109 protein-coding genes, 1 tRNA gene and 1 riboswitch (1 of these 111 running past the window's edge) are annotated in these 115,343 nt (G+C 38.3%); of the genes, 48 read left to right on the top strand and 62 right to left on the bottom strand.

Annotation, left to right across the window (positions count from 1 at the left end; genetic code table 11):
- Positions 1–79, bottom strand: partial view of a 1,6-anhydro-N-acetylmuramyl-L-alanine amidase AmpD gene (gene ampD, locus H4J62_RS10405; protein WP_259364714.1) — the beginning only. The gene continues 515 nt to the left of window position 1, outside the view; the window shows 79 of its 594 coding nt (coding positions 1–79); the start codon lies at positions 77–79; the stop codon falls past the left edge of the window.
- Between the two features lie 42 nt (positions 80–121).
- Between ampD and H4J62_RS10400 the strand changes: the two genes are divergently transcribed.
- The 9 genes from H4J62_RS10400 (at position 122) to yacG (ending at position 8,164) form a co-directional block, all read left to right on the top strand.
- Positions 122–640 carry a TIGR02281 family clan AA aspartic protease gene (locus H4J62_RS10400; protein ID WP_182213338.1) on the top strand — a complete coding sequence of 173 codons (519 nt, stop codon included), beginning with the start codon at positions 122–124 and terminating at the stop codon, positions 638–640.
- Positions 641–729: 89 nt separating this feature from the next.
- Positions 730–1,608 carry a carboxylating nicotinate-nucleotide diphosphorylase gene (gene nadC / locus H4J62_RS10395; RefSeq protein WP_404842390.1) on the top strand — a complete coding sequence of 293 codons (879 nt, stop codon included), beginning with the start codon at positions 730–732 and terminating at the stop codon, positions 1,606–1,608.
- A gap of 160 nt (positions 1,609–1,768) precedes the next feature.
- Positions 1,769–2,197: a prepilin-type N-terminal cleavage/methylation domain-containing protein gene (locus H4J62_RS10390; RefSeq protein ID WP_182213335.1), complete on the top strand. Its 429-nt coding sequence runs from the start codon at positions 1,769–1,771 to the stop codon at positions 2,195–2,197.
- A gap of 136 nt (positions 2,198–2,333) precedes the next feature.
- Positions 2,334–4,037 carry a type IV-A pilus assembly ATPase PilB gene (pilB, locus tag H4J62_RS10385; protein ID WP_182213333.1) on the top strand — a complete coding sequence of 568 codons (1,704 nt, stop codon included), beginning with the start codon at positions 2,334–2,336 and terminating at the stop codon, positions 4,035–4,037.
- Between the two features lie 84 nt (positions 4,038–4,121).
- Positions 4,122–5,372 (top strand): type II secretion system F family protein, encoded by a 1,251-nt coding sequence (locus tag H4J62_RS10380; RefSeq protein WP_182213332.1) that lies wholly within the window; start codon positions 4,122–4,124, stop codon positions 5,370–5,372.
- 82 nt (positions 5,373–5,454) lie between these two features.
- Positions 5,455–6,336, top strand: coding sequence for an A24 family peptidase (locus H4J62_RS10375; protein ID WP_259364713.1), 882 nt, complete (start codon positions 5,455–5,457; stop codon positions 6,334–6,336).
- 10 nt (positions 6,337–6,346) lie between these two features.
- Positions 6,347–6,961, top strand: a complete 615-nt coding sequence (gene coaE / locus H4J62_RS10370) for a dephospho-CoA kinase (protein WP_182213330.1) — start codon at positions 6,347–6,349, stop codon at positions 6,959–6,961.
- A gap of 107 nt (positions 6,962–7,068) precedes the next feature.
- The gene (gene zapD, locus H4J62_RS10365; RefSeq protein WP_182213328.1) at positions 7,069–7,815 is read left to right on the top strand and encodes a cell division protein ZapD; all 747 of its coding nucleotides are present in this window, start codon (positions 7,069–7,071) and stop codon (positions 7,813–7,815) included.
- Between the two features lie 112 nt (positions 7,816–7,927).
- A complete protein-coding gene (gene yacG / locus H4J62_RS10360) occupies positions 7,928–8,164 on the top strand; it encodes a DNA gyrase inhibitor YacG (protein ID WP_070374766.1) in 237 nt (78 codons plus the stop codon).
- A 2-nt stretch (positions 8,165–8,166) separates the two neighbouring features.
- On the opposite strand, the gene mutT is transcribed toward yacG, so the two are convergent.
- The 3 genes from mutT to H4J62_RS10345 form a co-directional block, all read right to left on the bottom strand.
- Complete coding sequence (mutT, locus tag H4J62_RS10355) at positions 8,167–8,559, bottom strand: 8-oxo-dGTP diphosphatase MutT (protein ID WP_182213326.1); 393 nt, start codon at positions 8,557–8,559, stop codon at positions 8,167–8,169.
- 287 nt (positions 8,560–8,846) lie between these two features.
- On the bottom strand, positions 8,847–11,546 hold the full coding sequence (gene secA / locus H4J62_RS10350) for a preprotein translocase subunit SecA (RefSeq protein ID WP_182202586.1): 2,700 nt from the start codon (positions 11,544–11,546) through the stop codon (positions 8,847–8,849).
- Positions 11,547–11,624: 78 nt separating this feature from the next.
- Positions 11,625–12,476 (bottom strand): M23 family metallopeptidase, encoded by an 852-nt coding sequence (locus H4J62_RS10345; RefSeq protein WP_231907448.1) that lies wholly within the window; start codon positions 12,474–12,476, stop codon positions 11,625–11,627.
- Between the two features lie 80 nt (positions 12,477–12,556).
- On the opposite strand from H4J62_RS10345, the gene H4J62_RS10340 reads away from it, so the two are divergent.
- Positions 12,557–13,027 carry a DUF721 domain-containing protein gene (locus H4J62_RS10340; RefSeq protein WP_070374770.1) on the top strand — a complete coding sequence of 157 codons (471 nt, stop codon included), beginning with the start codon at positions 12,557–12,559 and terminating at the stop codon, positions 13,025–13,027.
- 96 nt (positions 13,028–13,123) lie between these two features.
- Here H4J62_RS10340 and lpxC read toward each other — a convergent pair whose 3' ends face one another.
- The 21 genes from lpxC to H4J62_RS10235 form a co-directional block, all read right to left on the bottom strand.
- Complete coding sequence (lpxC, locus tag H4J62_RS10335; RefSeq protein ID WP_070374771.1) at positions 13,124–14,041, bottom strand: UDP-3-O-acyl-N-acetylglucosamine deacetylase; 918 nt, start codon at positions 14,039–14,041, stop codon at positions 13,124–13,126.
- Between the two features lie 225 nt (positions 14,042–14,266).
- Positions 14,267–15,424: a cell division protein FtsZ gene (ftsZ, locus tag H4J62_RS10330; RefSeq protein ID WP_070374772.1), complete on the bottom strand. Its 1,158-nt coding sequence runs from the start codon at positions 15,422–15,424 to the stop codon at positions 14,267–14,269.
- Between the two features lie 133 nt (positions 15,425–15,557).
- Positions 15,558–16,793 (bottom strand): cell division protein FtsA, encoded by a 1,236-nt coding sequence (ftsA, locus tag H4J62_RS10325; protein WP_070374773.1) that lies wholly within the window; start codon positions 16,791–16,793, stop codon positions 15,558–15,560.
- A gap of 5 nt (positions 16,794–16,798) precedes the next feature.
- Positions 16,799–17,590: a cell division protein FtsQ/DivIB gene (locus H4J62_RS10320; protein ID WP_259364711.1), complete on the bottom strand. Its 792-nt coding sequence runs from the start codon at positions 17,588–17,590 to the stop codon at positions 16,799–16,801.
- Positions 17,590–18,531, bottom strand: coding sequence for a D-alanine--D-alanine ligase (locus H4J62_RS10315; RefSeq protein ID WP_070374774.1), 942 nt, complete (start codon positions 18,529–18,531; stop codon positions 17,590–17,592). The genes H4J62_RS10320 and H4J62_RS10315 overlap by 1 nt, the downstream gene beginning before the upstream one ends.
- Positions 18,528–19,988, bottom strand: coding sequence for a UDP-N-acetylmuramate--L-alanine ligase (gene murC / locus H4J62_RS10310; protein WP_182213572.1), 1,461 nt, complete (start codon positions 19,986–19,988; stop codon positions 18,528–18,530). Before murC ends, H4J62_RS10315 begins: the two co-directional genes overlap by 4 nt.
- A gap of 11 nt (positions 19,989–19,999) precedes the next feature.
- The gene (murG, locus tag H4J62_RS10305; RefSeq protein ID WP_070374775.1) at positions 20,000–21,106 is read right to left on the bottom strand and encodes an undecaprenyldiphospho-muramoylpentapeptide beta-N-acetylglucosaminyltransferase; all 1,107 of its coding nucleotides are present in this window, start codon (positions 21,104–21,106) and stop codon (positions 20,000–20,002) included.
- A complete protein-coding gene (gene ftsW / locus H4J62_RS10300; protein WP_259364715.1) occupies positions 21,093–22,343 on the bottom strand; it encodes a cell division protein FtsW in 1,251 nt (416 codons plus the stop codon). Before ftsW ends, murG begins: the two co-directional genes overlap by 14 nt.
- Positions 22,344–22,384: 41 nt before the next feature.
- On the bottom strand, positions 22,385–23,806 hold the full coding sequence (gene murD, locus H4J62_RS10295) for a UDP-N-acetylmuramoyl-L-alanine--D-glutamate ligase (RefSeq protein ID WP_182213322.1): 1,422 nt from the start codon (positions 23,804–23,806) through the stop codon (positions 22,385–22,387).
- Positions 23,807–23,868: 62 nt separating this feature from the next.
- Entirely contained in the window at positions 23,869–24,951 is a 1,083-nt protein-coding gene (mraY, locus tag H4J62_RS10290; RefSeq protein ID WP_182213320.1) for a phospho-N-acetylmuramoyl-pentapeptide-transferase, read from the bottom strand.
- On the bottom strand, positions 24,945–26,357 hold the full coding sequence (murF, locus tag H4J62_RS10285) for a UDP-N-acetylmuramoyl-tripeptide--D-alanyl-D-alanine ligase (RefSeq protein WP_182213318.1): 1,413 nt from the start codon (positions 26,355–26,357) through the stop codon (positions 24,945–24,947). The genes mraY and murF overlap by 7 nt, the downstream gene beginning before the upstream one ends.
- Entirely contained in the window at positions 26,354–27,937 is a 1,584-nt protein-coding gene (locus H4J62_RS10280) for a UDP-N-acetylmuramoyl-L-alanyl-D-glutamate--2,6-diaminopimelate ligase (RefSeq protein WP_182213316.1), read from the bottom strand. The genes murF and H4J62_RS10280 overlap by 4 nt, the downstream gene beginning before the upstream one ends.
- Complete coding sequence (locus tag H4J62_RS10275) at positions 27,930–29,708, bottom strand: penicillin-binding protein 2 (RefSeq protein WP_182213314.1); 1,779 nt, start codon at positions 29,706–29,708, stop codon at positions 27,930–27,932. Before H4J62_RS10275 ends, H4J62_RS10280 begins: the two co-directional genes overlap by 8 nt.
- A complete protein-coding gene (gene ftsL / locus H4J62_RS10270) occupies positions 29,705–30,019 on the bottom strand; it encodes a cell division protein FtsL (RefSeq protein WP_182213312.1) in 315 nt (104 codons plus the stop codon). Before ftsL ends, H4J62_RS10275 begins: the two co-directional genes overlap by 4 nt.
- Before the next feature lie 16 nt (positions 30,020–30,035).
- Entirely contained in the window at positions 30,036–30,977 is a 942-nt protein-coding gene (gene rsmH / locus H4J62_RS10265; protein WP_070377051.1) for a 16S rRNA (cytosine(1402)-N(4))-methyltransferase RsmH, read from the bottom strand.
- Positions 30,978–31,059: 82 nt separating this feature from the next.
- Complete coding sequence (gene mraZ, locus H4J62_RS10260; protein ID WP_070374782.1) at positions 31,060–31,518, bottom strand: division/cell wall cluster transcriptional repressor MraZ; 459 nt, start codon at positions 31,516–31,518, stop codon at positions 31,060–31,062.
- 256 nt (positions 31,519–31,774) lie between these two features.
- Positions 31,775–32,572 (bottom strand): sulfite exporter TauE/SafE family protein, encoded by a 798-nt coding sequence (locus H4J62_RS10255; RefSeq protein ID WP_259364706.1) that lies wholly within the window; start codon positions 32,570–32,572, stop codon positions 31,775–31,777.
- Between the two features lie 78 nt (positions 32,573–32,650).
- A complete protein-coding gene (locus tag H4J62_RS10250; RefSeq protein ID WP_182213309.1) occupies positions 32,651–33,142 on the bottom strand; it encodes a YcxB family protein in 492 nt (163 codons plus the stop codon).
- Between the two features lie 91 nt (positions 33,143–33,233).
- Positions 33,234–35,543, bottom strand: coding sequence for a DNA topoisomerase IV subunit A (gene parC / locus H4J62_RS10245; protein ID WP_182213307.1), 2,310 nt, complete (start codon positions 35,541–35,543; stop codon positions 33,234–33,236).
- A gap of 199 nt (positions 35,544–35,742) precedes the next feature.
- Complete coding sequence (locus tag H4J62_RS10240; protein ID WP_182213305.1) at positions 35,743–37,044, bottom strand: GGDEF domain-containing protein; 1,302 nt, start codon at positions 37,042–37,044, stop codon at positions 35,743–35,745.
- Positions 37,044–38,951 carry a diguanylate cyclase gene (locus H4J62_RS10235; RefSeq protein WP_182213303.1) on the bottom strand — a complete coding sequence of 636 codons (1,908 nt, stop codon included), beginning with the start codon at positions 38,949–38,951 and terminating at the stop codon, positions 37,044–37,046. The genes H4J62_RS10240 and H4J62_RS10235 overlap by 1 nt, the downstream gene beginning before the upstream one ends.
- A 183-nt stretch (positions 38,952–39,134) precedes the next feature.
- On the opposite strand from H4J62_RS10235, the gene H4J62_RS10230 reads away from it, so the two are divergent.
- From H4J62_RS10230 to H4J62_RS10195, 8 genes are all read left to right on the top strand, one after another.
- A tRNA-Arg gene (locus H4J62_RS10230) sits at positions 39,135–39,211 on the top strand.
- A gap of 166 nt (positions 39,212–39,377) precedes the next feature.
- Positions 39,378–40,628, top strand: a complete 1,251-nt coding sequence (locus H4J62_RS10225; RefSeq protein ID WP_182213301.1) for an integrase domain-containing protein — start codon at positions 39,378–39,380, stop codon at positions 40,626–40,628.
- A complete protein-coding gene (locus H4J62_RS10220; protein WP_182213299.1) occupies positions 40,621–41,310 on the top strand; it encodes a hypothetical protein in 690 nt (229 codons plus the stop codon). Before H4J62_RS10225 ends, H4J62_RS10220 begins: the two co-directional genes overlap by 8 nt.
- An 84-nt stretch (positions 41,311–41,394) precedes the next feature.
- Positions 41,395–41,646, top strand: coding sequence for an AlpA family transcriptional regulator (locus tag H4J62_RS10215; protein WP_182213298.1), 252 nt, complete (start codon positions 41,395–41,397; stop codon positions 41,644–41,646).
- A gap of 8 nt (positions 41,647–41,654) precedes the next feature.
- Positions 41,655–42,089: a hypothetical protein gene (locus H4J62_RS10210; protein WP_259364705.1), complete on the top strand. Its 435-nt coding sequence runs from the start codon at positions 41,655–41,657 to the stop codon at positions 42,087–42,089.
- 301 nt (positions 42,090–42,390) lie between these two features.
- On the top strand, positions 42,391–42,954 hold the full coding sequence (locus tag H4J62_RS10205; protein ID WP_182213296.1) for an inovirus-type Gp2 protein: 564 nt from the start codon (positions 42,391–42,393) through the stop codon (positions 42,952–42,954).
- A gap of 187 nt (positions 42,955–43,141) precedes the next feature.
- Entirely contained in the window at positions 43,142–43,678 is a 537-nt protein-coding gene (locus H4J62_RS20415) for a PEP-CTERM sorting domain-containing protein (protein WP_259365009.1), read from the top strand.
- Positions 43,679–43,942: 264 nt separating this feature from the next.
- The gene (locus tag H4J62_RS10195; protein WP_220470054.1) at positions 43,943–44,353 is read left to right on the top strand and encodes an inovirus-type Gp2 protein; all 411 of its coding nucleotides are present in this window, start codon (positions 43,943–43,945) and stop codon (positions 44,351–44,353) included.
- Between the two features lie 69 nt (positions 44,354–44,422).
- On the opposite strand, the gene H4J62_RS20410 is transcribed toward H4J62_RS10195, so the two are convergent.
- Positions 44,423–44,980, bottom strand: coding sequence for a PEP-CTERM sorting domain-containing protein (locus tag H4J62_RS20410; protein WP_259365010.1), 558 nt, complete (start codon positions 44,978–44,980; stop codon positions 44,423–44,425).
- Between the two features lie 406 nt (positions 44,981–45,386).
- Here H4J62_RS20410 and H4J62_RS10185 point away from each other — a divergent pair, with 406 nt between their 5' ends.
- The 3 genes from H4J62_RS10185 to H4J62_RS10175 all read left to right on the top strand — a co-directional run bounded on the left by H4J62_RS10185 (position 45,387) and on the right by H4J62_RS10175 (position 47,324).
- Complete coding sequence (locus H4J62_RS10185) at positions 45,387–45,614, top strand: hypothetical protein (RefSeq protein WP_182213294.1); 228 nt, start codon at positions 45,387–45,389, stop codon at positions 45,612–45,614.
- Positions 45,615–45,649: 35 nt separating this feature from the next.
- Positions 45,650–46,264, top strand: a complete 615-nt coding sequence (locus tag H4J62_RS10180; RefSeq protein ID WP_182213292.1) for a hypothetical protein — start codon at positions 45,650–45,652, stop codon at positions 46,262–46,264.
- Between the two features lie 676 nt (positions 46,265–46,940).
- Positions 46,941–47,324: a hypothetical protein gene (locus tag H4J62_RS10175; RefSeq protein ID WP_182213290.1), complete on the top strand. Its 384-nt coding sequence runs from the start codon at positions 46,941–46,943 to the stop codon at positions 47,322–47,324.
- 226 nt (positions 47,325–47,550) lie between these two features.
- On the opposite strand, the gene H4J62_RS10170 is transcribed toward H4J62_RS10175, so the two are convergent.
- The gene (locus H4J62_RS10170) at positions 47,551–47,691 is read right to left on the bottom strand and encodes a hypothetical protein (protein ID WP_182213288.1); all 141 of its coding nucleotides are present in this window, start codon (positions 47,689–47,691) and stop codon (positions 47,551–47,553) included.
- Positions 47,692–48,003: 312 nt separating this feature from the next.
- Here H4J62_RS10170 and tkt point away from each other — a divergent pair, with 312 nt between their 5' ends.
- The 6 genes from tkt to H4J62_RS10140 all read left to right on the top strand — a co-directional run bounded on the left by tkt (position 48,004) and on the right by H4J62_RS10140 (position 55,571).
- The gene (gene tkt, locus H4J62_RS10165; protein WP_182213287.1) at positions 48,004–49,992 is read left to right on the top strand and encodes a transketolase; all 1,989 of its coding nucleotides are present in this window, start codon (positions 48,004–48,006) and stop codon (positions 49,990–49,992) included.
- A 114-nt stretch (positions 49,993–50,106) separates the two neighbouring features.
- Positions 50,107–51,132, top strand: coding sequence for an erythrose-4-phosphate dehydrogenase (gene epd, locus H4J62_RS10160; protein WP_182213568.1), 1,026 nt, complete (start codon positions 50,107–50,109; stop codon positions 51,130–51,132).
- A gap of 52 nt (positions 51,133–51,184) precedes the next feature.
- A complete protein-coding gene (locus H4J62_RS10155) occupies positions 51,185–52,363 on the top strand; it encodes a phosphoglycerate kinase (RefSeq protein WP_182213285.1) in 1,179 nt (392 codons plus the stop codon).
- A gap of 394 nt (positions 52,364–52,757) precedes the next feature.
- Positions 52,758–53,822 carry a class II fructose-bisphosphate aldolase gene (fba, locus tag H4J62_RS10150; protein WP_070374794.1) on the top strand — a complete coding sequence of 355 codons (1,065 nt, stop codon included), beginning with the start codon at positions 52,758–52,760 and terminating at the stop codon, positions 53,820–53,822.
- 143 nt (positions 53,823–53,965) lie between these two features.
- Positions 53,966–54,796, top strand: a complete 831-nt coding sequence (locus H4J62_RS10145) for a mechanosensitive ion channel family protein (protein WP_182213283.1) — start codon at positions 53,966–53,968, stop codon at positions 54,794–54,796.
- Positions 54,786–55,571, top strand: coding sequence for a YdiY family protein (locus H4J62_RS10140; protein WP_182213281.1), 786 nt, complete (start codon positions 54,786–54,788; stop codon positions 55,569–55,571). Before H4J62_RS10145 ends, H4J62_RS10140 begins: the two co-directional genes overlap by 11 nt.
- 197 nt (positions 55,572–55,768) lie before the next feature.
- On the opposite strand, the gene guaA is transcribed toward H4J62_RS10140, so the two are convergent.
- Entirely contained in the window at positions 55,769–57,346 is a 1,578-nt protein-coding gene (gene guaA, locus H4J62_RS10135) for a glutamine-hydrolyzing GMP synthase (protein WP_182213279.1), read from the bottom strand.
- Positions 57,347–57,710: 364 nt separating this feature from the next.
- Positions 57,711–59,183 carry an IMP dehydrogenase gene (gene guaB / locus H4J62_RS10130; RefSeq protein WP_182213278.1) on the bottom strand — a complete coding sequence of 491 codons (1,473 nt, stop codon included), beginning with the start codon at positions 59,181–59,183 and terminating at the stop codon, positions 57,711–57,713.
- Between the two features lie 439 nt (positions 59,184–59,622).
- Here guaB and xseA point away from each other — a divergent pair, with 439 nt between their 5' ends.
- The gene (gene xseA / locus H4J62_RS10125; protein WP_182213276.1) at positions 59,623–60,966 is read left to right on the top strand and encodes an exodeoxyribonuclease VII large subunit; all 1,344 of its coding nucleotides are present in this window, start codon (positions 59,623–59,625) and stop codon (positions 60,964–60,966) included.
- On the opposite strand, the gene H4J62_RS10120 is transcribed toward xseA, so the two are convergent.
- From H4J62_RS10120 to iscX, 12 genes are all read right to left on the bottom strand, one after another.
- Positions 60,963–61,646, bottom strand: a complete 684-nt coding sequence (locus H4J62_RS10120; protein ID WP_182213275.1) for a PilZ domain-containing protein — start codon at positions 61,644–61,646, stop codon at positions 60,963–60,965. The two genes, xseA and H4J62_RS10120, sit on opposite strands and share 4 nt — an antisense overlap.
- Positions 61,647–61,753: 107 nt before the next feature.
- Positions 61,754–63,214 carry a ribosome biogenesis GTPase Der gene (gene der, locus H4J62_RS10115; RefSeq protein WP_182213273.1) on the bottom strand — a complete coding sequence of 487 codons (1,461 nt, stop codon included), beginning with the start codon at positions 63,212–63,214 and terminating at the stop codon, positions 61,754–61,756.
- Positions 63,215–63,347: 133 nt separating this feature from the next.
- Positions 63,348–64,553, bottom strand: coding sequence for an outer membrane protein assembly factor BamB (bamB, locus tag H4J62_RS10110; protein WP_182213272.1), 1,206 nt, complete (start codon positions 64,551–64,553; stop codon positions 63,348–63,350).
- Positions 64,554–64,570: 17 nt separating this feature from the next.
- Positions 64,571–65,209, bottom strand: coding sequence for a tetratricopeptide repeat protein (locus H4J62_RS10105; RefSeq protein ID WP_182213270.1), 639 nt, complete (start codon positions 65,207–65,209; stop codon positions 64,571–64,573).
- Positions 65,210–65,218: 9 nt separating this feature from the next.
- A complete protein-coding gene (hisS, locus tag H4J62_RS10100) occupies positions 65,219–66,493 on the bottom strand; it encodes a histidine--tRNA ligase (protein ID WP_182213268.1) in 1,275 nt (424 codons plus the stop codon).
- A gap of 184 nt (positions 66,494–66,677) precedes the next feature.
- Positions 66,678–67,796 carry a flavodoxin-dependent (E)-4-hydroxy-3-methylbut-2-enyl-diphosphate synthase gene (gene ispG, locus H4J62_RS10095; protein ID WP_070374804.1) on the bottom strand — a complete coding sequence of 373 codons (1,119 nt, stop codon included), beginning with the start codon at positions 67,794–67,796 and terminating at the stop codon, positions 66,678–66,680.
- Positions 67,797–67,864: 68 nt separating this feature from the next.
- The gene (locus H4J62_RS10090) at positions 67,865–68,863 is read right to left on the bottom strand and encodes a RodZ domain-containing protein (protein ID WP_182213267.1); all 999 of its coding nucleotides are present in this window, start codon (positions 68,861–68,863) and stop codon (positions 67,865–67,867) included.
- Positions 68,860–70,083: a type IV pilus biogenesis/stability protein PilW gene (pilW, locus tag H4J62_RS10085; protein ID WP_182213265.1), complete on the bottom strand. Its 1,224-nt coding sequence runs from the start codon at positions 70,081–70,083 to the stop codon at positions 68,860–68,862. Before pilW ends, H4J62_RS10090 begins: the two co-directional genes overlap by 4 nt.
- 122 nt (positions 70,084–70,205) lie before the next feature.
- Positions 70,206–71,378: a bifunctional tRNA (adenosine(37)-C2)-methyltransferase TrmG/ribosomal RNA large subunit methyltransferase RlmN gene (locus H4J62_RS10080; protein ID WP_070374807.1), complete on the bottom strand. Its 1,173-nt coding sequence runs from the start codon at positions 71,376–71,378 to the stop codon at positions 70,206–70,208.
- 339 nt (positions 71,379–71,717) lie between these two features.
- Positions 71,718–72,149: a nucleoside-diphosphate kinase gene (gene ndk, locus H4J62_RS10075; RefSeq protein ID WP_070374808.1), complete on the bottom strand. Its 432-nt coding sequence runs from the start codon at positions 72,147–72,149 to the stop codon at positions 71,718–71,720.
- A 327-nt stretch (positions 72,150–72,476) separates the two neighbouring features.
- Positions 72,477–74,186, bottom strand: a complete 1,710-nt coding sequence (locus tag H4J62_RS10065) for an NAD-dependent malic enzyme (RefSeq protein WP_182213262.1) — start codon at positions 74,184–74,186, stop codon at positions 72,477–72,479.
- A gap of 143 nt (positions 74,187–74,329) precedes the next feature.
- On the bottom strand, positions 74,330–74,530 hold the full coding sequence (gene iscX, locus H4J62_RS10060) for a Fe-S cluster assembly protein IscX (RefSeq protein WP_070374809.1): 201 nt from the start codon (positions 74,528–74,530) through the stop codon (positions 74,330–74,332).
- Between the two features lie 297 nt (positions 74,531–74,827).
- On the opposite strand from iscX, the gene H4J62_RS10055 reads away from it, so the two are divergent.
- The 3 genes from H4J62_RS10055 (at position 74,828) to H4J62_RS10045 (ending at position 77,537) form a co-directional block, all read left to right on the top strand.
- A complete protein-coding gene (locus H4J62_RS10055; RefSeq protein ID WP_182213260.1) occupies positions 74,828–75,073 on the top strand; it encodes a DUF2164 domain-containing protein in 246 nt (81 codons plus the stop codon).
- Positions 75,074–75,257: 184 nt separating this feature from the next.
- Positions 75,258–76,460, top strand: a complete 1,203-nt coding sequence (locus H4J62_RS10050) for an NnrS family protein (RefSeq protein WP_182213258.1) — start codon at positions 75,258–75,260, stop codon at positions 76,458–76,460.
- A gap of 132 nt (positions 76,461–76,592) precedes the next feature.
- Positions 76,593–77,537 carry a D-2-hydroxyacid dehydrogenase gene (locus tag H4J62_RS10045; protein WP_182213257.1) on the top strand — a complete coding sequence of 315 codons (945 nt, stop codon included), beginning with the start codon at positions 76,593–76,595 and terminating at the stop codon, positions 77,535–77,537.
- A 79-nt stretch (positions 77,538–77,616) separates the two neighbouring features.
- On the opposite strand, the gene ahpF is transcribed toward H4J62_RS10045, so the two are convergent.
- Both ahpF and ahpC read right to left on the bottom strand, forming a co-directional pair.
- Positions 77,617–79,182, bottom strand: coding sequence for an alkyl hydroperoxide reductase subunit F (gene ahpF / locus H4J62_RS10040; protein ID WP_182213255.1), 1,566 nt, complete (start codon positions 79,180–79,182; stop codon positions 77,617–77,619).
- Between the two features lie 124 nt (positions 79,183–79,306).
- Positions 79,307–79,870 (bottom strand): alkyl hydroperoxide reductase subunit C, encoded by a 564-nt coding sequence (gene ahpC / locus H4J62_RS10035; protein WP_070374813.1) that lies wholly within the window; start codon positions 79,868–79,870, stop codon positions 79,307–79,309.
- A 310-nt stretch (positions 79,871–80,180) separates the two neighbouring features.
- Between ahpC and H4J62_RS10030 the strand changes: the two genes are divergently transcribed.
- On the top strand, positions 80,181–81,098 hold the full coding sequence (locus H4J62_RS10030; protein ID WP_182213253.1) for a hydrogen peroxide-inducible genes activator: 918 nt from the start codon (positions 80,181–80,183) through the stop codon (positions 81,096–81,098).
- Positions 81,099–81,475: 377 nt separating this feature from the next.
- Here the strand turns inward: H4J62_RS10030 and H4J62_RS10025 are convergent, their stop codons facing one another.
- A complete protein-coding gene (locus H4J62_RS10025; RefSeq protein ID WP_182213251.1) occupies positions 81,476–82,270 on the bottom strand; it encodes an ABC transporter substrate-binding protein in 795 nt (264 codons plus the stop codon).
- Between the two features lie 102 nt (positions 82,271–82,372).
- Positions 82,373–83,743, bottom strand: coding sequence for an FAD-binding oxidoreductase (locus H4J62_RS10020; protein ID WP_182213249.1), 1,371 nt, complete (start codon positions 83,741–83,743; stop codon positions 82,373–82,375).
- A 108-nt stretch (positions 83,744–83,851) separates the two neighbouring features.
- Between H4J62_RS10020 and H4J62_RS10015 the strand changes: the two genes are divergently transcribed.
- Positions 83,852–84,457, top strand: coding sequence for a GNAT family N-acetyltransferase (locus H4J62_RS10015; protein WP_259364642.1), 606 nt, complete (start codon positions 83,852–83,854; stop codon positions 84,455–84,457).
- A 34-nt stretch (positions 84,458–84,491) separates the two neighbouring features.
- On the opposite strand, the gene H4J62_RS10010 is transcribed toward H4J62_RS10015, so the two are convergent.
- Positions 84,492–86,063 (bottom strand): aminotransferase class V-fold PLP-dependent enzyme, encoded by a 1,572-nt coding sequence (locus H4J62_RS10010; RefSeq protein WP_182213248.1) that lies wholly within the window; start codon positions 86,061–86,063, stop codon positions 84,492–84,494.
- Positions 86,064–86,361: 298 nt separating this feature from the next.
- Here H4J62_RS10010 and H4J62_RS10005 point away from each other — a divergent pair, with 298 nt between their 5' ends.
- On the top strand, positions 86,362–88,182 hold the full coding sequence (locus H4J62_RS10005) for a DUF885 family protein (RefSeq protein WP_182213246.1): 1,821 nt from the start codon (positions 86,362–86,364) through the stop codon (positions 88,180–88,182).
- Between the two features lie 71 nt (positions 88,183–88,253).
- Here H4J62_RS10005 and H4J62_RS10000 read toward each other — a convergent pair whose 3' ends face one another.
- The 10 genes from H4J62_RS10000 to moaA form a co-directional block, all read right to left on the bottom strand.
- Positions 88,254–89,003, bottom strand: coding sequence for a HesA/MoeB/ThiF family protein (locus H4J62_RS10000; RefSeq protein ID WP_182213245.1), 750 nt, complete (start codon positions 89,001–89,003; stop codon positions 88,254–88,256).
- A 24-nt stretch (positions 89,004–89,027) separates the two neighbouring features.
- Positions 89,028–90,116: a molybdenum ABC transporter ATP-binding protein gene (gene modC / locus H4J62_RS09995; RefSeq protein WP_182213243.1), complete on the bottom strand. Its 1,089-nt coding sequence runs from the start codon at positions 90,114–90,116 to the stop codon at positions 89,028–89,030.
- On the bottom strand, positions 90,116–90,817 hold the full coding sequence (gene modB, locus H4J62_RS09990; protein WP_070374821.1) for a molybdate ABC transporter permease subunit: 702 nt from the start codon (positions 90,815–90,817) through the stop codon (positions 90,116–90,118). Before modB ends, modC begins: the two co-directional genes overlap by 1 nt.
- Entirely contained in the window at positions 90,810–91,607 is a 798-nt protein-coding gene (gene modA, locus H4J62_RS09985) for a molybdate ABC transporter substrate-binding protein (protein ID WP_259364643.1), read from the bottom strand. The genes modB and modA overlap by 8 nt, the downstream gene beginning before the upstream one ends.
- Before the next feature lie 11 nt (positions 91,608–91,618).
- Positions 91,619–92,095 (bottom strand): molybdopterin synthase catalytic subunit MoaE, encoded by a 477-nt coding sequence (gene moaE, locus H4J62_RS09980; RefSeq protein WP_070374822.1) that lies wholly within the window; start codon positions 92,093–92,095, stop codon positions 91,619–91,621.
- 10 nt (positions 92,096–92,105) lie between these two features.
- The gene (gene moaD / locus H4J62_RS09975; RefSeq protein WP_182213240.1) at positions 92,106–92,354 is read right to left on the bottom strand and encodes a molybdopterin converting factor subunit 1; all 249 of its coding nucleotides are present in this window, start codon (positions 92,352–92,354) and stop codon (positions 92,106–92,108) included.
- A gap of 3 nt (positions 92,355–92,357) precedes the next feature.
- Complete coding sequence (gene moaC, locus H4J62_RS09970; protein WP_182213239.1) at positions 92,358–92,897, bottom strand: cyclic pyranopterin monophosphate synthase MoaC; 540 nt, start codon at positions 92,895–92,897, stop codon at positions 92,358–92,360.
- Entirely contained in the window at positions 92,897–93,439 is a 543-nt protein-coding gene (gene moaB / locus H4J62_RS09965) for a molybdenum cofactor biosynthesis protein B (protein WP_182213237.1), read from the bottom strand. The genes moaC and moaB overlap by 1 nt, the downstream gene beginning before the upstream one ends.
- A gap of 57 nt (positions 93,440–93,496) precedes the next feature.
- Positions 93,497–94,150 carry a molybdenum cofactor guanylyltransferase gene (locus H4J62_RS09960; protein ID WP_182213236.1) on the bottom strand — a complete coding sequence of 218 codons (654 nt, stop codon included), beginning with the start codon at positions 94,148–94,150 and terminating at the stop codon, positions 93,497–93,499.
- Position 94,151: 1 nt separating this feature from the next.
- On the bottom strand, positions 94,152–95,123 hold the full coding sequence (gene moaA, locus H4J62_RS09955) for a GTP 3',8-cyclase MoaA (protein ID WP_182213234.1): 972 nt from the start codon (positions 95,121–95,123) through the stop codon (positions 94,152–94,154).
- Positions 95,110–95,260, bottom strand: a riboswitch (molybdenum cofactor riboswitch). (Overlaps the previous gene by 14 nt.)
- A gap of 229 nt (positions 95,261–95,489) precedes the next feature.
- On the opposite strand from moaA, the gene moeA reads away from it, so the two are divergent.
- The 12 genes from moeA (at position 95,490) to ung (ending at position 108,470) form a co-directional block, all read left to right on the top strand.
- The gene (gene moeA / locus H4J62_RS09950; protein WP_182213233.1) at positions 95,490–96,725 is read left to right on the top strand and encodes a molybdopterin molybdotransferase MoeA; all 1,236 of its coding nucleotides are present in this window, start codon (positions 95,490–95,492) and stop codon (positions 96,723–96,725) included.
- 35 nt (positions 96,726–96,760) lie between these two features.
- Positions 96,761–97,459: an alpha/beta fold hydrolase gene (locus tag H4J62_RS09945; RefSeq protein WP_182213231.1), complete on the top strand. Its 699-nt coding sequence runs from the start codon at positions 96,761–96,763 to the stop codon at positions 97,457–97,459.
- Positions 97,460–97,480: 21 nt separating this feature from the next.
- The gene (gene dbpA, locus H4J62_RS09940; protein WP_182213229.1) at positions 97,481–98,896 is read left to right on the top strand and encodes an ATP-dependent RNA helicase DbpA; all 1,416 of its coding nucleotides are present in this window, start codon (positions 97,481–97,483) and stop codon (positions 98,894–98,896) included.
- A gap of 176 nt (positions 98,897–99,072) precedes the next feature.
- A complete protein-coding gene (locus H4J62_RS09935; RefSeq protein WP_070374830.1) occupies positions 99,073–99,438 on the top strand; it encodes a YebG family protein in 366 nt (121 codons plus the stop codon).
- A gap of 58 nt (positions 99,439–99,496) precedes the next feature.
- On the top strand, positions 99,497–100,207 hold the full coding sequence (locus tag H4J62_RS09930; protein WP_182231337.1) for a M48 family metallopeptidase: 711 nt from the start codon (positions 99,497–99,499) through the stop codon (positions 100,205–100,207).
- 526 nt (positions 100,208–100,733) lie between these two features.
- Positions 100,734–101,099 (top strand): response regulator, encoded by a 366-nt coding sequence (locus H4J62_RS09925; protein ID WP_070374832.1) that lies wholly within the window; start codon positions 100,734–100,736, stop codon positions 101,097–101,099.
- Complete coding sequence (locus H4J62_RS09920; RefSeq protein WP_182213225.1) at positions 101,096–101,704, top strand: chemotaxis protein; 609 nt, start codon at positions 101,096–101,098, stop codon at positions 101,702–101,704. The genes H4J62_RS09925 and H4J62_RS09920 overlap by 4 nt, the downstream gene beginning before the upstream one ends.
- Positions 101,705–102,652, top strand: coding sequence for a sensor domain-containing diguanylate cyclase (locus H4J62_RS09915; protein ID WP_182213223.1), 948 nt, complete (start codon positions 101,705–101,707; stop codon positions 102,650–102,652).
- Between the two features lie 323 nt (positions 102,653–102,975).
- The gene (gene thrA, locus H4J62_RS09910) at positions 102,976–105,432 is read left to right on the top strand and encodes a bifunctional aspartate kinase/homoserine dehydrogenase I (RefSeq protein WP_182213221.1); all 2,457 of its coding nucleotides are present in this window, start codon (positions 102,976–102,978) and stop codon (positions 105,430–105,432) included.
- Positions 105,432–106,379 carry a homoserine kinase gene (thrB, locus tag H4J62_RS09905; protein WP_182213220.1) on the top strand — a complete coding sequence of 316 codons (948 nt, stop codon included), beginning with the start codon at positions 105,432–105,434 and terminating at the stop codon, positions 106,377–106,379. The genes thrA and thrB overlap by 1 nt, the downstream gene beginning before the upstream one ends.
- 39 nt (positions 106,380–106,418) lie before the next feature.
- Positions 106,419–107,714 carry a threonine synthase gene (gene thrC, locus H4J62_RS09900; protein WP_070374836.1) on the top strand — a complete coding sequence of 432 codons (1,296 nt, stop codon included), beginning with the start codon at positions 106,419–106,421 and terminating at the stop codon, positions 107,712–107,714.
- Between the two features lie 66 nt (positions 107,715–107,780).
- On the top strand, positions 107,781–108,470 hold the full coding sequence (gene ung / locus H4J62_RS09895) for a uracil-DNA glycosylase (protein ID WP_182213218.1): 690 nt from the start codon (positions 107,781–107,783) through the stop codon (positions 108,468–108,470).
- Between the two features lie 75 nt (positions 108,471–108,545).
- On the opposite strand, the gene rmf is transcribed toward ung, so the two are convergent.
- Positions 108,546–108,722 carry a ribosome modulation factor gene (gene rmf / locus H4J62_RS09890; RefSeq protein ID WP_070374838.1) on the bottom strand — a complete coding sequence of 59 codons (177 nt, stop codon included), beginning with the start codon at positions 108,720–108,722 and terminating at the stop codon, positions 108,546–108,548.
- 245 nt (positions 108,723–108,967) lie between these two features.
- The gene (locus tag H4J62_RS09885) at positions 108,968–109,210 is read right to left on the bottom strand and encodes a DUF3820 family protein (RefSeq protein WP_070374839.1); all 243 of its coding nucleotides are present in this window, start codon (positions 109,208–109,210) and stop codon (positions 108,968–108,970) included.
- Between the two features lie 127 nt (positions 109,211–109,337).
- On the opposite strand from H4J62_RS09885, the gene H4J62_RS09880 reads away from it, so the two are divergent.
- Positions 109,338–110,456, top strand: coding sequence for a DUF3083 family protein (locus H4J62_RS09880; protein ID WP_182213216.1), 1,119 nt, complete (start codon positions 109,338–109,340; stop codon positions 110,454–110,456).
- Between the two features lie 2 nt (positions 110,457–110,458).
- Here H4J62_RS09880 and H4J62_RS09875 read toward each other — a convergent pair whose 3' ends face one another.
- Together H4J62_RS09875 and H4J62_RS09870 are read right to left on the bottom strand one after the other, a co-directional pair.
- Positions 110,459–111,031, bottom strand: a complete 573-nt coding sequence (locus H4J62_RS09875; RefSeq protein WP_182213214.1) for a response regulator transcription factor — start codon at positions 111,029–111,031, stop codon at positions 110,459–110,461.
- Entirely contained in the window at positions 111,028–112,290 is a 1,263-nt protein-coding gene (locus H4J62_RS09870; protein ID WP_182213213.1) for a HAMP domain-containing sensor histidine kinase, read from the bottom strand. The genes H4J62_RS09875 and H4J62_RS09870 overlap by 4 nt, the downstream gene beginning before the upstream one ends.
- 163 nt (positions 112,291–112,453) lie before the next feature.
- Between H4J62_RS09870 and msrA the strand changes: the two genes are divergently transcribed.
- Positions 112,454–113,005, top strand: a complete 552-nt coding sequence (gene msrA / locus H4J62_RS09865; protein ID WP_182213211.1) for a peptide-methionine (S)-S-oxide reductase MsrA — start codon at positions 112,454–112,456, stop codon at positions 113,003–113,005.
- A 94-nt stretch (positions 113,006–113,099) separates the two neighbouring features.
- On the opposite strand, the gene H4J62_RS09860 is transcribed toward msrA, so the two are convergent.
- Positions 113,100–113,948, bottom strand: a complete 849-nt coding sequence (locus tag H4J62_RS09860) for a tetratricopeptide repeat protein (RefSeq protein ID WP_310733497.1) — start codon at positions 113,946–113,948, stop codon at positions 113,100–113,102.
- 145 nt (positions 113,949–114,093) lie between these two features.
- Positions 114,094–115,248 (bottom strand): acyl-CoA dehydrogenase family protein, encoded by a 1,155-nt coding sequence (locus H4J62_RS09855; protein ID WP_070374843.1) that lies wholly within the window; start codon positions 115,246–115,248, stop codon positions 114,094–114,096.
- Positions 115,249–115,343: the final 95 nt, after the last annotated feature.

Genomic DNA, 115,343 nt, shown 5'->3' with positions numbered 1-115,343 from the left:
CATTCACAAGCCAGCCACTGATAATAGGCATATTATTATTTTGCTTGGTGGGCAATTTATTTTTTAAGTCTTTCGTCATACAATAGCGTTAATATTTAATTTCAAGATTTGTGAACAGAGTATGACTGAATTTGATTCGACAAACAAAATGGGAAAAATATTTATTTGGTTAGCGTGGTTAATTGCGTTGGCGTTAATGGTGTTTTTTTTTCAAGATGTACTTGATAAGCAATGGGATCCTAACAAAGATCCACAGATGAGTTTAAATACACAGGGTAAAGCGGAAGTAACATTACAACAAAACCGCCAAGGTCATTATGTAGTACATGGTAAAATAAATGAGATGCCCGTGGTTTTTTTACTCGACACTGGAGCAACACAAGTGTCGATTCCCGCTCATATAGCAGAGCAATTGCAGCTCAAGGGAAACAGACCGTCACTCGTTAATACGGCCAATGGCACTACCACCGTTTATCAAACTGAATTACAACAGCTCAGTATTGGTAATATTTATTTGTATGATGTTAGCGCCCACATCAATCCCAGCATGCAGTCTAATGAAATTCTATTGGGCATGAGTGCATTAAAAAGGGTAGAATTCAGCCAGATAGGTAAGAAACTTATTTTACGCGAGCAATGATCTACCTGCTGTGATTTACTGGCGATAAACGCCCCACTAAAAACTCACTTAATTATTTACCAACAAGAGAATAAAATTCAATGCTTTCTGTGCAACTACAACACGATATTAAAAAAACAGTAACTTGGGCATTATGTGAAGATTTAGGTGTTGATAACGCCGACGCATTAAAAAATAGCCAAGATATTACAGCTGAGTTAATTCCACTGGAAAATATAGCGGTTGCTAATATCATTACCCGTGAAGATTGTATTATTTGTGGTGTGGCTTGGGTTAACGAAGTTTTTGCCCAGCTCGATGTGATACATAAGACAAAAACGGATATTACTTGGTTTGTTAACGACGGCGAAAGTGTCAAAGCCAATAGCACTTTATTTGAATTATCTGGAAACGCACGTGTTCTTCTTACTGGCGAACGATGTGCTTTAAATTTTTTACAATCCCTTTCAGGAACCGCAACATTAACCAGTCGCTATGTTAAAGAATTATCGGCGAGTAACACTAAGTTACTTGATACCCGAAAAACAGTGCCTGGCTTACGTAGCGCGCAAAAATATGCGGTAACATGTGGCGGCGGTGTTAATCATCGTATTGGTTTATTTGATGCTTTTTTAATTAAAGAAAATCATATTGCCGCCTGTGGTGGTATCGAGAAGTCGATTCAAACGGCTCGAAAAAACCATCCAAATAAAACGGTTGAAGTTGAAGTTGAAAATATCGAAGAACTCACTCAAGCATTAAAGGCTGGCAGCGATATTATTATGCTTGATAACTTTAGTCATGAAATGATTGAGCAAGCGGTTATAGCAACCGCTGAAATTTCACAAGGTAAAACCAAATTAGAAGTTTCTGGCAATATGACCATAGAATCACTAAAAAGCTATGCAAAAGCAGGTGTCGATTTTATTTCAGTGGGCGCATTAACTAAAAACATCAATGCTATTGACCTTTCTATGCGCTTTGTTTAACATTTTAGCGTGTCACAATTAGTTAAATAAATGTTACTTATTGATATTTTTTTAACTAATATCAAAAAAATGATAAAAAAAGTGTCACAAAATTTTACATTTCCTGATTTTTGTCGCAAGATGAATTCAGCCCCCGTAATTATGTATGGAAATACCTATTATGAACAATGTTAAATCTTTAAGAAATAAATCTTTAAACAAAGCAAAGGGTTTTACCCTTATTGAATTAATGATCGTTGTTGCGATCATCGGTATTTTAGCCGCAGTTGCACTACCTGCTTATCAACAATATACTGAAAAAGCGAAATACACTGAAGTTGTTTTAGCTGGTAGTTCAGTAAAAACAGCTGTTGAAGTTTGCTCTCAAGTACAAGGTGGCTTAACAAACTGTGCCGCTGGAAGTAATGGTGTTCCTGCAGACGATGCTGCAGTTGCAGCGACCAATGTAACATCAATTGCCTGGGTTGTTACAGATAATGCAAATGGTGTATTGACCGTTGTCAATCCAATTGGCGGTGATTATACTTTGACGGCAGTATACGCTAACGGAAAAATTGTTTGGACTGATAACTGTAATGCTCTTTGTTAATAGCATTAAATAAAATTTAAAAGCTCCTCTGGAGCTTTTTTTTTACCTAAACTTTATCAACACTTCTTTTTACTCAACTTAAAACGGGTTAACATATAATTATAGTTAACATTTTCCTTACGACTAAAAGGTTTACATGAAAGGACATCACGGACAATCAAGTGTGTTAGCTACACTTTTAAAGCATGACGTTGTCGCCGAAAATATGGTCGAATCGATCAGTGCTGACTTTCTTAAACAAACAAAACCTTTTGTACGATTTCTTATTGAAGATAAAAATTTAAACGCGGATAGTATCGCCACCATACTCTCTCGTAATTTTGGCTTTCCGTTAATCGACCTTAACGCTTTCGATAGTACAATGATCCCCGATGGCATTCGCAACGAAAAATTGATCCGTAAACATAATGCACTGCCCTTATTTTTACGTGGCAAAGTGTTATTTGTCGCGATGTCTGACCCAACCAATCTAGATGCGTTAGAAGATATTCAATTTAACACCGGGTTTCCTACCGAATTAGTGTTAACCAATGATCAAAACTTACAAGTCTTTATTGATAAAATTCTCGAAGAAGAAAGTGATGCTTTAGATATTACCGATATTGATGCTGCAGAACTTGCCGGTATTGACGTTCAAGAGGAGCGTCAAGAAGATGATAGCGCTACCGGTGATAAAGAAGATGCACCGATTGTTGTTTATATCAATAAGATATTACTCGATGCTATTCGCAAAGGGGCTTCAGATTTACACTTTGAACCTTACGAAAAATCTTACCGTATACGCTTTCGTGTTGATGGCATTTTAACTGAGATGGCAAAGCCGCCCGTATCACTTGCCTCTCGTATGGCGGCACGTTTAAAAGTCATGTCAAAGCTCGATATCGCTGAACGGCGAGTTCCCCAAGATGGACGGATAAAATTAGCCTTGTCCAAGAAAAAATCAATTGATTTTCGTGTTTCAACGCTACCGACGATGTGGGGCGAAAAAGTGGTAATGCGTATACTTGACTCTTCAAGTGCGATGTTAGGTATTGAAATGCTCGGCTATGAGCCGGCGCAAAAGCAAATTTACATGGACGCTTTAGCACAACCACAAGGTATGATATTAGTCACGGGACCGACCGGCTCGGGTAAAACAGTATCTCTTTACACCGGGTTAAATATTCTTAACACCGAAGAACGTAACATATCAACAGCAGAAGATCCGGTAGAAATAAATTTAGACGGCGTTAATCAAGTACAAATTAATGTGCGTGCCGGCTTAACCTTTCCTAATGCGCTGCGCTCTTTTCTTCGACAAGATCCCGATATTGTAATGGTAGGGGAAATTCGTGATCTTGAAACTGCAGAAATAGCGATTAAAGCCGCGCAAACGGGTCACTTAGTGTTGTCCACATTGCACACAAACTCAGCCTCAGAAACCCTGACTCGATTATTAAATATGGGCGTTCCTTCATATAACGTTGCCAGTTCAGTCAGTATTATTATTGCTCAGCGATTAGCAAGACGCTTATGCAATCGCTGTAAAGTTGAGGATGTTATACCTAGACCTGAACTAGAAAAACAAGGTTTTACCCCTGAACAACTTAGCGAAATAAAATTATTTAAACCCGTAGGTTGCGATCAATGTACGGGCGGCTATAAAGGTCGTGTTGGTGTTTATGAAGTGATAAAAATCAGTGATAAAATGTCTTCTATTATTATGGAAGGCGGTAATTCTATGGATATCGCTCAGCAGTGTCAAAAAGAAGGTTACAATAATTTACGCCAATCGGGTTTAGAAAAAGCCCATCAAGGGGTAACAAGTTTGGCGGAAATAAACCGTGTAACTTCTGCATAACAATAAACCACCCACTTTTCATTTTTAGTGATATTGACTAGTATTAATAATGATTAATATTTTAACTTTACAGGTAAAGACTATATGGCAACTTCAGGGGCTAAAAAAAGAAAATTACCGCAAGCTAAAGCTCTTGATACGTTTGTTTGGCAAGGGGTAAACCGTAAAGGTAAAAAAGTTAATGGTGAGCTACCCGCGACCAGCATGCTAGAACTAAAATCTCAGCTGCGCAAACAAGGCATTACCCCGGGGAAAGTAAAAAAGAAAGCCAAGTCTATTTTTGGTAATGCCAATGATAAAAAAATAATACCTGCAGATATGGCCATTATAACACGGCAAATAGCGACCATGCTTGGCGCTGGTGTCCCCTTAGTACAGACCGTTGAAATGATTGGTAAAGGTCATAGCAATGGCAATATGCAAAGATTGTTAGGTGATATAAGTAATAAACTGCAATCGGGTATTCCTTTATCAGAATGTTTACGCGACCATCCTCAATACTTTGATGACTTATATTGTGATTTAGTCAGTTCTGGCGAGCAATCGGGCGCACTTGAGACCATTTATGATCGTATTGCTACTTATAAAGAAAAAGCCGAAGCATTAAAGTCTAAAATTAAAAAAGCGATGACATATCCTATCTCTGTATTAGTGATAGCACTGATTGTTACCTCAATATTATTAATTTTTGTCGTGCCGGTATTTCAAGAAATTTTTGCCAGCTTTGGCGCTGAGCTACCTGCGTTTACTTTATTTGTTATTGCCATATCAGAATTTATGCAAGCTTATTGGTATTTAGGGTTAGCGGGGCTATTTATTGCCAGTTTCTTTTTTAAAAAAGCTCATCTTAACAGCCAAAGTTTTAGAGACCGAGTTGATAGAATAATATTAAAAATTCCGGTTATTGGTGCCTTACTCGAAAAGGCAGCCGTTGCCCGCTACGCAAGAACTTTATCTACCACCTTTGCCGCCGGAGTCCCCTTACCTGACGCATTAGAGTCGGCTGCGGGTGCGTCTGGTAATGCGGTTTTTCGTATAGCGATCCTTGAAATTCGCGCCGAAGTGTCATCGGGTATGCAGATGAATTTAGCAATGCGTAACTGTAATATCTTCCCTGATATGGTTATACAAATGGTTGCGATTGGTGAAGAATCAGGCGCTGTGGATGATATGCTTGCCAAAGTTGCAACAATATATGAGCAACAAGTTGATGACGCGGTAGACTCACTGACCAGTTTATTAGAGCCGATGATAATGGCAGTACTCGGTGTAGTGATTGGCGGGTTAATTATCGCTATGTACTTACCTATTTTCGAAATAGGTAAAATTGTTTAGTGTCGCACGCTAAATCGTGCGCTAATATTTTTATCACCTAGTTTTCACCATAGTTAATTAATAAATAATAAAAGGTTTTATCTTGTCTGAATTTATTCATCTGTTAGAAAGTAACTCGCTGTTTTTTTATGGCTTTGTTTTTGTTTTCTCGTTAATGATAGGTAGCTTTTTAAACGTAGTTATTTATCGTTTACCAAAAATGTTAGAACAAGGTTGGTATCAAGAGTGTCGAGAATTTCTTGCCGATGAGCTCAAGCCATCATCGACAAAGCAAGTAGAACCCCTTACTTTATCAACGCCCGATTCTACCTGTCCACATTGCCAACATAGCATACGTTTTTATGAAAACATTCCTGTGGTTAGCTGGTTAGTGTTGCAAGGAAAATGTAGCCAATGTAAAAATAAAATTTCTGCGCGTTATCCATTAGTTGAATTAAGTACCGCTTTATTGAGTTTAGTTATTGCTCAACATTTTGGTGTCACTGTGATCACTTGTTACGCCTTAATATTGACGTGGGGCCTAATTGCCTTAACGATGATCGACTTTGATCATATGCTGCTCCCCGACCAAATTGTTCTGCCATTAATGTGGTTAGGCTTAATCGTAAATCTATCAAATGGAATTGTGCCTTTAGAAGATGCTGTTATCGGCGCTATTGCCGGCTACACTAGCCTTTTTACCGTTTTTTGGCTGTTCAAATTAGCGACAGGCAAAGAAGGCATGGGCTTTGGTGATTTTAAGCTGTTTGCACTCTTTGGTGCTTGGCTAGGTTGGCAATTATTACCCTTACTTATTTTAATGGCATCAGTAGTCGGTGCCATTATCGGCATTAGTTTAATGCTTTTTAAAAATCATCAAAAAGATCAGGCGATTCCTTTTGGCCCTTATCTTGCGATCGCAGGTTGGATCACATTTTTATGGGGTGAAAATATATGGTCTTGGTATTTAGTCCAAGTGCTTTAGCCGAATGAAAATGACTATAGCAAAAAAGATCATTATTGGTTTAACCGGCGGTATTGGTTGTGGCAAAACAACCGTTGCTAATTTTTTTGCCGACTTAGGCATCGATATTATTGATGCAGACATCGCGGCAAGAAAAGTTGTCGCACCTAACAGCGGCGCATTACTGCAAATATCTCAGCATTTTGGCAAGACGTTTATTATGCCAGACGGCACCCTTAATCGGGCCTTATTACGCAGTCAAATATTCAGTAATGAATCAGATAAACAATGGCTTAATAACTTACTTCACCCGTTAATAAGACAAACCATGCTCGAAGAGATCCAGCAAAGTCAGTCACCATATTGCTTGCTTGTCGCACCTTTACTTATCGAGAACAACTTACAGAGTTTAGTTGCACGTATTTTAGTAATTGATATCAGTGAATCAGCACAAGTTAAGCGTGCGGTATTGCGTGATCCTAGCTCATCAGATGAAATAAAGCGTATTATTGCCAGTCAAATATCAAGAGAAGATCGCTTAAAACATGCCGATGATATTATTGATAACTCCAGTTCTGACTTGAGCCTGATAAAAGCGAGTGTCATTAAGCTAGACCAAAAATATCGAAATTTAGCAACGAGTTAGTAAAATTGTACAAATTTTACTATTTTTAGCAAAAAAATTCGCCATTTCTGTTGGGTGTCGTTAGTATGGAAAGCTAAACACTCAGCTTTATTGATGACATTAGGTTAATGACTAAAATTTTATATGAACATCCGCTTAACGAACGGATCCGTAACTACCTTAAACTTGAACATTTATTTGCTCAGGCACAAGATTGTCTGCAGCGTAAAATTTCAGTCAGCCATCAAGTTTTCTTTAACGCCTTATTTGCCATTATTGATACCTTAGAACGAAATGATGTTCGCGGTGACTTAATTAAAGATCTTGAAAAACTAGAACAAAATTTAGTGATATGGTCACAAGCGCCTGAAATAGATGACAGTATCTTAGCTGAAAATCTCCAACAAACTGTCGAGCTTATTTGTCAATTAAAACCAAATACTCCTGTGTGGGCACAACTCAAACACGACAAGTTTCTGGCGACCTTAAAACAACGCTTTGCCATGCAGGGTGGCAGCTCAAGTTTCGATTTACCACAATTACAGTTTTGGTTACATCAAGACAGTGAGATTCTTGCTAAAGATGTCCAAGGCTGGCTTGCCCTTCTTGAACAAGTTAAAAGCGCTTTAGATATGATATTAAAGTTTATTCGCCAACGGGCTGAATTCAAACAGATAGATACCGAGAGTGGTTTTTACCAAGATAATGGTGAAGGTATTTTATTACTTCGTATTAAAGTCGACCAAAAATCACCTTATTACCCAACGGTAAGTGGTAATCGTCTGCGTTATTCTATTCGCTTTATGTCTCTTTGTGATGAAACCGGACGTAAGTATTCAAATAAGGCCACTTCATTTCAATTAGCTCGCTGTTAGCATTGGCTTAATTAATTTCACAAATACCCTTTATCCATTCAATATGCAGGTTTCATCTTGGAGTAGGAAGGGTATAATCCTACCACTAAGTATTTAATTACAAGCACCAACTATGACCTTAAAAGTATCTTGTCCAACGTGTCAAAAAGAAGTTATTTGGCAACCAGAGAGTCAGTTTCGCCCTTTTTGCTGCAAACGTTGCCAGTTAATTGATATTGGTGAATGGGCTGATGAAGGACATAAAATCAGCCAGCCATTACAAGGTGATATTCAGTTAACCGAAGAGATGCTTGACGCACTTGAAGGTGAGTTTTTACAAAGTAATAAGTTTTTTGTTGAACCAGAATAGTATTATTTGTTCATCAGCAGTTTTTCAACAATCGCAACATTAGCGGCGGGAAAGTCACATTGGCTTAATTGCGCTAATGTGAACCAAGCTGATTGCTGCCCTTCTTGGGCAATAGGTTCATGTTGGAAGTTATCAACCACATAAACGTCTAATAGCACCTTTTTATCGCCATAATCATGGCTAACTTTAATGAGTGGGTAGCAAGACAGAACATCTATTGCTACTTCCTCTTGAAGCTCTCTGTGCAAAGCCTGAGCAACTGTTTCATCTTTTTCCACCTTACCACCAGGAAACTCCCATTTCCCGCCTTGATGCGCATTAGCGAGGCGCTTGGTAAGAAAGTACTGCTCTTCTCGCATGATAACACCGACCGCTACATGTACTACTTTTTGCATAACTCTTTCCTAAAGCTTTAAATTAATCAATGATTTCGTTATTAACGCAGAAGAGGAACCTAGCTTAAACAACAAAGCGTCTAATCATACCCTACGCATAATTTTACATAACCATGCATTGCCATGTCTGTGAAAACGACATTGTCCGAATGAATTTAGTTAATGATGATTCGTCTGTAACAAAAATTATAACTGAACACTGCAATTATAATCGTCATTAGCATTGCGCATATAAAAAACGCCAGTCAATAACTGGCGTTTTTTTCATACATATTAATAAATAACGATTAGGTTAATTTACCATGACATTGCTTATATTTCTTACCTGAACCACATGGACAAGCTTCATTACGACCTACTCGTTGTATTTCTGGCTTTGTCTCTGTACTGCTAGCAGATTCGTGGGTATATTCTTTTGGAATATCTTCAGCTTTACGATGTTGCTCTTCAACGGCTTCAACATCAGATTCAGCGCGAATTTTAACTTTGCTAAGAATACTGATAACGTCATATTTCAGGGTCTCAAGTAATTCACCAAATAACTCAAAAGATTCACGCTTAAACTCTTGCTTAGGGTTTTTCTGAGCATAGCCACGTAAATGTATACCTTGACGTAAATGATCCATCGCTGCTAAATGTTCTTTCCAATGAGAATCTAAGCTTTGTAACATAACAGCTTTTTCAAATTGACGAATAACATCGGCACCAGCTTGCTCTTCTTTCTCGGTATAGTTAGCTTCAACTTCTGCTAATAATTTTTCGCGTAAAGTTTCTTCATGCAATTTAGTATCTTCTTCAAGCCACTTTGCAATAGGGAACTCTAAAGATAGCTCGCCCTTAAAGCGCTCTTCTAAACCAGAGATATCCCACATTTCTTCCATAGATTGCTGAGGAATATGCTGATTTATAATACCAGTTACTACATCTGTACGAATATTTTTAATAACATCAGCAATATCAGCTTCGTCCATTAACTCGTTACGTTGTTCATAAATAACTTGGCGTTGATCATTAGAAACATCATCGAACTCAAGAAGTTGTTTACGAATATCGAAGTTACGACCTTCAACTTTACGCTGAGCATTCTCGATGCTGCGAGTGACCCATGGATGTTCAATGGCTTCGCCGTGTTCCATGCCTAACTTGCGCATCATGTTTGAAATACGTTCTGAAGCAAAAATTCGCATCAGTGCATCTTCCATCGATAAGTAGAAGCGAGTTGAACCTGCATCACCTTGACGTCCTGAACGGCCGCGTAATTGATTATCAATACGACGAGACTCATGGCGTTCAGTGGCAACTATGTGTAAGCCACCTAATTCTAAGACTTTATTGTGCTGTATTATCCATTCTTCTTTCGCTTTAGCGATGCTTTCTTTGCTTTGGTCTTTTAATTTAGCAACAATCGCATCAAAGTTTCCGCCTAAGACGATATCGGTACCACGACCTGCCATGTTGGTTGCGATAGTTACTGCGCCAACTTTACCCGCATCTGCAACAATTTCTGCTTCTTGCTGGTGAAACTTAGCATTCAATACTTTGTGCTTAATTTTTGCTTTCTTTAAGAAGTCAGATAAGAACTCAGAGGTTTCTATACTAATCGTACCAACAAGCACAGGTTGTCCGCGTTCAACACAATCTTTAATATCTTCTAAAATCGCTTCAAACTTTTCATCAGCGGTTAAATAGATCAGATCAGCAAGATCTTTACGGATCATCGGTTGATTGGTTGGAATAACTACGGTTTCTAAACCATAAATATGATTAAACTCAAATGCTTCTGTGTCAGCAGTACCTGTCATTCCTGATAATTTTTCGTAGATACGGAAAAAATTCTGGAACGTTATCGAAGCTAAGGTTTGATTTTCGTTTTGAATATTCACCCCTTCTTTTGCTTCAACGGCTTGATGTAACCCTTCTGACCAACGACGGCCTTCCATCGTACGACCGGTATGTTCATCAACAATAACGATTTCGTCATCTTTAACAATATAATCGACATCTTTTTGGAAAAGCTTATGGGCACGTAATGCCGCCATAACATGATGCAATAAGGTAATATTGGTTGCTGAAAACAAAGAATCGCCGTCTTGAATGAGACCTTTCTCATTCATGATTTCTTCAATTCTTATTTGGCCATGCTCTGTTAGATAGATTTGCTTAGACTTTTCATCAATGGTGAAATCACCTTCAACAAAATCTTTAGATTGACCGGTATCTTTATCTTTGTCTTCTTCGTTTTGTAGTACCAACGTCGGCACAACAAGGTTAATTTGACGATAAAGTTCAGAGCTATCTTCGGCTTGACCCGAAATAATCAAAGGAGTTCTAGCTTCATCGATTAAAATTGAATCGACTTCATCAATAACAGCAAAATTCAATGGCTTTTGCGTACGCTCTTCTGGCGAAAAGGCCATATTGTCACGTAAGTAATCAAAACCAAATTCGTTGTTAGTACCATAGGTAATATCTGAATTATAAGCCGCTTGCTTCTCAGCTGATGCTAATCCGGCAATATTACAACCTACCGTCATATCTAGAAAATCAAATAATGGTCGACACCAGTCAGCATCACGTGTTGCTAGGTAATCATTCACCGTTATAACGTGAACCCCCTTACCTGTTAATGCGTTGAGGTAAGAAGGAAGTGTCGCGGTTAACGTTTTACCTTCACCAGTGCGCATCTCCGCAATTTTACCATCGTTTAAGACCATGCCGCCGATCATTTGTACATCAAAGTGGCGCATACCAAAGACACGTTTACTGGCTTCACGTACAACAGCAAATGCTTCTGGTAGGATACTTGATAGAGATTCTTCTTTGGCTAAACGCTCTTTAAATTCTGCGGTTTTTGCTTTTAGTTCTTCGTCAGAAAGAGCTTCCATAACGGGCTCTAAGGCGTTTATTTTTAAAACTTCTTTATTCATTTGTTTAATTAATCGATCATTACGACTACCAAACATTTTCGTCATTAACTTTACAAACATCTTGTTAAACCATATTGATATTAGAAGAAATACTTCCGCTGAAAATAACGTGACCAACAAGGGTCACATAAATTGTTTTTATTTTGCTTTTCTATATACGAACTTAATTGGATCTATTTGTGCATTATTGCGTAAAATTTCGTAATGAACATGAGGTCCAGTCGAGCGCCCCGTGCTACCCATACGTGCAATAATTTGTCCTTTGCTAACCACATCTCCTACTTTAACGAGTAAATTTTTATTATGACCATAACGAGTTTTTAATCCCCTACCGTGATTAATCTCGATAAGTTGCCCGTAGCCGTACCGGTCACTTGCCCAAGAAACAACACCTGAAGCCGTTGCAATTATCGCAGCACCTTCTTTACCTGCGAAGTCTACACCTTTATGTATCGCTGCTTTACCACTAAATGGGTCTTTTCGTACACCGTAATATGAAGAGAGCCAACCACCAATCATTGGTCGACCAGACAAATAGCTGCTACTTTCTATATGGTGACCCAAAGTCAAAGATTCAAGCGTAGTCAGTTGATTTTCTTCGTGGTGCAAACTTTCTTCTAGTGTTGATATTTCAGTTAACAACTCTGCCAGTGGCTTTTTATAATGGTTTTCACTCTGCAGCATAGGACCACCTGATGGCGGTAATTGTTGAAAATTAAATTCATTTTCTGGAATTGATGCTTCACTTGCTAAACGGTCACCTAAAGCATTCAGTCGTAACACTTGGCTTTGCAACTCAGCGAGTTTCATCGTTAGTGCGGTTAATTGTGGTTCAGTTAATTGCTGAGGATCTATCTTAGCGGGTGAATTCAAAGCATAGGGTACAGCTTGTGGCACGTCATCAGCAGAAAAAATCAAATGAACAACAAAGCCTGATATTAGCGCAAATACAGTGATCGCAGACAACCAATGCAACTTATTCAGCGTCATTGAAAATCTAACGTTCTTTCCACGATATAGTAGTGTTAAACTCATAATTACTTAAATACTATTCCAAAGTAGAGTGGTTAATGGCACGCAAAACAAGAAAACCTTCAGATATGTCAGAGCTCTTTCAATCATCGAAAGGCACTTTGGCACAAATAGCAGCAAAAACCAACTCTTTAACTATCTTGTCTGACATTGTACGCCAAACTTGCCCTGACCTGCCAGCAGATGTCTGGCATATTGCCAATTTTAAGCAAAATTCTTTAGTAATTGAAGTCACATCTGCTGTTTGGAGCCAAAGACTACAGTTTGAACGGATGAATATTTGCCGTGAACTGGCCATTGCTACCGACAAGGCTTTTGATCAAATTGAAATTAAGGTATCGCCTTATCGCAATAAAGTCGTTTATCAATCTGAAGAAAAACCCGCGGAGCCATTACATATCTCACAAAACACCGCTAACCAATTATTGGCTATTGCTAAAAACGCGCCTGAGAGTTTACGTAAAAAATTAGAAAAATTGGCAAAACACGCTGACAAAAACGCCATATGATAATTTTGCCTAGATATGATTTATACCCTTTATCTTAAAATAAAAAACCAGTCATTTGACTGGTTTTTTTATTGAGTAACATTAGCAGTATCTTAATTAAAATGCGGCAGCCGTTACTTCTTGATATTGGATAGGAGACGGTGTTTCATCTTCGTAAGTCACCCATTCCCAACTTTCTTTTTGCTTAAAGACTTCTCTTAACAAGATATTATTTAAGCCATGTCCAGATTTAAAGGCATTTAACTCACCTAAAATACTGTGACCACACATATACAAGTCGCCAATCGCATCGAGTATTTTGTGTTTAACAAATTCATCGTCATAGCGTAATTCATCTTTATTAAGCATGCGGTATTCGTCAAGTACAATGGCATTTTCTAAACTGCCACCTAAAGCTAAATCGTGAGAGCGAAGAAATTCGATATCACTCATAAAGCCAAAAGTACGTGCTCGACTAATTTCTTTAATAAAAGAACAGCTAGATAAGTCCATGCTCATCGTCTGACATGTTTTAGAAATAACAGGATGTTCAAATTCAATAGCAAAATTAATTTTAAAACCATGGTAAGGCTTTAATTCTGCCCATTTGTCACCTTCTTCAACACGAACAGTTTTCTTTATGCGAATAAAACGTTTTGCTGCTGCTAATGTTTTGATGCCAACCGACTGTATTAAATAAACGAACGGCAATGCGCTACCGTCCATAATCGGGATTTCAGGAGAATCTATTTCAACAATTAAGTTGTCAATACCTAAACCTGCGGCAGCTGATAACAAGTGCTCGACGGTGGAAATCTTCACACCTTGTTCATTGACTAAGCACGTACACAAAGTTGTCTCGCCCACAGCTTCAGGCGTTGCTGAAATTTCAACAATCGGATCTAAATCTATGCGGCGAAAAACAATACCAGTATTGGCTGGCGCAGGACGGAGAGTCAACTGCACCTTTTCACCTTTGTGTAAACCAACACCAACGGCGGTTACACTGTCTTTTAATGTACGTTGTTTAATCATAAATGCCTTATTAAGCTTTTACTAACCTTGAAATGCACCGTCCTCTTTCGACGGGCGCACAATATAGCAGAAAAACATAACAAAATCAAAATATCAGCTTTTAGCTTCACATTATTTTACACACAACTGTTCAACCAGCTGTATCCTAGTCACATATTAATTCGAATAATATTAGCGATTATATACACTATTTTTATTCTCTGATGACAAAATTAACCGTTCAAATTAGTCAGCTTGTTTACGTAAAAATGCCGGGATATCTAAATAGTTCTCGATATCTGCTGCAGTTTGTACTTGAGCATTGCTGTCTTGCATTGTTATAGGCGCTGTATTTACTTCTGCCTGTGGGCTAGCAATAAATTCTTGGCCAACGGCAATAGGTGCAACAGTAGGAGCTGGATTTACTAGTGTTATATCTGGCTTGCGATCAGCACCAATACCGGTTGCAACTACAGTTACACGTAATTCATTAGTCATTTCAGGGTCGATAACCGCACCAACAACAACCGTTGCATTTTCAGAAGCAAAGGCCTTTACTGCATTACCCACTGTTTCAAATTCATCGATACTAATATCCATGCCAGCAGTAATGTTTACCAAAATACCGCGAGCACCGGCTAGGTCAACATCTTCAAGTAATGGACTCGAAATTGCCGCTTCTGCAGCTTCTTCTGCACGATCAGGACCCGATGCAATACCAGAACCCATCATTGCTGTGCCCATTTCTGACATAACGGTACGCACATCGGCGAAATCGACGTTAATCAAACCTGGACGAGTAATTAGCTCTGCAATACCCTGCACAGCACCTAACAATACATTATTTGCGGCTTTAAAAGCGTCAAGTAACGACGTACCTGGGCCTAAAACTTTTAATAATTTTTCATTAGGTATAGTAATTAATGAGTCGACACTTTTTGATAATAACTCAATACCTTGATCTGCATAGTTCATGCGTTTCTTGCCTTCAAATGGGAAGGGTTTGGTAACAACAGCAACCGTTAATATGCCCATTTCTTTTGCAATTTCAGCAACAACTGGAGCAGCACCCGTACCTGTACCACCACCCATACCTGCGGCGATAAAGATCATATCAGCCCCTTGTAGCGTTTCTCTAATCGTTTCTCTGTCTTCTTCAGCGCTGCGACGACCTATTTCAGGGTTAGCGCCGGCACCTAAGCCTTTAGTAACATCTGCACCAAGTTGTAAAGTAACATTGGCTGCTGAATTACGTAATGCTTGTGAATCGGTATTTGCCGTAATAAATTCAACACCTTCAATGGTTTGACAAACCATGTGCTCAACTGCATTACCGCCACCGCCACCAACACCAATGACTTTGATTACTGCTTCTTCGTTATGATCTTCCATTAATTCAAACATTTTTACTCTCTCCGATTTTTATGTTTTGTTCCACCAAAACGCGATTTAACTCTTACTTTTTACTTATCCACCATGATTGAGGCAGATTATAAAAATTTATTTACTCTTCTTATAACAAGGCTCTTAATGAGGGTTAAAACTCACCTTTAAACCAAGCTAAGATACGCGAAGTAATACTAGCAATACCTTCACTTTTCTTACTCTCTATACTTTGTTGTTCATTGGCTTGCATACCGTAATGTAATAAACCAACAACCGTTGAGTAAGTTGAATCATCAACATACTCTTTTAAACCACTCATACCTTTTGGCTTAGCGACACGTACAGGCATTTGAAAAACTTCTTCAGCAAACTCAACAACACCTTCCATTTTCGCTGTACCACCGGTTAACACATAACCTGCGGCAATTTGATCTTCTAAGCCCGCTTCGCGAACTGCTTCTTGAATAAGTTCAAAAAGCTCTTGGTAACGTGGCTCAACAACTTCCGCTAAAGTGTGACGAGACATTGAGCGTGCAGGACGACCGCCAACACTCGGTACTTCAATGTTCTCTTCCATACTCACCATTTGTCGAAGCGCACAAGCATATTGCACTTTAATGTCTTCTGCGTGGCTTAACGGCGTTCTAAAAATTTTCGCAATATCACTGGTGACCTGATTACCGGCCACAGGTATAACCGCAGTGTGTCTTAAAGCACCGCCAGCAAATACCGCAATATCCATCGTACCTGCGCCCATGTCTACCACACAAATACCGAGTTCTTTCTCATCATCTGTCAGCACAGCATAACTAGATGCTAATGCTGAAAAAATAAGTTGATCGGCTTTTACTTCACAGCGCTCAACACATTTAACAATATTTTTAGCCATGTCGTTAGCACAAGTAACAATATGAACTTTGGCCTCCATTCGGACACCTGACATACCAATCGGGCTTTTTATCCCATCTTGGCAGTCAATACTAAATTCTTGTGGTAATACATGTAACATGCGTCGTTCCGCGGAAATCGGTACTGAACGCGCGGTATGTATTACGTTATCAACATCTTCTTGAATGACTTCTTTGTCATTGATTGGCACCATGCCATTTTCATTTTGACAACTAATATGCTTACCTGAAATACCTAAGTAAACCGAGCTAATTTGGCAATCGGCCATTAATTCAGCTTCGTTGATAGCACGCTGAATTGATTGAATAACCAAATTCAAATCATTAACGCCACCTTTATCCATACCTCGTGCAGGTTGATTTCCAACACCAACAATACTTAATTGATTGTCCGGTGTTATTTCACCAACAGCAACAGATATTTTCGACGTTCCTATGTCTAAACCTACTACCAAGTTTCTTTCGTTTACTTTTGACATTAAAGTTAAGCTCTTTGTTTATTCTCTGCGGTTTTCCAACCAACAGCGAGTCCAGTGTCATAACGTAAATCAACATAATCCACTTGCTGATTTTCTTCTTTTGTTTTCATTATTTGCGGGTAGACATCCATAAATCTTTGTACACGCTCAATTTTGTTTTCTCTACCTAAATTAAGCGTTATGCCGTTCTTAAGCGTTAACTGCCAAGAATGACGTTCGGTAAGTAACAACTCATCAATTGACAACTCGCTAAACTTCAGCAACTTACTTAAATTAACAAAGTTACTTAAGGCAAGATCTTCACTGCCTTCAGGACCAAAAAATGCCGGTAATGCAGACTGTAAACGTGCAGTGTCCGCCTGAAATGCTTTACCGTATTGATTAATTAAAAAGTCACCATTCCATAAAGCAATCGGCGTTTGATCAACAACATAAATTTTCAGTTCATTCGGCCACTTTTTTCGTACCGATACCGAGTATACCCAAGGCAATTCAGCCACTTTCTGTTGTACGTGATTGACATCAACATTAAAAAAGTTTCCTAAGTTAACATCTTCAATCGCATTTTCTATATCTTGTCTATTGGTAAACGGCATTTCACCGCCAATAACAATCGACGTAACAGGCATTGACTCTTCAGATGACATTTTATTATTTAAAAACCAACTGAATGAAATAATAGTAACAATCACCAGCACAAAAAAAGTCACACCGAGCCAAAAAGACCAGTGTAATTTTTCTTGTTGCTCCGTCATTAATGGTGACAATGACGGTTGATTTCTACTAGTTATTGTCATTATTTATCTGCTAATTGTCCTGTACTAATGGCGACTATTTTTGTTACCAGCTCACTAAAACTTAAGCCGTGTACCTTTGCTGCTTTAGGTACCAATGACGTTTCAGTCATACCTGGAACAGTATTGACTTCCAGTAGCTGCCATTTATTTTCATTGTTACGCATAACATCTACGCGCCCCCATCCTTTTGCACCAGTTGCTTTAAAAGCTTTAAGCGCTAATGCTTTAAGCGCTTGTTCATCTTCATCACTCAAACCAGCAGGACAATGATATTGTGTTGTCGTTGATTGATATTTAGCTTCGTAGTCATAGAACTCACGAGGCGTTTCCATATGAATGGCGGGTAACGCTTCTTCGCCTAAAATAGCCACCGTATATTCAGGACCATTAATCCATGCTTCTACTAAAATTTGGTCATCATATTCAAAGGCAGTCGTTAATGCTTGGTGTAATTCATTGGCTGTTTTGGCTTTGGCCATACCAATACTTGAGCCTTCATTCGCTGGCTTAACCATGACCATACCACCGAGTGTCGCCAGTATTTTTTCTGCTTGAGTTTCTTGGTAAGCCTCTTTTTCGACAATAGCAAAAGGCGCAGTCGGTAATCCTTGTGCTTGAAACACTTGCTTGCTACGAATTTTGTCCATGGACAACGCAGATCCTAAGACATCAGAACCGGTATAGGGGATGCCCATATATTGTAAAGCCCCCTGCACACAACCATCTTCACCGCCTCGACCATGCAAAGCGATAAAAACACGATCGATATTTCGTTTAGTTAAGTCAGCTAAACAAAATCCTCGAGTGTCGATGAGTTCAACGTCAAAACCAGCTTGTTGCAGACCCTTGGTAATCGCTTTTCCAGAATTAAGTGATACTTCTCGTTCTGCTGAGTCGCCGCCATATAAAACAGCTAACCTTTGGTCTTTCAGTGCTTTCACTTTTTAGCCCCTTTAAGGTCAACATTTAGTAATGGGTTTATCATAATTTCACGAGCTATAACGCCAATAGTACCTGCGCCTTGTGTAATAACCATATCGCCGTCTTGTAATTGCGCTTGCAACAATTCTGCTAATATTTCAGCGCTACTAACATAGATAGGTTCAATTTGACCACGCTGGCGAATACTTCGCGCTAGGCTTTTACTGTCAGCACTGTTAATAGGCGCTTCGCCCGCCGCATAAACATCGAGTAAAAATAAGCAATCGACTTCAGATAACACTTCAACAAAGTCTTCGTATAAATCGCGTGTACGAGAATAACGGTGTGGCTCAAAAATCATCACTAAGCGTTTTTCAGGCCAGCCATTTCTCATCGCTTTAATTGTTGCTTTAACTTCACGAGGGTGATGTCCATAATCATCGACTAAGATCATCTCACCTTTTTCTGTCGCTAAATTAGCCAATTGTTCAAAACGTCTACCGATACCCGCAAATTTTTCTAGAGCACTGACAATGGCCGCGTCGTCAACGCCTTCATCAGTTGCAACAGCGATACTCGCCAAGGCGTTCAGCACATTATGTTCACCGGGTAAGTTTACTGACATATTGATATCAGCAAAACCTTCACGCTGTACGGTAAAATGACTAACGCCACCATTTTGTTGAAAGTTTGTCGCTCGTACATCAGCATCTTCACTAAAACCATAGGTGATCACTTGACGAGCCATTCTTGGAATGAGTTCACGCACAACATCGTTATCAATACAAACAACCGCTAAACCATAAAACGGTAAGTTATGTAAAAATTCGATGTAGGTATCTTTAAGTTTTTCAAAATCACCTTGGTAAGTCTCCATGTGATCTTCGTCGATATTAGTGATCACTGAAACCATAGGCTGCAGATGCAAGAATGACGCGTCACTCTCATCGGCTTCTGCAATAAGGTAACGACTTTTACCCAAACGCGCATTGGTGCCAGCGCTATTTAATAAACCACCAATCACAAATGTTGGGTCTAGGTCACCTTCAGCAAAAATACTTGCAATCAAACTGGTCGTTGTTGTTTTGCCATGAGTCCCCGCAATCGCAACACCATGGCGAAAACGCATTAATTCAGCTAACATTTCAGCACGACGTACCACAGGAATACGTAACGTTTGCGCATTCACCAATTCAGGGTTATCTGCTTTAATTGCCGTTGAAACAACAATAACACTCGCACCAACAATGTTATCTGCCGCATGACCTATAGTAATATTTGCACCTAACGCCATTAAGCGAGTAACAACTTGATTTTCGCCAATATCAGAGCCAGTAATTTGGTAGCCTTCATTTAACAATACTTCGGCAATACCCCCCATACCTGCACCGCCAATACCGACAAAGTGAATGCTTTTTACCCGGCGCATTTCTGGTAATTTAATAGGTGCAGTGTTATTGGCTATCTTGTTTCTCATTTTCTTACTCATTAGTTAACTAACTCCGCGCAAGTATTAGCAACACGGAGAGTTGCATCAACGTGAGCAGCATCGTGCGCCGCTTTCACCATCGACCTTACGACGCTGTCGGAAATAAAAAGGCTGTTAAGCATTTGCGCTAAAGTCGTACCGTTAAATTCTTTTTGTGGTAATAATTTTGCAGCACCACGTGAAACTAAATACATCGCATTTTTGGTTTGATGGTCATCAACGGCATGAGGTAAAGGCACAAAAATAGCAGGTTTGGCTGCCATAGCGAGTTCTGAAACGGTTAAGGCACCTGCTCGGCAAACAACAATGTCTGCCCATTGATAAGCGGCCGCCATATCTTCAATAAATTCAGTCACTTTAACTTTATCTTCTGACAAGCCAAACTTTTTATAGCTGGCCAGTACTGCTGTTTGATTATCACGACCCGTTTGATGCCAAACGTCAATATTTTGCAGTTGTATTTGTTTTAGCGCTTGTGGCACGGTTTCATTCAAAATTTTAGCGCCAAGACTTCCACCAACCACTAGTACTTTTTTACTACTACTTGGATTCTCGGGGATCACTGGCGTTAACGCGGTTATTTCTTTACGCAACGGGTTTCCAACCACCTGAAAGTCAATATTAGCGGTAAAAGCGTTTGGGAATGCACTCAACACTTTAGTGGCAATTTTCGCTAAATAACGGTTTGTCATGCCAGCAACCGCATTTTGTTCATGTAAAACTAAAGGGATCCGCATTAACCAAGCAGCAAAGCCACCAGGAGCACTTGCATAACCGCCCATGCCTAAGACAACATCGGGTTTTACTTTGCGTAATATCGCAATTGATTGTAAAACCGACTGTAATAATTGAAACGGTATTTTAACACGCTCTAACAAGCTTTTATTACGTACACCGGCAATATTGATAAATGAAATATCAAACCCATGCTCAGGAACAATTTTTGCTTCCATACGTTTTTCAGTGCCAAGCCAATGTATCTTCCAGCCTTGAGCTTTGAGCATTTCTGCCACAGCTATACCTGGGAAAATATGACCACCTGTGCCACCAGCCATCACTAATAAAGTGGGTGCTTTTTTGCTAGTTGTATTTTCAAATCCAGTCATATTGTTCACCCTCCTTATCATCTTTAGTTTTGGGTTTTACTACTATTTTATTCATTGCATTACTTTTTTTTATTTTGTTTTTCTTTGATTTTTTCTTAGTGGTCGCCTGAATACTTTGCAAACGTATCTCATGATCTATTCTCATCAAGATAAACACCGCCATGGTCATAATGATCATCGAGCTACCGCCATAACTTAATAACGGCATCGTTAACCCTTTAGTGGGCACTACACCTGCACTAGCACCAACATTGACCGCAGCTTGAAAGCTTATCCAAATACCAATAGCGTAAGCAAAAAAGCCTTCGAAATATTTTTCTTTTTGTAAAGCGGCTCTGCCAAGTAACAGTGCCTTGAGCACTAAAAACATACTCAGCATTAAGATCACGCTTATACCAATAAAGCCAAGTTCTTCTGCAACAACCGCCATAACAAAATCGGTATGCGCTTCGGGTAAATATTCTAGCTTTTGAATACTATTTCCTAACCCTTGTCCAAAAATCTCACCACGGCCATATGCCATCAATGATTGTGTTAATTGATAACCACTGCCAAAGGGATCTTCCCAAGGGTCTAAAAAGCCGGTAACTCGCGCCCAACGATAAGGAGAAAAATAAGCGAGCGCGGATAATAAACTAATGCCAACGCCAGATACACAAGCAAATTGCCAAAGTTTAGCGCCAGCTAAAAATAACAGACCAAAAGTGGTCACAAACATCACAACAATGGTACCTAAATCTGGTTGCATTAATAACAAACCACCAAGTACAGTAAAGACAACGAGTGGTTTAGCAAACCCTTTAACGTTTTCCATCACTTCATCACGACGTCGAACAAGATAAGACGATAAATAACAAAAGAAAAACAATTTCGCAGGCTCTGCCGCTTGTAACGTTATTGGACCCACAACAATCCACCGTGTCGAACCATTAACCGTTCGGCCAATCACTAACACCACAACTAACAGCAAAATCCCCAATAGCAGTAAATGCCCACTATGTTTTTGCCAAAGACTCATCGGTACGCTCATCGTGACAACGGCCACCAACAAACTTATACAAATATAAATAAAGTGACGCTCGACAAAATGAAACGGGTCATTGAACAATCTTTCTGCTACAGGCATAGACGAACTGGCGACCATAATGAGACCAATCATATACATACTAATAGCGAGTAATAAGTACGTACGATCAAATGTAGCGCTGCTAGCACCTTGCTCTGCCGATAACCACATGGGTAGTTTTATATTATCGAGTTTAGAGAGAACTGATGTTGTCATGAGTTCTCCTCTGGCAAGCTTGGTGTTTTATTTTCTCCGCTCAACTTGTTAACCGCATTGACAAAGACTTCGCCACGTTCAGCAAAGTTCTTGAACATATCAATGCTGGCACAAGCCGGTGAAAGTAACACTACATCACCTGATTTAACGATATTGCCAAGGATATTAATCGCTTGTTCAATACGGGTAACTTTACTATTTTTTATCTTTGCTTTATTAGCGACAGCAGCCACTTCATCGCCGTCTTTACCTAAGGTAAAAACATGGCTAACATCTTTAGAAAAAACGTTAGTTAATGGGGAAAAGTCTGCTCCTTTGCCATCGCCACCCGCAATAACATATAAGTTGTTATCTACTGACATCATAGCGGCTAAGCCTTCAATCGCTGCTAGGGTTGCGCCAACATTGGTTGCTTTAGAGTCGTTAATCCATTGCACATTTTTATACGTTGATATCAGCTGACAACGATGTTCCAAGCCTTTAAATTCAACTAAATGTACTAACATCTCGTCAAGTGGCCAACCAGCACTATGACCTAGTGCCAATACCGCTAAACAGTTCAAGGCATTGTGTAAACCGGCAATAGGTAGTTGATTAACACCAATAAGCGGCTTTGAGCCAAACATTAATTGTCTTTGTCCATCAATCACCGACATGCCAAAATGACCGTCGAGTGCAACATCGCTACCAAACGAAAGTGACTTTTGCGCCTTACCAACAAGTTGAGTATTAACATCATCACGATTAGTAATAGCCGTTTGACACTGTTGATAAATACCTCGTTTAATCGCGGCATAGTTTTCTAAGGTTTTATGACGATCTAAATGATCATCGCTCACATTTAAAACAGTTGCAGCAATCGCCTTCATACTGCGTAATGTTTCTAATTGAAAACTAGAAAGTTCTAAGACTAAGCAGTCGAGTGATTTTTGCGATTGTTCTAGTACCGGTACTCCAATATTACCGCCTAGTTCAACTTTTTTACCCAGCCTTTGTCCGAGAAAAGCCAATAAAGACACCACCGTTGATTTACCATTTGAACCGGTAACAGCAAGAATAGCGGTGTTATTATTTTGACAATAAAGCTCAACGTCTCCAGCAACAATACAATTTTTGCTTATCTGCTTAGCAATGTCAGCAATACTGGTATCTACACCTGGGCTGACCAGTAAAACATCGGCTGAAGCGATCAGTGTTTTATCCCAGCCACCTAACGTTAACGCTGTATGTGGAAACTCTTGCTTAAAAACGTCAATATTAATGGCATTATCACGACTGTCATTTACCGAGCAAGTTAAGCCATTTTTTGCTAAATAACGCACACAAGACAACCCTGTTAACCCTGCACCGAGGACAACAATTTTTTGGGTTGTTAGCTGCGCTATCGCTAGCGGAGCTTGTGAAATTTTTTGCGTCATTTTATGCTTTATACCTACTTTAAATACTATTTTTTATTAAACGATTTATTAATCAATCATTGTTAGCGTAGTTTTAATGTCGCTAAACCAATCAATACCAGTACTAATGAGATAATCCAAAAACGGACAATAACTCTTGGCTCAGGCCAGCCTTTTAATTCGTAATGATGGTGAATAGGCGCCATACGGAAAATACGTTGGCCACGTAATTTATAAGAGCCAACTTGTAAAATAACTGACACCGTTTCCATAACAAAAACACCGCCCATAATGAACAACACTAATTCTTGTCGAACTAAAACCGCGATAACACCCAAGGCTGCACCAAGTGCTAAAGAACCAACATCGCCCATAAATACTTGTGCAGGGTAAGTGTTAAACCAGAGAAATCCCAAACCTGCGCCAACAATAGCCGTACAAACAACCACTAACTCACTCGCCATCGCAATGTGGGGAATATTTAAATATTCAGAGAAGTTTGCGTGTCCTGTCATGTAGGCAAAAATAGCAAAAGCGCCGGCGACCATTATCGTTGGCACTATTGCTAAGCCATCTAAACCATCAGTTAAATTAACTGCGTTACTGGTCCCAACAATCACAAAGTAGGTCATACCAACGTAAAAAATACCCAGTTGAGGTAATACGTCTTTAACGAACGGAATAAGTAAACTTGTTTCTTCGGGACTTTGAGCAAGAGAATATAAAAACAAGGCGGTCGCTAAACCCGCAACGGTTTGCCAAAAGTATTTCCAACGCGCAATTAAACCATTAGGGTCTTTGCGAATAACTTTTCGATAATCATCAACAAAGCCTATTAGGCCAAAACTGGTGATAACAAAAAGTACGACCCAAACATAGGTGTTACTTAAATCGGCCCAGAGTAAAACACTGACCACAATAGCGGCTAAAATTAACAGCCCACCCATAGTCGGCGTGCCGGTTTTCACCAAATGGCTTTCGGGGCCATCATCGCGAACAACCTGACCCACTTGCATATTTTGCAAGAAACGGATCAGCTTAGGACCAAAGTACAAAGATATAGTTAACGCGGTTAATGTACTTACAATGGCGCGAAATGTTAGATAAGAAAAAACATTAAAAAAACTGTAATACTGTGTTAAATATTCACTTAGCCAAACTAGCATGAACTTATCTCCGATGATTTATGTTCTGAAGTTGACGAAGAGAGTTCTAAATTTTTACGCCAGTTAATAATATCTTGCACTACATTTTCCATACGCGCACTACGTGATCCTTTGACTAAGATAGAGATCGCTTGCTGCTCATTTTCCAATAAAGAAGTTAAACAACGCATTAACGACACTCTGTCACTAAAATGTTGGCCATTAAAAGCATCAGCTGAACTTTGACTCAGCACGCCCAGCGTCAGTAAATCATCAATTTTGCATTGTTTAGCATAATCGCCAACTTCATGATGATAACCTCGAGCTTGTGCGCCCAATTCACCCATATCACCAAGGATAAGGATGCGTCGACCTGAGTAGCTAGCCAATAAATCGCTAGCCGCTTTTATTGATTCAACATTTGCGTTGTAAGTATCATCAATTAATTTAAACGTGGGTGTTAACTGATGTAAATTTAATCGGCCTTTCACCGGTGACATTTCAGCCAAGCCTAAACGAATATCGTCAAGGCTAGCACCAAATTCTAAAGCAATCGCAGCTGCAGCAACCGCATTACAAACATTGTGTTTCCCCGGCACCGTTAATTCAATGAACGTATTGCCAGAGTGAGTATTAAGCTTAAAGCCAGCACAACCTGTATCATCAAGTATTACATCACTTGAGAAACAGTCAGCAGCTTGTTCACATGAGAACGTTCTTACTTTTTTGTCAACCAAACGCCATTGCCATTTATTGGCAAATTTACAATCTTGGTTATATAGAGCAATGCCGCCACTGCTTAGGCCTTCAAAAATTTCACCTTTTGCACGTGCCACACCGCATAAATCGCCAAATCCCTCTAAATGAGCCGCGGCAATATTATTAATAATAGCAACATCAGGCTTCACTAATGCTGAGGTGTAAGCTATTTCACCCATATGATTTGCACCCAACTCAACCACAGCAAATTCGTGCTGTGACTCAAGGCGCAATAAGGTGAGTGGCACACCAATATCGTTATTAAAATTCCCTTTTGTTGCTAATACCTTGCCCAAGCGTGATAAAATTGCCGCTACCATTTCTTTTACTGTGGTTTTACCACTACTTCCGGTAATAGCAACCGTTTTAGGGGCAACTTTTTCTTTCACATAAGCAGCTATCTTGCCTAAGGCTTTATGCGTATCTTCAACAATAATTTGAGGAATACTCAGTTGGCAATCATCTTGAACAATCACGGCTGCACAACCTAATTCAATCACCTGATTCAAAAAACGGTGTGCATCAAAATTTGGCCCCTTGAGCGCAAGAAATAATTCACCCTTTGCTAATGCTCGACTATCGGTATTAATGCTATCAATAGTGATGTTTTCTCCAACGAGCTTACCATCAACGGCTAAAGCAATTTCAGCTAAGCATAATGGGATCATGAGATTGCTCCTGCAGTGTTACTTTGTTGTTGATAAACGTCATAAATGGCTTTAACCAATTCACGTTCGTTATAATTAATTTTTTCATTAGCTACTATGATGTAGTCTTCATGGCCTTTACCCGCAAGTAAAACCATGTCATCAGCCTTTGCTTTTGCCAAGGTAGCTTTGATCGCGGCTTCGCGGTCAAGTAAAACGGTAATTTTTTCAGGAAAAAGACACCCCGCGAGCATATCGGCAACGATATCTTCAGCTTTTTCTGTTCTTGGATTATCTGTGGTAAACACCAGATGATCAGCACCATTCTCGGCTGCTAGCGCCATTAGTGGTCGCTTACCTTTGTCTCTGTCTCCTCCACAACCAAACACCACCCATAACTCACCTTTACAATGGTGGCGACAAGCATGCAGTGCACTGACTAATGCATCGGGAGTATGTGCATAGTCAACAATAGTGGTTGCTTTATTATTAGCTTTAAATGTTTCCATGCGGCCAACAATCGGTGTTAATGCTTTAACCGCTAACGCGATATCATGTAATGAAATATTTTTACTCATCAATACAGCAATACCCGCTAATAAATTTTCAATATTGAAATCGCCCATTAGCACGCTGTCAATTTCTTGTTGACCAAGATGGGTATTCAAGATGAATTGAACACCATTAGCATGGGTTTTCATCTCACTGGCTTGGGCATAAGCTGAAAATTGAGTAACTGCGGCCGATTTACCATAAACAATAAGACTTTGCTTATTTGGCCAATGCGCTAACCATTGTTTACCTTGCTGGTCATCACCATTAATAATGGCTATTTGTTTGGCATCATGACTAAAAATTTGATATTTGGCGTCAGCATAGTTTGTCATGGTTTTATGATAATCAAGATGATCGCGTGTCAAATTGGTGAACACGGCAATATCAAGTAAATTTGCTATAACACGCCGCTGTTCAAGTGCATGAGAAGATATTTCCATAGCAACATTTTTACAATGATCTGCAGAGAACTCAGCCATTAACTGATGCAACTGTGTTGCTGCCGGTGTCGTGTTTTCAACGGTTTGTAGCGATTCAATTTGTCCAGCGCCATTGGTGCCTATAACCGCTGTTCTTTGTTGGCAACTCGCTAATAATTTTGAGATTATTTGACTGGTGCTGGTTTTACCATTGGTGCCAGTAATACCTATAATCGTCATATTATCTTGTGGACTTTGATAATACCCCTTAGCAAATGAAAATAACTTTTCATTGAGTTGATAGAAATAGACTTGTGCTATTTTTTTATCTGAATTTTCTGTCGTTAAATAAACAATTTCACCATGTTGGCTGGCATGGCTGCATTCAGCAATGATTAACCCACACTCTAATGATACGGCTTGGTTAATATAATCATTACCATTTTGCTGATGGCCGATAATCGCACAAAAGACATCGCCCGCTTTTAATTTACGGGTATCATTAACCAAATCTCCACAATTCATTGGGAAATAAGCCCGTTCAGCCAATGCGGGTAACGGTAAATTAAACCGTTTAAAAACGTCAAATAATTGTGCTTGGCTCAATGAAAAAGTAAACTTAGGCATCGGCATGCTCCTGTTTTACTTTCATTGTTGGCTTGTCTTCACTGACCACAGGTCTTATATCAGCAACACGCTTTGCATCTGGGGCAATATTTAATACCCGCAATGCGCCTTTCATTACTCTTGAAAAGACAGGGGCAGCAACTTCGCCACCATGGTATAAATCGCCGCCAGGTTCATTGATAACAACAACAACCACAATCTCAGGATCAGAAATTGGTGCCATGCCAGCAAACAAGCCAACGTATTCATTGCCATAGCCACCAGCGAAAGCTTTAATTGCAGTGCCCGTTTTGCCACCAACACGGTAACCTTCTACCTTAGCATTTGGGGTATGCTCATTAACCACATTTTCTAACATGCCAACAACTTGTTCACTCGATTGCTCTGAAAAAATCCGTACATCTCGAAGTGGAATAGTATCCAAGGTATCTTTTTTGATAATAGTGAGCGGCTTTTTAATGCCGCCATTAGCTAAGGTTGAATAAAAACGTGCTAGTTGAAGCGGGGTTGCCGCAACACCATGCCCCCAAGATAAGGTCGCTAATTCAAATTTCGACCAACGTTGGCGATCATGCATAATACCTGAACTTTCGCCAACTAAGCCAACACCGGTTTCTTCGCCAAAGCCAGCATCAAAAAATTTATTCAGTAAAAATTCTTTCGGTACTGAAAGTGCTAATTTTGTCGTGCCCATATTTGATGAATGCACCAAAATATCAGTAATACTTAATTTACCACGGTTAATTGGGTCGCCAACTCTGCGGCCACCTAAACGCATCCAACCTGGACTGGTATCAATGATGCTGTCGGCTTTTACTGAACCAAACTCTAAGGCGGTTAATGCAGTTAAAGGTTTTAAGGTTGAACCCGGTTCATAAAAATCGGTGATCGCTCGATTTCGAAAACGATGGATCGCTGTGTTTCGACGATTATTAGGATTATAAGATGGGCTATTTACCAGCGCTAAAATTTCGCCTGTATGAACATTAGTAACAACGACTGAGCCTGATGTCGCTTTAAATGCTTTTACCGCACCTTTTAATTCTTTATAAGCGATGGCTTGAATACGCTGATCAATACTCAAAACGATATCTTTGGGCTGAGTAGATTCTTGCTCAGACAGTATTTCTATTTTACGGCCCTTAGCATCTTTACGGTATTGTTTTTCGCCGTCAGTTCCCGTCAGTAATTGATCGTAAACGCGTTCAACACCCTCGATACCTTTGTCATCTACATTGGTAAAGCCAACAACATGAGCGCTTATTTCTCCTGACGGATAAAAGCGTTTTGATTCTTTTCGTAAATGAATACCCGGTATTTTTAATTCTTTAATGTATTTAGCCATTGCTGGCGATACTTTACGTTCAACATAAACAAAACGTTTAGTTGGGTTTTTAACAATACGTGAAGTTAGTTTGTTAACATTACGCCCTAAAACATCGGCAAGTGCTTGCCAATGCTCTTTCATTGCTAGCGCATTGTTGTCCATGATAATTTTAGGATCTGCCCACACGGTTTCAACCGGGACACTGATCGCCAGTTCACGGCCGTTACGATCGACAATTGAACCACGTTGTACTGTATGAGCAGCGGTACGTAATGAGCGCATATCTCCCTGTTTTTTCAACATGTCGGGTTCAATGATTTGAATATATGCACTGCGAGCCAACAAACCTGCATAAACAAACACTATTAGGCCGACCACAACGTAAAAACGCCATGCCACCGAAATTTGCTGTTTATCTACTTGTTTCTTCACTAACTTGCTCATTGTTGTTGAATGATAATTTCCGAATTTATATTCGGTCTTTTCATCTGTAATAATTTTCTAGCTTTGCTTTCTATCGTACTGTGCTCAGCTAGGCTATTTTGCTCTAACAATAAATTACGCCACTCAATATCTAACTCATCTCTTTCTGTTAATAATATTTCTAAACCACTGGTGGTTTGACGATTTAAATGGGTGAAGTAAATCACCGAAAATGCCGAAATAACCACCATAACTAACAACAGATATATAAATATATGTCGCTGAATGTCGTACCAAACTTCTAATGGCAATGCCATTTTTGAGTTTGCCATAACTATATCAGCCGCATTAAAGCGGTAATCTCATTGCAACCCGCATGACTGAACTTCGTGAACGTTTATTTTCTTCAACTTCACTTTCACTGGGTTTTAGTCTTCGACCAACAAGTTCTAATTTTTTACCTTTATTCAATTCTGCTTCACTGATCGGTAAACCACGAGGCACTTTTTTGCCTTGCGAGTGTTTTTTCATAAACTGCTTAACAAGACGGTCTTCTAATGAATGGAAGCTAATAACCACTAAACGACCATTTTCAGCAAGTACTGATAATGATGCCGCAAGTACTTTTTCAATTTGCTCTAACTCACTATTAATGTAAATACGGATCGCTTGAAAGCTTCGTGTCGCTGGGTGCTTTTTAATTTCGCGTTGTGGTGCTGTCGTTTGAATGATTTTGGCTAACTGACTAGTACGGGTATAAGGGGTTTCTTCACGTGTATCAACAATGGCGTTAGCAATTCGCCAAGCGTGTTTTTCTTCACCAAAAGTACGTAGTACCCAAGTAATATCTTCAACATCAGCCACAGCAATCCATTCTGCTGCGGTTTGTCCACGCGAAGTATCCATACGCATGTCTAATGGGCCATCATTCATAAAGCTAAAGCCACGTTCGGCTTCATCAAGCTGTGGCGAAGACACGCCAAGGTCAAGGAGAATACCGTCAACTTTACCAAGTAATTGATGCTTTTCAGCAATGTTTTGTAAGTCGGCAAAGCCTTCGTGCTCAATAGTGAATCGAGCATCGTCAGCAAATTTTTCTGCTGCTTTAATTGCCGTAAGATCTCGGTCAATGGCAATAAGCCGACCATTTTCAGAGAGTTGAGAAAGTATAAGGGCTGAGTGCCCGCCTCGACCAAACGTACAGTCGATATAGGTACCATCGGGGTTGATTGCGAGTCCGGTCACTGCTTCGTCAAGCAATACCGAGATATGTGAATTATCTAATTTCATTTTGGGTAACACCATGTTACTGAATACCAAGTGATCAATTCGGTATCGGGTTATTAACTATTTTTAGTCTTATTTTTGCTATTTACAGTGATAAGTCTAACAAGCGGTCAGTCAGTTCAATTTCACCCGACTGAATTTGGCTAATGCCTTTTTGCATTTGCGCTTGCCAGGCATTTTCACTCCAAATTTCAAATTTCTTTAATTGTCCTACCAGCATCACACCTTTTTCTAAATTGGCATGTAAACGCAACGGACCATTAATCAATAAGCGACCACTCTTATCAATTTCACAATCAGAAGCATTGCCTAAAAGTACTTGCTGTAACAATCGTTCTTGTGGGTTCATACTCGATAAACTACACAATTTTAATTCTATTTCTTCCCATTCAGGAAGCGGGTAAAGTAGTAGGCAGGGATGTTGAATATCAACGGTACAAACCATTTTTCCTTGGCAATCGGCAAATAGCTCTTCGCGGTACTTGGTCGGTACCGTGATTCTATTTTTACTGTCGAGCGTAATTGCGCTTGTGCCTCTAAACATAATCCTGCTTTATTATTTTAGTAATCCTTTAAGATCCACTAATTCCCACTTATTCCCACATTGATACAGTTTAGTGAGAAAAGTGAAGTCATGTCAAGCAAAGATTGGTATAAATGATCTGGCCGAACGCCAATAAAATTAAGGCTTTGAGCAAAGTTGATGAATTTGTGGGGTTTTGTGGATCCTTGCCCCAGAATATGTAATACAATTAATTTTTTAGCTAATTTCGAAGAAAAGATGAGCGGTTAGCGACTACTTACTTGATACCAATGAGTCCTATTATTAACAACCAAAAAGCAAAAAATAATTTCAACTTAGTTGCTGAGAGGTGCGTCACTAAGGTCTTAGCAAAAATACCGCCAAGCAAGGCACCTGGGCCTGCAAATAGCACCACTTGCCAATAAACTTCAAATTGAATCAAGGTATGCTGCCAGATGGCGGACCAAACAGTAAAAGCTGAAACAATCACGGCTGCGGCCACCGCCATACTAATGTCAAAACGTCGAAGAATTAAATAAATAGCCAATAACTCACCAACACCTACCGATAGCCAAGCGGTAAGCGCACCACCAAATAGTCCTATGGTGGTTAAAGCGAGCCAATCAAAAAGGTAGAGTTGGCTACGCTCGCGATGTGGCTTAATAAAGAAGATAGTGCCAATTATAAATAGGCCAAGCACTAAAGAGAACCAGCTAAAGCTGTGATGCAAAGAAGTGGGTGAGCTAAGTTGATTACCATAAACAAACCAAATACCGATAATTGAGCTTATTGTGGTCACACTGATAATACGTTTAAACCCTTGCCATAAACGTAATTGTGTTTTTTCACTATGGTAATGAAACCACCAAGTAAAAGCGCCGGCAGTCATACCAAAACATTGAATAGCAAAGCTGGTCGCTATAGATTGTTGTTCAGTAAAGTTGAGTTGATTAAACAATGGGATAAAGACAACCCCGCCACCTGCTCCCGTTGAATTGGCAAAAATACCGCCAAGTAAGCCAATAAAACTAAAGACCCCATACTCACGAATGTCTTCGATAGCTATAGGAGACATTACTAGCATGCCAAACCAAATCGAAATGAATATTAAAATAAATTTAGGGTTATTTAAGCGAAAAAAATTCACTGAATATTAACGCTTACTTTGCTGAGCCTGTTTATCGGTAAGGAATGTTATCGCTGCTGCCGATAAATTTTTATTAGAAATGTAACTACGCCCCTGAGCGTGTCTTATTAACCAACCTAGCTGGGTGTTTTGTATTAATTGCACGTCTGACCACAATAATGTCAAGCTAGCGTAAAATGATTTACTCACAATGCCCTGTTCATCAATCGTTAAATCAACATTACCTTTGGCGGCTTTACTGAGCATTTGTCGCATCACCCACCACGGTTTTTGATAATAGGTACTGACGGCTTCAAGAATACCTAAAGCAAAAACAAACCAAGCTGCATAGGGATTCATTTCGGTAAACAGTACTAACAACATTCCAGCAACGGATAAGGCAATTGATTTTTTATAGGCACTTATTGAAGTAACGATGACAACAGATTCGCTAAAACATTCTTGAAAATGGGCTTTGTCTAGTTCGTAGGTTGTTGAGTAGGTAAAAGGCTGTGACATAAAGATAAAAAACTCAGGTAAAATAATAATGTTATTTTACCTGAGTTTTTAATAAATGATGAAGTAAATAGTGATTAAAAGTTACGGTTACTTATATCTCATCATTGGCTGTTGGAATTACCACGTCTTCCATGTTAATTTCTTCGGCGATCATACCCACTTCGACACGGTCAACGCGTTGTAGACCTCTTGGTAACTTATTGCCACGGCGACCACGCTCACCACGATAGTGTTCAACATCGCTGGCTTTTAAGGTTAACTTACGTTTACCCGCGTGCAATGTTACCGAACTTTCTGCTGAAATAACGTTTAGTATCGAAACAAATTCTTCACGGCTTTTCGCTCTTGCTGCAGAAATATTAATAATTTTGTTACCTTTACCTTTACTAAGTATCGGTAAGTCTTTAACTGGAAATACCAGCATTCGACCTTCAGACGTAATGGCAAGCACTAACATATTATCAATATTAGCAATTGGCAATGGTGTATTCACTTTGGCATTTGCTGGCACGCTTAATAATGCTTTACCATTCTTATTGCGGCTGATCATGTCAGAAAATTTACCAACAAAACCATAGCCAGCATCACTGCTGAGTAAATATTTACTTTCATCACTTGCCATTAAACTCGTGACAAACGTTTCTCCTGTCGATAGGCTAAAACGGCCACTTAACGGCTCACCTTGGCTTCTTGCCGTTGGCAATGTATGAGCGTCGGTGGTGTAAGCACGCCCCGTTGAGTCAATAAAGACCACAGGATTATTGCTGCGCCCTTTTGAAGAACATAAGTAGCTGTCGCCTGATTTATAACTCAGCGCTTCTGGTTCAATATCATGACCTTTGGCACAACGCGCCCAACCCTTGTGAGAAACGACAACGGTAACGGCTTCACTGGGGACTAAATCTTTTTCAGATAGTGCTTTTGCTTCGCTGCGCTCAATAAGAACAGAACGACGGTCATCACCATATTTTTCAGCCGCTTCTTGAATTTCTTTTTTCATTAGCGTATTCATTCGCGCTGTTGAGTTTAATATTTTTTCAAGATATTCACGTTCTATATTAAGCTCTGCTTGCTCTGCTCTTATTTTAATTTCTTCAAGTTTAGCAAGTTGGCGAAGCTTAATTTCTAAAATTGATTCTGCTTGACGTTCTGATAAATCAAAACGAGAAATCAGTTCTTCTTTGGGTTTATCAAAATTTCGAATAATTTCGATAACTTCATCAATATTTAAATAGGCGATCAATAAACCGTCTAATAAATGTAAACGAGCTAACACTTTGTCGAGACGATACTGCAAGCGACGACGCACAGTTTCGCGACGATATACCAGCCATTCTGATAAAATAACCCGCAAGTCTTTTACTGCAGGTTTATTATTCAAGCCAATCATGTTTAGATTAACACGATAACTTTTTTCTAAATCGGTACTGGCAAACAAGTGATTCATTAATTGTTCTATATCAACTCGATTAGAACGAGGGATCACCACTAAACGGGTTGGATTCTCATGATCAGACTCGTCACGCAAATCAACCACCATAGGTAGTTTTTTCGCATTCATTTGCCCAGCAATTTGTTCAAGTATTTTGCCGCCAGAAGCTTGATGAGGTAAAGCTGTAATAACAATATCACCCTGCACAACCTCAAAGATGGCGCGCATCTTAATACTACCTTTACCGGTTCTATATATTTTTTCAATATCGGCTTTAGGTGTAATTATTTCAGCATCGGTAGGGTAATCAGGACCTTTGACATACTCAAGTAAATCACTAATTTCTGCTTTAGGTTGTTCAATTAAATGCACACATGCATTAGCCACTTCACGAACGTTATGGGGTGGAATATCGGTAGCCATACCAACAGCGATGCCGGTAATACCATTTAAGAGTATATGAGGTAAACGAGCAGGCAAGGTTTTAGGTTCATTCATGGTACCGTCAAAGTTTGGTGTCCAATCAACGGTGCCTTGACCTAATTCGGCGAGTAATATTTCGCTAAAACGTGATAAACGTGATTCGGTATAACGCATAGCAGCGAAAGATTTCGGATCGTCTGGCGCGCCCCAGTTTCCTTGCCCGTCAACCAGCGGATATCGATATGAAAATGGCTGAGCCATTAATACCATAGCTTCATAGCAAGCAGAGTCGCCATGTGGGTGAAATTTACCCAACACATCACCAACAGTACGCGCTGATTTTTTATATTTTGCGTTGGCAGACAAACCTAATTCAGACATCGCATAGACAATACGTCTTTGAACTGGCTTCAAGCCATCACCAATATGTGGTAAAGCTCGATCCATGATCACGTACATCGAATAGTTTAAATAAGACTCTTCGGTAAATTGTCGAAGTGGTCGCTGTTCAATACCTTCGAGGCTAAAATTAAGCGCGTCTGACATGAATTAATTCCTGAATTGTCAACCTGTTAGGGAGTAGCCCTACCCGTGACTTTGGTTATTATTTTTAGATTACATTTAGCTAGACTCTAGCTTATATGATTATATAGCTGTTGCCAATCAAGATGCGCCTTTGAGAGTACATTTTGAATGACAATAGGGAGACAAGGCAGGAAAACACTTCTTTATCAAAATCTGTAAATTAGTCGTTATTATTTTGGCCTTCATCATTAAACTGACAGACGCGGTTGCGTCCGTTAGCTTTAGCATAATACATCGCTATGTCAGCTGCATTAAGTAAGTCATCAAAATTTAACTCGACTTGCTCTAAACAAGCAACGCCAATACATACCGATACTTGTTCATTAATATTAAATTCAGACCAGTCTTTACTTGCCACTTTCTCACGTAAACGCTCGGCTATTGCCTTAGCTTCAGCACAGCCTACCTCTGGTAATATACCGGCAAACTCTTCACCACCTAATCGAGCAAAAAGATCGCGAGAGCGCATAGTTTCACTGCCTAGTTCGGCAATTATTTTAATAACTTCATCACCAATATCATGACCGTAAGTATCATTTATATTTTTGAAGTGATCTATATCTAATAGAATGACACTTAAACTCTGTTTTTCATTGACCGCTGTGGCGACTGCTTCAGCGCCTTTTTCAAACAAAGTACGTCGATTATATAAGTTAGTTAGACTATCTACTTTTGCTAAATATTTTAATTTTTTTCTGACTTTTATTTGTCTCAACAGAAGTACAAAGAAAACAATAACAGTGACAACTAGTATTAAAATATTACGTTGTTGAGCAAACTTTTTATTCTCTGCAGCAATAATTTTTAAACGTTTAATTTTATTTTGATTGGCTAGTAATTCATTTTGCTTAATTTTTTCATCCGTTGCATAGGTTTTATTAAGATCTTTAATTTTATCAGCTCGGGTTCCATCAAAGTATTGGTAACCATTTCTTATATATTTTTTCTTATAATCGAACGCTTGCTTAAAGTCACCCAAAGCAGAAAATGAGCGAGCAAAAATCAGATTCACTTCAGAGAATTCAGGTAAATAAAGCTGCTTTTCAGGGATTTCATCTCGTAAGATTAATGTTTTCTCAAGCCAAGCAATAGCCTGTTTATCCTGTTGTGCATGGTGCTCGATTAAAGCGTGTATCAAAAATATTAAATACTGTTCTGCGGCGTTAAAAGTTGAGTTGATTTCTTCTAGTTGTAATAAAACACCGGTAACTTGCACAGCATCTTTTTGATCGTTTTGTTGAACCAGTGATAGCAAAGACAAAATACGAGCATTAATTGGTAACGGCTCTTTATTGTTCAAAATATTTTCAGGCTCAGCAGGCGCATTGTCACTCTTATTCTCTTCTGCGGCTAACGCTTCGCCAACTGAATAAGCTTGCGCTACTGGAGAAAATGCTGCACTTGCCAAGTAGAAGCTCAATAAGACACACAGTGATATATTAGAAAAAGAGTAATGTTTCATTAAAAACACACCTTATTTCTACCTAAATTTTTTGCTTGATACATATTAATATCCGCGTCTTTTATCAGTTGAGCAAAACTTGTAGTACTTCCTTTTTGGTAAGAAGATATACCAATACTGACCGTAACCCCAGTGAGCTTTTTATATGACCAAACTTTATTTTGAATACTCAAGCGTAATCTCTCAGCCAAATCATAAGCATTTTCGGGTGAAGTGTTCGCTAATAAAGCAATAAATTCCTCGCCACCGAAACGGCCAAAACAATCACTTTGACGCATAATATGGTTAGCCAAGTCAGCAATATCTTTGAGTATTTTGTCACCGGTATTATGACCAAAGCTATCATTTATCGCTTTGAAATTATCAACATCGAGCATTAATATACTAAAAGGTGCCTGTTCTTCTTCTGCTCGCGTAAACATTTGCTCACCCAATTCGATTAAACGCCGGCGGTTAGCAACACCTGTTAAATCATCAACTTGGCTAATTCGAACAAGATGTTGTTGACTTTGTAACATTTTAAGCAAAAACCAAGCGAGTATGACAAGCACCGTACCGACAAAAATAATCAACAAATGTAAATTTTCTTCGTAGTAGGTCACATCGTTAAGTTCTATTATTTGTACAGACTTCTCCTGTTCAAGTATTTTGTTTTTTAAGTCTGCTTGTTTGCTTTCAAAACTTAATCGTAACTCTTCAATTTGTTCCATGTTTATGTTTTCTTGATCTTTAAATAAACGCGTTAAAAATTGAGATTGTTTTTCATAAGCTTGCTGATATCTTTGTGTTTTATAATAAATTTCAGACTGCAAATACATCAAGTGATAATTTGAAAAAGTATTTTTTGTTTGACTATTTTTTGCTAATATTTTTTCAGCGACAGCTAAGTTTTCAAGCGCCTCATCATATCGTTCCATGGCTTCAAGTACGTACGCCTTATTAACGTTAAAAAATAATAAGGCATTATGTTGCTGTACACCTTTTAGGTATTGTTCAGCAAGGGTAATATATTGATAAGCAACATCTAAATCAGGATCTTTCTTCTTAGCGTGCGACATAGACAAACGAGTATAAGCTCCACTTATAACTTCATTGTTACTAAATTTATTAGCACTGGCTATGACTTCTTCAAATAGCTCAATAGCTTGTTCATATCGGCTTTGATCCATGTAGTTCACTGCAATATTTTGTAAACTATTTAACGCATAGAGTGCCATACCCGCTTTTTTATAATGTTCGTAAGACGCTTGGTAAAATTTTATCGATTTTTTAGGGTTATACATATAAGAGTATAAAATACCCAACTCGCTGTTAACGGAACCTTTAAGTTCTTCATTATCTAGAGTATTGGCAATAACCAGCGCGTTATTGAGCATAGTCAACGACTTTTCATATTGTTCAGTTAGGTAATAAATAGCACCTAAGTTGATAAAGCCATCGGCAATAAATTTTTTAGCATCTAAGGATTCGGCAACTTCTAAGCCATTCAAATAATTCTCAACCGCGCCACTAGCATCACCTAAACTTTCTAAAGAAAAGCCACGTAAGTATGAAAGTTGTGAAATCAATATTGTAGGACTAGTTAAATGTTGTGCTATTTTTAACCCTTGCGATGCGGCGCTAAACGCCGATTTATATTGAGAGGCTTCAATATAAACTTCTGACAGTACTTGGTAATACTTTACCTGGTTCCCAACCGTTAACGCATTGATGTTGGTTTGATAAGAATCTAACAGTGCAAGTGCATCGGTAACATTGGTATTTTGTAATTTTTCAACGCGTTCAACAAAAAAGATAAAGTCACGATTGGTTGTGCCATTATCTGCAAATGTTTGCGTAGTTATCAACAAAGCGCTTAACAGAGACCAAAAAACCAAGGCAACTTGTTTGTAACGTTTTTTTAACAAATTCAACCTCTTATTTATAGTTTTAGCCATAGTTTAATCAACTTCAGTTGCAGTATAAAACGATTTAAAGCGAATGATAAACCGTTATTTCTAATTAATTATTTTTCATCCACATACAGAGAAAATAAAACTAGAACAACAACAACTTTTAAGATAAATTAACAACGCTTTTTGCGTTATAATGTCCTTGTAGCTCAGTTGGATAGAGCAAGCGCCTCCTAAGCGCTAGGTCGGACGTTCGAATCGTCTCAGGGACACCAAAATCACTATTTATAACGTTCAACAAACCTCATAAAACCTATTAAAAACAATAAACTCAGAGCACTTAGCGGTTATTAACGCTTAAAGAGAACTTGTAATAATCACGTTTTATTGTAACACTCATTGTAACACCAGCCCTTACTTTGAGTTTCCAGTGTTACAATTATGGCAAAAACAACTAAGTCTTTAACCAATACAGAAGTAAACAAAGCCAAGCCTAAAAGCAAAGAATACAACCTTGCTGACGGTGACGGTTTAGCGCTTAGAGTTAAACCTCAAGGCTCTAAATTATGGATCTTTAACTATTCCCGCCCTTTTACCAAAAAACGGGCAAATATTAGTTTTGGCAATTATCCTGATGTGTCACTAGCTGATGCTAGAGAAAAGCGCACTAATGCGAGAAAGTTATTAGCTAAAGATATTGACCCTAAAACCCATAAAGAAGAAGTTACCGAAGGCAAAAAAGCAGAGTTAAACAATACTCTCTTAAAGGTTGCTGAAGATTGGTTTGAATTAAAGAAGAAAACCATTGCCCAAAATACCGCTAACGACACATGGAACTCGCTTAACAATCATATATTCCCAAAACTGGGTAAGCACCCTGTTACCGCTTTAACGCCTGTTATTGTTATTGATGCGATGAAGCCAATCGCTAATAAAGGCAGCCTGTTTGTTATTAAAAGACTTTGCCAGCGCCTAAATGAAATAATGACCTACTCCGCTAATGTTGGCTTAATAGAAAGCAATCCATTAACGGGTATTTTAAAAGCGTTTGAAGCACCAAAGAAACAACATTACCCCACAATAAAGCCTGAAGAATTACCAAAGCTAATGGCTGACCTGAGCTATTCAACATTAAGGCTAGTAACGCGCTTATTAATTGAATGGCAGCTTCATACCATGGTGCGTTCAAACGAAGCCGCTACAGCAAAGTGGGCTGATATTGATGTTGAAAACGCATGCTGGCGAATTCCTGGCGATGTAATGAAAATGAACAAGCCACACGTTGTACCTTTAACGCCACAAACCCTAGCAATATTAGAACGTATTAAGCCTGTTAGTGCCGACAATGAATACATATTCCCTGCCGATAGAAACCTTAAAGGCCACGCTAACCGCGAGTCAGCAAACATGGCATTAAAGCGTATTGGCTATAAGAACAAATTAGTGGCGCATGGTTTACGTTCTCTCGCCAGCACCACATTAAACGAACAAGGTTTTGATGCTGATGTTATTGAATCGGCATTAGCACACGTTGATAAAAACGAAGTTAGACGCGCTTATAACCATGCTGAATATTTAGAGCGTAGACGAGTAATGATGGCTTGGTGGTCTGAACATATAGAACAGGCTCAGACTGGGAAAATAAATTTTAATAAAACGTTTACCAATTTGAAGGTAATAAATAATGGATAAAAGGAAAATTAAAGTTACTAAATCAACTGATGGAAAAACTACTATTAGTAGAAATACATTTGGAAGTGGTTATAAAAAAGAATCTATTTTACAACGAACAAGTACGGTAATAGATCAAGGCTGTTTTACCGAAGAAATGATGAGATTACAAAATGACGCTTTTGACCCCGTTAAACTTATAGCAGACATTGAAAGGAGAATATTAAAATTCCTAGAAAAAAATGAATTACCTACAGAGGGTACTAAAAAGCCAGTAATTAGTGCTTTACCTTTTCACTTGATTAGAAATTATTCTCACGTAATAGGTGCGTACCAAGCAGGAAAGTGCCTTGAAGAAATTCTGACTTGTAAACATCACCTTAAAAATAGTGACTACAAAAAGGGTATGGCGCACGCTTTAATATTAGTCGATGCGTTTAGTAAATTTACGTTTTCTACCTTAGAACCTACTCTAGCTTTAGGACAGTCACGTCAAGAAAAAATGATCGGAGAAAACATTAAACTATCAAATGAACAATATGATTTATGTTTTAAATACTTTGAATCTTTAGATAGAAATGACGATGATACTAGATCTTTAGGTAAAGGTGAAAAATGGAGTAAAACGTCAGAGTACGCGAGTAAAGAATTTGGAGTTAAAATTAATCAGCAAACAATTAGAAAAGCATATGCTGCTAAATAAACCTTGGTAGTACGTTTAATTACCAACAATAAAATAGCTTTTAATAGACCTGAATCGTTCAACAACTACCTCAGGTGACTAAAAATGACTATTAATAAGTTTTACCAATTAATCCGCAGACCTTCTGTTTTATCACAAACAGCTAGATCAAAATCCGCATTACAACTCGACGAAAAAGCTGGATTGTTTTGCCCCCCTATCTCGATCGGTGACCGTGCCGTTGCTTATCTCAAGCATGAGGTAGAAGCCATCATCCAAGCTCGTATTGAAGAACAAACACCCGAGCAAATCAAACTGCTCGTTTCTGAGCTAATCAAACAACGCAAAGCGGCATAGGGGGCAACATGAATAATTTAATATTTACTGCTCCTGATGGCGTATTACCTGTAACAAATAGCCCAGCTTATAATTTACTTTTAATTCTATCTGACGGTAACAAACACGCTAGAGATTATTTATGTAATCAATTAGGTGGAGGATTTAGGGCTAATCTACAACAACTTATGAGTGGAGATTATCAGCACTGGCTTATTCACTCTGAACAAAGCGAATACGAAGGCAAGAAACAAGCGTTTTACTGGCTTGATCAACGTCATTTTTCTTGTGACTGGGAAGAAGATAAAGATGCTCGAACCATAGCCAGAAAACGATATAAAGACCGCTCATATTATGGCACTAAAAACGCAGTTAAACGGCTTAAACAAGCCAAGCAAGAAAAAGCCGAAGCTGATAAAGAATATGAACAACGAATAGAAAGTAAAAAACCTACAGTGAATTAACAAAGTAGGCTTTCATTTAAACTGGCTAGTGGAATAAGTTTAGCGACCTACCACTAGCCAACAACTAGAGTATAACCAAGTTAACAGCTTTTCAATAGTTAGTAGTTACAAACCTGTCAAGTACCACCCTGTATATGTTGATTGTTACTAACCACTATTCATAGGTTTCTTACCCCTATATTTTTAGTGCTTTGCGAACAAGGCTATATAACTACAGGTATTAATCAGGTAAGTAATAACTAACATTGAGCTAGGTAATTAATAATATCCTTTAGCGTTATCTTAGTTAATAAACTATCTAATGGCATACATAACCAAAGACAAAGCAATAACAGTAAACGGTCAAACTTGGTGGGTAAACTCAAAAGGAAGTGGGTTAATTGCGCACTCCATTAAAGCAATGATTAACCAGATTGATGCGATGTTAAGTCACCACAGCAAAATACACATTATACGGTTTGACCTAAGAGTTTATGAATACGCAGAAAATAACGATAAAATGACGACCTTTAACCGCAGATTACATAAATGGCTGAAACGAAAATACAGTTTTAAACGTATCGGCTTTATGTGGTGTAGAGAAATAGAAACAGCCAAGAAGCAACATTATCACTACGCGCTAATAATTGACGGTCACAAGGTTAATTTCCCCTATGAGATAACAAACAAAGTAAAAGAGCTATGGCGGCAATTAGACGGCTCTGAATACTTTCCTGACAACTGCTATTACAATATTAAAAGAGATGATTACGAGTCGATACAGGACGCTATCTGGCGTATATCCTACTTGGCTAAAGCTAGAGGTAAAGGCTATAAACCTGAGCAAACAAAGAACTATGGTACAAGCCGTATAAAGAATCATTAATTTAATAATGTGACTATGTCGGATTCTTTTACAGTGTGACTTTGAAATAATCAACCAATCAACCTAAGACAATGATATAAAGATAAATAAAACTACTGGTTCGTTTATTGCTTAGTCTTTAATATCTAATACAAATAATAAAACTTACCTAATCAAATTAATGGCAAGGTATACCTCAGGAAATAATATGAAATTAAAACTTTTAATTAGTACACTCGCTGGTTTGTTATTAACAGTAAGCTGTATGGTTAACGCAACACTAATTCAAGCTGATTTTTTAGGCAGCAATGATGGCTTTTACGACACTGAAACAGAACTATATTGGGTAGACATTAATAAGTTTTCTTCGGGTAATATCAGTAGTATGTTTTCTCAAGCAAATACTATGGGCGCAACTCTAGCAACTAAAGCACAAATAGTAGAGTTGTTCGGTAATTTGAATGGTGTGGCTACATCTACTTATTTCAGTATAGCTGGCACAAAGTGGAATGACTTCTTATGGGGTTATTACGATGACAGCACTCCTACTGGTCCGGGTGGTCAGGCATTTATTAGATCAGATGGTCAGCAGTGGATATTAGATGACAGAGGTGATTTCGACGGGCACAGGTATTTGGGAGCATGGGCAACATATACAGTAGATGTTCCAGAGCCCTCTACTCTAGCCATTTTCGCATTAGGCTTAATGGGTTTAGCCTCACGTAGATTTAAGAACAAATCTTAATATTGATTTAAATTTTTATTCTATAAAAACATCAATTGTAATGATTGGTGTTTTTTTGTTTTTAACGATTAGTTATGTTCATCCGTAAACTATTAACCTAATAACCGCGCTTATCTATCACTAGGAAACGCGTAACATATTATATAAACACTAAAAAACATAACGCTAAAGGAGTAGCATTACTGTTAAGTGAGAATGTTTTTTACAGTGAGTTCAATTATTTTACATTTCTGATTACAGGTATATTTCATAACCAGCCTTCATTTGAGCGTTTATGAATATACTGAAAACAACAGCATTATTACGGCATTCAATCGTAGATTACATAAATGGCTTAAACGTAAGTACAGCCTTAAGCGTGTTGGGTTTATGTGGTGTAGAGAGCTAGAAACAGCCAAGAAGCAACATTATCACTACGCGCTAATAATTGACGGTCACAAAGTTAATTTCCCCTATGAAGTAACAAACAAAGTAAAAGAGCTATGGCGGCAACTAGACGGCTCTGAATACTTTCCTGATAACTGCTATTACAATGTTAAAAGAAATGATTACGAGTCGATACAGGACGCTATCTGGCGTATATCTTATTTAGCTAAAGCTAGGGGAAAAGGATACAAGCCAGAGCAAACGAAGAATTATTGTACAAGTAGGATTAAGCTAAATGACAGGCAATAAAAAAGCACCAATCAATGGTGCTTTATGTTCAACTCATTACTTCAATGTAAGAGTATAAAACAGACTAAATTACTGTTTTTTGAATCTACGTGATGCTAAGCCCATAAGACCTAATGCGAAGATGGCAAGAGTAGACGGCTCTGGAACTGCTACAGAATTATAAGTATAAGTTGCCTTCACATAAGGGGAATTACTACTACCTGTGCCATCATTCCCATATGATACATGTACTCCAGAGTCAAAATTCACATTAAAAGAAAAAATGTCATTTACCAAAAACGAATTAGTATTAGCAATATTAAAAGAGAATAGGTTTGTTAGTAGCGCTGTATTGCTACTATAAGAAACAAAAGAGTCTGAGTTATTTCGACTCCGAGTTCCATAATTAATCCCTTCAACTAATAACTCAAAATTCTCAGAGCTAGTACCTGAAGTAAAATCCCCTTGGATCTCTAATAAAAGGGTACTTCCAGATCCTTGTACCCAATCGTTCACATTAAAGTTAAATGTAAAGTCTTGAAAGTTTATCGTTTGTATCTGTGTTTCAGTTATCAAACCAGCATTAGCAACACCACTAACAGACAAAACCAAACCAGCAAATGCTGCTTTTAACATTTTTACATTCATTTTATTTTCCTTTGGAATACATTCATTGAGATAGAAAGTATTATTATAGTTATTGATAATAATGCAATAAATACACCACTCTCAATAAAGTCTTTTATTTCAGAGTGATAGAAAAAACAGCAATATATTAATTATGGAACTGTAAAATAGTGCGACACTCTTTAGTCCGCAACCAACTGTACTTATTACATTAATTTAACAAACACATTCCTGCCTAATCACGCGAATTAAACAACAACCTATCAATGAGATTCAATTACCAAGAAAGACAGTTAAATCATCAATTTTTACTCTGTTTTTTATTGGTAAAAGTAAAAGACCTAAGAAAAGTAGTAAGTTAAGCCTATTTTTCGTACTAGATAAAAGTGATACAATGTAAACTTATCATTACAATAGAGGTTTTAATATGACAGCAGCTAACAAAACACCTACCAATAAATACATGGCTGGCGATATAAGGCATTTAATCAACCAAGCCATACAAAGTGAACTAACCAACCTACCAGCCACGCTTGCTGAGATTAAAGACCCTATTCAAAGGTTAAACTTTTTAACAAAGCTTATGCCTTTTGTATGTGCCCCTCTTAAACAAGTTGGGGTTATGACTGCTCGTAGAGAAACAGGCGAAGATTAATATACTTTTACTATAATTTTTCGGAGTGATTAACAATGCCTAAAGGTCATCATTACGGTAGAACACAAACAAGGGCTTATACTGGCGAGTATCATCGTATATCTGCTAAGACATTTAAAAACTTATTAACTGTGCCATTCGGTAACTACTCGCTTAATGCTGACTTTCTTAGTAATGCCCATCAAAAATTTAAATTAACAGCACTGGAATGTGGTGTTCGTTTGATGACATTCACTATAAACGATAAGCCTCACAAGATAGCCCTGATAATAGATAAGCGAAGCGCCAGCAATAAACTATATATCACTTGCCCATATTGCCAAAAGCAACGGCAAAGCCTTTACGCTATTAAATACGCCTATGGTTGTCGGCAATGTATCGGCTTACATTACGCCAGCCAAAGTGAAAGACCAAACGAGCGGTTAATGAGGCGCATTAGAAAGCTAAGAAAAGAGCTATGGGGTTTTGACTGGCCTGACGTAAACAATATGTTTGAAAATATTTATTATTGGCCTAAGCCTAAATGGATGAGGTGGAAAACATTTGAACAAAAAAGAAATAAGATAACTGAGTTAGAAAAGAAATATTGGCCTATGGTAGATGTTCAAATGAAGGCTATGTTTGGAAATGGCTTTATTAATGACTTTTGATTATAGTAACACCCAAAGTAACACTACCAATAAAAACAAAACTTAAAACCAATAACTAACAATAACTTACTCGCCCTGCACGACGTCTCTCAGGGACACCATAATCACTAAACTAAGTGATAATTTAAAAACAGACAACTAGCCTTTTACCGCTAAGTAACCCGCTTATAACAGCCCTCACACTTATCATTGCTATAATAAAGTCACAATCAAAGAAATAGCTCTTGGTTAATAAAAATTAACCTGGCACTAAATGAAATATTCACCTGTTTTGTTAATTTTTCTTTAGTTAAAAATACCATTTATAGATCTTTTAAAAGAGAAATGATTAAAGAAAAACCTGAAAAACAGCATCTTTAATTATTAGCCAAAGCTCGTAATCGGCCTCTATAGCAAGCACATAAGAACCTATAAAGCATATAATATAGGGAATACTCTGTATTATATGCCATCACATAATCTACTTTATAGATAACATCATAGGATTGCGCCCCACTTTTAATAGTCCATGTCCAATAAGTAATTTTATCGTTAAACATCAGCTATTAACCTAAAACCCGATATTTTATTATTAACTAGCCCCTCGATAAATTTATCCGTAGATCAGCCTACTAGTAATTCCAAAAACAGACTACAATTGTTGCTTCATCAAATACATTTCACTATGAGTCCCCAAATGGAAAAACACAGATTAAGTTTTGTTCAAATAAACCTTTTAAATGAAAATATTGCCGAAGTGATTTTTGATAAAGGCGTTTATATCTCAATTGAAATGATGGAAGAAATTGAAACTTTTTTTTGTGCTTTTTTTAAAACTGATTTTGGTGTTATCGTCAATAAAATTTATCCTTACACCTATTCACTTGAGGCGCAGTTAACGATGGGTTCTCTAATTCATATGAAATCAATAGCCTCAATCAACTATTCTAAAGAAGGTGTTGCTAACACTGAAGATATTATCAATAAACGTAGTAATGATAAGTTAAACGTTAAGCAGTTTAATGGTTTAGAGCTCGGTCGCCAGCAAGCACTTAAATGGCTACAGAAAGAACTAGCTTGATCGCTGGTTGATTCGGAACATATACACTCCTTGCCACCTCGGTAACCGCTACGGCTTTACTCTACTTCCTGCATCAATACGGTCACAGCACCGTACTATTGCCTCCATGGATGAGGGTCTATAATTTTTCGTAAAAAAATAACGTGCAGAATGCACTAATGCAGCGTAGAGATAAAAAAGCCCCGTAAACGAGGCCTTTAAAATTCATATAATTTATTACCAACGACTACTCACTGGTAGATTTTTCTATTGTAACTTCCTTGTCACCTACGATTGAGATATTACTCAATGCCGCTGAAACAGCCAATACGATTACCGCAAAAATCACTGTTGTCAGCTTAAATCCTCGTGAAGATGACCTGTTCATAAATGTTCCTGTGTCAGGTTTTATAGTTGTTATTTTGACATCTGTACAAAACTCAACCAATCTATACGATTAACATTGGTAATTCAACCATTTAAAATTAATAAAACAGATAAATTATAAACAATCGACCAGTGAGAGAATGTTATATTAATGGTCTTTTTAGCCATTTGGTCTAAGTAATACCAAAAAAAACACTTATTTGCATAATATCGTTTGCAGTTTAGTGGTGGTCTAGGTGAAAATGGTGGCACTTTCACCCCTCATATACTTAGTTCATTTTAAGTATAAATATAATAAAGATTTGGAGTCAATATGCCGTCTCGTCAAGAACTGGCCAATGCAATTAGAGCTTTAAGTATGGATGCCGTACAGAAAGCGAAATCCGGACACCCTGGAGCCCCAATGGGCATGGCAGATATTGCCGAAGTACTATGGCGCGATTTTCTAAAACATAATCCAACAGATCCAAATTGGACCGACCGCGATCGTTTTGTTTTGTCGAACGGTCATGGCTCAATGCTTATATATTCTTTATTACATTTAACCGGTTATGAATTACCGATTGAAGAATTAAAGAATTTCCGTCAATTACATTCTAAAACACCAGGCCACCCAGAATACGGTTACACCCCAGGTGTAGAAACAACGACAGGACCATTAGGTGCTGGTATTTCTAATGCAGTTGGTATGGCCATTGCTGAAAGAACACTTGCTGCACAATTTAACCGTCCAGGTCACGACATCGTTGATCACTTTACTTATTGTTTCTTAGGTGATGGTTGTTTGATGGAAGGTATTTCTCACGAAGTATGTTCATTAGCCGGCACTTTAGGATTAGGTAAATTAGTCGCTTTTTGGGATGACAACGGTATTTCAATTGATGGTAAAGTTGAAGGTTGGTTTACAGATGATACACCTGCTCGTTTTGAAGCTTATGGCTGGCACGTAATAAGCGTTGACGGTCACGACTCAGCAGCTATAGCGGCGGCAATTACTGCAGCTAAAGCAGTAACGGATAAACCATCAATGATTTGTTGTAAAACAATTATTGGTTTTGGTTCACCGAATAAAGAAGGCACACATGATTGTCATGGCGCACCATTAGGTGATGATGAGATTGCAGCGACACGTAAAGCGTTAAACTGGCCACATGCCCCTTTTGAAATTCCAAGCGATGTTTATGCTGAATGGGATCAAAAAGAAAAAGGCCAATCGAGCCAAGTTTCTTGGAATGACCAATTTTCAGCATACCAACAAGCTCACCCAGCACTTGCTGCCGAATACGAGCGTCGAGTTATTAAAGGTGATTTACCGAGCGATTTCGAAGAAAAAGCCAATGCCTTAGTGCAAGCTTGCCAAGATAAAGGCGAAAATATTGCTTCGCGTAAAGCCTCACAAAATACTATTGAAGCTTTTGGCGCTATATTACCTGAGTTATTGGGTGGTTCTGCTGATTTAGCGGGTTCTAACTTAACGTTATGGTCAGGCTCTAAAGGTATTGAAAAAGACGCTGCCGGTAACTACATTTATTACGGCGTACGTGAATTTGGTATGAGCGGCATTATGAATGGCGTTTCATTGCACGGTGGTTTCATTAATTACGGTGCAACGTTCATGATGTTTATGGAGTATGCGCGTAACGCAGTTCGTATGTCGGCTTTAATGGGTATTCAAAATATATTTGTTTACACTCACGATTCTATTGGTCAAGGTGAAGATGGTCCAACACATCAGCCAATCGAACAGTTAACGAATTTACGTACTACCCCGAATATGGATACTTGGCGCCCATGTGATGCAACAGAATCTGTTGTTGCTTGGAAATCAGCGATTGAACGTAAAAATGGCCCTACGTCATTAATATTTTCTCGCCAAGGTTTACCGGCAGTAGCGCGTAACAATTTACAAGTAACAAACATCGCCAAAGGCGCTTATGTATTGCAAGACTGTGAGGGTACTGCTGACGTTATACTCATTGCAACGGGTTCTGAAGTATCATTAGCCCTTGATTCTGCAAAACAATTAACCGCTGATGGTAAAAAAGTACGTGTAGTTTCTATGCCGTCAACCAATACTTTTGATGTGCAATCAAGCGAATACAAAGAATCAGTATTACCTTCATCTGTGATAAAACGTGTCGCTATCGAAGCTGCTCACACTGATTTTTGGTACAAGTATGTTGGTTTTTCTGGCGCTGTTGTCGGTATGACAACTTTTGGTGAATCTGCACCAGGTAAAGTGTTACTTGAACATTTTGGTTTCACCGTGGCAAATGTTGTTAAGACTGTAAACAAGCTTTAATCATTAACTAAAGCCTATAAGTTAAAGCCTTCAAGCGAAATGTATACTCGTTTGAAGGACTTTGACTTTTATCAACACCCTAAATTAATACCATCAACCTATGCCGATAAACTTATGTCTGTAAACATTGCTATTAATGGCTTTGGCCGAATTGGTCGAAGTGTTGCTCGTGCCCTCTATGAGAATGCTGATAACCAATATTTAAAGCTTGTCGCAATTAATGAGCTTGCCGAGCCTAAAGGTATTGCGCATTTATTAAAATATGACACCACCCATGGTCGTTTCCCTTTTTCAGTTGAGTTAGCTGACAATCAGTTAGTTATCGCTGGCGATGTCATACAACTTAGCCATGAAAAGTCCCTCGAAGACATGCCATGGAAAAAACATAACATAGATATCGTTCTTGATTGCACCGGTAAATTTGCCAATCAACACGATGGAAATATTCACTTGAGCCAAGGAGCCAGTAAAGTACTTTACTCTTACCCTGGTGAACAAGACGTTGATGCCACCATTATTTATGGTATTAATCATCAACAACTCAGTGAAAAAGATAAAATAGTCTCGAACGGCTCATGCACCACGAATTGCGTTGTGCCTGTCATAAAAGTCATTGATGAAGCTTTTGGCGTTGAAAGTGGCAGTATTACCACTATTCATTCCTCTATGCATGATCAACAAGTTATCGACGCTTACCATCCAGATCTTCGTCTTAGTAGAGCAGCAAGCCAATCTATCATCCCGGTTGACACCAAGTTAGCAGCAGGTATTGAAAGAATACTGCCTAAATTTGCTGGACGCTTCGAAGCGATTGCCGTGCGAGTACCAACGATTAATGTTACCGCGATGGATTTAAGCCTAACCTTGTCGACAGATGTTGATATTAACGCGATTAACCAAGCCATTATTCGTGCACAAAATAATGGACTACAAGGAATTTTAGGCTACACAGAAGAACCACTGGTTTCTGTAGATTTTAATCATGACCCACATTCTTGTATTGTTGACGGCAACCAAACGCGTGTTAGCCACAAGCGTTTAGTAAAAATGCTGGTCTGGTGTGATAACGAGTGGGGCTTTGCAAATCGTATGATAGATACGGCAAAAACCATGGCAAAAGATATTCAGCTTAAAAAATAATAACAGTAAAAAACACCCATAACTTTAAAATTTATCGAATAGGAAACAGCAAATGTCAGTAATTAAAATGACCGACTTGGCGCTAGCCAATCAAAGAGTTTTGATCCGAGAAGATCTCAATGTACCTCTTAAAGACGGAAAAATAACCTCTGATGCTCGATTAAGAGCGGCTTTACCTACCCTTAAACTTGCTTTAGAAGCGGGCGCAAAAGTGATGATAATGTCTCACCTTGGTCGTCCAACTGAAGGTGAGTACAACGAAGAATTTTCATTAAAACCTGTCGTTGACTATTTAGCTGCCGCATTAAATGTCCCCGTGCATCTAGCAAAAGATTACTTAGATGGCGTTGATGCAAAAGTAGGTGAATTAGTTGTTTTTGAAAACATTCGCTTTAATGTCGGCGAAAAAAATAATGATGATATTTTATCAAAAAAATTAGCTGCATTATGTGATGTATTTGTCATGGATGCCTTTGGTACTGCGCACCGCGCGCAAGCTAGTACACACGGCGTAGCAAAGTTTGCACCTATTGCTTGTGCGGGTCCACTATTGTCCGGTGAATTAGCAGCACTTGGTAAAGCACTAGACAATCCTGCACGCCCATTAGTGGCGATCGTTGGTGGTTCTAAAGTTTCTACAAAATTAACCGTGTTAGAGTCATTAGCGAAAATTGTTGACCAATTAGTGGTTGGCGGCGGCATTGCAAATACTTTTATAGCAGCAAGCGGACATAATGTGGGTAAATCATTATACGAAGCCGATTTACTTGATGAAGCTAACCGTTTAACGCAGCAGGCAAGAGCAAATGATGGCGATATTCCAGTGCCAACAGATGTTATTACTGGTACAGAGTTTTCAGAAACGGCTGTCGCAACGTTAAAGTCAGTTAACGATGTTAGCGATGAAGATATGATTTTTGATATCGGACCAGATTCAGCGCAGGCACTCGTAGAAATAATTAAAAATGCTGGCACTATTGTTTGGAATGGACCTGTTGGCGTTTTTGAATTTGATCAATTCGGTAGTGGTACAGAAACTATTGCAAAAGCAATTGCCGAAAGCTCAGCATTTTCAATTGCTGGTGGTGGCGATACCTTAGCTGCTGTTGATAAATATGATATAGCCGATAAAATCTCCTATATTTCAACCGGTGGTGGTGCTTTCTTAGAATTTTTAGAAGGGAAAGTGTTACCCGCTGTCGCTATCTTAGAAGAACGCGCTAAAACGTAAAACACGTTAATTAAATCATCAACGTCAAACCGCTCTTTATTTTATAAAAGGCGGTTTTTTTTAGCTTTCTTTATTATTTCTAAAAAACTTCATAAAAACCATCAACGGCGCTTTCATTACATTTCACTCTTTCGTTGTAAACTTACAAAACAAAAGCACAAATATTCGCTATAAATCGAGTTTATCGACCTTCTTGATAGTAATTATAGAACATTATTTAAAACCGTTATAAATAAACAGATAAAAACCATTAATGGCATTATTTTTTCTTTTGCCATGTCAATTTCTTATCTGATATACTTACGTAACGAAAGCTTAAATTTCACAATGAAACTTGTTTTTTTTGAGATTGGGCAAATAATATATGACATCTTAAACACTTAGGAGTAATTCAATGGCTTTAATTTCTATGCGCCAAATGTTAGATCACGCTGCAGAATACGGATACGGTATTCCCGCTTTTAACGTTAACAACTTAGAGCAAGTTAGAGCAATAATGATCGCTGCAGACAAAACCAATAGCCCGGTTATTTTACAAGGTTCTGCAGGTGCTCGTAAGTATGCTGGCGCTCCTTTTCTTCGTCATTTAATTCTTGCAGCAATTGAAGAATTCCCTCATATCCCCGTGGTAATGCATCAAGATCACGGCACTTCGCCGAGTGTTTGTCAGCGTTCAATTCAAATGGGTTTTTCATCAGTTATGATGGATGGTTCTTTAATGTCTGATGGTAAAACCCCTTCAAGCTATGAATACAACGTTGATGTAACACGCAGAACCGTTGAAATGGCACATGCTTGTGGTGTTTCTGTTGAAGGTGAATTAGGTTGTCTTGGTTCATTAGAGACAGGGGAAGCGGGTGAAGAAGACGGTATTGGTGCAGTAGGGATATTAACAAAAGAACAAATGTTAACTGACCCAGAAGAAGCCGCTGACTTTGTTAAGAAAACTCAAGTTGATGCTTTAGCGATTGCTTGTGGTACTTCTCATGGTGCTTACAAGTTTACGCGTCCACCAACAGGTGACATCTTAGCGATTGACCGTATTAAAGCGATACATAACCGTATCCCAAATACCCATTTAGTTATGCACGGTTCATCATCAGTGCCACAAGAGTGGCTTGCTATCATCAATGAATATGGTGGTAATATTCCTGAAACTTACGGCGTGCCAGTAGAGCAAATTCAAGAAGGCATTAAAAATGGTGTTCGTAAAATTAATATTGATACTGATTTACGTTTAGCATCGACGGGGGCAACTCGTCGCTTCTTAGCACACAACCCAAGCGAATTTGATCCACGTAAATTTTTAGCTGAAACCACTAAAGCCATGACTGAAATTTGTATAGCTCGCTATGATTCATTTGGCGCATCGGGTAATGCAGATAAAATCAAACCCATTTCATTAGATACTATGTTTGATTTATATGATGCTGGCAAACTGAACGCTATTATAAAATAACATCAGCTAGCCATTAACATTAAGGAGCTTCGGCTCCTTTTTTTGTAAATTTTTCGTTATATTATTAGAAAAATGTAATATTATTAGAAATATGTTGTCAAATTCACTATAATACTCCACAATTTTTAAACGGAGTACAAAAAATGGACAATGTTACTAATTGGTTAGTTGAAAACCAGGCTATGTTACAAGAAAATCTAATTAAATTTATCATCGCGATCGCTATCTTTGTGATTGGTAAATTTGTCGCAAAACTGATCAGTTCTGCAACAAAAAAAATCCTTACTCACAAAAAATTCGATAATACCGTAACTTCTTTTATCGCTAGCTTAATTTATGGCTTAGTTGTGATGGTTGCCTTTATTGCTGCGATTTCTCACTTAGGTTTTAATACCACCTCATTAGTGGCTATTGTTGGTGCTGCAGGTCTTGCAATAGGCTTAGCATTACAGGGTTCATTATCAAACTTTGCCTCAGGTATTTTGTTAATTTCATTAAAGCCTTTTAAAGCCGGTGATTTTGTTGAGATTTCAGGTACCGCAGGTATTGTTGAAGAGGTTCATGTATTTTCAACACAGTTAAGAACAGGTGATAACAAAACAGTTATTATTCCTAATGGTGGCATTACAAGTGGCACCATTACAAATTATTCAGCTAAAGCAACCAGAAGAATAGATTTAGTCATTGGTGTTGGTTATAGCGCAGATTTAAAACAAACAAAGCAAATACTAAAAGATGTTGTGAGTAATCATGATTTAGTATTAAAAGACCAAGCTATTACTGTTGGTGTTAGTGCCTTAGCTGATAGTTCAGTGAATTTTGTCGTTCGTCCATGGGTAAAAACAGCAGACTATTGGCCTGTGCATTTTGATTTGCTAGAAGCGATTAAAATAGAATTAGACAAAGCTGGTATCGAAATACCTTTTCCACAACTTTCTGTACATGTTAATCAAGAGACCAAAAATGAACAATAAATTAGCAATGGTTGCTTTATGTAGCAGCTTATCACTTAATGCTTTTGCCGAAGAAGCAGTCGCTCCAAAAGATCCATTAAGTATGTCTGCTGAATTAGGCGCACTATTTAAAACGGGTGACAATAAAAGCACCGATATAAAAGCTGGCTTCGATTTAGATCATGAATTAGGTTTATGGCGAAGTACTGTTCGCTTTGACTTGCTTGCAAGTAAAGCAGAGATTGAAGATGAAGATGGTGTTCAACAATCTCAAACAACAGATCAGCAATGGAAAATAGTCGGTCAAACTAACTATACCATTGGCGCTAAAAAAACTAACTACGTATACGCTAATGTATCTCACGACGATAATCGTTTTGGCGGATTTGAGACTCAAAGCTCTATCTCTGCTGGTTGGGGTCGTCGTTGGTTTGAAAGTAAAACAGGCACATTTGATGCTGATATCGGACCCGGTTATAAAAAAGACGTTGTACGTTTAGAAGATGAAAATGGTAATGAGTATACTGAAAACAAGTCTGCTTTCATTATACAAGCACAAGCTTTGTATACACGTAATTTAAACGAACATGTTAAATTTAAGCAGCGATTTGTTGCTAAGTATGCGACTAAAAGTGGTGAAAACAGTAATTATCAAGCAGAAAGCTCAATAACTACTAAGCTTATTTCAACGTTACAATTAAAAGTTAGTTTTAAGATTGATTATAATACTGATGTTGAAGAAGGCAAAGAGAACACCAATACTCAAACGGCGTTAACGCTCGTTTATAGCTTCTAGTTGACCTAAACTAAGATGCTTTATTTAGCCTTCAACTCTTTTGAAGGCTAAATATATTTCCTTTTCATCTCTAACATCTCTCATCATCACCTACTTTATTTTTACTTATTAGAGCCATCTATAAAAAAAATAATAAAAAAAAGCCCTAACATTTAAATGCTAAGGCCATTATTATTTATAAGTAATAAAAGTGCTGTTTATTCCCACTCAATCGTCGCGGGTGGTTTACCTGAAATATCATAAACGACACGTGAAATACCATCAATTTCATTAATGATCCGATTAGACACTAAACCTAAGAAATCATAAGGCAAATGTGACCAACGTGCTGTCATAAAGTCGATAGTTTCAACACAACGTAATGATACAACCCAATCATATTTACGGGCATCGCCCATAACTCCTACTGATTTTACCGGTAAAAATACGGTAAACGCTTGGCTTACTTTAGTGTATAAATCATGCTTGTGTAATTCTTCAATGAAAATAGCATCGGCACGACGTAATAAATCAGCATATTCTTTTTTAACTTCACCTAGAATACGTACACCCAACCCAGGGCCAGGAAACGGATGGCGGTAAAGCATATCGTACGGTAAGCCAAGCTCTAAGCCTATTTTACGTACTTCATCTTTAAATAACTCACGTAATGGTTCAACTAAGCCTAGTTTCATGTAATCAGGTAAGCCGCCAACATTATGATGTGATTTAATAACATGCGCTTTACCGGTCGCTGAGGCGGCCGATTCAATGACGTCAGGGTAAATAGTGCCCTGTGCTAACCATTTGGCATTATCTAACTTATTCGACTCTTCTTCGAAAACATCAATAAAAACATTACCAATAATTTTACGTTTTGCTTCTGGCTCACTTTCACCCGCTAAGCGGTCTAAAAATCTATCTTCGGCTTCAATTTTTATAATATTTAAACCAAAGTGATCGCCAAACATATCCATGACTTGCTGGCCTTCATCTAAACGAAGTAAACCATTATCAACAAATACACAGGTCAATTTATCGCCAATCGCTCGATGTAATAACATAGCAACTACTGATGAATCAACACCGCCTGAAAGACCTAAGATAACTTCGTCGTCGCCGACTTGAGCTTTCATTTTTGCAATAGCATCATCAATGATTGATGATGAAGTCCATAATTTTTCACACTGGCAAATTTCAACAACAAAGTTTTCTAAAATGCGTAAACCTTGTTTAGTGTGAGTCACTTCAGGGTGAAACTGCACACCATAGAATTGCTTTTCTTCGTTTGCCATTGCTGCATAAGCACAACTTGCTGTTTGTGCAACCGTAACAAAGCCTGTTGGTATAGCTGACACTTTGTCGCCGTGGCTCATCCAAACATCAAGTAAAGCATTACCGTTAGCACCAATACTGTCTTCAACATTGTTGAATAACGCAGATTTAGCAATAAGTTCAACCGCAGCATAACCAAACTCTTTGTGTGTTGAACTTTCAACACCACCGCCAAGTTGTTCAGCCATTGTTTGCATGCCATAGCAAATACCTAGAACAGGAACGCCAGCGTTATAAACATATTCAGGTGCACGAGGTGAATTTTCTGCAGTGACCGACTCAGGGCCGCCAGCTAGAATGATACCTGTCGGGTTAAAATCTTTAATTTGCTCTTCGGTTACATCCCAAGACCAAAGTTCACAATAAACACCTATTTCACGTACGCGACGAGCAATTAGCTGAGTATATTGTGAACCAAAATCTAAAATTAGTATTCGGTGATCATGAATGTCTTTACTCATGTTGTTTTCCTACTTTAACGCTCGTTATGTCTAAACTTTATACTGCGTTGTATTCGTAATGAAACAAAATCATTTATAAAACCTTATTTATAATAAGATAAGTCATTTGTTTAATTACTCAACAGCCTTGCCTAAAGCTCATTCATTTAGAGCGGATTTATAAAATGAACAGGCTGAGTTATTTATTGATAACTCAGCCTGTAGAATCTTTTGTTTTCCAGTTAACTAAAAGTAACTAAGAATATTTTCAGTGCATCAAGTTGAGAATATTTTAGCTCTAGTTCAAGGCGCTAGCGCGGAGTTGACGATAGTCAATGAGCACTTGCAACGCAGAAATCGAGCTTAAATAACTCAACCAATATTACTACCCCATACGATAGTTTGGTGCTTCTTTGGTGATGGTTACGTCATGGACATGCGACTCACCCATACCTGCCGAGGTAATTTTCATAAACTCGGGTTTAGTTCGCATGGTCTCAATATCTTTACTGCCGGTTAAACCCATTGATGAGCGTAATCCGCCCATCTGCTGGTGGATAATTGCAGAAACAGGCCCTTTATAAGCAACACGACCTTCAATACCTTCCGGTACCAACTTGTCAGCTTCGCCATCAGATTTCTGGAAATAACGATCACTTGAACCTTCTTTCTGGCTCATTGCGCCTAAAGAGCCCATACCGCGATATGATTTGTAATAGCGACCTTGATAAAGTTCTACTTCGCCAGGTGCTTCTTCGGTTCCAGCAAACATACTACCAACCATCACACAATGCGCGCCAGCAACCAGTGCTTTAGCAATATCACCAGAGAATCGAATACCACCATCGGCAATAACAGGAATGCCAGTACCTTTAAGCGCTTCTACTGCATTTGAGATAGCCGTTAATTGTGGTACTCCAACGCCAGTTACAATACGCGTAGTACATATTGAACCTGGGCCTATACCAACTTTAACCGCATCTACGCCAACATCGGCTAATGCTTTTGCACCAGCCCCTGTCGCCACATTGCCAGCAACAATTTGTAAGTCAGGATATTTTTGACGGGTTTCTTTTACTCGATCAAGAACACCTTGGGAATGACCATGTGAAGTATCAATTAATAAGACGTCAACACCTGCGGCAACTAACGCGTCAATACGTTCATCAGTACCCGCGCCAACACCGACAGCGGCGCCCACTCGTAAACGACCTAATTTATCTTTACAAGCATTAGGTTTACTTTCAGCTTTTTGATAATCTTTAGCGGTGATCAAACCCACTAATTTAAAGGCATCATCAACCACTAAAATTTTCTCAATACGGTTACTGTGCATTAAGCCAAGTATTTCTTCACGCGCGGCACCTTCTTTAACCGTGACTAATTTTTCTTTAGTCGTCATTAACGCTGAGACAGGCTTAGTTAAGTCTGTTTCAAAGCGTAAATCACGGCCAGTAATTATACCGGTAAGATTGCCATTTTCATCAACAACAGGGAAACCTGAAAAGCCAAGATCATCAGCTTTATGCATGACTTCTTCAATAGTAAAGTTAGCATTGACGGTCACGGGATCGGAAACAATACCACTTTCGTATTTTTTAACTTTTAATACGTTAGCCGCTTGCTCAGCGATGGTCATGTTTTTATGAATAAAACCTAAACCACCTTCTTGCGCTAGTGTAATAGCTAAAGGTGCTTCAGTAACTGTATCCATAGATGCAGATACCATAGGTATATTTAAATTAATTTTACGGGTTAATTTAGTTTTTAAATCGGCCGTATGTGGGAGTACTTCTGAATGAGCAGGTACAAGTAATACATCATCAAAAGTTAGTGCTTCTTGGGCAATTCTTAGCATCGCAACATCTCTCTAAAAAGGTTGGTTAGGGAGTGAATATTGCGGCAGAATTTTAACCGTTTTGTGGTTTAAGAACAACTTAAATTTAACGATAAACTGAAATAATTATCTCTGAGGAGTTTAAAGGAATATATAATTTACTGGTTCCACTTTAATAGGTAAGATCCAAAGGGAATTATAAACGCCTTTAAGCAAGATATTGATTGAAAATAATAGTTATTCTATTATTGAAATCAATAACGTAAAATAAAGTGTTCATAAGCTTCCCTTCGGGAATCGGAATAAGTAATACGCGTCGTTACATTTTATTTAAGGGAATAACCTTTAACAAAAATATGTGCTTAGATTATGATTCGCTTAGGTTTGCTGAAACATTCATATTCAAGCAAAGCAGATATATCGACTAAATCGCCTTAACATTAGATAAAGTAAGTATTTTATGGCTACGCAGCACATTTTACAGATAAGTGAACTGACGAGAAAAGTTAAGTTCATGCTAGAAAGTGAACTTAATACCGTATGGTTGTGTGGTGAAATCTCAAATTTCATTGCTGCTAGCTCGGGTCATTGGTATTTGTCACTCAAAGACAGTAAATCGCAAGTGCGTTGCGCAATGTTTAAGGGCAACAATCGACGAGTAAGGTTAGCGGTTGGTTCAACGCCTCGCAACGGCCAACAAGTGTTAGTACGCGCCAAGGTTTCTTTGTATGAGCCACGAGGTGATTTTCAATTAATTATTGAAATGATGGAGGATGCGGGTGAAGGTTTATTGCGACAACAATTTGAGCAATTAAAAAGTAAGCTCAATGCACAAGGTTTGTTTGCTCAGCAGTTCAAGCAAGCCATTCCTAAAAATATTAACACGGTTGGCATAGTTACCTCGCCAACGGGTGCTGCAGTTAAAGATATTATATCTGTTTTGCAAAGACGTAATCCAGCAATTACTATCGTTATATACCCTGCACTTGTGCAAGGCGAGCATGCTAAGAATGACATTGTTCATGCCATCGATATCGCTAATCAACGTGAAGAATGCCAAGTATTAATTGTTGGTCGTGGAGGAGGCTCTCTAGAAGACTTATGGAGCTTTAATGAAGAAGACGTAGTCAATGCTATTTTTCATAGCCGCATTCCAATTATCAGCGCTGTCGGTCATGAGATAGACACAACATTAAGTGATCTCGTTGCTGATTTAAGAGCGCCAACACCTTCAGCGGCAGCAGAACTGGTTTCACAAGACAATAGTGAGTTACAAAGTCGCTTACAAGAATTATCAAAGCGGGCTCAGCAGTTATTTACTCAAAAAGTAAAACAAGAAAACTCAGACCTACAAAACCTTAATCATCGCTTAACGCAAGTTCATCCAGAAAGAAAACTTCAGCAGCATCAGCAAAAATCAGATGAATTGAATATTCGTTTAGATAAAGCAATAAAACGTGAATTGGCACGTTTCAAACAAAAACCCGAAAAGTTAGTACGCGATTTACAACACGTAGATCCAACAAAAGTGATCATTCAACATCAAAGTACCTTGCGCCACTTAGATGACAGATTACAACGGGCATTAGACGTTAGCGTAAAAAATAAATCTGAGCACTTTGTTAGCATTATTGAGCAGCTCCATATTGTCAGTCCGCTCGCGACTATTGCCCGTGGTTATAGTGTCAGTCGAAATAGTCATCAGCAAATTGTTCGCACAAAAGATCAAGTGAGTATTGGCGATGAAATATCTATTCAAGTCAGTGATGGTCGTATTTTAAGCCAAGTTATTGATAAGATTTAATTTTCAGCAATAACGGCATGCTGAAGTAACTTTATCACTGATGCTTTACTTTTTTCTTCAAACTTTAAACCGATACAAAGGCCATTAGCTTGTGATTTGTAGCTACAGGTTTCTGCAGAAAACTTTAAATTTCCTAATCCTTGAAAGTCTTCGACAATTAATTCGACAGATTTATTTTTTTCCATCACTAACGACTCGCCGTTAGTGATCAATACTTGGCAGCCATTAACAGAAATATCTATAATGGTCGCTTGCCAATATTCTTTAGCAATATTTATCTTAGCAACAATATCGGTATCAATGCGCATCGCTGAACGTAAGCTTTGTAAGCTAACAGAACGTGGAAAATCAAGAACAATTAGTCTCGAGGGTATTTGTAAGGTTTGTTTAACATTACTGATAAAAGCAACCACCGCGCCCTCATGCCCTTCAATTAAACCTCGCACCGTAATACCAGCACCTTGGGTAATATATTGGGAAAAATTCCCTAATTTATTTGCATCAGGAAATTGCACTAAAACATAATGCTTGGGGAGGTAGCCAATGAAGGTGCTACGAAACTTTGCTTTTTGTCCGGCTGGTGTGGCTATATCGATAGTAATCGTTGAGCCTGACTGCAATAAGCCAAGGTTTCTGTCTAAGCGGTTAACCAATGCAATTTTTTTAGGAGTGGCTGCCATAATGTTAACATTTAAGAATAAGTATTTTAAATGTAGCACTTAGCAAAAAGCCAATCAAATGATTGGCTTCAGTAATGTTAAATTATTATCAAAAAAAACGTAAGTTTTTAGTCTTTCTTATAACCTTCAGTAGCTCTGGCCATTTTCTTTTGCTCGGTATAAGTTAACTTTTTCTTGCCAGCAAACGGGTTACTTGTTTCTCTAAACTCAATTCTAATCGGCGTACCCATTATTTTTAATGATTTACGGTAATAATTCATTAAATAGCGTTTATATGAAACAGGAAGCTTTTTGGCTAAATTACCATGAATAACAATGATAGGTGGATTATAACCACCGGCATGCGCATATTTAAGCTTAATGCGGCGTCCTTGACTCATCGGTGGTTGATGATCAAACGTGGCCATATCTAATATTTTGGTAACCATTGAGGTAGATATACGTTTAGTTGCTGAAATGAAAGCTTCTTCAACTGACTCATATAAATGGCCAACACCGGTACCGTGTAAAGCAGAGATAAAGTGGATACGTGCAAAATCAATAAAACCTAAACGACGATCTAATTCGGTTTTAATACGATCTTTAACATGCTCTTCTAAACCATCCCATTTATTAACCGCAAGTACCAAAGAACGACCTGCTTCTAAAATAAAGCCCAGTAAACTTAAATCTTGATCGGTAATACCTTCACGAGCATCAATAATTAACAAACAAACATTGGCATCTTCTATGGCACGTAGTGTTTTAATAACAGAATACTTTTCTACAACATCAGTCACGTTTTTACGACGACGAATACCTGCAGTATCAATTAATGTATATTCACGGCCATCATGTTCCATCGGGATATAGACACTATCGCGAGTGGTACCTGGCGCATCAAAAACAACAACGCGGTCTTCACCTAAGATACGGTTAGTCAGTGTTGACTTACCCACATTAGGTTTACCAATGATAGCAAGTTTGATTTTATCATTTTCAAACGGTGCTTCGGCAATTTTTTCTTCATCAGTTTTAGCTGAGAATTCTTGTGAACCATCAAACTCATCATTTTCACGTGCTTCACCAAGTGCTTCTATATGAGGTGTTAATGCCAGTGTTAATAATTGTGTAACACCACGACCATGCGCGGCGGCAATTTTATGAACGGTATCACCCAGTGATAATTCATAAAATTCAGCAACGGCAGAATCAGCATCAATACCATCAACTTTATTCGCAACCAAAAATATTTTCTTATTTTGTTTACGAAGGTAATCAGCGATACCGATATCCGCTGATGTTAAACCATCACGAGCATCAACCATAAATAAAACAGCATCGGCTTCTGCTATCGCCATTAATGACTGTTCGGCCATTAATGCGTCAATACCTTGTTCATTACCATTAATACCGCCGGTATCAATAACAATAAATGGGTGATCTTCTACTTTCGCTTGACCATATTGACGGTCACGCGTTAAGCCAGGATAATCTGCTACGAGAGCATCTCGGCTTCGGGTTAATCGGTTAAATAACGTCGATTTGCCAACATTAGGACGTCCGACAAGTGCAACAACTGGAAGCATGTTTACCTCTATAAATTCATTTGTAGAGTAAACAACGTCATGCAAAATGCAAAACTTTTACTCTATTTAATAACAAACAACGGCTCCAATGCATTCTGCAATGGAGCCGTTTAATTCTAGCTGATAAAAAGACTTATGGAATTTTTATCGCTTGCAAATCACCATTACGTGATTGTGCGTAAATAATATTTTCGTGTACCGTGGGTGCTATATTTAAACCGCTACTGTCAACTTCATGACGTGCAACGATATCACCTGTTGTTTGGTCGATAAAATGAAGATAGCCTTCAAAGTCGCCAACAACAATATAATCACCAATAATAGCAGGACCGGTAACACCACGATTAGTCAGTGCAAGTTGGCTCCACTTTTCAAAACCGTTTAAACGGTCAACCGCATAAATATGACCTTTAATATCAGTTAAAAATAGGCTGTTACCACTAATAGCCATATCATGATATGACGAATACTGACGTTCCCAAATCATCCGACCGGTACGTAAATCTATAGCGGTCAAATTACCCTTTACAGAAATACTATAAACTTTATCGCCATAAATAAGTGGCGCAGAGTCAACATCTATGACTCGCTCTAATTGTGTCGAGCCACCGGCTTCACCAACTTCTACTGTCCAACCTTGTTGACCAGTTTCAAGAATATAGACGCTCATGGTTCCATTAGCTGAACCAACCATCACACCACCAGAAGAAATCGCTGGCGAACTAACACCACGTAACGTTAATGCTGGTACTTCTTGTTCGATTTGCCATTCATCTTGACCGTTCGAAGCGTTAAAAGCCTTGATGACACCTGAAGCAGTATTGACAACTAAAATACCAGCATCAATAGCGGGAGCTGCAATAACTTCGCCTTTTACTTTTCCTTGCCAATCAAGCTTACCTGTATCAGCATCTAATGCGAATACTTCGCCATTTTCACTGCCAATAAAGACTTTTTGAATACCTAAAATCGGGCCGCCATTTAATAAAGCAGATTGTCGACGTTCAAAAAAGCCGCGTTCGCCTTTTACATCACTTAAATCTGTTGACCAAATTTCTTCACCATTTTCTAGTTCCAAAGCAACAACATCACCGTAACGACTAGCACTGTAAAGTTTGCCGTAAGCAACATTAGGTTTAATACGTGAAAAATAATCGCTAACACCATTACCGACACTGGTTTCCCAGAGCACATCAGCATCAAAAGCTTGTTTGATTTCTGTTAATTCAGCAACTTTAGTCGCTTCATCTTCTTCGTCAGTTGAAGAACAAGCGACAAGCCCTAAGGACACTAGCGCTATCACTAATAACTTTCTATTAAAGCGTAATTTTTTTAACATATGAATGATTAGCCTCTTTATTTAGCAATCGATGATAATTGGGCTAAATCATTTAATTTCATTTGTAAGGCACCATTATTTGTTTGACCTTCAACGTCAAGTGCTGCTTGATAAGCATTACGAGCAAGTTCTACTTTACCTTGCTTGAAATATGCATCGCCTTTAGTTTCTTCAATCGCACTTTTAAATGACTCTGGCAGTGTAACCGATAGGGTTGCCAATGCTTCAGTGTATTGCTCAAGTTGAATTTGCACACGCGCTAATCGAACACTTGCGATAGCTTTAATACCTTGATTGCTAGAGCTTTCAATAGCACTTGCCAAGTGAATAGCAACTTGTGGCCAATCTTTATGAGTAGCCGCTTCTTTTGCTAGCGCAAGCGCCGTTAATGAAGCGTAGCTAGAGTCTTTATTTTCAGCAATAAATTTACTTGCACTTGCTGAAAAAGCCTTTCCGTCTACACCAGCACTTTCCATCACTGTTTGATAAGCATCAGACGTTAAAACTTCATTCTCAAGTTGGGTATCTTTATATACGTTAAAGCCAATAAAACCAGCAAAACCTAAAACTAAACCGGCAATAACTGCAGTACCATTTTCTTTCCAAAAACCTTTGATGGCTTCGACTTGTTGTTCTTCTGTTTGATAAACGTCCACTACTTCACCTTAAATTAAACTGTTTAATAAAGCTGGCACTTGTTCAAGCGACACCTTCTGTTGTTCTTGTTGTCCACGCAAATATTTTATCGTCACGCTTTGCTCAGCAAGTTCATCTTCACCGATGATAATTGCTACTTGCGCACTCGATTTATCTGCCCGTTTCATTTGTTTTTTCATATTACCACCACCGCAGTGGTTTTGTATGCGAATATCTTTAACTTGGTCACGCCATTGTTCACTGAGTAGCGCGGCTTGAATATCAACCCCCTCACCTAAACCAATAACATAAACATCAACTTGTGCACGAATATTGTTAGCTTTTTCTAAGCTCGTTAACATGAGTACCAAGCGTTCAATGCCTAAGGCAAAACCAAATGCTGGTGTTGCTTTGCCACCAAGTTGTTCGACTAAGCCATCATAACGACCACCCGCACAAATAGTACCTTGTGCGCCTAAGCTGTCAGTCACCCATTCAAATACGGTACGATTGTAATAATCTAAACCGCGAACTAAGCGGTCATTAATCACATAGTTAATACCCGCAGCATCTAAACGCTGACAAACACCCGCAAAGTGAGCTTTAGATTCATCATCAAAATAATCACTTAATTTTGGTGCGCCCACTAAAGCGGCTTGTACATCTTTATTTTTACTGTCTAAAACGCGTAATGGATTGGTATGCATTCTGCGTTTAGAGTCTTCATCAAGCTGATCTTCTTTTTCTGTTAAGAAAACAACTAAAGCATCGCGATAATTTGCACGCTCTTCATTTGAACCTAACGAGTTTAGCTCTAGTGTGACAAACTCATTGATGCCAAGTTCCCGCCAAAGACGAGAAGTTAGCATAATAATTTCTGCGTCTATGTCAGGTGTTCCAATTCCAAAGGCTTCTAAGCCGAATTGGTGGAACTGACGATAACGACCTTTTTGTGGGCGTTCATGCCTAAACATCGGCCCCATGTACCATAAACGTTGTTCTTGGTTATATAATAAACCATGCTGATTGCCTGCACGCACACAAGATGCTGTACCTTCTGGTCGCAATGTTAAGCTATCACCGTTACGGTCATCAAAAGTGTACATCTCTTTTTCAACGATATCAGTAACTTCACCAATAGATCGTTTAAAAAGTCCAGTAGACTCGACAATCGGCATACGTATTTCAGCAAAACCATAGCTACTAGCAACTCGGCGTAAAACTGATTCAACCATTTGCCAAATAGGAGTTTCAGTGGGTAAACAGTCGTTCATCCCTCTGACGGCTTGTAATGTTTTGCTCAAAGTAAGGCTCTCTTTCATCTATTGTATAAAATAGATATTTATATAAAACGGGAAAAATTAAGTGCAGCGCGCATTATAGGCAGTTTGAGACGAAACGTAAATAGTACAGCTGTGATACCTCAAAATGCAGGTTTCAACTGAACTGTCACCGCTATAACGTTTCGCTCTTTTTAAAGTTATTTTATTACTCTATTTCTTTAAATTTTATTTTGTAAGCCGCATCAAGAAGTTTCGCTTTAGCACGAATTCGCTCTTCGAGCTGGTCTACTAAGTTATTATTATCAAAGCGGTCTTTTTGGCGGATGCCATCTAAATAATAACCACTTTTTCGGCTACTACCCGTTAAGCCCAAATCAGAAATAATCGCTTCACCCGGACCATTAACAATACAACCAATAATAGAAACATCCATTGGCGTTAATATATCTTCAATACGTTGTTCTAACGCATTAACGGTGGCGATAACATCAAACTCTTGGCGAGAACAGCTTGGACAAGCAATAAGATTGATACCTCGACTACGTAATTTTAGTGACTTTAAAATATCAAAACCGACTTTAATTTCTTCTATGGGATCTGCTGCCAAAGAAATGCGTAACGTGTCGCCAATTCCTTCAGCTAATAACAAGCCTAAACCTACAGAAGACTTTACTGAGCCAGAGCGCAAGCCACCTGCTTCGGTAATACCAAGGTGAAGTGGGTTATCAATCTGTTTTGCTAATAAACGGTAAGATTCGACCGCAAGAAATACATCTGAGGCTTTAACACTAACCTTAAACTGATCGAAATTAAGCCTATCTAGAATATCAACATGACGCATTGCCGATTCAAAAAGTGCTTCTGGCGTTGGTTCAGTATATTTTTCTTGGATATCCTTTTCTAATGAACCACCATTTACACCAATACGAATAGGAATATTTAAGTCACGTGCACATTCAACAACACTACGCACTCGGTCTTCGCGGCCGATATTACCAGGATTAATACGTAAACAATCTGCGCCATACTCAGCAACTTTTAAGGCGATTCGATAATCAAAATGGATATCAGCAACCAGTGGAACTTTCACTAGTTTTTTAATTTCGCGAAAGGCTTCGGCTGCATCCATCGTCGGTACGCTCACCCGAACAATATCAGCACCCACACCTTCTAATGCTTTAATTTGTGCAACGGTTGCTGCCACATCAGTCGTCAACGTATTGGTCATTGACTGCACAGTTATCGGTGCATCGCCACCAACAGGAACATTACCCACCATTATTTGACGAGATTTACGGCGGATGATTGGAGATTCTTTAAACATAATAATTCACAACTTTGGTGGTTTGTCACTTAAGCGCAACAAACGTTATTTATACAAAATGCTAATGACTAATTGGTAACAGGCAAAGTAAATTTAGCGATATTACCACTGTTAAACTGACTCATATCAATGACTTCATCGGCAAAGTTTATTGCCACTAATTCAGGTCTTCCTAGGGTAACATCAAAAGGTGCTTGCCCAGATATTGTCATAACGTAACCCAATTTTTTCACACCCCAAGCAATGCGCTCACCTGTTGAATCTGAAATATTTACCCAACAGTCACCAGAAAAAGTAAAAGTAACTTCAGTTAAAGGCACTTCAGTCAATGCTTCCTCTGCTATTGGGGTATTTTCAACTGCAATGATGTCAGCTTCGCTCACTTGACTATTTTCTACATTAACCGCTGCGGGTGTAATATCATTACTTTGCTGCTCTAACACGGCAGTAGCTAAAGGTGCCTCAGTAATAGTTTTAGTCACGTTATCAATGTTAACTGTCGAAAGATCACTCGTTTTATTTTCGTTAACATCGTCAGCACTTTGAGTAATTATCTCAATATCTTCAGCCAGCGTTTGAGCTTGTTCTTTATTATTTTGCAACCACCACATCATAGTAGAACCAATGAGAATGGCTAAAATGATATAGCTTATCCACATAATACGATTGCTTTCTGCTAACTTTTCCGTGCCTTTAGAAAAACTTTGTAGTTTAGAAACTTGTGCTTTAGCTATATTTAATTGTTCATAGCTTACCAATACATCATCTTGAGAAACATTAACTAATTTTGCATAGCTACGTAAATAGCCGCGATTATAAGTTTCCGGCAAATTACTATTAAACAGCTCACTTTCTATCTCATTAACTAAAGTAAGACGAAAATTGAGTTTACTCGCAACCTCTTGCTGAGTTAAGCCTGCTTTTTTTCTAGCATCACTAAGAATTTGTCCCGGCCCAATGATTTTACTATTGTCAGAAAGGTCGTCTTCGGAACTGTTATGCAAGGGTTCTGATGATGCAGTAGCTTGTGCCTTTTTGATATTATTAGGCGTTTCAACATGGGTCATTGGGTTTTCTCTTGTTCAACTTTATTAGTAGCATTGTTGGTTGGCATAGTATCAGTATGCTCTGGTAAATAAACATAGAACGTTTGGCCTAGCTTTAAAATATCGCTACGAGTAATATTATTCCAGCGCTCTAGTGTCTTCATATGAATATTGTATTTTTTTGAGAGGCTAAATAAACTGTCGCCTTTGACAATAATATGTATTTTTGCTTCAAGGTCATCCTTTAACTGTTCTTGGGTATCCTTGATACTCATCGTCTCTACGTTAGTACTTTTAGCAACTGTTGCTTTTTTAGCCTGTTGTTTTAGCCGTTTTTTTTGGGGCTTGTTCGGTGATAAAACAACGACACGTTTCGGTGGTAAAGCGTCACTAGTTGTTAATATCGATGCTTGGTAAATCTTTGCTAAGTCATCCGCTTCAGTATGCTCAAGCGCATTTAAAATATATTGCTTAGCTTGGTAAGAAGTTGGGAACATTTTTACCAACATACTGGCATAATTTTTAGCTGTACGATAATTGCGCTGCTTTTCAAAAACCTTATAAGCCAATGAAAGTGCTTCAGGACTAAAGCGACGAGTTGCTTTTTCATAACGTTTCACATAACGTTGCGCGGATTTATAATCACCAATAGCGTACTGTAAGCGAACCATTTGTAATAAAGCTGAGGCACGATTAGGACTATGCTGAATAGATTTTGTAAAGTATTTTTCAGCCTTAACAAATTCACCGGCTTTTAGTTGACAAAGCGCGAGGTTTTCGTAACTTTGCGAGACCATTAAGTAGGTTGGGATTGCTATCGCTTTTAAAGTGTATTTTTCAGCGTCGGCATACTTTTCATGTCGACAAAGAAAAACCCCATAATTATTTAAGGTATCTGGATTTTTTTCATCGATTGATAACGCCTGTTCATAAGCATTGGTAGCAAGCTGTGATTCGCCAACCACATCATAATAATGAGCAAACGCCGTATAAACTTGGGATAAGTTCGGTGAAAAGCGCTTTGCTTTTTCCAAATTTAACTTCGCTTGGCTAGTATTTCCCATTTTTAAATAGCCAAGACCTAATGAAATTCGAGTCATCGCCATTTCATTATTACTTGAGTCACTTTCTACTACAGGTATTGTACTGTCGTTCTCATAATTTTGTGTTACACACCCAGAAAGGACAATTAACAAAGCGATAACGCTCGTTATAAATAACCGCGGCAGAAATTTAATCATATGGCAGAATGTCACTTATCGTAATGTAATAATTACAGATTATACCTATACCCGATCTACTTCAAGATGCTTGTTGAACTAGTATGCTGTCGAACGGGTATAAATACCTCGAGAATAAAGTGTTAGACCAGTTTAACTGAAATCTCTTGGGCTTTAGACTCGTCATTTTTTGAAGAGTTCATTGCTGTTCGCTTTGTTCTATCAAAAACATCACCGGCTAATTGGCCACAAGCTGCATCAATATCATCACCACGGGTACGGCGAGTAATAACGGTTAAACCATATGACTGCAATACTTTATCAAAACGGTCAATACGTGAATTACTTGAACGTTTATAAGGCGACCCAGGGTAAGGATTAAACGGGATCAGATTGATTTTACTCGGTAAATCTTTCAAAGCGATAGCAAGTTCATGTGCTTGGTCAGTACTGTCATTAACATGATCTAACATCACATATTCAATCGTTGCCTGCTTATTAGCTTTTGAACCATCAATATAACGTCCAGCTGCCGCAATAAACTCTTCTAAAGGATACTTTTTGTTTATTGGGACCAATACATCACGAAGCTCGTTGTTACCCGCGTGAATTGAAATGGCTAATGCACAATCTATTTTTTCTTTTAACATATCAAGCGCCGGTACTACACCAGAAGTACTCACTGTTACTCGACGTTTTGAGAGGCCGTAGCCTAAATCATTTAACATAGTATCAAGCGCTGGAATTAAATTTTTCATATTTAAAAGCGGCTCGCCCATTCCCATCATAACAATATTCGTAATGGGACGTTTTCCAGCGATACGTGTCGCGCCAATATCATTAGCAACACGCCATACTTGACCAATAATTTCGCTCATAGACAAATTGCGATTAAAGCCTTGTTGCGCCGTGGCACAAAACGTACATTCAAGTGCACAACCGACTTGCGAGGATACACATAATGTTGCGCGATCGTTTTCAGGGATCCACACTGTTTCAACTTCTTGACCACCTTCGAGGCGTAAAGAATATTTTATCGTGCCGTCAGTTGATACTTGCTTTTCAGATATTTCTGGTGCGCTAATTTCTGTTTCACGTTGTAATTTTTCACGTAATTTTTTGTTCAAATTAGTCATTAATTCAAAATCAGAGTAACCAAAATGATATATCCATTTCATCATTTGATCGGCACGAAATGGCTTTTCGCCAATTGAAGCAAAGTATTCACGCATCCCTTGATGGTCCAAGTTTAATAGATTTACTTTCTTCTTTACCGCAGATACGGTCGGGCTTACAACTTCAGTCACTTCACTCATGATTCACTACTTCTCAAACAACAAAATTACAAAAAACAATTGTACAGCTTTCATACAAAACATGACAATTTACAGATCAAATTATATCAAACCTTAACGTTTTTAATTAAATTTCTCTTTTTGTAAAACAGAGGGTTAGTAAATTAAAAAGCTTAAGGTTTATTATAACTCTAAAAATAACAAAAGGATTTTACTGGAAACAGTAAAACCCTTTAATATTTTATTTCTAGATTAAACTAAGTTAATGATGAAAATTCAAAAAGGATAGCGCGGAGCTTACGTTAGTAAGTGAGCACTTTTCTTACAGAAGTTTCGCCATTAACAACGTTTAATATCAGATTAACGAGTGCGTGGGCAAATTTCGTCATCTGAGAAGAAGTAAGCAATTTCACGTGCAGCAGATTCTAAAGCGTCAGAACCGTGAGCAGCATTTTCGTCGATGCTATCAGCAAGATCAGCACGGATAGTACCAGCAAGTGCTTCAGCTGGGTTAGTAGCACCCATGATTTCACGGTTTTTAAGAACAGCGTTTTCGCCTTCTAAAACTTGAACCATAACTGGACCAGAAGTCATGAATGAAACTAAAGCGCCAAAGAAAGGACGTTCGCTATGTTCAGCGTAAAAGCCTTCAGCTTTTTCTTGGCTTAAGTGAATCATTTTAGAAGCAACAATTTTTAAACCAGCAGTTTCAAAACGGTTATAAATTTGACCAATGAAGTTTTTAGCAACTGCGTCTGGTTTTACGATAGAAAAAGTACGTTCGATAGCCATGATAAGCCCTTATATATATTTTAGATAAAATAGGTGTATAAATTTTGGCGCGATTATAGACGAATTTGAACAAAAAAACTAATATTATTCACTTAGTACTCTTTTTGATTTTAATGTCTTGAATCCGGCCTCGAATCCTTCTAGATATATGGGTAACGTAAGTTGCTTTTTACTCTCTAAAGCAAAAGCGATCATACCGACCTTAGCGTTTTTCATCTCATTGAGTAAAACATCATCGATTTTAATCATACTTTAAGGTGTAAAATAAGCAGATATAAAAAAACTGACATTGAGTCAGCTTTTTTTATATGAGTAACAAAATACTAACTACACACTGCTTCGACGATACTGTCGATATTCTGGTTGCCAAAAGTTCTGTTCTATTTTTGCGAGTAAACTTTCATCATCGATGCGTAAAGCTAAGTTTTGATCAAAAGCTACTTTCGCGACAGCAAAGGCTATTTTTCGACTTAAACTGGCAATTTCAGTGAGTGGAGGTAAGAGTTCACCCAGCCCGGTGTTGGCTAATGGTGAAGCTTTAGCAAGAGTTTCGCTGGCAACCATTAACATTTCATCGGTAACACGGTTAATATTGGCTGAAACAATCCCCAAACCTAAACCAGGAAAAATATAACTATTATTACATTGCACGATAGGAAAAGTTTTACCTTGATATTCAACGGGTTTAAATGGACTGCCGGTTGCAACAATGACCTCGCCTTGCGTCCAATTAATGACTTGTGTTGGCGTAGCTTCTACTTGTTTAATAGGATTACTAAGCGGGAAAATAATCGGCATTGGACAGTGTGATTTCATTGCTCTAATCACAGGTTCGGTAAATAAACCCGGCACACCTGACACGCCGATTAAAATATCTGGCTGAGCATTATTCATCACTTCTAATAATGTCGCATATCGCCCTGAAACAGCCCACGTAGAAATTGTACGAGGTGATTGCACCAGTTTTTGCTGAAAGTCTCGTAAATCAGCCATACCATCGGTTAATAAACCAAAACGGTCAACCATAAAAATTTGACTGCGTGCTTGTTTTGCAGAAATACCTTCACTGACCATTTGCGCAATAATTTGTTCGGCAATACCGCAACCGGCAGAGCCACTGCCAACAAAGACAACTTTTTGCTGTGATAATGTGGTTTCTTTAGCAAGCTTACGCCCTTTAATGCGGCATGCTGCTAGTAAAGTACCGACAGTCACTGAGGCGGTTCCTTGAATATCATCATTGAAACAACAAATTTCATCACGATACTTATTAAGTAATGGTGTGGCATTGGGTTGAGCAAAATCTTCAAATTGCAATAATACATGTGGCCAACGACGTTTCACTGCTTGAATAAACATGTCAACGAACTCGTTGTATTCTTCTTGATTAATACGTTTATGACGACGCCCCATATACATAGGGTCATTCAATAACTTTTCGTTATTGGTACCAACATCGAGCATTACCGGTAAAGTATACGCGGGGCTAATGCCACCACAAGCGGTATAAAGTGAAAGCTTGCCGATCGGAATACCCATTCCACCTATGCCTTGGTCACCCAGACCAAGAATACGCTCGCCATCGGTAACAACAATGACTTTTATTTTATTTTTGGTCGCATTACGAAGAATATCATCCATGTGATGTCTATCTTCATAAGAAATAAATAATCCACGCGAGCTACGATAAATATCTGAAAATTGCTCACACGCATCACCTACTGTCGGCGTATAAATAATCGGCATCATCTCAGCTAAGTGCGCCTGAACGAGCCTGAAAAATAAAGTTTCGTTGTTATCATGAATTGTACGTAAATAAATATGCTTATTTAAGTTGGTTCGAAACTTATTATATTGCATAAAAGCACGTTCAACTTGCTCGTCTATTGTTTCATAACGGGGCGGCAATAAGCCCATTAAGTTAAAATTAGTGCGCTCCTCTTCGTCAAAAGCGCTACCTTTATTTAATAGGGGGGTTTCTAAAAGACTTGGACCAGCATAGTGGATATATAACGGACGTTTAATATTTATTGTCATAATAATTTTTGATGTAGACCATATGGTTGATGAATAGTCAAAATTCATGGTAGTGATATATACGGTAGTATAAGCCAGATGAGGTTTATAAAACAATCAATTACCTAAACAAGACTAAAAATCACCCTTAAATTTATCTGCCGCTAATCGACTTCAGAAATCCACGCTAATTGAATGGCCTCAAGCACTCTTTCACCACAATGCTTAGGATCATCATCAAAATTATCGAGGGCTATCACCCATTGCATCAATTCTGGAAAATGTAATTTAAGTGGATCAGCATCCGGATGCTCTTCCATTAAATCTAATGCTAACTCTAATGAGTCTGTCCAACGATATCCCATATATAACTCCAACTTTTAAAATAAAAGATTAAACCACAATGCATCTATTGCAATCATGATAATTAACCAAATAAACATTCTTCGGTATTTAAGGCAAAATTGACAATCAGTTTGCCACCATTTTTTCAATGTCTCTTTCACTTAAACCACCCACCTTAACGCTTGGTCATAAGTATATACCTATGATACATCAAAGGCGCTACTTCAGCAGGAAATATAATCCCTTAAGATAGAATTGATTGAAATATTATGGTTATAATCTCGTCAAGAATTTTTATTAAAAGAGCAGATAATAATATGAGTGAAATTAAGTTTTCATCCGCACAAAAAGAGTTACTGGTTCAAAAACTACAGCATTATTTTGCAAGCGAACTTGATCAAGAGCTTGCTCAGTTTGACGCTGACTTTTTGCTTGATTTTTTTACTAAGGAAATGGGCAATCATTATTATAATCAAGGTATTTATGATGCCCAGCAATTATTAACAGAAAAACTTGATTATATTTCTGATGAAATGTATCAATTAGAAAAACCAGCCAACTAATGACCACTGAGCAAAAATAGATAAATTAACTTGAGCCTTAGCAATATTCTCTACCCTTTATCTGCAAGATTAATTTTAAATTGTATTATCAAGCGGCAATTATAATAAGAGTTGATTTATCACAACGATTATTCTGATAAATACGCTAATATGGCTTTACTGATTATTTGAAATACAAACTATAATGCAAATTACTGATTTAAATGAAGAGCAGAAAATTCTGCCAATATTTCGCTTAGGCTTCCGACCCTTTTTTTTAGGTGGCGCTGTTTTTAGTTTAATTGCCATTACTTTATGGTTGTTAATCTATAAAGGGACCATTAGCTTTTCACCTTACGGTGGTGGCTATTGGTGGCATATTCATGAAATGATTTTTGGTTTCGGCAGTGCCATCATTGTTGGTTTTTTACTCACCGCAGTGCAAAATTGGACAGGTATTGCCAGTGTTAAAGGCAAACCCCTCGCCGCTTTATTCTTGCTATGGTTATTAGGCCGAGTGGTCATGTTAATGCCCGACTTATTAGGGGCAACATTAAGCGCTTTGATAGATTTAAGTTTCTTATTAGCTATCGCTTATACACTCGCCAAACCTATATTAGCGATAAAGCAGTATCGAAATTTATTTTTTGTACCACTATTGGTGATGTTTACCATCGCCAATGGAGAAATGCACTTAGCAACCCTTTACCCACAAAGTTTTTCGTTGAGCTACTCAGGTTATGCCGGTGTTTTATTAGTGGTATTTTTAATGTCCGTTATGTCTGGACGTGTTGTGCCAATGTTCACCGCTAATGGAACACAAACCACAAAAACAACCCCTGCTCCTTTACTTGATAAACTTGCTAATGGCAGTTTACTGCTTGCTATGCTGATGTTGTTGTTACATCCATTGGTGGGTTTTGTGCCGATGTTTTTTGGCATTATCTTAATTTTTGCTGGTTTATTTCAGTTAATTCGTTGGTTGAGATGGCGACCTTGGATAACACTGGGCGTACCACTTTTATGGTCATTACATTTCGCCATTAAATTTATTTGGTTTGGCCTTATCTTATTAGGGTTTAGCTACATTATTGATGAAATCCCCAGTAATCATGTTTGGCATCTATTAACCATTGGTGGCATGGGGGGGATTATTTTAGCAATGATTTCTCGTGTTTCTTTAGGGCATTCTGGTCGACCATTAACCCCACCTAAAATGATGTCAGTCGCTTTTGCATCTATTACCTTCTCGGCTATGGTTCGGGTATTTGGGCCTTGGTTAGTACCAGAAAAAACTTTACTCTTTGTCGATATAAGTGGTTTTTTCTGGTTGGTTGCTTTTGGACTCTTTACTTTTTACTACGGGCCAATGTTGCTAAAAGCACGAGAAGATGGTCGTCCTGGTTAAACTAAGTAACACTCATGCCATAAAATAAATATCACATGATAAAACGGTAAACAGAAATATACGCTGATTGCCGTTTTTTTTTATCTTGATTTCTATTAAGCTAACAACATAATTTCTTTTTGACTACTCGCTATGCAAACCGTTTTTTTAGATCAACAAACCTTTAGTGCCAGCATTTCTTTGACCCGTATAAAGTCTGAGGTCAGTACATTAAGCTGTTATGCCACCACCACTGACAGTCAAATTATTGAACGTTGTAAAACGGCTGAGATTATTATCACCAACAAAGTGTTGTTATCTAAAAATATACTCGAGCAATTACCCCAACTAAAATTAGTGTGCATTGCCGCAACAGGTATGAATAATGTTGACCTAGTTGCTGCTAAAGCACTTAACATTGCGGTTAAAAACGTCAGTGGTTACTCACAAGCCTCAGTCAGTCAATATGTCTTTGCGCAAATGCTTGAATATTTCAGTAATACCGCACACCACAACATCAATACTCAACAAGGACATTGGCAAAACAGTGCTACTTTTTGTTTTCATGGCAAAGGAAGTCAAGAATTAGCAGGAAAAACCATCGGCATCATTGGTTTTGGCAACTTAGGTAAAGCGGTAGCGAAAATTGCTCAAGCTTTTGATATGCACGTCATGATTGCTGAACGTCCTAATGCGATAAAAATAAGAGAAAACCGTCATAGCTTTACTGAAGTATTAAATAAAGCCGATGTTATCAGCTTACACTGCCCACAAACCGAGGAGACGATAAACTTAATAAATAGTGAAACTTTAGCGCTTATGAAACCCTCGGCGTTACTGATTAACACAGCGCGAGGTGCACTGGTTAATAGTACGGATTTACTGCAGGCATTAAAGAATAAAATCATATCTCACGCCGTGCTCGATGTATTAGAACATGAGCCGCCAACAGTGAGTCACCCGTTAATTAATGCATTAATGAAAAAAGAAATCGACAACTTGTCGTTAACTGCCCATATTGCTTGGGCCAGTATCGAGTCGCAGCAGCGATTAATTGATTTAGTCGCTTTAAATATTAAAAACTATAAAGCCGTATAAGGTTTATTTATACGGCTTTTGATAAGACACATCTAAACGAATAACTATACTATAAGTTCAGATGTGTGGTTGATGTTGATTAACTTTCTCTAATAAGATAATCGAATGCTGACAAGGATGCTTTTGAACCCTCGCCCATCGCAATAACAATTTGCTTATAAGGCACGGTAGAAACATCTCCAGCAGCAAATATACCCGGCTCAGAGGTCTGACATTTTTCGTCAATGATGACTTCGCCATATTTAGTACATTCAACAACACCCTGTAAAAAATCACTGTTGGGTAATAAGCCTATTTGGATAAATATTCCCGACAAGCTTTGTTGCTTCATCTCCCCTGTTGCTCTATCTTCATAAGCCAGAGCAACAACTTTACCACCTTCAGCAATCACTTCTTTAGTAGCAACATTTTTAATGATGGTGATCTTTTTATGCGCTTCTGCTTTTTCTACCAATATTTTATCTGCTTTCAAGCCAGGTAAGAATTCGAAGACGGTAACATGATTAACCATACTTGCTAAATCTAATGCCGCTTCTATTCCTGAGTTACCACCACCAACCACAGCAACATCTTTACCTTTGAAAAATGGGCCATCACAATGCGGACAATAAGCGACACCAGAACCAATATTTTCTTTTTCTCCTGGTATACCAAGTTCACGCCATTTAGCCCCAGTAGCAATGATTACCGTTTTAGATTCGATAACTTCGCCGCTAGAAAGATGTAGCTTTTTCGGTACTTTGCTCTCAGGCTCACCTTTATCTATTTTTTCAACACGTACAAACTCTCTTGTCGTGATCTCGTAATCATTTAAGTGCGCTTGCATATTACCCGTTAGTTGTGTGCCGGTCGTTTTAGAGACTGAAATTAAGTTCTCAATACCTACGGTATCTTTGACCTGACCACCAAAACGGTCAGCAATAATAGTCACTTTCAAACCTTTACGAGCGGCATAAATAGCAGCAGCAACACCGGCAGGACCTGCACCTATAACGGTAATATCTTGTAACGGTAACTGCTCGTTGTCATCGCCACCGACAATATAAGGGAAACGTTCGATAAGTTTATCGACTAATTGACCTGTGTCTATTTTTCCATTCGCAAATAATTCGCCATTAAGGTAAACACTCGGTACACCTTGAATATTACGTTCGTCTATTAAGTTCTTAAATAAGCCACCATCAATCATTTCACTGCTGATACCTTCGTTTAATAAGGCAAACTGATTCAACGATTGCACAACATCAGGACAGTTATGGCAACTTAAGGAAATAAATACTTCAAAGTGCAAATCTTCTTTGATTTTTTGCACCATTTTAGTCAAGGTGCTGTCTAATTTCAGTTCGGTACCAGATGACTGTAAAATAGCTAATATCAACGAATTAAATTCATGTCCACTGGGAATACCAGAAAAGTGGATGCCATTATTGTTACCGTCAATTTCTAAGTAGAACGTAATAGGGCTGCGTAAACCATCATCGCGTTCAACAAGTAGTAGATTGTCTGATACTGATGTTAACTGTGTTAAAAATTCTTTTAATTCATTGCGTTTTTGATGTTCACCCGTCTGTAAAACTAGTGATACTTTGTTGGTCATATTTTGGGTATAAGCTTTTACTGCATTTAAAATATCTTCACTTAACATGGGGCTACCTCATTATTTATCTTGTTGAATTTGACATAAGAGCTGTCATTTTGTTGGTTGAAATAAGGTGGAAGAATTCTGGTTAACCAGAATAATGACTTCCACCCATAACGAGACTGCTGTCTTAGATTTTACCAACTAAGTCTAAACTTGGTGTTAAGGTTGCTTCACCTTGCTCCCAAGCTGCTGGACATACTTCACCGTCATTTTCACGCACATATTGTGCAGCTTTTACATTACGCACCATATCTTTTGCACTTCGACCGATACCACCAGCATGAATATGGGCAACTTGAATAACACCATCTGGGTCGACTAAAAATGTTCCGCGGTGTGCCATATGATCTTCTTCAATCATCACATCAAAACCACGAGTAATTGTGCCAGTTTGGTCACCAATCATCGGAAATTTAATTTTACCAATCGCTTCTGAAGAATCGTGCCATGCTTTATGTGAAAAATGTGTATCTGTTGATACCGAGTAAACTTCAACACCAAGACCTTGCAACTCTTCATACTGGTTTGCCATGTCTTCTAATTCAGTTGGACAAACGAATGTAAAATCTGCAGGGTAGAACAAAAAGATTGACCATTTGCCTTTAGTACTCTCAGATGTTACTTCAACAAACTCATCGTTATGAAATGCTTGCGCTTTAAATTCTGGGATAGTTTTGCCTATTTGAGCCATGGGTATTACCTCTGTTATTTAAAAATGTTTAGTTAAATGGTTTTGTTTTAAAAGCATGTTTGCTTTCGATGTGGGTATAGTAGATTCTGTTGAACGATAAATAAATTTGATTAAATAGATTTTAATATTCTAAAAAACAGAATTACAAAATATTTATTATGATAACTAAACAAGAGATTATGCGAATGTCGGTTTCACATTATCCATCGAGAATATCAATATCAAAATAAGTTACCTGCGAACAAGATGACTAATTCAATAAATTCGATTAGGATGGCATCTATGTTCAATATAAATTATCGTTATAAATATGATTTCAATAAAACAGCTTCATTACGCACTCGCTATCGAAAAGACTTTACACTTTAAAAAAGCTGCAGAGGCATGTAATGTTTCTCAATCAGCGCTAAGTACGGCCATTAATGAGCTTGAAAAGCAGTTGGGAATGATGATATTTGAGCGCAATAACAAACAAGTCTTAGTCACTCAAAAGGGGCAGCTGATCCTTAATAAGGCTCGCCAAGTAAAACTAGAACTAGATGAATTATTGCAAATTGCGAAAAGCGACAATCAACCTTTTTCTAGTTCGATGTCGATAGGTGTCATCCCAACTATAGGTCCATACCTTTTGCCTAAGGTGTTGCCCGAAGTTAGGCATCAATATCCAAATTTCAAATTGAAGATACTAGAAGAACAATCACATACCTTAGTTGATATGGTGCGAACCGGAGCGATTGATGCAGCGATATTGGCGTTACCCTATCCTATAGAAGGTTTAATGAGTTTCAGTTTTTGGCAAGAAGACTTCTATTTAGTCTGCCATAAGGATGAATGTCCACAGAAAACCCAAGAAATTACCAGTGAAGAGTTAGCGACAGAAAAACTAATGTTGTTAAAAGATGGCCATTGCCTCAAGGAACATGCACTAGCGGCTTGTCAATTACAAAACCCAAAACAAAGTGCTGATTTTGGCTCTGCTAGTTTGCATACACTGATCCAAATGGTTGCCGGTAAACTCGGAACAACGCTCGTACCACAAATGGCCTTAGATCAATTGACTTATAACGAATCTGAACTTCGGGCTATTCATTTAAATGAACCGGGGCCACACAGAACAATCGCGTTAATCATTAGACCTAATTATGTAAGGACCGATGAGCTGACTATCCTCAAAAATATTTTTACCGCACAACTTACTGAGAAGTGCAGTGATCATTATCTTAAATAATCGTTTCATTTTATAGAATGATATATTTAATTTTATGAAATTTACTGAATGATAATGTTAGGTGACAATCGTTTTATCGAAAATAAATCAGGTAACTCAGATGAAAAATATTATTAATAACATCAAGACAATTTTTAATACTCCAACAGATAAAAAAGCTGTGGTTAATTGTAACTACTCAAATAATTACTATGGCGATCAGTATTGTCAGACGCAGAAAAAATAAAAGTATGGATAAGGTTAGGCGCTAGTAAGTGTTTATAAAAAACTAGCCCTTGCACACCAATATTGAGTAATAAACATTATAAATCAGTTAGAAATATATTAGCGGCATGACATTACTGTGCCAGTAAACCACTTCACCGAATTAACGTGTGTTATTTAAAATTGAGTTGGTATTTATTTAAAAGGACTTGATAATAAGGTGCTGCTTTAAATTTTTTGATGAGTTGTCCTAGTGTTTCTTTTATTTCTTTCGAATCCGCCCTAGCTTTGGTTAATCCTAGGTAGACTGGCGTTTTCGCAACATAAGGCTCCATCGCCTGAACTTTAGAGATAACATTATTTTTTTTAATCAATTGATTAAAAACATATGGATTAGATATAGCCATATCGATGCGCCTGGTCAGTAACAGCTTTAATAATACTTCTTCAGTTAATGCTGGTAATTTGGTGAGATAGTTAGCGCTATCAAAAGCTTTTCCATAGGAAAACTCTCTTTTGGTTCCAATTGAATAAGGTAATAATTGCTTTAATCGCCCATTATATTGAAAATTATTATCGGCAAGCGTAAATAATTGATTAATCTCATAACCGTAAGAGGGTTCAATAAAGTGATATGTTTTTGCACGCTTTTTATTTTTAAATAATGTAAGTATCAGATCAACTTTACCTTCTGCAACGAGATAAAGTGCTCTTGGCCAAGGTAAAGTGACAAACTCAAAATCATATTTTGAGTTTGCTTTAATATAATCGAGAACATCAATAGTAAAACCTTTTATTTCTCCATTTTCTTTATAATTATAGGGAGAATAACCTATTTCCTCTATAGCGACTTTCAGCGTAACTCTAGCTTTACCTAGATGATTACCGTCTGTCTTTAGACGGTTGTCGGCTAAAATAAAGAACGGAAAAAGGTAAAAGAAAAATAGTAGTTTTTTAAGTATCATCATAAGTAAAAGTATAACGGTTTCTTTTTGTGTTTCCAGCGACTGGATTATAAATATTGGCTAACTACCCGTTATTATAGTTGAGTACCTTGCAAAGAAAAATGGCTAGAGCCACTCATCTTTAATCTTTCCATAATGAAAATATCCCCATTGGCCAACTCGTCGCAATGGTGCAAACGGAAATTTTGGTAACTGACAATTATAAAGAGGCAAGTTTTCTATTTTAGGATCAATAGCTTTTTCAGCGACTTTTTCAGCCAACCGCTTACCTGCTTGCACCGAAAATGACACGCCAGAGCCACAGTAACCCATGCTATAAAAAACATTTTTCTTAGGGTTTTGATAAATATGAGGTAAGTCGTCTAGCGACATACAGATCCAACCTGACCAAGCATACTGGTAGTTTAACTTAGCTAACGGTGGAAAACTTGTTTTTAACACTGCCAACAAACGCTGTGCGTAATAAGGATCATCAGCAGACTTGCCCGTTATTGCGCCACGCCCACCAAATAGAATGCGGTTGTCGGGCAGCTTTCTGTAATAGTATTTTAGCGCTCGTGTATCCATCACTACATTCGACGTTAAAAAGTTACAATCGGCTAACTGCTGCTCTGACAAAGGTTCGGTGACAATAATTTGTGAAAGTACCGGCAACGTTCGATCGGTTGTTAATGAATGAAACCCTTTAGGTGTATATCCGTTGGTAGCAATAACAATCTTTTTAGCCGTAACAACACCTTGAGGTGTTATCAATTTTTGTTGGTGCCCTTCATCTAAAATATCTAACACTGGAGAGCTGGTATGAACTTTAGCGCCGGCTTCACGTGCTAATCGCTGATAGCCCCAGGCCAGTTTCAACGGATTTAAACCAAAACCGTCTTGATAGCGAATCGCGCCATAAGCATTTTTATCGTCCATGTATTGTTGACGAACTTCGTTTCTCGTTAAAATCTCCACATCACTATTTTTAATACCTGCAAAGGTTTTTTGTTGCAGTTTTGCTTGGCTAATAAGCTCAGCTAATTTGCTCGGCTTATGCGCTACTTTTAAAAAACCACGCGTTTGTACGTCACAGTCAATACCTTCAGCGATCAGTGATTTTACCGTTTCAACGCCAGCGCACATTTCATCATAAATGCCGCGCATCACTTCTTCACCCCATTTTTGCGCCATATCGCTATAAGACTTACGTCCTGAAGACTTGAGAATAAAGCCAGCATTTCTCCCACTACAACCCCAAGCCGTTTGATTTGCCTCTAACACATGCGCCTTAATACCATGTTCACGCGCTAAATGTAGCGCACAAGAAAGCCCGGTATAACCAGCGCCTATAATAGCAACATCAACATCTACGTCTTGATTAATTTGTCCGTCACTTGCTGGGGCATTTGTTTCAACATCTGCATTTTCAGCCCAGTAACTTTTAGGGTATGGGGCACCACAACCAGGAGATTTATCGTGTAAAGGATCGTACATTTTTCAAAACTACTTTAAGAAAGAAAACCACAGAAACTTTACCGTATTTATAGGAAATTTGCTAAGATCAATTTTCTAAAAATCACTTTATTTAAACAAATATAAAAAATGAAAAAACAGTTTAATTCAGTAAAGTCTCAAGTCTTATATCGTGAAATGTTACCCAGCGATTTTTCAGCAATAATTGCCTTAGGCACGGCTGTTCATGGTGCTGGTTATATTGACGACTCAAACATGGGCGTCTGGTATAGAAAAGGTATATTAAAAGCAGCTGATAGTAGCGAAATCAATGCAAACTTTGTCGCTTATCTAGATAACGTACTGATAGGTTTTCGCTTAACTTACGCCATTAATCAATGGGAAATTGACGCTTGGTGCAGCCCTGAATTATGGCAACAACCCAGCGAAAAAGTTTGTTATTTCAAATGTAATACCGTTGATGAGAATTATCGTGGTTACGGTGTTGGCAGTCAGCTACTCAAATTATCAACACAAGCAGCAATTAAACAAGGTGCAAATGCGGGTGTTAGTCATTTATGGAAACAAAGCCCCGGTAATAGCGCAGTAAAATATTTCACTAAATGTGGTGGCGTGTTAATTAAAGAACATCCAGAACGCTGGAATGAACTCAGTAAGCAAGGCTATGAATGCCCAGAATGTCCAGACGAATGTCATTGTGTGGCTGCGGAAATGATCATTCACTTTGAAAAATAATCATTACACCACTCATTCGGATGACATTCAGTAACTAGCCAAATATTTTCTTAAATAATGAAGCTGGTGTTTTAATTTCAGCCACGTGATTTTGTACTAGATCCCCCTGACATTGAGTGTCTATCCTTGCAACATCGGGTAGCACTAAGGCATTAAAGTCATTGAGACTTGGATATTCAACCGCAGAATTTTTATGTTCAAAGTCTCCTGTAGCAGGGTTAAAACGGTATTCTTTCGCCCATTCAACAATATTTTCAGTGACTTGATTAATCGCTTCAACAATATACCTGACTTCTTTATCAGAGGTCGTAGGATGAAATGACGCACGTATCCAACCAGGTTTTTCAGCATAATCACCCCTATTAATTCTTTCAGTGATTTTGTTAGACGTATCATGATCAACATTCAATAATATATGACCATAAGTGCCCGCACATGAACAACCACCACGCGTTTGAACACCAAACTTATCGTTGAGCAATCGTACCACTAAATTATAATGAACATTAGGTATGTAAAAAGAAACAATAGCTAAACGGTCTTTAACATTCTTTTCTAGCATCACTACGTTGTCATTTTTGGCTAATTCAGTCATTACATAATCAGTAATTTCTTTTTCACGGGCGGTGATGTTGTTAACGCCCATAGCGTTCTTTACTTTTATCGCTAAGGCAGTACGAATACACTGTAAAAATCCAGGAGTTCCGCCATCTTCACGCATTTCAATATTATTGAAAAAGCTGTGCTCTCCCCATGGGTTGGTCCAAGTGACTGTTCCACCTCCGGGGTGATCGGGTACTCTGTTTTTATAGAGCGCTTTATTGAAGATAAGCACTCCCGAACTGCCAGGCCCACCAAGAAATTTATGAGGAGAGAAATAAATGGCGTCTAAACTTTGCTTGGAGTTTGTTGGATGCATATCAATATCAACATAAGGAGCTGAACAAGCAAAATCAACAAAACATAAGCCGCCGTGTTCGTGCATTTTTTCTGCTAACAAGTGATAAGGGGTTTTAATGCCAGTGACATTGGAACAAGCAGAAAACGAGCCTATTTTTACTTTTCTAGCTTGGTACTTTTCTAACAATAATTGTAGATGTTCAAGCGATGGTAAACCATGGCTGTCAGGGTCAATAATCTCTAACGTGATATCACACTCATACCAAGTAGTTTGGTTTGAATGGTGTTCCATATGGGTAATGAAAACAACGGGTTTATCACAATCATCAAACTTCACTTGCTCTTGCATACGCTCAGGAATACGTAGACCTAGAATACGTTGAAACTTATTAATAACACCGGTCATTCCTGCTTCTGCCGTGATTAATACGTCATTATCGCAGGCATTTACATGGCGTTTTATTATTTTTTGCGCATCGTGATATGCATTCGTCATCGCACACCCGGTTAAATTAGTTTCGGTATGGGTATTAGCGACAAAAGGCCCTAAGGTATGGCTGATATAATGTTCAATTGGCGCATAAAGTCGACCACTTGCAGTCCAATCAGCATAAACAATATCTAATTGCTTACCATTGATTTCATGGCTTAATGATTGACCAATGATATTATTTCTAAAAGGAAGAAAGTGATTTTCAAGTGACATGATTGACGGCTCGTACGTTGTTTCGATAAATAATTCTAACAAAACCGCAATAATGAGCAATCAAAAACCAATTAAAACAACCAATACGCAAAATAAATTCATATAAAAGCAATTTATAGAAAAATACACTAAACTCAACTGCTTTTCGTTAAGATAACGAAAACTCAGTTTCGCGCAAATGCTGTACTTGTCAGTTGCTTGATCGGATAAGAAGAACAATTCGTCGTACAATACTATTTACTTGGATAAAATTACGTTACTTTATTAGCTGTTTATAACCGTAGGAATTTAATAAAATATGAATTTTTCTTTGTGTAAGTTTCTGGTCTTGCCCGCTATTCTTGTTTCACTTAGCGCTTGTCAACTCACCATGAATAGCAAAAACTCGCCACAGACCACCGCTAACGAAAAATTTGATAGTACGGTTAAAGCCCTGTTAGATCATCGTGCCAGTAAAGGTATTTATCAAAAAAGTGCAGCACTAAACGAAGAAAGCTATTGGCCTGATTTATCACCAGAAATGTTGGAAAAAAAATATCAACAACGTCTCACTATCGCGGCAGCATTTGAAAAGATAAATCAAACGTCACTGTCAGACGATAATAAAATTAATTATGCAATTATTAAAGCCCAACTTGATAATAGTATTGCTGAGTATTATTTTAAAGCTCATTACATGCCATTCAATGCTGAATCAGGCTTTCACTCTAATTTAAGTTTTTTTATCAACAATACAGCATTTAATAAAGAAAAAGATATCGACTTCTATTTGAATAAATTATCGACGCTTCCGCTATATTTTGATCAAAACATTTATTGGATGCAGCAGGGATTATCGACAGGGATCACTCAACCTCAAGCGGTATTAATCGGCTATGAACAATCAATACTTGCCTTTATTCCTGAGCATGCTGAAAATTCTGAATTTCTTAAGCCTTTTAGCACAGCGTCAAATTTAATTGCACCTGACGTGCTTTCTGATAAAAAAAGCCAGCTTATTGCGCTATTAAAAACTAAAGTTATTCCTGCTTATCAGCACTACTATCAATTCTTTACCAAAGAGTATTTTCCAAATGCCCGTAAAACTATTGGCGTTTCGGCGACAGCTAACGGTAATGAATTTTATCGCAATAGAGTTAAGCACTACACCACAACAGATATGACACCTGAGCAAATTCATACCTTAGGTTTGAGTGAAGTAAAACGTATTCGTCAAGAAATGGCTGAGATCATTGTAAAAACTGGTTTTAAAGGGACTTTTTCTGAGTTCACCAATTTCTTACGAACTGATGAACAGTTTTATGCAAAAACGCCGTTAGCGTTACTTAAAGAAGCTGCGTATATTGCCAAACAAATGGATGCTAAATTACCCGCACTCTTTAAGCATTTACCCCGCACACCTTATGGCGTTGCACCAGTACCAGACAGCATCGCACCTAAGTATACTACTGGGCGCTACATTCGGGCGCAAAATGATACTCAGCCCGGTTATTATTGGGTTAATACCTACGCGTTAGACAAACGTCCCCTTTATGTATTACCCGCTTTAACCTTACATGAGGGTGTCCCTGGGCATCATCTGCAAATATCATTAAATGGCGAATTAGATAACCTACCTTCATACCGAAGAAATGCCTATATTTCAGCTTTTGGTGAAGGTTGGGGCTTGTATGCTGAATGGTTAGGTATTGAAGCCGGCATATACCAAGACCACTACAGTAATTTTGGTCGCCTGACCTATGAAATGTGGCGGGCAGCCCGTCTTGTTGTTGATACCGGCATGCATGTTATGGACTGGTCAAGAGCGCGTGCCATAAACTTTATGACCGATAACACCGCACTTTCATCACACAATGTAAAAACAGAAATTGATCGTTATATATCATGGCCTGGACAAGCGTTATCTTACAAAATTGGTGAGATAACCATCAGAAATCTCCGTAAAAAAACAGCAGCTGAATTGGGACAAAATTTTGATGTTCGCGAATTTCATCATCAAATTTTGAAAAATGGTTCCGTCCCTCTAAACGTACTTGAAGACCAAATTAACGCCTATATTGCCACAACGTTACTAACAATCGCAGCAGAAGATAAGAAAAAAAGCATCAAAAGTGAGTAGACACTCATAGCCATATGAAGCGACACTGAGTTAGTTCATTTAACTCAGTGTCGTTAATGAGCATGAATTATCTAACTCGTTCGACAAACCGGACAATCGTCCTGTTTATTTAGGGTAAATTGTTGCCATTGATTTGATAAACCATCAAAGAGATTTAACTGATTAATATGTATGGTGTTGCCTGTTAATAATTTAATGGCCTGTAACGATTGCATACCGGCTATAATCGCTAATACCGGACCGACAATACCAAGGGTTTGACAATTTTGGGTCGGCGCTTTTTCACTTTCAGGAAATAAGCACTGATAGCAAGCACTTGCTGGATTTCGAGGATCAATGACTAATTGCTGACCGTCGAACCCCGTAGCCGCCCCAACGATTAATGGCGTTTTTTGCTCAACACAGATTTTATTTAATAAATAACGCGTGGTGATATTGTCGGTGCAATCAAGGACCACATCGACCTGTTCAATGTAATAGTTTGCTAATTCTTCATCAAGCATCTCATCAACGACCTCGATAGTAATGTCACTGTTATGCTGTTGCAATTTTTCAGCACCAACATCAGCTTTATTATTACCGATATCATTTTCAGTGAATAATATCTGTCGCTGTAAATTGGTCATCTCAACCTTATCACCGTCGGCAATAAATAAAGTTCCTACTCCGGCGGCCGCTAAATATAAACTGGCCGGATTACCTAGCCCACCAACACCAACGATTAGTACTTTGGCTTCACGCAGGGCTAACTGCCCTTGCTCACCTATTGTATTGAGCATAATTTGACGGCTGTAACGTAGTTGTTCGTGTTGAGATAACATCAGCTAAATAGTTCCTAAAGAAAGTTAACGCAGTGAACGTACTGCATTCGCTTTAAATTGAATAAATATACTTTGACCCAGCATTAACGATAAGCGCTTAGCCGACCAAGTCGTAATGGTGACAAAAAAGGGTTGTGCTGAGCAATTAACCGTTATTAGCATTTGAGCATTAGCGCCATCAGACGATATGATATGACTAATTGCTGTTATTTCACCATGTAAGTGATTAACAATAGAGCTTTCGATAGGTTCATGTAAAGTAATGCTAATATCACTAGCGGCAATAATGCAGCGCACTTTTTTATTTTTGTCTGATGGGCTGTCACAAGCAATAAATATTTGTTGCTCGCCTAAACGTAAACTTGTTAAGCCGTATTCGGGTAAATGCTCTTTCACCATCAATGATAAGCTGGTTTGATGCAATATTTCGTTATTGGTGGTTAGTTGATGAATAACGTGGTGAATATCACCATGATGACTCACTTTTCCTGAAGAAATAACCAATAGCTTATCGGCCAGTTGTTGAAGCTCATCTAAAGAATGGCTGACATATAACATTGGTAAATCAAGCTGTCTCTTGACCCTGTCGAGTAAAGCTAACAAGATAATTTTATTTTTATCGTCAAGTGCACTCAAGGGCTCATCAAGTAATAACAATCTTGGCTCAGCTAATATCGCACGCGCTAATGCAACACGCTGTTGCTCGCCCCCAGAGAGTTGAGTAACCGCTTTATCGAGCAAGCTTTCAAGCTGGGTGAGTTCAACTATTTCTGCAAAACTTAACCGACAATTCTTATGTCGTTTTTGCCCAAAACGTAGGTTTTCTTCGACATTTAAATGAGGAAACAAGCGACTATTTTGAAAAACTAAACCTATGCGACGTTGATGTGGCGCAACAAACGTTTTTGCCTCGCTATTAAATAAGTATTCATCATCAAGTAATACCTTGCCATGTGCTTGTTGTTCTAATCCGGCGATCACTTTCAATAAGGTTGATTTTCCAGAGCCAGAATGACCAAAAATCCCCGTGATACCGGTTAAAGATATTTTGTCATCAATTGTTAATGAAAACTCGTCATGCTCAACGGTGAAATTTAGTGCTAGCTCAGCCATTAATTAAACCTCTTTGATTTAACTCGTTTATTTTTAGCAGGCCGATTCAGTAAATAAATTAAAGATAATAGAACAAGCGATGAGATAACTAAACTTATTGAAATAAGGTGTGCTTGTGCATAATCGAACGCTTCAACATGATCGAACAAGGCAATTGACAGCACACGGGTTTCACCTGGAATATTACCACCAATCATTAAGACCACACCAAATTCACCAACCGTATGAGCAAAGCCTAAACTGGCTGCGGTAATAAAACTGGCTTTAGTCATCGGCATAACAACAGTAAAAAATCGATCGAAAGCGCTAGCACCAAGCATAGCTGCTGCTTCTAATAAGTCATCGCCCAATTGCTCAAATGCCTTTTGTAATGGTTGCACAACAAAGGGTAAAGAGTATAAAACAGAGCCAATAACAATAGCAGAGAAGCTAAACGCTAGTTGTTGACCGGTTGCCTGTTGCCAAATTTGTCCTGGAAGGTATTGTGGAGAAAACAACAATAATAAATAAAATCCCAGTACTGTCGGTGGTAGCACTAAAGGTAAAGCCACTAATGCTTCAATAAAAACTTTCGAACGGCTTTGCATTTTAGCGAGATACCAAGCGAGTGGCGTGCCAATTAACATTAAAATAACCGTGGTTAAGCCCGCCATTTTTAATGTAGTGATCAGCGCCAGCATATCTGGGTGGGTATTACTCATTGGCATTGATCTCATTCGACGATGCATAACCTGATTCAGTAATAAACTGTTGAGCTTGCTTACTCATCAACAAGGTAACAAAACGTTCGGCTTGAGCTATTTTTTTACTGTGCTTTAAAATAACTAATTGCTGTTTTATTGGTTGATGTAAATGTGAGGGGATCAATACTCCCTTAAAATTATTGAGCACTAATTGACTATTACTGACAATGCCTAAGTTTACCGCTTGCGAACGTGTTTGCTGAAACGTTTGACCAATATTAATTCCTTGAATTAATCGGTCTTTATAATCATCCCAACGTTGTAAATTTTCTAATACTTGCTTAGCAGCCTTACCGTAGGGCGCAATCCTGGGGTTAGCAATGGCAAGGCGATGTTTATTATTATTAAGGGCTACCAAGAGATCGCTGTCAATATTACCCTTTGCAGACCAGAGAGCTAGCTGCCCAAAAGCATAGGTTTGCAGACTTCCACTCACCGCTAAGCCGCTTGTTGATAATAATTGTGGTCGTTCACTGTCAGCAGATAAAAACACATCAAAAGTAGCGCCATGTTCAATTTGTAGAAATAAAGTACCACTGGATGCCGCGATAAGAATTGGTGATAAAAATTGTTTTTGATTTGAATTAAAGCGAGCTAGTAACTGTTTTAATGTCGGTGCAAAATTCGAAGCAACGGCAATGCGCAAGGGTGCTTCATTCTCACTTGCCGTGTCTTTAGCCGCAACTAAAGTTATCGGTAACATAAGTAGCGCTATCAATAAAAAACGAGTAGATATACTCGCCAGCATTAATGCCAAAGCTATTTACTCCACGCCTGTGCTTTTTCTTTATCACTGGCTTTCGCTGCTAACCAGGTTTCACCAAGTTCAGTGAGTTCTTTTTTCCAAAATGGCGCGGCCACTTTTAAAAAATCCATAATAAATTCATTAGCAGCAAATGCATCTTGACGATGTTTACTAGTTACACCAACAAAAACAATTTGTTCACCTATGGCTAACTGGCCGATTCGGTGAATGACTTTTACACGGCCAATATCCCAGCGTTTTTTTGCCGTATCAATGATTTCAGCTAATAGCTTTTCAGTCATATCAGGGTAGTGCTCAAGGAATAATCCTTTAACTTTCAAACCCAAGTTATTATTGCGCACTCGACCGCTAAAGGTAACAACGGCACCATCTTCAACATTATCATTCTCTAACAGATTAACTTCAACACCGTGATCAAAGTCTTCGGTTTGAATACTGATCTCTGGGTACTTATTATTGAGACTCGCCATATTAACTATTTTATCCTCCGGTGACGGGTGGAAAGAAAGCCACTTCGTCTCCTGCTTTCACCAAAAAATCATTATTAACCATTTGATGATTAACCGCACAAAGTAATGAATTATTGGTGAGGTAATGTTGCCAATCATTATTTTTTTCACCTAACGCCACTTTAACTTCAGCGACGGTAGTAGCAAGGTCAGCACTTATTTCAGTACCCGCAGAGCCGAGCTGTTCTCGCAACGCGGCAAAAAATATTACTTTGATCATAGCTTATCCTTTATTCTTTGAATCTTCTAAAGCTTGCTCTGCTTTTGCTTGCCAAGAGCCTGATTTACCCCCTTCCTTAGTCATTACACGAATACCGTGAATTTCCATTAAAGGGTCAGCGGCTTTACACATATCAAATAATGTTAAACACGCAACAGCAACCGCTGTTAAGGCTTCCATTTCGACACCCGTTTGTCCGGTTAGTTTACATAAACTTGTCACATGCACTTGGCTACGTTCTTCATCAATGGTGAAATCAACATTTACTTTAGTTAACATCAACGGATGACAAAGAGGAATTAAATCACTGCACTTTTTTGCTGCTTGAATACCTGCAATGCGAGCGACAGAAAATACATCACCCTTTTTATTATCACCTTGGGTAATTAACGACAAGGTATGTGCCGACATTTGGATATAACCTTCGGCCGTCGCAGACCGTGACGTCAGCGCTTTATCGGTAACATCAACCATATTTGCTTCACCACGTTTGTTGACATGGCTTAAGGCGTTAACATGGTTATTATTTGCTAAAGTAGTCATTAGTCGCGCGTCTCACAAACTTCTGCCATTTTTAAATGAGGTACAAAATTACAAGGGCGATGGCTCGCATCAAGTTGCTCTCTAATGAGTTTATCCCAAGCAGTACGACAGGCATTAGTTGAGCCCGGCACACATAAAATAACTGTGCTATTAGCAATGCCGCCAAACGCTCGCGACTGAATTGTCGACGTGCCAATTTCATCAAGCGAAATAGCCCGGAAAACTTCACCAAAACCTTCGACATTTTTATCAAATAAAGGTACTAAGGCTTCAGGAGTATTATCACGAGCAGTAAATCCGGTGCCGCCGGTCGAAATTATCGCTTGGACATTATCGTCAGCAATCCATTTTGAAACAATGGCGCGTAGTTGATAAACATCATCTTTAACAATCACTTTATCGGCAAGTTTATGACCCGCTTCAGTTAAGCGTTCAACAAGTACTTGCCCTGATGTGTCATTTGATTCATCACGGGTATCAGAAACAGTTAATACCGCAATTGATAAGGGAATAAAAGCGTTACCGCTATGTAAAGAGCTCATGATTTTTCCTAAATTTTATTAGTTTTCTGTTGATTGTTAAATAAAAAACGCAAAAATTCACACAGAAAAGCGTTGCTGCGCTTGTTGCCATTCTTGCGGTGTATTGGTATTAAATAAACACTGTGGTGACTTTACAGCTAAAACTTGATGTGGCACTTGTGCAAACATCGAACGAATAGACGGACCATTTTTCTTAGGGTTATTTTTTTCGCTTAACCCACCTTTATTACCTTGCAAATACTGGAGAAAATGCGTGGTAAAGAATTGCTCAACAAAAGCATTGTTAGGTAAATAAAGTGGTAAAAAATGATCAGAAAAAAAGCAGGCTTTTTGAGCTAACTCACCTTTTATTTTTAACTGCGCAAGTGTTTCCTTGGTCATTAAAGGTAAATCAACCGGTAATATCAATAATGATTTAGGTTGGTATTTTTTAATAACACTGTAAATACCCCCCATTGGGCCAAGTTCTGCAAATTGGTCAGTAACAAAATTTTCGCTGTTAACATCAGCCCCATCAATGTTTCCACTGACGACAATGTTATTTATACCAATATTTTTCAGCAAGTTCTTACTAAAACTGAGCATATTTTCTTTGCCATTTACTGCAGTCTTATTACGCATTAACAAAGCTTTATTGCTACCCATACGAGAAGATTTCCCACCCGCTAGCACTACGCCTAAACATCCTTGATTAAACAAAGCTGCATTCATCTTAGCCACCCAACATCGCAAGGTTTTTGGTGGCACCGGTGAGTTTATCTTGCAGAAAATGTGTGGCTTTTTTATCGGTCATCATCGCGCGAATCTGTGCTTTCAATGGCTCAATATCATCTTGCTGTAAATACTCTTTTAACGGTAAACCTTCTTCGGTAAATAAGCATAAATGTAATTTACCTAATGAACTGACCCGCAAACGATTACAAGTATTACAAAAGTCTTTACTGTACGGCATAATTAAACCGATTTTACCTTGATAATCAGGATGATAAAACTCTTGTGCTGGGCCTGCTGCTTTATCGTTAACTACAGGTAACCAACCATCTAATATTAAATTTTGCTTAATACGTGCACCTTGTACATGTTGTGCATCAAAAAATTCTTGGTTATCACCCGTTTGCATTAATTCAATAAAGCGCAAAGTCACCGGAGTCACTTTCAGCCAATCAAGAAAGGTTTTAATGTCGTGACCATTGTATTCGCGCATTAATACGGTATTAATTTTAATTGTTGCACGACCATCTGCCAACGCCATATCTATACCTTTTAAAATATGGGGTAACTTATTATGACCGGTGATTGAATGGAACATGCGCGGGTCAAGACTATCAATACTGATATTAATCGCGTCAATTCCAGCATCTAGCCAGCCTTGCAGATGTTCAGGTAATTTATAACCATTAGTGGTTATCGCGACTTTTTTAATACCGGGCGTTTGCTTACAAGCAGCAATAATTTCAGGTAAGTCTTTACGCAATGAAGGTTCGCCACCGGTAATACGGATTTTCTCTGTACCCATTTGAGCAAAAGCGTTGGCAACACGCTTAATTTCATCAAAGGAGAGAAAATCACGATCATGGTCGCATGAATAACCATCAGGCAAGCAATAGGTGCAACGGAAGTTGCAAACGTCAGTAATAGAGAGGCGCAAGTAATAAAACTTGCGACCGAAGTTGTCTGTTAACATCTCACCTTTCCAAATGTAGGGAGGCTAACAAGTTTCCCTGTTAACCCTGGTGGTTATAGCAAAATTACTATTAACCACGGCTTAAATAGCATTCTAAAAAAAGATTTAGCTAGAAAAGCTCGGCGAATAATTCATTTAATGAATACAAGTATAGTAAACTATTTCACTATTAAAATACGGCTAGACGATAAGTAATTTTGATTTGCATCAAAAAGTCATCACTTTACACGTATTATTGATGAGTAAATTTACGTCATAATAACGTATTCCTATGCCGTTAAGTAAATTGCAATAGACGCGAATGGGAATAACAAGCAGGCGGTGCTAATTTGCCGTGTAAAAATAAATATAAAAGAAGAGTTACTTATGGTTGATTGTTGTTCTGCTCCTGGATTATTACCTTTCGAACAAGCGATGGAAAAAATGTTGTCGGCGATTACGCCGATCGATAAAACTGAGTCGGTTTCTTTAGCATTAGGTTTAAATCGTGTGCTAGCTCGCAACATTTCGAGCCCATTAAATGTTCCTCCTCATCATAATTCAGCTATGGACGGTTATGCCTTTAAATGGGCAAGTTTACAAACGACCGATACATTAACTATGATTGGCCGGTCAATGGCTGGCGCGCCTTTTCAAGGTGAATGTAAAATCGGTGAATGTATTCGTATAATGACAGGTGCAAAATTACCAAGTTGTTGTGATACCGTTGAAATGCAAGAGAACTGCCAAGCAAAAGATACCGGCATTACATTCCTAGAAAACCGAGAATTTAACGATAACATTCGCTTTACCGGTGAAGATATCGCAATAGACCAACCCGTTTTTAGCCGAGGTAAAAAACTTTCGGCGATAGATATTGGTGTACTGGCATCTTTAGGTGTACCAATAGTAGAAGTCTATCGTAAAATTACTGTTGCTGTATTAGCAACCGGCGATGAATTAAAATCTCCGGGCGAAGTCCTTAATGACGGTGATATTTATGAAAGTAATAGCCATGCATTAATTGCGATGTTGACTAAACTGAATGTTACGGTGATTAATTTTGGTATTATCGCTGACGATGAACAAGCAATACGCACTGCATTTGAACAAGCCGATCAGCAAGCCGATGTTGTAATTTCCTCAGGAGGTGTTTCTGTAGGTGACGCCGATTATACTAAGTTGATACTTGAACAATTAGGCGAAATTGGTTTTTGGAAAATAGCCATGAAACCCGGTAAGCCTTTTGCTTTTGGAAAATTACCTAATAGTTACTTTTTTGGCTTACCCGGCAACCCTGTTTCAGCCTTGGTCACCGCACATCAATTGGCAGTACCCGCGTTGTTAAAATTACAGCATGCCCAAGCTAAAAAGTTACCGCTATTAAAAGTAAAAACAGCCACCCAATTAAATAAGCGCGCCGGACGCATGGACTTTCAACGGGCGATATTGTCAACCAATCACCAAGGCGAGATGATAGTTACCAGTACAGGTAGTCAAGGCTCAGGAATTTTAACCAGCATGTCGACGGCCAACTGTTATATTGTTTTACCGGCAAACCAAGGCAACGTTCCCGCTAATGAAATGGTTAACGTGCAACTATTTGATGATGTTATTCAGTAGCGTTATCTATTTTTAGCTTGTTATGAACACACAATATGACGATTAAAATATATTGCCTACCGGGTACCATGTGCGATCAACGTCTGTGGCAGGCTTGCATCACTTACTTACCTGAAAATGTGGAGCTTATCCACATTGCCATCCCCGTGGAAAATAGTATTGATAAAATAGTCACTGCGCTTGAACAAAAATTCCCAGTAGGAAGAATAAATTTAGCGGGTTTTTCTTTAGGGGGATATATCGCGTCGGCTTTTGCGCTGAAATATCCTAATAAAATTAACAAACTACTGCTTATTTCTAATATGTCTTATTTGTTGCCACCTGCTCAATTAAAAGAGCGCAGCCGCACGATTGCTTATGTTAAATTGCATGGTTACTCAGGCATCACCAGCAAACGTATAACTGCACTGCTGCATGCAAGCAAACACAACAATCAAGGCATCATTAACTGTATTCGAGCAATGGATATTGAGTTGGGTAAGGAAACACTTATCCATCAATTAACAGTGACCACCCAACGCGAGAATTTATTAGTAAAACTTCCTACGCTTGCCATCCCCATTCAGTTCTTAATTGGTGATAATGACTCGCTGGTTAAGTTAACGCGCATTACCGCTATTTTAACGCAATCGCCGCTGATTTCTTTAATAACACTTGCCGACACCGGCCATATGTTACCGCTTGAACAACCAGAAAAGTGTGCTGGCAATATGATTCGTTTTTTTATCGAGTAATAAGCATTTAAACAAGGTAAAATGACGTATTATTTTTATGCCAAGGAATTCCCGTTGAGCCAGCTTAGTTTTTCCACCTTACAACTCAAACCTGAGTTAATTCAAAATTTAGAGTCTATGGGTTATCAACAGATGACCGACATTCAAGCCCAAAGCTTGCCAACTATTATTGCCGGTGGTGACGTTATTGCCCAAGGTAAAACAGGCTCTGGTAAAACCGCTGCCTTTGGCCTAGGTGTTTTAGAAAAACTAGACGTAAAACGTTTTCGTATTCAAACACTGATCCTTTGTCCAACACGTGAATTAGCCGACCAAGTAGCGAAAGAAATTCGTAAATTGGCCCGTGCCATCCATAACATAAAAATATTGACCCTTTGTGGCGGTATGCCTTTTGGCCCGCAAGTCGGTTCTTTAGAGCATGGCGCTCATATCATTGTTGGCACGCCAGGAAGAATTGAAGATCATTTAGGTAAAGGCACATTGAAATTAGACGATGTGAATATGCTAGTGCTCGATGAAGCCGACCGTATGCTAGAAATGGGCTTCCAAGCCTCCGTTGACTTTATTATTAGCCAAATTCCTCAACAACGACAAACCTTATTATTTAGTGCAACTTACCCGGCAGAAATTGCCGATATTGCTAAAAAAATAATGCAATCACCGACCAAGGTAACCGTTGAGGGGAATCACGAAGAAAGCACCATATCACAGCATTTTTATAAGGTAGAGAATGACAGCGAGCGTATCGACGGTATCCGTTTATTGTTATTAAAGCATCAACCTGAATCAAGCATCGTTTTTTGTAACACCAAAAAAGACGTACAAATTGTTGTCAATGAACTACGTAATTACGGTTTTAATGTTCAAGATTTACATGGCGATTTAGAGCAAAGAGATCGTACCGAAGTATTAGTTCGCTTTGCCAATAAAAGTATTTCAATTTTAGTCGCCACCGATGTTGCCGCGCGTGGTTTAGACATTGATGCGCTAGATGCAGTATTTAATTATCATATCGCTCGTGATAGCGAAATTCATGTACACCGTATTGGCCGCACAGGCCGAGCGGGTAGCACAGGTATTGCTTGTTCTTTTTTCAGTGAAAAAGAAAGCTACAAAATAGGTTTATTAGAAGATTACCTTGACCGAACTATCGAAGGCGAATTACTGCCAGACGCTAGTGTATTAAACGCCTCGGTGTATTCTCCGAAAATGGCAACAATACAAATAGATGGCGGTAAAAAGCAAAAAGTACGTGCGGGCGATATCCTTGGCGCTCTAACTGGCGATAAAACTATTTCAGCTAGCGAAGTGGGAAAAATTCAATTATCAGATAACTGGGCTTATGTAGCTGTAAGTCGAAAGTTTGCCAAACAAGCCTTTAAAAAACTTAGTGATGGCAAGTTAAAAGGTCGTAAATTTAGAGTAAGATTACTATAGTTACTATCGGTTAAAACAGTATTTATCAATAACGAGGTTTTATAAAATGATTGTATTTTAATGAAAACCTCGTATGATACTGTTGTTTTGTACAGTTAATTTTGATTGTATAAGCGGTTTTAAATCGTATATGATAAAACCATCAAGCGTAATATTGATCCTATAAGGGAAAAAAAATGGCAGTTGAAAGTCGATTTGTCGTCATTAGACAAGGTGTGGAGGTAGAAACATTCATGGATAAAAAAGCAGCAGACGAGTATGACAAAATGCTTGATATGGCTGACAGCTTAGCCGAGATGTTTGAAGCCAGCAGCTTTAATATTGATGAAAAAGTGCGTGAAGAACTCTGTATTTATCTAGCTAAGAATCGTGAAGATGTGCTTGTTGCTTTGCAAGCTAAGAAAGCTAAGCCAGAGACTGCTGCTAAAAAGAACGTTACAGCACCAGTTGAAACAGTAAATAGCACTGACTCGTCGCCAGAAATTGAAGCAACAGCAAAAGTAAAAGCGCCACGTAAGGCTAAAGCGAGCACAAGTAAATAAAGTGCGCTGTACTGGTTTGAATTTATCTTTACTTAACACTAGATAATATTGAATTATGTTGTCATATCAGCTCATTCGTAGCGTTAAAAGAAAAACGGTTGGCTTACAAGTTAAGCACGGAAAAATTATAATCCGTGCGCCAAAATATGTTTCTGAAGATGATATAGCGAACATTGTTAAATCAAAAAGCCTTTGGCTGCACAGAAAAATTGCCGAGCAAAACGCACAACCTGCCACTCAAAATAATCATTATCAAAAAGATAGCCAATTGCTTATTAATGGCGAACTTAAAACACTTGATATTCATTATGGTCTATTTCCAGAAATAACGCTTCATCAAGATATCATCATAGCGACTCTCGCTAGTAAATTAAAAATCAAAGTAGCTGATGATATAAAGAACCAAGATAAATATGTAAAGCAACAACTTGAAGCTTGGTTAAAGCAGCAAACTTATGCTTATATTGATGAAAACTTATCTCATTATGCGGAAAAAATTGGTGTTTTACCCAAATCGTTTAAAGTCAGATTATATAAGTCTAGATGGGGCAGCTGTAATAGTAGAAGTGAACTGAGTTTCAGTTCTTTATTAGCCATGACGCCTAAATGGATTATCGATTATGTAATAGTTCACGAGCTTTGTCATCTTAGGCACATGAATCATTCAACTAAGTTTTGGCAATTAGTTGCGCTTAACTACCCTAACTACGCTTCAGCTAAAACGTGGTTAAAATCCCACCAAAACCAATTACAATGGCCGACTCTTTAATGGTCATAATATCCTCGTAGGGGATAAATGAGCGAACAAATAAATCTTTTTATAAAGAAGATAAAATCAATTCAGTATTAGACTAATAAAATTATCAACAATTTCTTCAACTTACATTATATTGTGGCACGAATATCGCTTAGTATTTGAATACTAATTTAAATTCACAGGATATGACAATTTATTAGCCATTGTTATAATCAATAGATGAAGAGATAAATGATGAAATTCAAAACATACAGCTGGAAAGCTATTGCGATTTATACCCTTTCGACAATAATGTCTATCGTGTTAATTAACCTAATAATCACCTTCTAATTAGGTAAAAAAATAAAAGTATCACGGCAAAATTATCACTAATTTTTGACCGTATTATTATTAGCTTGTTGTTATATTGTGCAATTATTAGAGAGATCGTCATTAAAAGCATAAAAAATCAGCATTTTGTACTTTATTAATTAACAGTACCGCTTATTTAAGGTAGATTAACGCCATAAAATAAAAAAAATAAAGGATTACCCATTACATGAGCTTTTCAGTTCTTGTTTGTGATGACTCTAATATGGCCCGTAAACAAGTTTTACGTAGCTTACCAGAGCAACTATCAGCTAATGCACAATTAGCAAAAAATGGTCAAGAAGCTGTTGAACTTTTACGCAGTCAAGTATTTGACATTCTATTTCTAGACCTCACCATGCCTGTTCTAGATGGCTTAGGTGTACTCCAAACCCTAAAAGATGAAAACATTACACCGGCAATTTTTGTTATATCAGCCGATATACAACCAGAAATGCAAAGTAAAGTACTTGAACTCGGTGCCAAAGCTTTTTTACGTAAACCAGTTGAATTAGAAGTCCTTAACACTAACCTAAGAAATCATGGTTTTTTATGAGCAACCTCAACTTAAATGAAGATCAGCAAGATTGTTTACAAGAAATAATTAATGTTGCTATGGGTCAAGCAAGTGACCAACTTGCCCGATACTTAAATACCTTTGTTTATTTAAAAGTACCTAGTATTGAACAAGTCAGTACGCTAAGCCTGCTTAACTCGTTAAACAGTGATGAAAATTCTGCTGCGGTAGTAAGTCAAGGCTTCTTTGGTTACGAAGGCATTCGCGGTGAAGCACTGCTTATGTACAAGCCAAAAGATTCTGATCGACTTGCAGATTTACTGGGCTATGAGCCTGATGAATTATCTGTTGAAGAACAAATTATCGACTTAAGCTCTATTTTAACCACCACCTTCTTAAATGTTTTTGCTAAACAAATAGATAATCAAATGTCTTACAGTGCGCCGCGTTTATTAGCGGGTTCACAAAGTGCAATATCCGATCATCTTGCCCAACAATCATTTAATTGGGACTTAGCTTTAAAAGTTAAAATAACTTATCAAGTTACTGACTATTCATTTAATTGCGATATGGTTTTGTTTATTCCTGAGTCAGCAATTATTAATATAAAAACAGTTATTGACAGAATTTTGGAAGAGTTCTAAATGCTTGCTGATGATATTTGTCCTGATATTGCCAACAAATTAAATACCGGTATTCTCATCATAGATAGTCAATACAATATCGTATTTTGGAATCGGTATTTACAAATTCATGCTAACAAAAAGCCTGAAAATGTTATCGGACAAGATATTTTTATTGTCTTTCCCGAGCTGCCAGAAAAGTGGTTCAAAAGAAAAATTGAAAGTGTCTTTCAACTAAAAACCCAGTCTTTTTGCTCATGGGAACAAAGACATCACCTTTTTGAATTGCCTCATACCCGCCCTATGACGACAGACAGTCACTTTATGGCTCAAAACTGTACCTTTTTGCCGCTTGAAAATAAAGAGGCTAACGAACACGTTTGTATTCTTATCGAAGATGTTACCGATGTATGCCATTACCAAAGTAAGCTAAACAAAACACTTGAAGAGCTTGCACAGGCCAATCGTATCGATGGCTTAACACAAGTCTTTAACCGCAAGCATTGGGAAGAGTGTCTCGAAAAAGAATTTTCGCGCGCACGTCGTTATCAGCATGGTTTAGCGCTTATTATGTTCGATTTAGATCATTTCAAATTACTTAATGATACTTACGGACATTTAGGTGGCGACATAGTACTAATAGAAACCGCTAAAGTGATCAGTGAACTACTGCGCTTAGGTGACTTATTCGGTCGCTATGGCGGTGAAGAGTTTGCAATTATTCTGCCTAATACCGATCTTGTTGGCGCTTTAGATGTTGCTGAGCGGATCCGTGTTGCGATCAGCAAAAATATCATTAACTTTCAAGAAGTCGAAATAAATGTTACCGCCAGTGTTGGTGTTGCAGTCATCACCGAAGCAGACACCCGTTATGAAGACTTAATATCCCGCACAGACCTTGCCTTATATGACGCTAAGGCTTCTGGAAGAAACATAGTTTGCGCTGCAAAAGAGACTATTCCAGCCTAAAAAACTGAATATATTCGCTTTATTATCCAAATAAAACCCTCTTACTGCTTATTTATGAATAAAATATAACTTTTTATTCATAAATAACTATTGACAGTAAAACACTGCTCAGGCATTTTATAACCATGAAAACATTTGTCCGTCGTATTACCATTATTATTATCACTACCACCCTCAATGGGATGGTTGTCATCGGCTGACGTGTAAAAAACACATAAATAAAAGCCCGTGACCCCTTAGGTTCCGGGCTTTTTTTTGTTTTAAGGTTTTAATCATTGCAAGTTCTTTGGCTCGCAAAGAATTTACAATAAAAAGGAAGTAAAATGCGTGTATTAAAGTTTGGCGGTTCATCTCTAGGGTCAGCAGAACGTTTTGTGCAAGTTGCCAAAATTATAGCTGACAAAAGTAACGATTCTGCCGTTGCCGTCGTTGTTTCCGCCCCACAAGGCGTAACCAACCATTTAGTGGCTATGGCAGAGAATATTAGTGATGAAATAAAATTACAGAATGATTTAGAACACTTCAGAAAAGCTATTATAACCATTATTGATGATCTTGGTGCCAGTTTACCAAAATTCAGCCCATTACATGCAGAGCAAGTCCTTATAAACTGGGAGCATAAGCTTTCACGTTATCTACAGGGTGCGACTATGTTGTCTTATTGCCCGGATCATATCCGCGCTATAATTATCAGCATAGGTGAGCGTTTAAGTGTTGCCTTGCTCGAATCTGTGTTGAACGCACAAAGTATTAAAACGTCTGTTATTGAACCAGAAAAATTTTTAATCACCAACGATGCGTCTCTTAATGCAGTCGCTGATTTAGTCTTATCAAAAGAAAACTTCGAAAACCATTACAACAATCTCAATAAAGTTGCCTTAATGCCGGGTTTCATCGGTGTTAACAAACAAGGACAAGTAACAACGCTTGGCCGCAATGGTTCTGATTACTCTGCCGCTGTTCTCGCGGTTTGTGCTCAAGCTGAGTGTTGTGAAATATGGACGGATGTTGATGGTGTGTTTAACGCAGATCCTCGTCTAATAAAGGAAGCAAAATTACTTGATTATTTGTCGTATCAAGAAGCGATGGAGCTTTCATATTTTGGTGCTAGCGTGCTACACCCAAAAACGATTGGCCCCATCGCTCAATTTCATATTCCTTGTTTGATTAAAAATACCGGTAATCCTGCTGCGCCAGGAACCTTAATATCTAACGAGGATGATCAAACTAAAAAAGTTAAAGCGATATCTAATCTTGATGATTTAACCATGGTCAATGTATCAGGACCGGGCATGAAAGGCATGGTTGGCATGGCCAGTCGTGTATTTGCCACTATGAGTCAAGAAAAAATTTCTTTAGTCTTAATTAGCCAGTCTTCCAGCGAATACTGTATCAGTTTTTGTATTCACACCAGCGATGCTGAATTAGCCGAACTAAGCTTACAACAAGAGTTCGAACTAGAGTTACTCAATGGTTTACTTGAACCGTTGAAGTTACAACATGAATTATCGATTATTTCTCTGGTTGGTGACGGTATGCATCATCAACAAGGAGTTGCTGCTAAGTTTTTCAGTTCATTAGCCCAAGCGCGTGTCAATGTCATCGCTATTGCCCAAGATTCGTCAGAGCGTAGTATTTCTGTTGTGGTAGAAAAACGTAAATGTACTGATGCAATGAAAGTCAGTCATCAAAATTTCTTCACCCACAAACCCACTATTGATGTATTCCTTGTTGGCTGCGGCGTCGTTGGTAGCGAGCTTCTTGCGCAAATTGCTCGTCAACAACCTAAGCTTAAAAAGCAAAATATTTCTTTAAAGGTGTATGGTATTGCTAACAGTAAAGGTATGGTTTTTAATACTGAAGGTATTGATTTAGATAACTGGCAAGCAGAAATGAAAAGTGACGCTGTTCCAGTAAATGTTGAAAACATCAAGGCTTTTGTCCGCGAGAATCATCTGATTAATCCGGTATTAGTCGACTCAACATCTAGTGAATCTTTAGCGATGAGCTATGTAGAGTACCTTGAAGAGGGTTTTAATATTGTAACGCCAAATAAAAAAGCCAATACTGACTCTTGGCAATACTATCAAGCGTTGCGCAGTGCAGCACAGAAGTCTAACCGTCGCTTCTTATATGAAACAACAGTTGGTGCTGGCTTACCCGTAATTGATACCTTACAAAGCTTGCTAAAAGCGGGTGATGAATTAGTACGTTTTGAAGGGATATTGTCTGGTTCACTTTCCTATATGTTTGGAAAACTAGAAGAAGGTATGACCGTTTCTCAAGCCACCGCTATCGCCAAAGAAAATGGCTTTACCGAGCCTGACCCTCGTGACGATTTAAGCGGTATGGACGTAGCGCGTAAATTGTTAATCATGGCGCGTGAAGCAGGAATACCGCTTGAGTTATCAGATATCTCTATAGAGTCAGTGTTACCTGCAAACTTTGATGCGAGTGGTGATGTCAGTGAATTTATGAAGAACTTAGCGAAAATAGATGATGAATTTTCTCAACGAGTAAAAGTCGCAAAAGCTGAAGGTAAAGTTTTACGTTATATCGGCAATATAGTTGATGGAAAATGTAAAGTTGCCATTGAAGCTGTTGCCAATGATCATCCACTTTATAGTGTTAAAGATGGTGAAAATGCGTTAGCAATACATAGCCGTTATTACCAACCACTACCGTTTGTATTACGCGGTTATGGCGCAGGTGCTGCGGTTACCGCCGCCGGTGTGTTTGGTGATCTATTAAGAACATTAGCATGGGAGCAACAGCACTAATGACTATATCTGTTTTTGCTCCCGCATCAATAGGCAACCTAAACGTTGGCTTTGATGTTTTAGGTCTAGCGGTTAAGCCCATTGATGGTACTTTATTAGGTGATGTAGTTACTATAGAGTCAGCCACAGAGAATAAGCTGATTGTGATTGGTGAATTTGCCAATAAACTACCGGGTAAGGCCACAGACAATATTGTTTGGCATTGTCTAGAGCTATACAACCTAGCACTTGAAAAAGCGCAACAAGCGGTTAAAAAAGTACAACTAACACTAGATAAAAAGATGCCGGTTGGCAGTGGTTTGGGCTCAAGTGCTTGTTCTGTAGTCGCAGCTCTGGTCGCACTCAATGAATTCTATCAGCAATATTTTGATGAAAAAACACTGTTATTTATGATGGGTCAAATGGAGGCAAAAATAAGTGGCAGTTTGCATTACGACAATGTCGCACCATGTTATTTAGGTGGTTTGCAATTAATGGTGCCAGACAAACAGCTTATTAGCCAGAGTTTGCCCCTATTTGATCATTGCTACTACGTAATGGCTTACCCAGGTATTAATGTCTCAACGAAAGCTGCGCGCGATGTTTTACCCAAGCAATACAGTCGTGCTGACGCCATTACTTTCGGACAAAATTTAGCAACTTTTGTTGATGCTTGCCACCGTAATGATAAACAACAAGCATTTTCAGTACTCAAAGATGTACTTGCAGAGCCTTATCGTCAGCACTTGTTACCAAAATTTATCGAAGCTAAAGACTATTTAAGCGCTCAAGGTCATTTAGCTGTAGGCATTTCAGGATCAGGGCCTACCTTATTTTGTGTCTGTGATTCGCTTGAAAAAGCCCAAGATAGCGCGCTTTGGTTACAAAAAAATTATTTACAAACAGACTCAGGTTTTGTTCATGTCTGTCAGGTTGACTTAACGGGTGCTGAGAGATTGCCCGCTTAATCACTTTATTAAAAATACCAAATTTATTAGGAATATGTTGTGAAATTTTATAATTTAAAAGAAAACGATGAACAAGTCAGTTTTGCTGGTGCGGTTAAGCAAGGACTAGGAAAAAATCAGGGACTCTTTTTTCCTGAAACAATCCCAGTGTTAGATAATATCGATGAATTACTCGCTATGCCTTTAGTTGAAAGAAGTGTACATGTCCTCTACCCGTTTGTAGAAGGTGATTTAACTAAAGCGCAATTAACTGAGATTGTGACCAGTGCTTTTAACTTTCCAGCACAAATTCAACCCATCAATAAAGACAGAGCTATATTAGAGCTTTTTCATGGTCCAACACTCGCCTTTAAAGATTTTGGCGCGCGTTTTATGGCTAAATGTTTGCAAGTTTTTAGCAAAGATAAAAAGATCACTATATTAACGGCGACCTCAGGTGACACAGGCGCGGCGGTTGCTCATGCTTTTCATAACATTGAAAATATTCGTGTGGTGATCTTATATCCGAAAGGAAAAATCAGCCTGCTACAAGAAAAAATGTTTACGACCTTAGGCGGCAATATTGAAACACTCGCTATTGACGGGAGTTTTGATGATTGTCAGGCGTTAGTTAAAAAGTCATTCGATGATAGAGAGCTAGCTACTACTATAGGTTTAAATTCAGCTAACTCAATAAATATCAGCCGCTTATTAGCTCAGGTATGTTACTACTTTGAAGGGTTTGCACAGTTATCTCGTCAAAAGTGTAAAAGCGAATTAAACGATGTTGTGGTATCGATTCCCAGTGGTAACTTTGGTAACTTAACCGCTGGTTTATTTGCTAAAGCACTCGGTTTACCGATAAAAAGATTTATTGCGGCAACAAATGCCAACGATACTGTGCCTCGTTACCTAAAAACAGGTGAGTGGACGCCTAATGCTACTGTAGCGACAATTTCAAATGCTATGGATGTTAGCGATCCTAACAACTGGCCTCGCGTTGAACATATGCTAAAGTCTGGCATAGTTCCTAGCGATTGTATTAGTTCAGTTTCAATTGATGAAGAACAAACACAGTCAACTGTTTTACAGTTAGCCAAGCTGGGTTACATCAGTGAACCACATGCAGCCGTTGCCTATAAAGCGTTACAGTACAATGCAGATGAAGGTGAATTTGGTGTGTTTTTAGGCACCGCACACCCAGCAAAATTCAAAGAGGTGGTTGAAAGTATTTTAGGACAACCAATCGGTCTACCAAAAGAGCTTGCTGACTGCGCCAGCGAAACCATTTTATCAAAAGATATGGCCGCTAACTTTAGCGACTTACGTGATTATTTATTATTAAACGATCACTAATTTCGTTCAGTTAAAAACACGTTTATAATGGTCGTTAATTTAGATTAACGGCCATTTTTATACCTCATGATAAATCAAAATATTAAGCCGCAATGGCAACAACTTATTAATCAAGAACAAGCCAAGCCATATTTCATCGAACTAAACCAAGTAATTTCTCAACAACGAGCAAAGGGCGAAGTTATCTTTCCTGCGCAAAACGATATTTTTAATGCTTTTTGTTATCAAGATATTAAAGACACTAAAGTGGTTATTTTAGGGCAAGATCCCTACCACGGTGAAGATCAAGCTCATGGACTCGCTTTTTCTGTGCAACCCGGCATTAACGTCCCACCTTCATTAGTCAATATTTATAAAGAGCTTGTTAATGAGTTTGCTGACTTTAATAAGCCAAGCCACGGTTGCTTAACGCAGTGGGCAGAGCAAGGGGTGCTATTACTGAATACGGTTTTAACCGTCAAACAAGCACAGGCTCATTCTCATGCTAAGTTAGGTTGGGAAACATTTACTGATGCAGTAATAAAGCACATTAATCAAGAAAGTAGCGGTTGTGTATTCTTACTTTGGGGAGCTCATGCGCAAAAGAAAGGAAAAAACATTAATACCGAAAAGCATTTTGTATTAAACGGGCCACATCCTTCACCTTTATCGGCATATCGCGGTTTTTTTGGCTGTCAGCATTTCTCAAAAACCAACCAATGGTTACAATCAAAAAATATGACTCCGATAAACTGGCAGTTGCCTGAACAAGCATAAGGTTAACTAAAAAAAGATACAGCCCTTAGTAAACATCAGCAAAGGGCTCCTTTTTATTAAAAATAAGATGTTAACTTATAACTTGAATAGTCCTAGATTTTTATCCGTTAACGCATCACGCCAACCCCCTAGCCATTCTGATTTTGCATCTGTATTTTGATAAGGACATTTTTCTTTTGTTTTTCCGGTGAGGCCTGCTTTATAACCATTGGAATGTGCTCTGCCTAGACGATCTCTTTTCTTTGTTTGCATCGATAACTCTCCATCATTGTCTTGGTGATACTTATTAATACTTGTCGAATAAAACAGCAGTCGACAATTCAGTTAAGAATAAGCAAGAGGCTAAATCAAGTAAAATTACGATTAAAAAGTGTTCGACAGTTAATGATTGAGAGCTGAAAAATCCTAATTATAAGATTAAATAAATAAAACAATTTGTTAGCAACAAGCGTTATTACCTATGATTATTAAAAGTTATTTTTATATAAAAAATTATTTTAATGTTGTGGAATACCTAAGCGACTTGAGCGTAACAGTGGTTCTAACATGCCTTCAAGACCATTGAGTTTTATTTCGTAAATTAATTCAAGTTGCTGTCCTAGCTTACCTTCAGGAAAACCTTTTGATTTAAACCACACTAAGTAAGGCTCTGGCAATTTTAGTAAGGGTCTACCTGCATATTTTCCAAAAGGCATTATTTGATTTACAGCATCGAGCAAAGCTTGTTGATCTGAAAACATAGTTTCTCTACTTATTAAATTTTCTTGTCGGGATAATAACTCAAAACCTTTTAACATCATAAAAGTGTCACAAGGTCTATTTATAATCATCCTAAGTTTATCGACTAACTTCAAACAGGGAACGAACATGTCTATAATAAGAAAACGCAGTGCGGCGCACAAAGCTTATATTCCTTCAAATGCGCGAGATAACCAATATATTTTAGCTGAGTTTGCCATTACCGATGAATTAATAGAGTTAATTTCTCCAAATATTTCAACGCATAGCACTCAACCTTACTATGATTTTTATCAAAGTTTATCACAATTATTATTTACGCTAAGTAATGACTATGCGATACAAAGTAGCTTATTTATTGCTAACGATAAATTAGTTCGCGTTCGCTACAGTCAAGAAATGCACCAATGGCAAACCAGCCAGCAAATTTTATTTTATTACGATCCTCAAAATCATCAATTACAAAATTCTTTTTTTGATGCCAGTATTCGCGCAAAAAAGATCACCCTGCTGTTTTTAGCCTCTGGCGACGACATTCGTTTTAATGCCGCGGCATTTCATCAAAAAGTGACTCGGTTACTGCATAGTTTTATCGAGCAAACAAAATTACCTAACCAAGCGATACGTTTACGTGATCATCAACATCTTACTTATGATTTATTTGCTAAAAATAAAGGCTGCTTAGGCACACAAGCACATAAATTACGGCCGATTGATGAACGCTATAAATCACAAAACGTTGTTATAACACCGAACGCATCGGCAATAAGTTATGCGGTAATTAATCTAACGATTGATAATCGTTTATTGGGTTTAGTCGACATTGATGCCAATTCTAAAGATCCATACAATCCGCTTTATACTTATTTAACTGATACTTTTTCACTGGTGGCTAAGCGCTTTAATTTAAATAATGGGGCGTTAATCGCTAATGGTTTAGTCCCCATTGTCCGACATAGTTTGCATGAAATAATTTCTAAGATGGGTGAGTTACAAATGTTAGGTTATAACCCTAAACAGAGTCCCTGTGGCTTGGTGAGTAAATGGAAAGCCGATGAGTTAGTTGATAACGTACAACTTATCTTTGTGGCTACCGCAGAAGATTCCCAGCACAGCGGCTATGGCAAGTTTATTAACCAAATAGAACAGGCAATGCGTTTATTAGCGACCGAACTCGAAATCCCCATTAATAAAGATGAATTAACGTTAAGGTTTCACCAGCATATTGCTTATAATATTGAAAACTAAGGTTAATCAACTTCACCATTAACCGTTGGCTTTTTCTGTAGCTTGCGTTGTAGGGTTCTGCGGTGCATTGAAAGCTGACGAGCCGTTGCTGAAACATTACCATTATTAAATTTTAAGACTTGTTGAATATACTCCCATTCAACCTGCTCGGTTGACAACGTTGGCTCATTTATAATGTTTGTTGCTGAATTTGCAACCAATGTTGATTTTTTTAGCGACGAACTGTTAGCGTTTTTAGCTAAGGCCGATAATAAAGTCTGTGTATCGACCGGCTTGGTTAAGTAATCATCTGCGCCAAGCTTTATTGCGTCAACTGCAGTAGCGATACTGGCAAAACCAGTTAATAAAATAATACGACTCTTTGGCAATAGCTTCCTCATCGGATTAATCAAATTTAAGCCACTTTCATGATGGAGTTTCATATCGAGCAATATGAATTCAGGCAATTGACGATGACAGGTTAATAATGCATCGTTAATATTATCGGCCAACCAACAGCTGTAGCCATGTTTTTCCATACGCCTTTTAAGCGTATTAGCAAAGGTACTGTCATCTTCAACAATTAATAATTTCATTCACTTTTTTCCTGCATATCATTAACCACTAACGGTAATTTCAACGTTACTAATGCGCCACCGGCAACGTGATTGGTTAAGGTAAGTGTCACACCTAATCGCTCTAAACTTGCATGACTCAAAAATACCGCCATACCTAACCCTTGCTTGCTGTTTACGGGTTTAACGCCTAACTCACTTAGTGTTAATTGGGTAAAACCACAACCAAAATCACGAATACTGAGTTGCCAATTTTTTTCATCAAACAAGCTAGATAACTCAATTTTATCACTACCGCTGGCTTTAGTGGCTCGAATCGCATTATTAACTAAATTTAAAATCGCTGGCAATAATGAAGCATCAGCCAATACTTTAGCGTTTTCACTGAGTATTGATTGGTGCGTCTCAGACAAAAAGTTCACCCTAACATCAGGATAATTTAAGTTAATATGATCACGCATTTCTTGCACAATATCAGCACAAAGTACCTCTTTTGACTTTTGCTCTTTAATCTCAAAAACCATTTTACGAAACTCAGCTAAACTTCTGCTACAACGTAATAACTGTCCTTGTAGGTCAACAATCGCTGGGTGCTCAGGTAGCTCTTCACTGAGTTCATCGACAAGCAGCTGTACAGTTGCTATGGGAGTAGCGAGCTGATGAGTTATTTGCGCAGAAGCGACCCCTAATGACATAATTTTTTCTTGCTTTAATTGCTCTTCCCGAAAAGCAGCTATCGCCTGTTCTTTTTGAGAAATTCTTCGTGCCATTTGGCCAACAACGGTTGCAACAACAATGCTAGAAAAAAGAAAATTGATCCACATACCAATAAAGTGGCTTTGCATATTGCCATGCATTACTGACATGGGTAATAACCACAATAAAACACTGTATGAAGCAATCGCTAATAGTGCGACACTTCCAAGTAACAGCGGTGTTAACGTCACAGCAGCAATAGCAATAGGAATAAGTAATAACGAGACAAAAGCATTAGTTGCTCCGCCGCTAAAATACAAAATAAGTGAGAGAAATAAGATATCAGCGCAAATCTGCCCAAGTAAGGCGAGCTTATCGGCTTCTTTCCCAGATTTATAATATAAATAGCTGACTAACGTAAATAAAGCTTCAATTGAAATAACAATAATGAGCGGTAACCAAGGCAGCTGATAGTTTAAAACGCCATTAACAAAAAGTATTAATATCAGCTGAATAATAATTGCCGCACTGCGCAATAAAAGAACGGTGCGAACTTGGTTAAACTTTCTAAAAAATAAAGACATAATATTTTTATATTGGTTAATCGTATTTGTTGATGTTACGCTAATTTTTATAATTTTAACTGATCAAAAACAGTTTATTTTAAATTTCAGATAAAAACATATAGACATCTAAACGTCTATTGTTATACAGTTATTTTAATCAAATTTATTAAGGTTTATTTTAATGTCATCACATGAAGAAAAAATCACCCTGGCAGGCGGTTGCTTTTGGTGTATTGAAGGTGCATACAACCAATTAATCGGCATTAAATCTGCCGTATCAGGTTATATGGGCGGTAGCGCAGCGCTAGCAACTTATGAAGACGTTTGCTCGGGTCAAACCGGTCATGCAGAAGTCGTGCAGTTAACCTTTGATAGCACAGCGATCACTTCTCGTGAAATATTAGAAGTGTTTTTCACGCTACACGATGCCAGCCAATTAAATCGTCAAGGTAACGATATAGGAACCCAGTATCGCTCAGGGATTTTTTATCACAACAAAGAACAACAGCAAATTGCTGAAGATATTATTAAAGAAGTCGACGCCAGCAATATGTATAGCTCAGCGGTTGTGACCGAAGTAACTCAAGCGTCAGAGTTCTTTTCTGGTGAAGATGTTCATCAAGACTATTTCAATAATAATCCTGGTAATCCTTACTGTCAGGCGATTGTTTCGCCTAAGCTCGCAAAATTTAGAAAAACGTTCGTGGGTAAATTAAAACCATCAGAGACTTAAAGCCATATTGTCAGCTTGAGAGTAAAACCTCACCTTTCACAAAGTGCGTAACACTGAAATAATCAGTGTTACGCATCTACTGCCAAGTACTGATTTAATACATCAAGGTATACAGTTTTCTGCGAAATTTATTGGCTAATGGATCGCCATCAGGTAAAGCCTTTAACACATCAAGATAAAGATCTTTGCTTGCAGCATCACTACTATCTTTTTGCATTAAACGAAACAGTAACGTCAACGCTTCTTCATGTCGGTTGACTTGGCTGTATTGCGCAACAAGTTGATGTTGTAAAGCAATGTTGTCAACGTCGTCCACTAACTGTGCTTCTAGTGCTTTAATTTCTGGTGAGTCGGCGGCTTGACTGGCAAGCTCAAGTTTAGCGATAAGCGCTTGATAGTGACTGTCTTGGTCAACCATTAAAATAGTGGTTAATAAAGATTCTGCTTCGCTTATTTTACCCGTTTGTAAATAAACATCTGCCATCATTAATTTAATGTCGGCACGTTCACTATTAAGTTGATAAGCACTATTAATGACCGTGAAGGCATCATTAATATTATTATCAGCTAATAACTTTTGCGCCTGAATGAGTAATAAGTCTTCTTCTTTAGGTAAATGATTCGCTAAAAATTCTTTTATATTGTCGTCATCTTGTGGCCCAGTTAAACCATCAAGTGGTTGGCCATCTTTCACTAAAATCGCCGTAGGTAAACCTTGAATACCAAATTGTTGGGCAATTTGTTGCTGAGTTTGACAATCAACCGTGGCGTATAATATATACTGCTCAAAACCCTGCAAGCCGATGGCTAGCTTATCTTTTAGCTCCAAACTTTCAGGGACCTGTGCCGCCCAAAAGTCAACTAAGACTAACTTCGATTTTGATTCTTCTAAAATAATTTGTTGAAAATTTTCTAGGGTGATTTCAATGGCATTTGTAGTCACATTCACTTCCATTTAGTTTATTGATGAGCGTCTATAATCTATATTTTGGGGCAATTATAAAAAGCGCAAGTGCCTTAATGCAAAAAGCTGAACGCCTATCAATGAAGGGACATTCAGCTTTCGTATCATATAAGTCTAATAATAATTAGACTTCGTTTAATAACTCACGAGCAATAATGATTTTTTGGATCTCGCTGGTGCCTTCATAAATAGTGGTAATACGTACGTCGCGAGCCATGCGCTCAAGCGGATATTCTTTAATATAGCCGGCACCGCCCATTAATTGCAAAGCGTCATAACAAGCAGTATTCGCTTTTTCTGCGGCAAATAACTTCGCCATAGAAGCGGCTTTACCAAAGGGTAACCCTTGTTCTTTAGTATAAGCAGCTTGCATTAACAATAAACGGGCTGCCTCTAAATCTGTGTAACGTTCGGCAAGTTTCCATTGTAAACCTTGGAAGTTTGATAATGCTTGGCCAAACTGCTTACGTTCAGTGATAAAAGCACGAGCGTAATCCATGGCGGCTAAACCAATGCCTAGCGCTAATGAACCAATACCAATTCGACCGCCCGCAAGTTCGCCGACAGCAACGCCAAAGCCTTTATTTTCTTTGCCCATCATGGCACTAGCAGGTATCCGACAATTACTAAAGCTCACTTCATTAGTAGGTGATGCTTTTTGCCCCATTTTTTCTTCTGGCTTACTGACCGTAATACCTGGTGTATTTGCTTCCACTAAGAAACATGAAATACCCTTACCTTTTCGAGCGGTCGCGTCCGTTACCGCCCAAACAACAAAGATGTCAGCAAAGCTGGCACTGGTAATATAGAGTTTGCTGCCATTGAGTACGTAGGCATCACCGTCGAGTACCGCAGAGGTCTTCATGCCAGCAGGATCTGAACCGGCGTCATTCTCTGTTAAACAAAAAGCACCTGCTTTATATTCACCACTACATATTTTAGGTAAATATTTTTGCTTTTGCTCTTCATTACCAACCGCTTGAATAACTTCAGCAACCATATTTGTCACTGATGTTGTTACTGCGGTTGCTGCACATGCGCGTGCTATTTCTGTTATCGCTAAGCTAAAAGCAACCGTGCCTGCTTCAACGCCACCATATTCTGCTTTAATATTTAAGCCCATAAAACCCAGTTCAGTTAACTGCGCAAGGTTGTTGAGGAAAAGTGTTTGATCTTGGGTTTCATCAAGTTCGGCCGCTACAGGAGCTAATTCGCTTTCAGCGAATTTTTTTGCCATATCTTGAATCATCATCTGTTCTTCGGTTAATGATAAATTCATTCGTTACTCACTTTTATATATTAAATTTGTATTTATTTGTATTTAGATGCGTATTTAAAAATTAAATCGCATATTTAAATTTATTATTATTATTA

The sequence above is a fragment of the Colwellia sp. BRX8-5 genome (genome assembly GCF_014077325.1).
GTDB lineage: Bacteria > Pseudomonadota > Gammaproteobacteria > Enterobacterales > Alteromonadaceae > Colwellia_A.
The sequence above is the reverse complement of the archived record's forward strand: the minus strand, read 5'-3'. Positions and strand labels throughout refer to the sequence as shown.

Coding starts and splice junctions, on each gene's coding strand:
- H4J62_RS10015 (WP_259364642.1), top strand. CDS start 83,852: ATGAAAAAACAGTTTAATTCAGTAAAGTCTCAAGTCTTATATCGTGAA.
- moeA (WP_182213233.1), top strand. CDS start 95,490: ATGGTTGATTGTTGTTCTGCTCCTGGATTATTACCTTTCGAACAAGCG.
- H4J62_RS10215 (WP_182213298.1), top strand. CDS start 41,395: ATGACTATTAATAAGTTTTACCAATTAATCCGCAGACCTTCTGTTTTA.
- H4J62_RS09925 (WP_070374832.1), top strand. CDS start 100,734: ATGAGCTTTTCAGTTCTTGTTTGTGATGACTCTAATATGGCCCGTAAA.
- H4J62_RS20410 (WP_259365010.1), bottom strand. CDS start 44,980: ATGAATGTAAAAATGTTAAAAGCAGCATTTGCTGGTTTGGTTTTGTCT.
- H4J62_RS10050 (WP_182213258.1), top strand. CDS start 75,258: ATGCAAATTACTGATTTAAATGAAGAGCAGAAAATTCTGCCAATATTT.
- H4J62_RS10145 (WP_182213283.1), top strand. CDS start 53,966: ATGGACAATGTTACTAATTGGTTAGTTGAAAACCAGGCTATGTTACAA.
- xseA (WP_182213276.1), top strand. CDS start 59,623: ATGGCTACGCAGCACATTTTACAGATAAGTGAACTGACGAGAAAAGTT.
- H4J62_RS10225 (WP_182213301.1), top strand. CDS start 39,378: ATGGCAAAAACAACTAAGTCTTTAACCAATACAGAAGTAAACAAAGCC.
- H4J62_RS09935 (WP_070374830.1), top strand. CDS start 99,073: ATGGCAGTTGAAAGTCGATTTGTCGTCATTAGACAAGGTGTGGAGGTA.
- moaE (WP_070374822.1), bottom strand. CDS start 92,095: ATGGCGAGTCTCAATAATAAGTACCCAGAGATCAGTATTCAAACCGAA.
- dbpA (WP_182213229.1), top strand. CDS start 97,481: ATGACGTATTATTTTTATGCCAAGGAATTCCCGTTGAGCCAGCTTAGT.
- tkt (WP_182213287.1), top strand. CDS start 48,004: ATGCCGTCTCGTCAAGAACTGGCCAATGCAATTAGAGCTTTAAGTATG.
- epd (WP_182213568.1), top strand. CDS start 50,107: ATGTCTGTAAACATTGCTATTAATGGCTTTGGCCGAATTGGTCGAAGT.
- ahpF (WP_182213255.1), bottom strand. CDS start 79,182: ATGTTAAGTGAAGATATTTTAAATGCAGTAAAAGCTTATACCCAAAAT.
- msrA (WP_182213211.1), top strand. CDS start 112,454: ATGTCATCACATGAAGAAAAAATCACCCTGGCAGGCGGTTGCTTTTGG.
- H4J62_RS10400 (WP_182213338.1), top strand. CDS start 122: ATGACTGAATTTGATTCGACAAACAAAATGGGAAAAATATTTATTTGG.
- H4J62_RS10345 (WP_231907448.1), bottom strand. CDS start 12,476: ATGACGCTGAATAAGTTGCATTGGTTGTCTGCGATCACTGTATTTGCG.
- zapD (WP_182213328.1), top strand. CDS start 7,069: ATGACTAAAATTTTATATGAACATCCGCTTAACGAACGGATCCGTAAC.
- H4J62_RS09855 (WP_070374843.1), bottom strand. CDS start 115,248: ATGAATTTATCATTAACCGAAGAACAGATGATGATTCAAGATATGGCA.
- H4J62_RS10390 (WP_182213335.1), top strand. CDS start 1,769: ATGAACAATGTTAAATCTTTAAGAAATAAATCTTTAAACAAAGCAAAG.
- H4J62_RS10240 (WP_182213305.1), bottom strand. CDS start 37,044: ATGAAACATTACTCTTTTTCTAATATATCACTGTGTGTCTTATTGAGC.
- H4J62_RS09945 (WP_182213231.1), top strand. CDS start 96,761: ATGACGATTAAAATATATTGCCTACCGGGTACCATGTGCGATCAACGT.
- H4J62_RS10010 (WP_182213248.1), bottom strand. CDS start 86,063: ATGTCACTTGAAAATCACTTTCTTCCTTTTAGAAATAATATCATTGGT.
- ung (WP_182213218.1), top strand. CDS start 107,781: ATGATAAATCAAAATATTAAGCCGCAATGGCAACAACTTATTAATCAA.
- moaD (WP_182213240.1), bottom strand. CDS start 92,354: ATGATCAAAGTAATATTTTTTGCCGCGTTGCGAGAACAGCTCGGCTCT.
- H4J62_RS09885 (WP_070374839.1), bottom strand. CDS start 109,210: ATGTTTTCAGATCAACAAGCTTTGCTCGATGCTGTAAATCAAATAATG.
- ahpC (WP_070374813.1), bottom strand. CDS start 79,870: ATGGCTCAAATAGGCAAAACTATCCCAGAATTTAAAGCGCAAGCATTT.
- H4J62_RS10175 (WP_182213290.1), top strand. CDS start 46,941: ATGGAAAAACACAGATTAAGTTTTGTTCAAATAAACCTTTTAAATGAA.
- guaB (WP_182213278.1), bottom strand. CDS start 59,183: ATGCTAAGAATTGCCCAAGAAGCACTAACTTTTGATGATGTATTACTT.
- moaC (WP_182213239.1), bottom strand. CDS start 92,897: ATGACTACTTTAGCAAATAATAACCATGTTAACGCCTTAAGCCATGTC.
- rmf (WP_070374838.1), bottom strand. CDS start 108,722: ATGCAAACAAAGAAAAGAGATCGTCTAGGCAGAGCACATTCCAATGGT.
- H4J62_RS09960 (WP_182213236.1), bottom strand. CDS start 94,150: ATGAATGCAGCTTTGTTTAATCAAGGATGTTTAGGCGTAGTGCTAGCG.
- H4J62_RS09880 (WP_182213216.1), top strand. CDS start 109,338: ATGTCTATAATAAGAAAACGCAGTGCGGCGCACAAAGCTTATATTCCT.
- modB (WP_070374821.1), bottom strand. CDS start 90,817: ATGAGTAATACCCACCCAGATATGCTGGCGCTGATCACTACATTAAAA.
- H4J62_RS20415 (WP_259365009.1), top strand. CDS start 43,142: ATGAAATTAAAACTTTTAATTAGTACACTCGCTGGTTTGTTATTAACA.
- H4J62_RS10140 (WP_182213281.1), top strand. CDS start 54,786: ATGAACAATAAATTAGCAATGGTTGCTTTATGTAGCAGCTTATCACTT.
- H4J62_RS10120 (WP_182213275.1), bottom strand. CDS start 61,646: ATGGCAGCCACTCCTAAAAAAATTGCATTGGTTAACCGCTTAGACAGA.
- thrA (WP_182213221.1), top strand. CDS start 102,976: ATGCGTGTATTAAAGTTTGGCGGTTCATCTCTAGGGTCAGCAGAACGT.
- ftsA (WP_070374773.1), bottom strand. CDS start 16,793: ATGTCAAAAGTAAACGAAAGAAACTTGGTAGTAGGTTTAGACATAGGA.
- H4J62_RS09920 (WP_182213225.1), top strand. CDS start 101,096: ATGAGCAACCTCAACTTAAATGAAGATCAGCAAGATTGTTTACAAGAA.
- modA (WP_259364643.1), bottom strand. CDS start 91,607: ATGCTGGCGAGTATATCTACTCGTTTTTTATTGATAGCGCTACTTATG.
- murF (WP_182213318.1), bottom strand. CDS start 26,357: ATGATCCCATTATGCTTAGCTGAAATTGCTTTAGCCGTTGATGGTAAG.
- moaA (WP_182213234.1), bottom strand. CDS start 95,123: ATGTTAACAGACAACTTCGGTCGCAAGTTTTATTACTTGCGCCTCTCT.
- murD (WP_182213322.1), bottom strand. CDS start 23,806: ATGACGCAAAAAATTTCACAAGCTCCGCTAGCGATAGCGCAGCTAACA.
- H4J62_RS10030 (WP_182213253.1), top strand. CDS start 80,181: ATGATTTCAATAAAACAGCTTCATTACGCACTCGCTATCGAAAAGACT.
- H4J62_RS10155 (WP_182213285.1), top strand. CDS start 51,185: ATGTCAGTAATTAAAATGACCGACTTGGCGCTAGCCAATCAAAGAGTT.
- H4J62_RS10320 (WP_259364711.1), bottom strand. CDS start 17,590: ATGACAATAACTAGTAGAAATCAACCGTCATTGTCACCATTAATGACG.
- H4J62_RS10255 (WP_259364706.1), bottom strand. CDS start 32,572: ATGTCTCCTATAGCTATCGAAGACATTCGTGAGTATGGGGTCTTTAGT.
- mutT (WP_182213326.1), bottom strand. CDS start 8,559: ATGCAAAAAGTAGTACATGTAGCGGTCGGTGTTATCATGCGAGAAGAG.
- H4J62_RS10210 (WP_259364705.1), top strand. CDS start 41,655: ATGAATAATTTAATATTTACTGCTCCTGATGGCGTATTACCTGTAACA.
- murG (WP_070374775.1), bottom strand. CDS start 21,106: ATGACTGGATTTGAAAATACAACTAGCAAAAAAGCACCCACTTTATTA.
- thrB (WP_182213220.1), top strand. CDS start 105,432: ATGACTATATCTGTTTTTGCTCCCGCATCAATAGGCAACCTAAACGTT.
- fba (WP_070374794.1), top strand. CDS start 52,758: ATGGCTTTAATTTCTATGCGCCAAATGTTAGATCACGCTGCAGAATAC.
- modC (WP_182213243.1), bottom strand. CDS start 90,116: ATGGCTGAGCTAGCACTAAATTTCACCGTTGAGCATGACGAGTTTTCA.
- secA (WP_182202586.1), bottom strand. CDS start 11,546: ATGTTTGTAAAGTTAATGACGAAAATGTTTGGTAGTCGTAATGATCGA.
- H4J62_RS10005 (WP_182213246.1), top strand. CDS start 86,362: ATGAATTTTTCTTTGTGTAAGTTTCTGGTCTTGCCCGCTATTCTTGTT.
- moaB (WP_182213237.1), bottom strand. CDS start 93,439: ATGAGCTCTTTACATAGCGGTAACGCTTTTATTCCCTTATCAATTGCG.
- ndk (WP_070374808.1), bottom strand. CDS start 72,149: ATGGCTATCGAACGTACTTTTTCTATCGTAAAACCAGACGCAGTTGCT.
- H4J62_RS10280 (WP_182213316.1), bottom strand. CDS start 27,937: ATGCCTAAGTTTACTTTTTCATTGAGCCAAGCACAATTATTTGACGTT.
- H4J62_RS10090 (WP_182213267.1), bottom strand. CDS start 68,863: ATGACCCATGTTGAAACGCCTAATAATATCAAAAAGGCACAAGCTACT.
- H4J62_RS10205 (WP_182213296.1), top strand. CDS start 42,391: ATGGCATACATAACCAAAGACAAAGCAATAACAGTAAACGGTCAAACT.
- bamB (WP_182213272.1), bottom strand. CDS start 64,553: ATGTTAAAAAAATTACGCTTTAATAGAAAGTTATTAGTGATAGCGCTA.
- der (WP_182213273.1), bottom strand. CDS start 63,214: ATGCTTCCAGTTGTTGCACTTGTCGGACGTCCTAATGTTGGCAAATCG.
- mraY (WP_182213320.1), bottom strand. CDS start 24,951: ATGCTAGTTTGGCTAAGTGAATATTTAACACAGTATTACAGTTTTTTT.
- rsmH (WP_070377051.1), bottom strand. CDS start 30,977: ATGAAATTAGATAATTCACATATCTCGGTATTGCTTGACGAAGCAGTG.
- H4J62_RS10180 (WP_182213292.1), top strand. CDS start 45,650: ATGCCTAAAGGTCATCATTACGGTAGAACACAAACAAGGGCTTATACT.
- H4J62_RS10250 (WP_182213309.1), bottom strand. CDS start 33,142: ATGTCACAGCCTTTTACCTACTCAACAACCTACGAACTAGACAAAGCC.
- pilW (WP_182213265.1), bottom strand. CDS start 70,083: ATGATTAAATTTCTGCCGCGGTTATTTATAACGAGCGTTATCGCTTTG.
- H4J62_RS10000 (WP_182213245.1), bottom strand. CDS start 89,003: ATGTTATCTCAACACGAACAACTACGTTACAGCCGTCAAATTATGCTC.
- yacG (WP_070374766.1), top strand. CDS start 7,928: ATGACCTTAAAAGTATCTTGTCCAACGTGTCAAAAAGAAGTTATTTGG.
- H4J62_RS09870 (WP_182213213.1), bottom strand. CDS start 112,290: ATGTCTTTATTTTTTAGAAAGTTTAACCAAGTTCGCACCGTTCTTTTA.
- H4J62_RS10080 (WP_070374807.1), bottom strand. CDS start 71,378: ATGAGTGAAGTGACTGAAGTTGTAAGCCCGACCGTATCTGCGGTAAAG.
- murC (WP_182213572.1), bottom strand. CDS start 19,988: ATGAGAAACAAGATAGCCAATAACACTGCACCTATTAAATTACCAGAA.
- coaE (WP_182213330.1), top strand. CDS start 6,347: ATGACTATAGCAAAAAAGATCATTATTGGTTTAACCGGCGGTATTGGT.
- ftsW (WP_259364715.1), bottom strand. CDS start 22,343: ATGTGGTTATCGGCAGAGCAAGGTGCTAGCAGCGCTACATTTGATCGT.
- H4J62_RS10220 (WP_182213299.1), top strand. CDS start 40,621: ATGGATAAAAGGAAAATTAAAGTTACTAAATCAACTGATGGAAAAACT.
- H4J62_RS10020 (WP_182213249.1), bottom strand. CDS start 83,743: ATGTACGATCCTTTACACGATAAATCTCCTGGTTGTGGTGCCCCATAC.
- ispG (WP_070374804.1), bottom strand. CDS start 67,796: ATGTTTAAAGAATCTCCAATCATCCGCCGTAAATCTCGTCAAATAATG.
- H4J62_RS10170 (WP_182213288.1), bottom strand. CDS start 47,691: ATGAACAGGTCATCTTCACGAGGATTTAAGCTGACAACAGTGATTTTT.
- mraZ (WP_070374782.1), bottom strand. CDS start 31,518: ATGTTTAGAGGCACAAGCGCAATTACGCTCGACAGTAAAAATAGAATC.
- H4J62_RS09915 (WP_182213223.1), top strand. CDS start 101,705: ATGCTTGCTGATGATATTTGTCCTGATATTGCCAACAAATTAAATACC.
- ftsZ (WP_070374772.1), bottom strand. CDS start 15,424: ATGTTTGAATTAATGGAAGATCATAACGAAGAAGCAGTAATCAAAGTC.
- parC (WP_182213307.1), bottom strand. CDS start 35,543: ATGTCAGACGCGCTTAATTTTAGCCTCGAAGGTATTGAACAGCGACCA.
- iscX (WP_070374809.1), bottom strand. CDS start 74,530: ATGGGATATCGTTGGACAGACTCATTAGAGTTAGCATTAGATTTAATG.
- ftsL (WP_182213312.1), bottom strand. CDS start 30,019: ATGGCAAACTCAAAAATGGCATTGCCATTAGAAGTTTGGTACGACATT.
- H4J62_RS09875 (WP_182213214.1), bottom strand. CDS start 111,031: ATGAAATTATTAATTGTTGAAGATGACAGTACCTTTGCTAATACGCTT.
- H4J62_RS10025 (WP_182213251.1), bottom strand. CDS start 82,270: ATGATGATACTTAAAAAACTACTATTTTTCTTTTACCTTTTTCCGTTC.
- H4J62_RS10380 (WP_182213332.1), top strand. CDS start 4,122: ATGGCAACTTCAGGGGCTAAAAAAAGAAAATTACCGCAAGCTAAAGCT.
- pilB (WP_182213333.1), top strand. CDS start 2,334: ATGAAAGGACATCACGGACAATCAAGTGTGTTAGCTACACTTTTAAAG.
- guaA (WP_182213279.1), bottom strand. CDS start 57,346: ATGAGTAAAGACATTCATGATCACCGAATACTAATTTTAGATTTTGGT.
- H4J62_RS10340 (WP_070374770.1), top strand. CDS start 12,557: ATGGCACGCAAAACAAGAAAACCTTCAGATATGTCAGAGCTCTTTCAA.
- H4J62_RS10185 (WP_182213294.1), top strand. CDS start 45,387: ATGACAGCAGCTAACAAAACACCTACCAATAAATACATGGCTGGCGAT.
- lpxC (WP_070374771.1), bottom strand. CDS start 14,041: ATGATTAAACAACGTACATTAAAAGACAGTGTAACCGCCGTTGGTGTT.
- H4J62_RS10045 (WP_182213257.1), top strand. CDS start 76,593: ATGCAAACCGTTTTTTTAGATCAACAAACCTTTAGTGCCAGCATTTCT.
- H4J62_RS10055 (WP_182213260.1), top strand. CDS start 74,828: ATGAGTGAAATTAAGTTTTCATCCGCACAAAAAGAGTTACTGGTTCAA.
- H4J62_RS10275 (WP_182213314.1), bottom strand. CDS start 29,708: ATGAGCAAGTTAGTGAAGAAACAAGTAGATAAACAGCAAATTTCGGTG.
- H4J62_RS10065 (WP_182213262.1), bottom strand. CDS start 74,186: ATGACAATAAATATTAAACGTCCGTTATATATCCACTATGCTGGTCCA.